This is a genomic window from Actinokineospora xionganensis, assembly GCF_014323725.1.
Taxonomy (GTDB): Bacteria; Actinomycetota; Actinomycetes; order Mycobacteriales; family Pseudonocardiaceae; genus Actinokineospora; species Actinokineospora xionganensis.
This window is the reverse complement of sequence record NZ_JABVED010000006.1, coordinates 228,084-339,412: the sequence shown is the minus strand read 5'-3', so window position 1 is coordinate 339,412 and position 111,329 is coordinate 228,084. Positions and strand designations below refer to the sequence as shown.

The 111,329-nt window shown below is 70.0% G+C and carries 105 protein-coding genes, 1 tRNA gene and 2 pseudogenes (1 of these 108 only partly in view); 57 read left to right on the top strand and 51 right to left on the bottom strand.

Annotated elements, in window-relative coordinates:
* Positions 1-1,273, bottom strand: a 1,273-nt coding sequence (locus GPZ80_RS13575) for a S8 family peptidase (protein ID WP_187220677.1), incomplete at its 3' end; no start/stop codon positions are given.
* A gap of 190 nt (positions 1,274-1,463) precedes the next feature.
* Here GPZ80_RS13575 and GPZ80_RS13570 point away from each other — a divergent pair.
* Positions 1,464-2,273: a class I SAM-dependent methyltransferase gene (locus GPZ80_RS13570; protein ID WP_187220676.1), complete on the top strand. Its 810-nt coding sequence runs from the start codon at positions 1,464-1,466 to the stop codon at positions 2,271-2,273.
* On the opposite strand, the gene GPZ80_RS13565 is transcribed toward GPZ80_RS13570, so the two are convergent.
* From GPZ80_RS13565 to idi, 3 genes are all read right to left on the bottom strand, one after another.
* Positions 2,228-3,715 (bottom strand): flavin-containing monooxygenase, encoded by a 1,488-nt coding sequence (locus GPZ80_RS13565; protein ID WP_187220675.1) that lies wholly within the window; start codon positions 3,713-3,715, stop codon positions 2,228-2,230. The two genes, GPZ80_RS13570 and GPZ80_RS13565, sit on opposite strands and share 46 nt — an antisense overlap.
* Positions 3,716-3,988: 273 nt before the next feature.
* A complete protein-coding gene (locus GPZ80_RS13560) occupies positions 3,989-5,128 on the bottom strand; it encodes a glycosyltransferase (RefSeq protein ID WP_187220674.1) in 1,140 nt (379 codons plus the stop codon).
* A 58-nt stretch (positions 5,129-5,186) separates the two neighbouring features.
* Positions 5,187-5,768, bottom strand: a complete 582-nt coding sequence (gene idi / locus GPZ80_RS13555) for an isopentenyl-diphosphate Delta-isomerase (protein WP_187220673.1) — start codon at positions 5,766-5,768, stop codon at positions 5,187-5,189.
* A gap of 45 nt (positions 5,769-5,813) precedes the next feature.
* Here idi and GPZ80_RS13550 point away from each other — a divergent pair, with 45 nt between their 5' ends.
* Positions 5,814-6,743: a phosphotransferase gene (locus tag GPZ80_RS13550; RefSeq protein WP_187220672.1), complete on the top strand. Its 930-nt coding sequence runs from the start codon at positions 5,814-5,816 to the stop codon at positions 6,741-6,743.
* A 57-nt stretch (positions 6,744-6,800) separates the two neighbouring features.
* On the opposite strand, the gene GPZ80_RS13545 is transcribed toward GPZ80_RS13550, so the two are convergent.
* The gene (locus GPZ80_RS13545; protein ID WP_312880311.1) at positions 6,801-8,387 is read right to left on the bottom strand and encodes a S8 family peptidase; all 1,587 of its coding nucleotides are present in this window, start codon (positions 8,385-8,387) and stop codon (positions 6,801-6,803) included.
* 345 nt (positions 8,388-8,732) lie between these two features.
* Between GPZ80_RS13545 and GPZ80_RS13540 the strand changes: the two genes are divergently transcribed.
* From GPZ80_RS13540 to GPZ80_RS13500, 9 genes are all read left to right on the top strand, one after another.
* Positions 8,733-10,097 (top strand): glutamine synthetase family protein, encoded by a 1,365-nt coding sequence (locus tag GPZ80_RS13540; RefSeq protein WP_187220671.1) that lies wholly within the window; start codon positions 8,733-8,735, stop codon positions 10,095-10,097.
* Positions 10,078-10,815, top strand: a complete 738-nt coding sequence (locus tag GPZ80_RS13535) for a gamma-glutamyl-gamma-aminobutyrate hydrolase family protein (protein ID WP_187220670.1) — start codon at positions 10,078-10,080, stop codon at positions 10,813-10,815. The genes GPZ80_RS13540 and GPZ80_RS13535 overlap by 20 nt, the downstream gene beginning before the upstream one ends.
* The gene (locus GPZ80_RS13530) at positions 10,812-12,173 is read left to right on the top strand and encodes an aldehyde dehydrogenase family protein (RefSeq protein ID WP_187220669.1); all 1,362 of its coding nucleotides are present in this window, start codon (positions 10,812-10,814) and stop codon (positions 12,171-12,173) included. The genes GPZ80_RS13535 and GPZ80_RS13530 overlap by 4 nt, the downstream gene beginning before the upstream one ends.
* 11 nt (positions 12,174-12,184) lie before the next feature.
* Positions 12,185-12,952, top strand: a complete 768-nt coding sequence (locus tag GPZ80_RS13525) for a 3-oxoacyl-ACP reductase (protein WP_187220668.1) — start codon at positions 12,185-12,187, stop codon at positions 12,950-12,952.
* On the top strand, positions 12,936-13,658 hold the full coding sequence (locus tag GPZ80_RS13520; protein WP_187220667.1) for a FadR/GntR family transcriptional regulator: 723 nt from the start codon (positions 12,936-12,938) through the stop codon (positions 13,656-13,658). The genes GPZ80_RS13525 and GPZ80_RS13520 overlap by 17 nt, the downstream gene beginning before the upstream one ends.
* Positions 13,659-14,020: 362 nt before the next feature.
* A complete protein-coding gene (locus GPZ80_RS33375; RefSeq protein ID WP_312880309.1) occupies positions 14,021-15,739 on the top strand; it encodes a class E sortase in 1,719 nt (572 codons plus the stop codon).
* Between the two features lie 19 nt (positions 15,740-15,758).
* Positions 15,759-16,451 carry an SDR family NAD(P)-dependent oxidoreductase gene (locus tag GPZ80_RS13510; RefSeq protein WP_187220666.1) on the top strand — a complete coding sequence of 231 codons (693 nt, stop codon included), beginning with the start codon at positions 15,759-15,761 and terminating at the stop codon, positions 16,449-16,451.
* 163 nt (positions 16,452-16,614) lie between these two features.
* Positions 16,615-17,331 (top strand): class I SAM-dependent methyltransferase, encoded by a 717-nt coding sequence (locus GPZ80_RS13505; protein ID WP_187220665.1) that lies wholly within the window; start codon positions 16,615-16,617, stop codon positions 17,329-17,331.
* Between the two features lie 106 nt (positions 17,332-17,437).
* Positions 17,438-18,097 carry a 4'-phosphopantetheinyl transferase family protein gene (locus tag GPZ80_RS13500; RefSeq protein WP_187220664.1) on the top strand — a complete coding sequence of 220 codons (660 nt, stop codon included), beginning with the start codon at positions 17,438-17,440 and terminating at the stop codon, positions 18,095-18,097.
* Here GPZ80_RS13500 and GPZ80_RS13495 read toward each other — a convergent pair.
* A complete protein-coding gene (locus GPZ80_RS13495) occupies positions 18,020-19,288 on the bottom strand; it encodes a YibE/F family protein (RefSeq protein WP_187220663.1) in 1,269 nt (422 codons plus the stop codon). The two genes, GPZ80_RS13500 and GPZ80_RS13495, sit on opposite strands and share 78 nt — an antisense overlap.
* Before the next feature lie 262 nt (positions 19,289-19,550).
* Between GPZ80_RS13495 and GPZ80_RS13490 the strand changes: the two genes are divergently transcribed.
* The 3 genes from GPZ80_RS13490 to GPZ80_RS13480 are packed head-to-tail and all read left to right on the top strand — an operon-like array spanning position 19,551 to position 24,213.
* Positions 19,551-22,064 (top strand): proprotein convertase P-domain-containing protein, encoded by a 2,514-nt coding sequence (locus GPZ80_RS13490; protein ID WP_187220662.1) that lies wholly within the window; start codon positions 19,551-19,553, stop codon positions 22,062-22,064.
* Positions 22,065-22,078: 14 nt separating this feature from the next.
* Positions 22,079-23,281 carry an MFS transporter gene (locus tag GPZ80_RS13485; protein WP_312880308.1) on the top strand — a complete coding sequence of 401 codons (1,203 nt, stop codon included), beginning with the start codon at positions 22,079-22,081 and terminating at the stop codon, positions 23,279-23,281.
* Positions 23,278-24,213 (top strand): TolB family protein, encoded by a 936-nt coding sequence (locus tag GPZ80_RS13480; protein WP_222719237.1) that lies wholly within the window; start codon positions 23,278-23,280, stop codon positions 24,211-24,213. Before GPZ80_RS13485 ends, GPZ80_RS13480 begins: the two co-directional genes overlap by 4 nt.
* 4 nt (positions 24,214-24,217) lie before the next feature.
* On the opposite strand, the gene GPZ80_RS13475 is transcribed toward GPZ80_RS13480, so the two are convergent.
* Positions 24,218-25,153 (bottom strand): hypothetical protein, encoded by a 936-nt coding sequence (locus GPZ80_RS13475; RefSeq protein WP_187220661.1) that lies wholly within the window; start codon positions 25,151-25,153, stop codon positions 24,218-24,220.
* Between the two features lie 108 nt (positions 25,154-25,261).
* Between GPZ80_RS13475 and GPZ80_RS13470 the strand changes: the two genes are divergently transcribed.
* Positions 25,262-26,302: an MBL fold metallo-hydrolase gene (locus GPZ80_RS13470; protein ID WP_187220660.1), complete on the top strand. Its 1,041-nt coding sequence runs from the start codon at positions 25,262-25,264 to the stop codon at positions 26,300-26,302.
* Between the two features lie 206 nt (positions 26,303-26,508).
* Entirely contained in the window at positions 26,509-28,095 is a 1,587-nt protein-coding gene (locus tag GPZ80_RS13465; protein WP_222719236.1) for a M12 family metallo-peptidase, read from the top strand.
* Between the two features lie 38 nt (positions 28,096-28,133).
* On the opposite strand, the gene GPZ80_RS13460 is transcribed toward GPZ80_RS13465, so the two are convergent.
* The 4 genes from GPZ80_RS13460 to GPZ80_RS13445 form a co-directional block, all read right to left on the bottom strand.
* Positions 28,134-28,649 carry a methylated-DNA--[protein]-cysteine S-methyltransferase gene (locus GPZ80_RS13460; RefSeq protein ID WP_187220659.1) on the bottom strand — a complete coding sequence of 172 codons (516 nt, stop codon included), beginning with the start codon at positions 28,647-28,649 and terminating at the stop codon, positions 28,134-28,136.
* A 95-nt stretch (positions 28,650-28,744) separates the two neighbouring features.
* Positions 28,745-29,314 (bottom strand): hypothetical protein, encoded by a 570-nt coding sequence (locus GPZ80_RS13455; protein WP_187220658.1) that lies wholly within the window; start codon positions 29,312-29,314, stop codon positions 28,745-28,747.
* A 299-nt stretch (positions 29,315-29,613) separates the two neighbouring features.
* On the bottom strand, positions 29,614-30,165 hold the full coding sequence (locus GPZ80_RS13450; protein WP_187220657.1) for a hypothetical protein: 552 nt from the start codon (positions 30,163-30,165) through the stop codon (positions 29,614-29,616).
* A gap of 74 nt (positions 30,166-30,239) precedes the next feature.
* Positions 30,240-30,662, bottom strand: coding sequence for a rhodanese-like domain-containing protein (locus GPZ80_RS13445; protein ID WP_187220656.1), 423 nt, complete (start codon positions 30,660-30,662; stop codon positions 30,240-30,242).
* A gap of 71 nt (positions 30,663-30,733) precedes the next feature.
* Between GPZ80_RS13445 and GPZ80_RS13440 the strand changes: the two genes are divergently transcribed.
* On the top strand, positions 30,734-31,675 hold the full coding sequence (locus GPZ80_RS13440; RefSeq protein ID WP_187220655.1) for a helix-turn-helix domain-containing protein: 942 nt from the start codon (positions 30,734-30,736) through the stop codon (positions 31,673-31,675).
* 58 nt (positions 31,676-31,733) lie between these two features.
* On the opposite strand, the gene GPZ80_RS13435 is transcribed toward GPZ80_RS13440, so the two are convergent.
* Positions 31,734-32,198: a winged helix-turn-helix domain-containing protein gene (locus GPZ80_RS13435; protein WP_187220654.1), complete on the bottom strand. Its 465-nt coding sequence runs from the start codon at positions 32,196-32,198 to the stop codon at positions 31,734-31,736.
* 137 nt (positions 32,199-32,335) lie between these two features.
* The gene (locus GPZ80_RS13430) at positions 32,336-33,385 is read right to left on the bottom strand and encodes a hypothetical protein (protein WP_187220653.1); all 1,050 of its coding nucleotides are present in this window, start codon (positions 33,383-33,385) and stop codon (positions 32,336-32,338) included.
* Between the two features lie 145 nt (positions 33,386-33,530).
* Between GPZ80_RS13430 and GPZ80_RS13425 the strand changes: the two genes are divergently transcribed.
* Together GPZ80_RS13425 and GPZ80_RS13420 are read left to right on the top strand one after the other, a co-directional pair.
* Positions 33,531-34,295: a bestrophin-like domain gene (locus GPZ80_RS13425; RefSeq protein ID WP_187220652.1), complete on the top strand. Its 765-nt coding sequence runs from the start codon at positions 33,531-33,533 to the stop codon at positions 34,293-34,295.
* Positions 34,292-35,677: a DUF6923 family protein gene (locus GPZ80_RS13420; RefSeq protein WP_187220651.1), complete on the top strand. Its 1,386-nt coding sequence runs from the start codon at positions 34,292-34,294 to the stop codon at positions 35,675-35,677. Before GPZ80_RS13425 ends, GPZ80_RS13420 begins: the two co-directional genes overlap by 4 nt.
* Positions 35,678-35,816: 139 nt before the next feature.
* Here GPZ80_RS13420 and GPZ80_RS13415 read toward each other — a convergent pair whose 3' ends face one another.
* The gene (locus GPZ80_RS13415; RefSeq protein WP_187220650.1) at positions 35,817-36,908 is read right to left on the bottom strand and encodes a S1 family peptidase; all 1,092 of its coding nucleotides are present in this window, start codon (positions 36,906-36,908) and stop codon (positions 35,817-35,819) included.
* Between the two features lie 558 nt (positions 36,909-37,466).
* On the opposite strand from GPZ80_RS13415, the gene GPZ80_RS13410 reads away from it, so the two are divergent.
* The 3 genes from GPZ80_RS13410 (at position 37,467) to GPZ80_RS13400 (ending at position 39,610) form a co-directional block, all read left to right on the top strand.
* Positions 37,467-37,967 (top strand): helix-turn-helix domain-containing protein, encoded by a 501-nt coding sequence (locus GPZ80_RS13410; RefSeq protein ID WP_246477043.1) that lies wholly within the window; start codon positions 37,467-37,469, stop codon positions 37,965-37,967.
* A gap of 123 nt (positions 37,968-38,090) precedes the next feature.
* Positions 38,091-38,414 (top strand): STAS domain-containing protein, encoded by a 324-nt coding sequence (locus GPZ80_RS13405; RefSeq protein WP_187220649.1) that lies wholly within the window; start codon positions 38,091-38,093, stop codon positions 38,412-38,414.
* Positions 38,414-39,610 (top strand): ankyrin repeat domain-containing protein, encoded by a 1,197-nt coding sequence (locus GPZ80_RS13400; RefSeq protein WP_187220648.1) that lies wholly within the window; start codon positions 38,414-38,416, stop codon positions 39,608-39,610. The genes GPZ80_RS13405 and GPZ80_RS13400 overlap by 1 nt, the downstream gene beginning before the upstream one ends.
* On the opposite strand, the gene GPZ80_RS13395 is transcribed toward GPZ80_RS13400, so the two are convergent.
* The gene (locus GPZ80_RS13395; protein ID WP_312880303.1) at positions 39,601-40,281 is read right to left on the bottom strand and encodes a CAP domain-containing protein; all 681 of its coding nucleotides are present in this window, start codon (positions 40,279-40,281) and stop codon (positions 39,601-39,603) included. The two genes, GPZ80_RS13400 and GPZ80_RS13395, sit on opposite strands and share 10 nt — an antisense overlap.
* 117 nt (positions 40,282-40,398) lie before the next feature.
* Between GPZ80_RS13395 and GPZ80_RS13390 the strand changes: the two genes are divergently transcribed.
* The gene (locus tag GPZ80_RS13390) at positions 40,399-41,763 is read left to right on the top strand and encodes a sigma-70 family RNA polymerase sigma factor (RefSeq protein ID WP_187220646.1); all 1,365 of its coding nucleotides are present in this window, start codon (positions 40,399-40,401) and stop codon (positions 41,761-41,763) included.
* 157 nt (positions 41,764-41,920) lie between these two features.
* On the top strand, positions 41,921-42,379 hold the full coding sequence (locus GPZ80_RS13385) for an anthrone oxygenase family protein (protein ID WP_187220645.1): 459 nt from the start codon (positions 41,921-41,923) through the stop codon (positions 42,377-42,379).
* 475 nt (positions 42,380-42,854) lie between these two features.
* On the opposite strand, the gene GPZ80_RS13380 is transcribed toward GPZ80_RS13385, so the two are convergent.
* The 5 genes from GPZ80_RS13380 to GPZ80_RS13360 form a co-directional block, all read right to left on the bottom strand.
* On the bottom strand, positions 42,855-45,227 hold the full coding sequence (locus GPZ80_RS13380; protein ID WP_187220644.1) for a Tex family protein: 2,373 nt from the start codon (positions 45,225-45,227) through the stop codon (positions 42,855-42,857).
* A gap of 216 nt (positions 45,228-45,443) precedes the next feature.
* A complete protein-coding gene (locus tag GPZ80_RS13375) occupies positions 45,444-45,647 on the bottom strand; it encodes a cold-shock protein (RefSeq protein ID WP_187220643.1) in 204 nt (67 codons plus the stop codon).
* A 165-nt stretch (positions 45,648-45,812) separates the two neighbouring features.
* Positions 45,813-46,256 (bottom strand): nuclear transport factor 2 family protein, encoded by a 444-nt coding sequence (locus GPZ80_RS13370; protein ID WP_312880301.1) that lies wholly within the window; start codon positions 46,254-46,256, stop codon positions 45,813-45,815.
* The gene (locus GPZ80_RS13365) at positions 46,253-47,134 is read right to left on the bottom strand and encodes a TIGR03619 family F420-dependent LLM class oxidoreductase (protein WP_187220642.1); all 882 of its coding nucleotides are present in this window, start codon (positions 47,132-47,134) and stop codon (positions 46,253-46,255) included. The genes GPZ80_RS13370 and GPZ80_RS13365 overlap by 4 nt, the downstream gene beginning before the upstream one ends.
* A gap of 39 nt (positions 47,135-47,173) precedes the next feature.
* Positions 47,174-47,752 carry a TetR/AcrR family transcriptional regulator gene (locus GPZ80_RS13360; protein ID WP_187220641.1) on the bottom strand — a complete coding sequence of 193 codons (579 nt, stop codon included), beginning with the start codon at positions 47,750-47,752 and terminating at the stop codon, positions 47,174-47,176.
* Between the two features lie 60 nt (positions 47,753-47,812).
* Here GPZ80_RS13360 and GPZ80_RS13355 point away from each other — a divergent pair, with 60 nt between their 5' ends.
* Positions 47,813-48,934, top strand: coding sequence for an FAD-dependent monooxygenase (locus GPZ80_RS13355; RefSeq protein WP_187220640.1), 1,122 nt, complete (start codon positions 47,813-47,815; stop codon positions 48,932-48,934).
* A 91-nt stretch (positions 48,935-49,025) separates the two neighbouring features.
* Positions 49,026-49,670 (top strand): M50 family metallopeptidase, encoded by a 645-nt coding sequence (locus tag GPZ80_RS13350; protein ID WP_187220702.1) that lies wholly within the window; start codon positions 49,026-49,028, stop codon positions 49,668-49,670.
* Here GPZ80_RS13350 and GPZ80_RS13345 read toward each other — a convergent pair whose 3' ends face one another.
* Positions 49,671-50,426, bottom strand: coding sequence for a class I SAM-dependent methyltransferase (locus tag GPZ80_RS13345; protein WP_312880299.1), 756 nt, complete (start codon positions 50,424-50,426; stop codon positions 49,671-49,673).
* 65 nt (positions 50,427-50,491) lie between these two features.
* On the opposite strand from GPZ80_RS13345, the gene GPZ80_RS13340 reads away from it, so the two are divergent.
* The 6 genes and pseudogenes from GPZ80_RS13340 to GPZ80_RS13320 all read left to right on the top strand — a co-directional run bounded on the left by GPZ80_RS13340 (position 50,492) and on the right by GPZ80_RS13320 (position 57,163).
* Entirely contained in the window at positions 50,492-51,739 is a 1,248-nt protein-coding gene (locus GPZ80_RS13340; RefSeq protein ID WP_312880298.1) for an aldehyde dehydrogenase family protein, read from the top strand.
* Between the two features lie 105 nt (positions 51,740-51,844).
* Positions 51,845-52,558 (top strand): annotated as a pseudogene (locus GPZ80_RS13335) (RNA-guided endonuclease InsQ/TnpB family protein); the annotation flags it as partial.
* Positions 52,464-53,153 (top strand): RNA-guided endonuclease InsQ/TnpB family protein, encoded by a 690-nt coding sequence (locus tag GPZ80_RS34020; RefSeq protein ID WP_376771674.1) that lies wholly within the window; start codon positions 52,464-52,466, stop codon positions 53,151-53,153. The pseudogene GPZ80_RS13335 and the gene GPZ80_RS34020, both read left to right, overlap by 95 nt.
* 72 nt (positions 53,154-53,225) lie before the next feature.
* The gene (gene ctaD / locus GPZ80_RS13330; RefSeq protein WP_187220639.1) at positions 53,226-55,001 is read left to right on the top strand and encodes an aa3-type cytochrome oxidase subunit I; all 1,776 of its coding nucleotides are present in this window, start codon (positions 53,226-53,228) and stop codon (positions 54,999-55,001) included.
* Positions 55,002-55,181: 180 nt separating this feature from the next.
* Positions 55,182-56,405, top strand: coding sequence for a phosphoserine phosphatase SerB (gene serB, locus GPZ80_RS13325; RefSeq protein ID WP_187220638.1), 1,224 nt, complete (start codon positions 55,182-55,184; stop codon positions 56,403-56,405).
* Positions 56,402-57,163: a peptidyl-tRNA hydrolase gene (locus tag GPZ80_RS13320; RefSeq protein ID WP_187220637.1), complete on the top strand. Its 762-nt coding sequence runs from the start codon at positions 56,402-56,404 to the stop codon at positions 57,161-57,163. Before serB ends, GPZ80_RS13320 begins: the two co-directional genes overlap by 4 nt.
* Here GPZ80_RS13320 and GPZ80_RS13315 read toward each other — a convergent pair.
* On the bottom strand, positions 57,160-57,606 hold the full coding sequence (locus GPZ80_RS13315) for a hypothetical protein (protein ID WP_187220636.1): 447 nt from the start codon (positions 57,604-57,606) through the stop codon (positions 57,160-57,162). The two genes, GPZ80_RS13320 and GPZ80_RS13315, sit on opposite strands and share 4 nt — an antisense overlap.
* Before the next feature lie 106 nt (positions 57,607-57,712).
* Between GPZ80_RS13315 and GPZ80_RS13310 the strand changes: the two genes are divergently transcribed.
* Positions 57,713-58,651: a hypothetical protein gene (locus GPZ80_RS13310; protein ID WP_187220635.1), complete on the top strand. Its 939-nt coding sequence runs from the start codon at positions 57,713-57,715 to the stop codon at positions 58,649-58,651.
* A 3-nt stretch (positions 58,652-58,654) separates the two neighbouring features.
* On the opposite strand, the gene GPZ80_RS13305 is transcribed toward GPZ80_RS13310, so the two are convergent.
* The 4 genes from GPZ80_RS13305 to xrtP all read right to left on the bottom strand — a co-directional run bounded on the left by GPZ80_RS13305 (position 58,655) and on the right by xrtP (position 63,218).
* On the bottom strand, positions 58,655-58,978 hold the full coding sequence (locus GPZ80_RS13305) for a hypothetical protein (RefSeq protein ID WP_187220634.1): 324 nt from the start codon (positions 58,976-58,978) through the stop codon (positions 58,655-58,657).
* 28 nt (positions 58,979-59,006) lie between these two features.
* Entirely contained in the window at positions 59,007-61,037 is a 2,031-nt protein-coding gene (locus GPZ80_RS13300) for an ATP-dependent DNA helicase (protein ID WP_187220633.1), read from the bottom strand.
* 253 nt (positions 61,038-61,290) lie between these two features.
* A complete protein-coding gene (locus GPZ80_RS13295) occupies positions 61,291-62,667 on the bottom strand; it encodes an XrtP-associated glycosyltransferase (protein WP_512699350.1) in 1,377 nt (458 codons plus the stop codon).
* Positions 62,664-63,218: an exosortase P gene (xrtP, locus tag GPZ80_RS13290; RefSeq protein WP_312880297.1), complete on the bottom strand. Its 555-nt coding sequence runs from the start codon at positions 63,216-63,218 to the stop codon at positions 62,664-62,666. Before xrtP ends, GPZ80_RS13295 begins: the two co-directional genes overlap by 4 nt.
* Positions 63,219-63,520: 302 nt before the next feature.
* Here xrtP and GPZ80_RS13285 point away from each other — a divergent pair, with 302 nt between their 5' ends.
* The 3 genes and pseudogenes from GPZ80_RS13285 to wecB form a co-directional block, all read left to right on the top strand.
* On the top strand, positions 63,521-64,276 hold the full coding sequence (locus tag GPZ80_RS13285; RefSeq protein ID WP_187220632.1) for a choice-of-anchor protein CoaP: 756 nt from the start codon (positions 63,521-63,523) through the stop codon (positions 64,274-64,276).
* Between the two features lie 17 nt (positions 64,277-64,293).
* Complete coding sequence (locus tag GPZ80_RS13280; RefSeq protein WP_187220631.1) at positions 64,294-64,461, top strand: LAXTG motif-containing small protein; 168 nt, start codon at positions 64,294-64,296, stop codon at positions 64,459-64,461.
* Between the two features lie 73 nt (positions 64,462-64,534).
* Positions 64,535-65,641, top strand: a pseudogene (gene wecB, locus GPZ80_RS13275) (non-hydrolyzing UDP-N-acetylglucosamine 2-epimerase); the annotation flags it as partial.
* 9 nt (positions 65,642-65,650) lie between these two features.
* Here wecB and GPZ80_RS32690 read toward each other — a convergent pair.
* Positions 65,651-66,220, bottom strand: a complete 570-nt coding sequence (locus GPZ80_RS32690) for an isochorismatase family protein (RefSeq protein ID WP_246477042.1) — start codon at positions 66,218-66,220, stop codon at positions 65,651-65,653.
* Between the two features lie 34 nt (positions 66,221-66,254).
* Entirely contained in the window at positions 66,255-67,550 is a 1,296-nt protein-coding gene (locus GPZ80_RS13270) for a nicotinate phosphoribosyltransferase (protein ID WP_187220629.1), read from the bottom strand.
* A gap of 118 nt (positions 67,551-67,668) precedes the next feature.
* Here GPZ80_RS13270 and clpS point away from each other — a divergent pair, with 118 nt between their 5' ends.
* The 8 genes from clpS (at position 67,669) to GPZ80_RS13235 (ending at position 72,686) form a co-directional block, all read left to right on the top strand.
* Positions 67,669-67,968, top strand: a complete 300-nt coding sequence (clpS, locus tag GPZ80_RS13265; protein WP_091383160.1) for an ATP-dependent Clp protease adapter ClpS — start codon at positions 67,669-67,671, stop codon at positions 67,966-67,968.
* On the top strand, positions 67,965-68,525 hold the full coding sequence (locus GPZ80_RS13260) for a DUF2017 domain-containing protein (RefSeq protein ID WP_187220628.1): 561 nt from the start codon (positions 67,965-67,967) through the stop codon (positions 68,523-68,525). The genes clpS and GPZ80_RS13260 overlap by 4 nt, the downstream gene beginning before the upstream one ends.
* On the top strand, positions 68,522-69,472 hold the full coding sequence (locus GPZ80_RS13255; protein WP_187220627.1) for a P1 family peptidase: 951 nt from the start codon (positions 68,522-68,524) through the stop codon (positions 69,470-69,472). Before GPZ80_RS13260 ends, GPZ80_RS13255 begins: the two co-directional genes overlap by 4 nt.
* A gap of 146 nt (positions 69,473-69,618) precedes the next feature.
* Positions 69,619-69,960, top strand: coding sequence for a helix-turn-helix domain-containing protein (locus tag GPZ80_RS32105; RefSeq protein WP_222719231.1), 342 nt, complete (start codon positions 69,619-69,621; stop codon positions 69,958-69,960).
* 46 nt (positions 69,961-70,006) lie between these two features.
* Positions 70,007-70,813: an RNA-guided endonuclease InsQ/TnpB family protein gene (locus tag GPZ80_RS13250; protein WP_222719230.1), complete on the top strand. Its 807-nt coding sequence runs from the start codon at positions 70,007-70,009 to the stop codon at positions 70,811-70,813.
* Between the two features lie 83 nt (positions 70,814-70,896).
* Entirely contained in the window at positions 70,897-71,367 is a 471-nt protein-coding gene (locus GPZ80_RS13245; RefSeq protein ID WP_187220626.1) for a M67 family metallopeptidase, read from the top strand.
* Between the two features lie 77 nt (positions 71,368-71,444).
* A complete protein-coding gene (locus tag GPZ80_RS13240) occupies positions 71,445-71,723 on the top strand; it encodes a MoaD/ThiS family protein (RefSeq protein ID WP_187220625.1) in 279 nt (92 codons plus the stop codon).
* Positions 71,724-71,735: 12 nt separating this feature from the next.
* A complete protein-coding gene (locus tag GPZ80_RS13235; protein WP_091383148.1) occupies positions 71,736-72,686 on the top strand; it encodes a PLP-dependent cysteine synthase family protein in 951 nt (316 codons plus the stop codon).
* Between the two features lie 138 nt (positions 72,687-72,824).
* Here the strand turns inward: GPZ80_RS13235 and GPZ80_RS13230 are convergent, their stop codons facing one another.
* Together GPZ80_RS13230 and GPZ80_RS13225 are read right to left on the bottom strand one after the other, a co-directional pair.
* Positions 72,825-73,133 carry a type II toxin-antitoxin system PemK/MazF family toxin gene (locus tag GPZ80_RS13230; RefSeq protein ID WP_312880312.1) on the bottom strand — a complete coding sequence of 103 codons (309 nt, stop codon included), beginning with the start codon at positions 73,131-73,133 and terminating at the stop codon, positions 72,825-72,827.
* A gap of 26 nt (positions 73,134-73,159) precedes the next feature.
* Positions 73,160-73,384: a hypothetical protein gene (locus GPZ80_RS13225; protein ID WP_187220623.1), complete on the bottom strand. Its 225-nt coding sequence runs from the start codon at positions 73,382-73,384 to the stop codon at positions 73,160-73,162.
* A gap of 63 nt (positions 73,385-73,447) precedes the next feature.
* Between GPZ80_RS13225 and GPZ80_RS13220 the strand changes: the two genes are divergently transcribed.
* Genes GPZ80_RS13220 through rdgB form a run of 7 tightly spaced genes read left to right on the top strand, consistent with a single transcriptional unit; the run spans position 73,448 to position 78,224 of the window.
* Entirely contained in the window at positions 73,448-73,909 is a 462-nt protein-coding gene (locus GPZ80_RS13220; RefSeq protein ID WP_187220622.1) for an SRPBCC family protein, read from the top strand.
* Positions 73,906-74,628, top strand: coding sequence for an aspartate/glutamate racemase family protein (locus tag GPZ80_RS13215; RefSeq protein ID WP_187220621.1), 723 nt, complete (start codon positions 73,906-73,908; stop codon positions 74,626-74,628). Before GPZ80_RS13220 ends, GPZ80_RS13215 begins: the two co-directional genes overlap by 4 nt.
* A 10-nt stretch (positions 74,629-74,638) precedes the next feature.
* Positions 74,639-75,259, top strand: a complete 621-nt coding sequence (locus GPZ80_RS13210; protein WP_187220620.1) for a rhomboid family intramembrane serine protease — start codon at positions 74,639-74,641, stop codon at positions 75,257-75,259.
* Positions 75,256-76,059, top strand: a complete 804-nt coding sequence (gene murI / locus GPZ80_RS13205; protein WP_187220619.1) for a glutamate racemase — start codon at positions 75,256-75,258, stop codon at positions 76,057-76,059. Before GPZ80_RS13210 ends, murI begins: the two co-directional genes overlap by 4 nt.
* A 35-nt stretch (positions 76,060-76,094) precedes the next feature.
* The gene (locus GPZ80_RS13200) at positions 76,095-76,865 is read left to right on the top strand and encodes an MBL fold metallo-hydrolase (RefSeq protein ID WP_187220618.1); all 771 of its coding nucleotides are present in this window, start codon (positions 76,095-76,097) and stop codon (positions 76,863-76,865) included.
* Between the two features lie 10 nt (positions 76,866-76,875).
* Positions 76,876-77,622, top strand: coding sequence for a ribonuclease PH (rph, locus tag GPZ80_RS13195; RefSeq protein ID WP_187220617.1), 747 nt, complete (start codon positions 76,876-76,878; stop codon positions 77,620-77,622).
* Positions 77,619-78,224: an RdgB/HAM1 family non-canonical purine NTP pyrophosphatase gene (gene rdgB, locus GPZ80_RS13190; RefSeq protein ID WP_187220616.1), complete on the top strand. Its 606-nt coding sequence runs from the start codon at positions 77,619-77,621 to the stop codon at positions 78,222-78,224. The genes rph and rdgB overlap by 4 nt, the downstream gene beginning before the upstream one ends.
* Positions 78,225-78,382: 158 nt before the next feature.
* On the opposite strand, the gene GPZ80_RS13185 is transcribed toward rdgB, so the two are convergent.
* The 7 genes from GPZ80_RS13185 to smpB form a co-directional block, all read right to left on the bottom strand.
* Positions 78,383-79,018 carry a DJ-1/PfpI family protein gene (locus GPZ80_RS13185; RefSeq protein ID WP_187220615.1) on the bottom strand — a complete coding sequence of 212 codons (636 nt, stop codon included), beginning with the start codon at positions 79,016-79,018 and terminating at the stop codon, positions 78,383-78,385.
* A gap of 1 nt (position 79,019) precedes the next feature.
* Positions 79,020-79,979 carry a GlxA family transcriptional regulator gene (locus GPZ80_RS13180; protein ID WP_187220614.1) on the bottom strand — a complete coding sequence of 320 codons (960 nt, stop codon included), beginning with the start codon at positions 79,977-79,979 and terminating at the stop codon, positions 79,020-79,022.
* Positions 79,980-80,021: 42 nt separating this feature from the next.
* Positions 80,022-80,927: a serine hydrolase gene (locus GPZ80_RS13175; protein ID WP_187220613.1), complete on the bottom strand. Its 906-nt coding sequence runs from the start codon at positions 80,925-80,927 to the stop codon at positions 80,022-80,024.
* A gap of 115 nt (positions 80,928-81,042) precedes the next feature.
* Positions 81,043-81,507, bottom strand: a complete 465-nt coding sequence (bcp, locus tag GPZ80_RS13170; RefSeq protein ID WP_187220612.1) for a thioredoxin-dependent thiol peroxidase — start codon at positions 81,505-81,507, stop codon at positions 81,043-81,045.
* Between the two features lie 177 nt (positions 81,508-81,684).
* Positions 81,685-82,197: a hypothetical protein gene (locus GPZ80_RS13165; protein ID WP_187220611.1), complete on the bottom strand. Its 513-nt coding sequence runs from the start codon at positions 82,195-82,197 to the stop codon at positions 81,685-81,687.
* Between the two features lie 172 nt (positions 82,198-82,369).
* On the bottom strand, positions 82,370-82,552 hold the full coding sequence (locus tag GPZ80_RS13160) for a hypothetical protein (RefSeq protein ID WP_187220610.1): 183 nt from the start codon (positions 82,550-82,552) through the stop codon (positions 82,370-82,372).
* Positions 82,553-82,596: 44 nt separating this feature from the next.
* Positions 82,597-83,067: an SsrA-binding protein SmpB gene (gene smpB / locus GPZ80_RS13155; RefSeq protein WP_091383120.1), complete on the bottom strand. Its 471-nt coding sequence runs from the start codon at positions 83,065-83,067 to the stop codon at positions 82,597-82,599.
* Positions 83,068-83,233: 166 nt separating this feature from the next.
* On the opposite strand from smpB, the gene GPZ80_RS13150 reads away from it, so the two are divergent.
* Positions 83,234-84,646, top strand: a complete 1,413-nt coding sequence (locus tag GPZ80_RS13150) for a hypothetical protein (RefSeq protein WP_187220609.1) — start codon at positions 83,234-83,236, stop codon at positions 84,644-84,646.
* A gap of 45 nt (positions 84,647-84,691) precedes the next feature.
* On the opposite strand, the gene GPZ80_RS13145 is transcribed toward GPZ80_RS13150, so the two are convergent.
* Positions 84,692-84,768 (bottom strand) — tRNA-Leu (locus GPZ80_RS13145).
* Between the two features lie 105 nt (positions 84,769-84,873).
* On the opposite strand from GPZ80_RS13145, the gene GPZ80_RS13140 reads away from it, so the two are divergent.
* Positions 84,874-85,095 (top strand): DUF3618 domain-containing protein, encoded by a 222-nt coding sequence (locus GPZ80_RS13140; RefSeq protein ID WP_187220608.1) that lies wholly within the window; start codon positions 84,874-84,876, stop codon positions 85,093-85,095.
* A 3-nt stretch (positions 85,096-85,098) separates the two neighbouring features.
* Here the strand turns inward: GPZ80_RS13140 and GPZ80_RS13135 are convergent, their stop codons facing one another.
* The gene (locus tag GPZ80_RS13135) at positions 85,099-85,392 is read right to left on the bottom strand and encodes a hypothetical protein (RefSeq protein ID WP_187220607.1); all 294 of its coding nucleotides are present in this window, start codon (positions 85,390-85,392) and stop codon (positions 85,099-85,101) included.
* A 107-nt stretch (positions 85,393-85,499) separates the two neighbouring features.
* Entirely contained in the window at positions 85,500-86,111 is a 612-nt protein-coding gene (locus GPZ80_RS13130) for a TetR/AcrR family transcriptional regulator (RefSeq protein WP_312880295.1), read from the bottom strand.
* Between the two features lie 81 nt (positions 86,112-86,192).
* On the opposite strand from GPZ80_RS13130, the gene GPZ80_RS13125 reads away from it, so the two are divergent.
* Positions 86,193-87,701 carry a flavin-containing monooxygenase gene (locus GPZ80_RS13125; protein ID WP_187220606.1) on the top strand — a complete coding sequence of 503 codons (1,509 nt, stop codon included), beginning with the start codon at positions 86,193-86,195 and terminating at the stop codon, positions 87,699-87,701.
* Between the two features lie 241 nt (positions 87,702-87,942).
* Here GPZ80_RS13125 and GPZ80_RS13120 read toward each other — a convergent pair whose 3' ends face one another.
* The 3 genes from GPZ80_RS13120 to GPZ80_RS13110 form a co-directional block, all read right to left on the bottom strand.
* Positions 87,943-88,434, bottom strand: a complete 492-nt coding sequence (locus GPZ80_RS13120; protein WP_187220605.1) for a helix-turn-helix domain-containing protein — start codon at positions 88,432-88,434, stop codon at positions 87,943-87,945.
* A 120-nt stretch (positions 88,435-88,554) separates the two neighbouring features.
* Complete coding sequence (locus GPZ80_RS13115) at positions 88,555-90,213, bottom strand: LCP family protein (protein WP_312880294.1); 1,659 nt, start codon at positions 90,211-90,213, stop codon at positions 88,555-88,557.
* 128 nt (positions 90,214-90,341) lie between these two features.
* Positions 90,342-92,543: a phospholipase A2 gene (locus tag GPZ80_RS13110; RefSeq protein WP_187220604.1), complete on the bottom strand. Its 2,202-nt coding sequence runs from the start codon at positions 92,541-92,543 to the stop codon at positions 90,342-90,344.
* Positions 92,544-93,035: 492 nt separating this feature from the next.
* Between GPZ80_RS13110 and GPZ80_RS13105 the strand changes: the two genes are divergently transcribed.
* Positions 93,036-96,491, top strand: a complete 3,456-nt coding sequence (locus GPZ80_RS13105; protein WP_187220603.1) for a tetratricopeptide repeat protein — start codon at positions 93,036-93,038, stop codon at positions 96,489-96,491.
* A gap of 179 nt (positions 96,492-96,670) precedes the next feature.
* Here the strand turns inward: GPZ80_RS13105 and GPZ80_RS13100 are convergent, their stop codons facing one another.
* A complete protein-coding gene (locus GPZ80_RS13100) occupies positions 96,671-97,942 on the bottom strand; it encodes an MFS transporter (protein ID WP_376771673.1) in 1,272 nt (423 codons plus the stop codon).
* Positions 97,943-99,279: 1,337 nt separating this feature from the next.
* On the opposite strand from GPZ80_RS13100, the gene GPZ80_RS13095 reads away from it, so the two are divergent.
* The gene (locus GPZ80_RS13095) at positions 99,280-100,539 is read left to right on the top strand and encodes a GGDEF domain-containing protein (RefSeq protein WP_187220602.1); all 1,260 of its coding nucleotides are present in this window, start codon (positions 99,280-99,282) and stop codon (positions 100,537-100,539) included.
* Positions 100,540-100,570: 31 nt separating this feature from the next.
* Here the strand turns inward: GPZ80_RS13095 and GPZ80_RS13090 are convergent, their stop codons facing one another.
* From GPZ80_RS13090 to GPZ80_RS13080, 3 genes are all read right to left on the bottom strand, one after another.
* Positions 100,571-101,542, bottom strand: coding sequence for a LysR family transcriptional regulator (locus GPZ80_RS13090; protein WP_187220601.1), 972 nt, complete (start codon positions 101,540-101,542; stop codon positions 100,571-100,573).
* Positions 101,543-101,551: 9 nt separating this feature from the next.
* Positions 101,552-102,259 carry a DUF4184 family protein gene (locus GPZ80_RS13085; protein ID WP_187220600.1) on the bottom strand — a complete coding sequence of 236 codons (708 nt, stop codon included), beginning with the start codon at positions 102,257-102,259 and terminating at the stop codon, positions 101,552-101,554.
* Between the two features lie 273 nt (positions 102,260-102,532).
* A complete protein-coding gene (locus tag GPZ80_RS13080) occupies positions 102,533-102,733 on the bottom strand; it encodes a hypothetical protein (protein ID WP_091383092.1) in 201 nt (66 codons plus the stop codon).
* 96 nt (positions 102,734-102,829) lie between these two features.
* Between GPZ80_RS13080 and GPZ80_RS13075 the strand changes: the two genes are divergently transcribed.
* Positions 102,830-103,981: a glycoside hydrolase family 3 N-terminal domain-containing protein gene (locus GPZ80_RS13075; RefSeq protein ID WP_312880291.1), complete on the top strand. Its 1,152-nt coding sequence runs from the start codon at positions 102,830-102,832 to the stop codon at positions 103,979-103,981.
* A 1-nt stretch (position 103,982) separates the two neighbouring features.
* Here GPZ80_RS13075 and GPZ80_RS13070 read toward each other — a convergent pair whose 3' ends face one another.
* The 4 genes in view from GPZ80_RS13070 to GPZ80_RS13055 are tightly spaced (at most 10 nt apart) and all read right to left on the bottom strand, a layout consistent with a single transcriptional unit that may run on beyond the window.
* Positions 103,983-104,171: an MbtH family protein gene (locus GPZ80_RS13070; protein ID WP_187220599.1), complete on the bottom strand. Its 189-nt coding sequence runs from the start codon at positions 104,169-104,171 to the stop codon at positions 103,983-103,985.
* Between the two features lie 10 nt (positions 104,172-104,181).
* A complete protein-coding gene (locus GPZ80_RS13065) occupies positions 104,182-108,255 on the bottom strand; it encodes a non-ribosomal peptide synthetase (RefSeq protein WP_187220598.1) in 4,074 nt (1,357 codons plus the stop codon).
* Positions 108,233-109,570, bottom strand: a complete 1,338-nt coding sequence (locus tag GPZ80_RS13060; RefSeq protein ID WP_187220597.1) for an MFS transporter — start codon at positions 109,568-109,570, stop codon at positions 108,233-108,235. The genes GPZ80_RS13065 and GPZ80_RS13060 overlap by 23 nt, the downstream gene beginning before the upstream one ends.
* Positions 109,567-111,329: the 3' end of a non-ribosomal peptide synthetase gene (locus GPZ80_RS13055; protein ID WP_187220596.1), read on the bottom strand. 2,578 nt of this gene lie beyond the right edge of the window; only the last 1,763 of its 4,341 coding nucleotides appear in the window; the start codon falls outside the window, past its right edge; it ends in the stop codon at positions 109,567-109,569. Before GPZ80_RS13055 ends, GPZ80_RS13060 begins: the two co-directional genes overlap by 4 nt.

Below are 111,329 nucleotides of genomic sequence, written 5' to 3'. Positions count from 1 at the left end.
GGTTACCCGGGTTGGTGACCGTCACGCCGGTGGTGCCGCCGCCGTTCATGAACGCGGTGTAGAGCAGGACGTTCGGCGAACCGGCGTTGATGCCGGTCAGCTTGCCCGTCGAGCCGTTGTTGACCAGCGCGTCGCGAATCTGCTGCGGGGTCGACGAGGTGTTGAGGCCCAGGTACATCGCCGCCGCGCCCGCCACGGTCGGCGAGGCCATCGACGTGCCGGTCATGGTCGCGCTGCCGGTGTTGCTGGAGTGCGAGGCCGAGACGATGCTCGTGCCCGGCGCCCAGATGTCGAGGCAGGAGCCGTAGCTGCTCGGACCGGTGCCGTTGTAGCGCTGGTCCTGCTGGTTGCTGTTGCCGACCGTGATGGCCTCGGGGACCAGCTGCGGGCTGTAGTAGCAGGCGTCGTCGTTGGAGTTGCCCGCCGCCTGGATGAACTGCACGCCGCTGGCGATCAGCGACTTCACCGCGTTGTCCAAAGTGGCGTTGGAGCAGCGTGAGCGGCAGCCGATGCTGTAGTTGACGACCGCGGGCTTGACCGCGTTGTTCTTGACCCAGTTGATGCCGGCCAGGATGCCGTCGTTGCTGCCGGAGCCGTCGCAGCCGAGCACGCGGACCGCGGAGATTGTCGCCTTCTTGGCGACGCCGTAGACCGTGCCCGCCGCGGTGCCCGCGACGTGCGTGCCGTGGCCCTGGCAGTCCTGCGGGGTCGAGTCGTTGTCGACGAAGTCGTAGCCCGCGGCGACGCGGCCGGTGAAGTCGGTGTGGCTCGCGTTGATGCCGGTGTCCAGCACGTAGACGCGGACGCCCTGACCAGGGTTGGTCGGGTAGTTGAAGGTCTGGTTCAGCGGAAGGTCACGCTGGTCGATGCGGTCGTCGCCCCAGTTGGGCGGGTTGGTCTGGGTGTCGAGGGCGACCATGTACTGGGCCTGCTCGACGGACTCGACGTCGGCGTCGCGGGCGACGTCCTTGGCCTGCTCCGCGGTCATCGTGGCCGAGTAGCCGTTGATGATCTCGAGGTTGTGCCGGACGGTGCCGCCGTGCTTGCGGGCCTTGTCGGCCGACATCGAGCTGACGGCGGCGGCGCTGCGCGCGCCGTTCTTGAACTTGACGATGTAGCGGTCGGGCACGGCGCCGGGGGCGTCGGCGTTCTGGATCGTGACTTCAGCTTCGCTGGAGTAGGCAGGGATCGAGACCGCGGCGATGCCCGCGGTCGCGACTACGGCGAGCAAAGCTGCTCTGGACGCCTTGCTTCGCAATTGGATGCGCGTCATTGATGCCGATTCCTTACTGTGCAGGGGGTACGAGCAAGAAAGGCGCGGTCGGCTATCCCCGCGTCCACAATGGAGCTGCTCGCCCGTGCATAATGCCACTCGGGCCGCTTGTTGGAAAGACCTCAAAATTGGCGAGAAACATAACTGTTAACCCTTAAATGGGAAGATTCCCTTATGGCAACATGGAGTCATGACTGATGACGCTCCGGTGCTCAGGTCCCGGATGTACGGCGAGGACGACCTGAGTTCCCTGCCGGTCTTCGCCGGGGGATTCATCAACTTCGGATTCTGGCCAGGCCTGGCGGCGGACCAGCCGATATCCGTCGAACAGCGAGTCGAAAGCCAGTTCGCCCTCTATCGTCTGGTATTCGAGCAGCTGGGCGTCAACGCCGGGGACGCCGTGCTCGAAATCGGTTCAGGCACCGGCGTCGGCGCGGCCTGGGCATTCGCCGAATTCGGCCCGCGCGAACTGCACGGCGTCGACCTGAGCCCGGACCAGGTCGCCCGCGCGAGCGTCCACGCCCAGGGGGAGCGGCTGACCTACCGCCAGGGCGCCGCCGAGGATCTCCCGTTCCCCGACGAGACCTTCGACGTCGCGGTGTCCATCGAGGCCGCGCAGCACATGGACGACCTTGGCCCGTTCGCCGCGCAGGCGTTCCGCGTGCTGCGGCCGGGTGGCCGGTTCGCCGTCAGCACGTTCTTCGCCCCGACCGCGGACCGTCCCGGCGAACTCGCGGCCAGGCTGGACACCTTCGCCTCCGGCGTCGACCGCGATCACGCGGTCCCCGACGTGGTCGGCGCACTGAGCACGGCGGGCTTCGGCGATGTCCGGGTCACCTCGATCGGCGAGCACGTCTGGCCGGGGCTGGACCGCTGGATCGCCCAACTCGGCGTGCCCGAGGGCGAGTGGCCCCGGCGTTGGCTGACTTCCTACCGCGACGGCCTGATCGACTACTACGTCATCTCGGCGGGCCGGTCCGCGGGCGAGCGGACGATGTAGTCCGACGGGTCGAACACCGCGAGCCGCGCGCGCATCCGGCCGGTCGACCACGGCCAGCTGAAACTGTTGCGGCCGTTGGAGTCCAGGTAGTAGCTGGAGCAGCCGCCGGTGTTGTAGACGGTGCCCGTCAGCGCGCCCTGCACCTCGTTGTTGTAGCGGCGCTGCACGTCCGGCCGGACCGTGATGCTCGACCACCCGAGCTCGCGGATCCGGCGGACCGCGGTGCTCACGTAGCCCAGCTGGGCTTGCAGGATCGTGAACGCCGACGAGTGCCCGGTGCCCAGACTCGGTCCGAGCAGCAGGAAGGCGTTCGGGAACCCGGCGACCGTGGTGCCGAGATAGCTGACCGGGCTGCCTTGCCAGTGCTCGGCGAGACTGCGTCCCTCGGCGTCGAACACCAGGTTCGCCAGTGGCATGTCGAGGATGCGGAATCCGGTGCCGAGGATGATGGCGTCCACTTCGGACTCCGCGCCGTCCGCGCCGACGACGTGGCTGCCCCGGATCTCCCGAACCGCGTGCGGGTGGACCGTCACGTTCGGCCGGGTCAGCGCCGGGTAGTAGGTGTTGGAGAGCAGCAGACGCTTGCAGCCCAGCGTGTAGTCCGGAGTCAGCGCCCGGCGCAGGTCGGGATCGCGGACCGTGAGCAGCAGGTGCGCCAGGCCGACCCGCTGGATCAGCCGCAGGATCCACGGGTTGCGGAAGCCGACGCCGAGCGCCTCTATCGCCGCGTACTCGATGCCGCGCAGCGCGCGCTGGGCGAACGGGACGGCGCGCAGGAGCCGCTTCTCGATCTCGGGCACGGCGTGGTCGGGCTTGGGCAGCACCCACTGCGCGGTCCGCTGGAACAGATGTAGGGCCGTGACCTCAGGCTGCAGGTGCGGCACGAACTGCACTGCCGACGCACCGCTCCCCACGACCGCGACCCGCTTGCCCCTCAGGTCGATGGTGTGGTCCCACCAGGCGGAGTGGAAGACCTCGCCGGGGAAGTCGACCAGGCCGGGCAGGTCCGGGATGAGCGGCTCGTTCCACGGGCCCGCCCCGGCGATCAGGATGCGGGCGGAGAACCGGCCGCGGGTCGTGTCGAGGTGCCAGCGCTGGTCGCCGTCGGACCACTGGGCGCGGGTCAACTCGACGCCGAGGCGCAGATGTGGGTCGACACCGTGGTCGGCCGACACCCGGCGCAGGTAGTCCAGGATCTCCGGCTGCTCGGCGAACGCCCGGCTCCACTGCGGGTTGGGCGCGAACGAGAACGAGTACAGCGCCGAGGGGACGTCGCACGCGCAGCCCGGGTAGGTGTTGGCCCGCCAGGTGCCGCCGACGCCCGAGGCCTTCTCCAGCACGGCGAAGTCGGTCACGCCCTGGGCGCGCAGCTTGATGGCCGCGCCGATGCCGGATGCTCCCGCGCCGATGACGACGACCTCGAAGTCGCGCTGATCATCCACGCCAGGCCTCCCGAGAGTCCGCAAGACTCCAGAGACTACCAGTATCCGAAACTCCACCCAACCCCGAAACNCGCCAGGCCTCCCGAGAGTCCGCAAGACTCCAGAGACTACCAGTATCCGAAACTCCACCCAACCCCGAAACCGCGAGTCCAACGTTCAGAACAACGAGTCCGACGTTCAAAACATTCGAATTTCGATCTCACGGTGCCGTGAGACGAAAGTGGATGTTCTGAACGTCGGACTCGTTGTTCTGAACGTTGGACTCGCGAGGGGTTAGGACGTGAGGTGTTCCAGGGTGGCGGCGGTTTCGGCGGGGGTGGGCATGGTGGCGATCTCCGCGGCCAGCTCCCGGGACCGTGCGGCGACCGCGCTGTCGGCCAGGAGTTCGGCCGCCTTCGTGGCCACCGCCTCGACGGTGATCGCGTCGCCGACGAGTTGCAGGCCCGCGCCGCTCTCGGTCACCGCGTCGGCGTTGACGAACTGGTCGGCGCCCTGCGGGATGAACAGATGCGGCACACCGGCGGCCAAGGCCCCGAGCGTGGTGCCGCTGCCGCCGTGGTGCACGACGAGATCGGTGTGCGGCAACAGGTCCGCCTGCGGAACCCAGGGCAGCGCGGTCACGTTGTCCGGCACCGCGCCGAGGTCGGCGATCTCCACGGTCGGCCCCGCCGCGACGATCACCCGGGCGGGCAGCGTCGCGAGACCGTCGATCGCGGTCCGCAGCACCGCCGCCTGGCCGAATGCCGTGCCCAGGGTCAGGTAGACCAAGGGCCGTTCGTGCTCGGCCACCCACGCGGGCAACTCGCCCGGCTCGGCGAAGGCCACCGGACGCAGCGGGATCCGCTTGGGGAAGGTGAGGAACTCCTTGTCCTGCAGGGACGCCGGGTAGATGTCCAGATACGGGTCGGGAAACGGCCCGGCCGGGTCGTAGTCGACCCCGAGTTCGGCGGCCACCTCGGCTTGCTTGGTGAGGAAGTCGGGGAAGACGATCCCGAGGCCTCCCCGGCCGAAGGCGTGGCACAGCACGGGGATTCCCGCGGCTTTGGCGGCGAGCCCGGCGCCCGTGCAGCCCGCCTCGTAGATCACCAGGTCGGGCTTCTCGCGGTCGAGGACAGGGCGCAGGTCGGCGGCGAAGCGGCGGGCCAGCACCGACATGAAGACACTGCTCACCACCTCGGCCATCGCCTCGGGGTCGCGGAAGTCGGGCGGGGCGCCCTGGGTGACCTGGCTGAAGGCATCGCCGATGGTGGTTCCGACATCGACGACGTCGAACCCGAGGGGGCTCAGGACGGGGTGGAACGAGACATCGGTCGCGTAGGTGACGCGGTGCCCCTGTTCCTTGGCCGCGATCGCCAAGGGGAGCAGGGGGTAGGTGTGGCCATGGCTGGGCAGGCTGGAGAACAAGACATGCACTGCACCGACAGTACGTGCGCCGAAGCGGTCGTCGCCTGCTTTTTTCCAACCGTCCCGATTACCGGACAGCGATCGGCAGCTCGTCGGTGTCGCCCACCGGCCACGCCAGCGGGTCGGGTCCGAGCCGGGTCAGCTCGCTGACCTGCAGCACGCTCCACGGCGAGACCGTGCGCGTCCCGGCGAGCACCGACTCGCTGAACTCGGCCCACGACACCCACTCCGCGGCGTCGACCTCCTCCGGGTTGGGCACCGGGTCGGTGGTCACGACGACCCGGAACACCGGGCACATCTCGTTCTCCACCATGCCGTTGCCCATCACCGCGCGGTAGCGGAACCGGGGCAGGATCAGGTCGGGGTGGTGCGGCCCGACGAGGCCGAGTTCGTCTTCCAGCCTGCGCGCCACACTCCGCGCGATGGGCTCGTCGGGTCCGGGGTGGCCACAGCAGGAATTCGTCCAGACGCCAGGCCAGGTCTTCTTGTGCGAGGCCCGCTGGGTGATCAGGAACCGCCCGTCGGGATCGAAGACATAGCTGGAGAACGCCAGGTGCAGCGGCGTGTTCGCGTTGTGCACCTCGGCTTTGGCGGCGGTGCCGATCCCATGGCCGGTCTCGTCCAACAGCAGTACCTGCTCTGTGATCACCGTATTACCTTGCCTGCCTGGGTAGAACGAGGCAACCTGAGCCGCGTGCTTGGCCTCGGAATCCCACGCCGTGTCGACCCGTTGTCGAGCAGTCCCGGCTCGCAGGTGTGGGTCATCGACCTTGCCGACCGGCGTGTTGTGGTCAAACAACTGTTGGGGCACAAGGCGGACACGCGATTCCAGCGCGAACTCGTCGCACTGCGGGCCGCCGCGGTGGTGGGCCTGGCGCCCGAGGTCCTCGACGCCGACCCTTCGGCGAACGTCACCGTGTTGGAGTACGTCGAGAGCGCGAGTGTGTTCCCCGACCCGCTCACCTACGCAAGCAGTCTCGCCCGCCTCCACGCCGTCACCCCGCCCCCGTCCCTGCCCGCCGCCGACGCCCCACGGGAGGCGGACCTGACCGCGTTCCTCCGCCTGTGCGCCGCCGTCGGCGTCCACCCGTCGCCCACCGCGGAACACGCGCTGCGCTCACTGCCGGCCCGCGTCGCCACCGACGGATCCGCCCTCCTGCACGGCGATCCCTGCCCGGGGAACCTGCTGGTCGGTCCCGCGGGCGTGCACTTCATCGACTTCGAACAAGCAGGCAGCGGCCCGGGCCTGGCCGAACTGGCCTACCTCCGCATGGCCTTCCCAACCTGCGGATACAGCACGGTCCTGGCGCCGGAGGTGATCGCCTCGGCGGAGTCGGCGTACGTCGAGACTTGGCGGGAGACCACCGGCACGGACGTCCCTGGTTCCCTGGCCGACCACTGCGTCGCCTGGCTTCTGCGCGGCGACGCCCTGGTCCAACGCATCCAGCGCGGCGAGCGCGACCAGTTCGAGCGGGTGCTGGCGCAGGACTGGGAATGGGGTCCGATGACCGCCCGCGAGCGGCTTCGCCACCGGCTGCGGATGGTGGTCGAACTGGATGTCCCCCAGGCGGGTCCGCTCTTCGGGGCGCTGGCGAACCGCCTCGAAAGCCGCTGGTCCGCCTGAACGGGGAATGCCCACCGAGCACTGGGGCTCGGCGGGCATTCCCGGTATTCGCGGTGCTTACAGCGTCAGGCTCCAGGTGTCGATGGTGCCCGTGTCATACCGGGCGACGTCCTGGACCCTCAGCTTCCAAGTGCCGTTGCGCGCCTCGGAGGACAGGTTCACCGTGTAGCTCGCGATGACGTTGTCGGCCGAGTCGTTCGACGAAGAGCTCTTCAGGCGGTAGGCCGAGCCGTCCGGTGCCACCAGGTCGATGACCAGGTCGCCGCGCCAGGTGTGCTTGATGTTGACGTCGACCTTCGCCGTCGCCGAGGCGTTGCCCTCGCAGCCGGAGATGGTGATGTCACTGGTGACCGCGGCGCCCGCGTCCGGGATGGCGACGTCGGTGCCGTTGGTCTTGGTGGCGCAGCCGGTGGGCGGAGGAACGTCGCCGCCGCCGCCGACGAACAGCAGCTTGTTCGGCGACCCGGTTCCGGCGTTGGTCACCTTGCCGCTGGTGGCGTTGGCGATCAGCGCGTCGTGGACCTGCTTCGGGGTGGCGGTCGGGTTGGCCGCCAGGTACAGCGCCGCCGCGCCCGCGACGTGCGGGGCGGCCATGGACGTGCCGCTCTTGGTGGAGCTGCCCGTGGTGCTCGAGTGCGACGCCGACACGATGCTGTCACCGGGGGCGAAGAGATCCGAGCAGGTGCCGTAGCTCGACGACCAGAGGCTGTTGCTGACCCGGCCGTCGGTCTTGTTCGACGCCATCACGTTGATCGTCTCGGACACCCGCTGCGGGCTGTACTGGCAGCTGTCGTCGCCGAAGTTTCCGGCGGCGACGGCGTAGGTGACGCCCTTGGCGATCGAGTTCTTCACCGCGGTGTCGAGCACGGTGCTCGGCTCGTTCTTCGTGCCCGTGTAGAGGCTCATGTTGGCCACGGCGGGCAGCACCGCGTTCGCGGTCACCCAGTCCACGCCCTTGGCCATGCCCGACACCGAGCCGCCGCCCTGGCAGTTCAGCACCCGGACGGCCTTGAGCTTGACCTCCTTGGCCACACCGAACGTCTTGCCGCCGACGGTGCCCGCGACGTGCGTGCCGTGGCCCTGGCAGTCCTTGCCCGCCTGGCCGTCGGTGAACACGTCGGTGCCCAGGCTGGCCCGGCCGCCGAAGTCGGCGTGGTTGTAGTTGATGCCGGTGTCGATCACGTACGCGGTGACGTTGGACGCGCCGGTCGCGTACGAGTAGTTGCTGTTCAGCGGCAGGTCGCGCTGGTCGACCCGGTCCAGACCCCACGACGGCGGGTTGGGCTGGTCGGTCAGCAGCTTGATGGTGCGGTCCTGCTCGATCGACGCCACGGCCGGGTCTGCGGCGAGCTTGCGAGCCTGCGCCGCGGACATGGTCACCGAGAACCCGCGAAGCGCGGACTCGTAGGTGAAGCCGACCTTGCCGCCGTACTTGCGGCCGAGGCTGTCGGCGGAGGTGGCGACGGCCCGCGACTGGCCGTCTTTCAGCATGACGATGTAGCTGTCCTTGATGGCGTTCGCGGAGTTCTCGTTCAGGATCTGGGCTTCCGCCGCCGTGGCCGGGACAGCCAGGGCGAAGGTGGCTCCGACAGTGGCCGCGGCCGCCGTGACGGCGACCGCCACCCTGGTTCGGGACATGCGCATACGACTGACTCCTCTGCAGGGTCGCCTGAGGCTCCAGCCCTCGATGGAGAACCCTCAGGCAAGGGTTAAGGAGAACCCGGTCAGTCTTGTTCGCGATCACCTTTGTTCACAACCGTTAACCATGCGGGTGTTTTGAACAGTTTCATTCACAGTTCACGCAGTCGCGGTTCCTGCCGCAAAGGATCGAAGTCGGTCCTTTGATGGATAACCCGGCATCGGCCTGGGGTCGAGCCCGTTTGGTTGATGTTCCCCGGTCGGTGGTTGCGGGCCGGAGTGCGCGCTGCGAGCATGCGTGGGTCGGAGTTTCAAAGGGGCGCCAGTCAGACCTTTGCGGAGGGTTCGGCCATGGGTGACGTCAACGGTCCGCTCTCCGTGGCCCGCCTGCGCGAACTCGTCGAGTCCCGCGAGGTGGACACCGTCCTGGTGGCCATGACCGACATGCAGGGCAGGTTGCAGGGCAAGCGGTGCTCCGCGCGGTACTTCCTCGAAGAGGTCCTCAAGCACGGTGCCGAGGCGTGCGACTACCTGCTCGCGGTGGACGTCGAGATGAACACCGTCGACGGATATGTGATGTCCTCCTGGGAGACCGGCTACGGCGACTTCGTGCTCCGGCCCGACCTGGCCACGCTGCGGATGACGCCCTGGTATCCGCACACCGCGACGGTGCTGACCGACGTCGAGCGCGTCGAGGGCGGCCCGGTCACGGTGTCGCCCAGGCAGATCCTGCGCCATCAACTGGAGCGGCTCGCCGAGCGCGGGCTGGGCGCGTTCGTGGGCACCGAGTTGGAGTTCCTCGTGTTCGACGAGACCTACGAGCAGGCCGCGAACCAGGGATACCGCGCACTGAAACCCGTCAACCAGTACAACGTGGACTATTCGGTGCTGGGCACCGGCCGCATCGAGGGACTGCTGCGCGCCATCCGCAACGACATGGCCGACGCGGGAATGTACGTCGAGTCCGCGAAAGGCGAGTGCAACCCCGGCCAGCACGAGATCACCTTCCGTTACGCCGACGCGCTGACCACTTGCGACAACCACACGATCTACAAGCTGGGCGCCAAGGAGAACGCGGCGCGACTGGGCAAGAGCCTGACGTTCATGGCCAAGTGCAACGAGCGTGAGGGCAACTCGTGCCACATCCACATGAGTCTGCGCTCCACCGACGGTGAGGCGGTCCTCGCCGGGGACGGCCCGCACGGGTTCTCGCCGCTGATGGAGCGATTCGTGGCGGGCCAGCTCGCCTGTCTGCGTGAGCTGACGTACTTCCTCGCCCCGAATATCAACTCCTACAAGCGGTTCGCGCCCGGCTCGTTCGCGCCGACCGCCATCGCGTGGGGCAGCGACAACCGCACCTGCGCCCTGCGCGTGGTCGGACACGGCGATTCGCTGCGGGTGGAGAACCGGGTGCCGGGCGGCGACGTCAACCCGTACCTCGCGGTGTCCGCGCTGATCGCGGCCGGCCTGCACGGCATCGACAACGACCTTCCGTTGGAGCCCCAGTTCACCGGAAACGCTTACGCCTCAGCGAAACCCCGCGTCCCGAGCACGCTGCGCGAGGCGGCGGACCTGTTCGACGACAGTGCCGTGGCGCGGCAGGCGTTCGGCCACGAGGTCGTCGAGCACTACCTCAACGCCGCCCATGTGGAGCAGGCCGCCTTCGACGCGGCGGTCACCGACTGGGAGCGGGTCCGTGGCTTCGAACGGCTCTAGGCCTCCGGTCATCGGCATCACCACCTACCTTGAGCACTCAGCGTTCGGCATCTGGGAGGCCGAGGCCGTCGTCCTGCACCGCGCCTACGTCGAGTCGGTGCGCGCGGCCGGCGGCAACGCGGTACTGCTTCCGCCGCTGGGCGACTGGCGCGCGGAAACGGTGGACTGGCTCGACGGGCTCGTGCTCTCCGGCGGCGCCGACATCGAATCCGCCCGCTACGGCCAGGATCCGCACCCGACCACCGGCACCCCGCAGCCCACCCGCGACGACGCCGAACTCGCCCTGCTCGCCGCCGCGCGCGAACTCGACCTGCCGGTGCTGGCGGTGTGCCGGGGGATGCAGCTGCTCAACGTCGCCCTCGGCGGCACCCTGCACCAGCACACGCCCGAGCAGGTCTCGAACACCGACCACCAGCCCGCCATCGCCCGGTTCGGCAAGAACGACGTGACCATCCGCCGCGGCAGCAGGCTCGCGGGCATCCTGGGCCGGTCGGTCACCGTGCAGTGCCATCACCACCAGTCCCTCGACCGGATCGGCGACGGCCTCGCCGTGGTCGCGACCGCGGCCGACGGCACGGTCGAGGCCGTGGAACTGGCGGGCGCGCGGTTCACCATCGGCGTGCAGTCCCATCCCGAACAGGACGCCGAGGACAGCCGCCTGTTCGCAGCGCTCGTGGCCGCCGCCCTGCGGCGCAGACAGGACCTGGAGCGAATTTGACCTCGTACGACGTGATCAACCCGGCCACGGCCGAACGTGTGGAGACCGTCCACCTGGTCGGGATCGACGAGACCGACGCCGCCATCGGCCGCGCCCACGCGGCGTTCGCGGGGTGGCGGGCGGTCGCCCCGGGGGACCGCGCGCGGCTGCTGCGCCGATTCGCCGACGCCGTCGACGCCGACCTGGAGAACTTGGCCCGGCTCGAGGTCGCCAACGCGGGCCACACGATCGGCAACGCCCGCTGGGAGGCGGGCAATGTCCGCGACGTGCTCACTTACTACTCGGCCGCGCCGGAACGGCTGTTCGGCAGGCAGATCCCGGTGCCAGACGGAGTCAACCTCACCTTCGCCGAGCCGCTGGGCGTGGTGGGCGTGATCGTGCCGTGGAACTTCCCGATGCCGATCGCGTCGTGGGGCTTCGCGCCCGCCCTCGCGGCGGGAAACACCGTCGTGCTCAAGCCCGCCGAGCTGACCCCGCTGACCGCGCTGCGGCTCGCCGAGCTGGCTCGGGAATCGGGCATCCCGGCGGAGGTGTTCCAGGTGCTGCCGGGCAAGGGGTCGGTCGTGGGGCAGCGGTTCGTCACGCATCCGTTGGTGCGCAAGGTGGTCTTCACCGGGTCCACAGAGGTCGGCAAGCAGATCATGGCGGGTTGCGCCGACCAGGTGAAGCGACTGACGCTGGAACTGGGCGGCAACAACGCGAACATCATCTTCGCCGACGCCGACCTGGAGAAGGCCGCCGCGACGGCGCCCTACGCGGTGTTCGACAACGCCGGCCAGGACTGCTGCGCGCGCTCGCGGATCCTGGTGCAGCGCAAGGTGTACGACAAATTCCTCGGCCTGTTCGAGAAGGCTGTCCAAGGCGTCGTCGTCGGCGACCCGGGCTCCGAGTCGACGGAGATGGGCCCGCTCATCTCGGCGGCGCACCGCGACCACGTGGTGTCCTATGTGGACGATGCCGACGTCGCCTTCCGCGGCGGCGCGCCTGAGGGTCCGGGGTTCTGGTACCCGCCAACGGTTCTCGCGCCGATCGACCCGGACCATCGGGCGGTCACCGACGAGGTGTTCGGGCCGGTCGTCGCGGTGCTGCCGTTCGACGACGAAGCCGACGCGGTGCGGCTGGCCAACGACACCGAATACGGCCTGTCCGGGTCGATCTGGACCCGGGACGTCGGCCGCGCGCTGCGCGTGTCCCGGGCGGTCGACGCGGGCAACCTGTCGGTCAACTCGCACTCGTCGGTGCGCTACTGGACCCCGTTCGGCGGCTTCAAGCAGTCCGGCTTCGGGCGCGAACTCGGACCCGACGCCTTGGCGTCCTTCACTGAGACCAAGAACGTTTTTCTGAGCACCGATGAGTGAAAGGGACTCCATTGAGCAAGCGTCTTGAGGGCCGGGTCGCGGTCGTCACCGGTGGGGCCGGCGGGATCGGCCTGGCGTCAGTGCGCAGGCTGGCCGCCGAGGGGGCCCACGTGGTGGTGGCCGACATCGACCCGGACACCGGCAAGGCCGCCGCCGAGGAGGTCGACGGGCTGTTCGTGCGCGCCGACGTCACCAGCGAGCCTGACGTCGAGGCGCTGTTCCAGGCCGCCGTGACCACCTACGGATCGCTCGACATCGCGTTCAACAACGCGGGCATCTCCCCGCCCGACGACGACTCGATCCTCACCACCGGCCTCGACGCGTGGCAGCGGGTGCAGGACGTCAACCTGAAGTCGGTGTACCTGTGCTGCAAGTACGCGATCCCGCACATGCGGCGGCAGGGAAAGGGGTCGATCATCAACACCGCGTCGTTCGTGGCGGTGATGGGCGCGGCCACCTCGCAGATCTCCTACACCGCGTCCAAGGGTGGGGTGCTGGCGATGAGCCGCGAGTTGGGCGTGCAGTTCGCCCGGGAAGGGATCCGGGTCAACGCGCTGTGCCCGGGGCCGGTGAACACCCCGCTGCTCCAAGAGCTGTTCGCGAAGGACCCGGAGCGCGCGGCCCGGCGACTCGTGCACATCCCGATGGGCCGGTTCGCCGAGCCAGAGGAGATCGCCGCCGCCGTGGCGTTCCTGGCCTGCGACGACTCGTCGTTCATGACCGCGTCGTCGTTCCTGGTCGACGGCGGGATCTCCGGCGCCTATGTCACCCCCCTCTGACGACCGGCTTTCCGACGCGCTGCTACGGCCGGTCCGCACGGGCAGCGCGTTCGAGGAGACGACGCAGCGGATGCTGCAGGCCATCCGCCTGGGCGTGATCGGCCCGGGCGGTCGGCTGCCGCCCGAACGCGAGCTGTCCACCCGGCTGCGCGTGAGCCGCGTGACCCTGCGCGAGGCGCTTCGGGTGCTGCAGGAATCGGGTTACGTCGAGAGCAGGCGCGGCCGGTACGGCGGCACCTTCGTCAGCGCGGTGCTGCCCGTGCGGGTTCCCGTCGATCCGCCCACCGGGCTCGCCGCCGAACTGCAGGACGCGCTCACCCTGCGCTGGGCCCTGGAGACCGGGGCAGCCGAAACGGCCGCGAGCCGGGCGCTCAGCGGTGAGGACCGCAGGCAGCTGTGCGCCCGCCTCGACGACTGCGTGGCGGCCGGGCCGGGGGAGTACCGGCGCAAGGACTCCCGGCTGCACCTTGCCGTCGCCGAGGCCACCGCGTCGCCGTCGCTGACCTCGGCCGTCGCCGACGCGCGCACCCGACTCAACGCCCTGCTCGACACGATCCCGCTGATCACCCCCAACATCGAGCACTCCGAACACCAGCACCGCGCCATCGTCGACGCCATCCTGCGCGGCGATCCCGTCGGCGCCCGGGCCGCGATGGCCGAGCACCTGGAGGGCACCGCGTCGCTGCTGCGCGGGTTCCTGTCCTGATACCCGCCACCCTCCGGCCGGCGGTGTCCTAACCTCGTGGGGGACAGCGGCGTCGGATGCGAGGTGAACAGGTGCACGGAGACCGAGGGCGGCAGCCTCGGCCGCGACCGGCGGACGACCACACGGTGGTCATCCAGCCGGTACGCCGGCCCGCCCGCACCCGCGCGTCCGCGCCCGACACGCCGGTCCCGCCGCCGGCCGACACCCCGTCCCGACCACCCGTGCCGCCGCCTCCTGGTGGGGACGCCGCGCGTGATCGGGAGGTGTGGACACCGACCGACGCGCCCGCCGGGCCCGCGACCGCAATGGTTGGTCGACCTGGGTCGGATGAGTGGCCGCCGGTGGATCCGCCTGCTCGTTCAGTGGCTGGTCGCCGGGCGCTTGAGGGTGACGAGCGGCAGCAGTTCGATGCCGCCGCGGGCACTCCGGCCTGGCCCGCGGCCGATCCCACCGACCGCCCGGCCGCGAGCGTCGCGCCATGGCAGGAGCCCGAAGCCCAGGTCACGCCCCAATTCAACGGCTCGGCGGGCCCGCACGGGGATTCCGCCGCCTGGCACCCGCCCGCCGATGACCACTCGCCCGCCGACCCATCGCCTTGGCCGCCCGGCGAAACCCCACGCCGCGCCCTGAACGGACCCACCCCACCTGCGGCGCGTGATTCCTGGGTGCCGTCGCCGCACGAGGGGGAGCCGGTCTACCCGGCCGCGCAGCCGCCCACGGCCTATGTCCGCTCCGCGGGCGCGGGTGCGTTCGGCCGACCTGACCCGATTGTCGGGGAGCCCGGCCCGCCCGCGCCGATCCCGGATGAGTACGGCCGACCGCCCGCATCGCTCCCAAAGGACCACGGCCGCCCGCCGAATTTCATCCAAGGTGACCCTGGCCATCGCCCGGCGGACCCGCCCGCGGGTGGACATGGTCGCCTCGCCGATCGGCTCATGGGTGAGCCCAGTGGGCCAACCCCGAACGCTCTCCCCGCCGAGCCATTCCGCGGTGAGCGCGGGCGCCCCGCGGGCGAGCGTGGTCGCCCCTTGTTCCCAGGTGAGCAAGCCCGTCCCATCGACCCACTCCCAGGTGAGCACGGCCAGCCCCCGCTTGTCGGTGAGCCTGCTCACGGTGCCCAGTTCCGACACCCCGCCCGTCCCCCGGGACCGCCGCCCCCACGGGTCAACCCGGACGCGCCCACGGAGTACATCCCCTCCCTGGACGACGACTACTACGACGACGAGTACGACGACTACGACGACGACTACTACGACGACGAGCCCGTGCGCCGCCCCAAGATCAGCCCCGGCCTGCTGGCCGTGCGCTCCATCGGCGAGTTGCTCATCACCGCCGGGATGGTCGTGCTGCTCTTCGTCGTCTACGAGGTGTGGATCACCGACCTGATCTCCGCGGGCAAGCAGAACGACGTCACCAGCGCCCTCGAAGAGGACTGGCAGCAGCCCGCCGAACCCGAGCGCACCGAGCACTTCACGTTCGCCGACGGCGAGGGCATCGCGAAGCTCTACATCCCGGCCCTCGGTTCCGACTACAAGTTCACCATCGTCGAGGGCACCTCCGAAGCCAACCTCGAGGTCGGCCCCGGTCACTACAAGCAGTCGGCGGCCCCAGGCGCGCCCGGCAACTTCGGCGTGGCGGGGCATCGGGTCGGCAAGGGTGCCCCCTTCAACGACCTCGACCTGCTCCAGTCCTGCGACGCGATGATCGTCGAGACCCGCGGCAACTGGTACATCTACCGGATGCTGCCCACGGTCGACGACGCCAAGAACTGGGCTCAGGTCGGCGCCGACCCGTTGTGCGCGGGCGCCCCCGGCTCGGCCAAGGTCGAGCCGCTGACCGGCGAGTACGCGGCCACCATCGGCCGCCGCATCGTCACCCCGCGCGACTCCGCGGTGGTCGCCCCCGTGCCCGGCAACCTCGCGTCCAAGACGCCCGCGGAGCAGCGGCAGAAGCTGATCACCCTGACCACCTGCCACCCCAAGTTCTCCAACCGGCAGCGGATGATCCTGCACGGCGTCCTGGTCCGCGTGCACCCGAAGTCCGACCCGGCGCTGCCCCCGGAACTCCGCGAAACCCGCTGACACCGGGGAGACTGGGTCCATGACTTCGACGGCGTTGATCACCGGGGGCACCGGTGGGCTCGGCTCGGCAGTGACGAACGCGTTCCTCGGCGCGGGGTGGCGGGTCGTGGTTCCGTGGCTGGTGGAGGCCGAACTGGGCAGGCTCGGCGCCCATGACCGGCTCGAACTCGTCCGCGCCGACCTCGTCGACCAGGCCGACGTCGCCGCGTGCGCCGAACGCGCGGCGGCCGACGTGCAGGCGCCGCTCGCCGCGGTGGTGAACCTCGTCGGCGGTTTCGCGATGGGCGGGCGGGTGCACGAGACTCCGGTCGACGACTTCGACCGGATGCTGCGGATCAACCTGCGGCCCACGTACCTGGTCACCCAGGCCGCGCTGCCGCACCTGATCGCGGCGGGCGGCGGCTCCGTCGTGTGCGTCTCGGCGCGCGCCGCGCGGAACCCGTTTCCCGGTGCGGCCGGCTACATCACGGCGAAGGCGGCGGTGTCCGGGCTGGTCGGAGCGCTGGCCGCGGAGTACGGCCGCGACGGTGTGCGGGTCAACGCGATCATGCCCGGCGTGATCGACACTCCGGCGAACCGCGCGGAGCAGCCCGAGGCCGACCGATCCGGCTGGGTCCGTCCGGAGAAGATCGCCGAGACGATCCTGTTCCTGTGTGGACACAACGGATCCGCGATCTCGGGTGGTGTCATCCCGGTCGCGGGCACGGGCTGATCGGCTGACACATCGTGTGCCCGCACGCGATCTTGATCGCAAGATCGGGTGGTCGCGTTACCGAAGTTCACCTGAAAAGCCCAAATGTGGATCTACCCCTTGTCACCGCCACCAGTTGAGCCGTAAACCAAACACCTCTACTGGGTTAGTGGGCGGAGGACACATGGAACAGTCGGTCCGGACCAACTGGGAAAGTTTCTGGCACGATCTTCCGCGGGAGAAGGGTCTGCCGGTCTGGGACAGCGACGGCGCCATCACCGCGACGGCCCAGCTGTCGCTCTTCCAACACCATTTCGCCGAAGGACTCCCCGTCCTCGACATCGGGTGTGGCAACGGGACGCAGACGGCCGCGCTGGCGGCCACGTTTCCCCGGGTGCTCGGCATGGACTTCGCACCCGCGGCGATCGAGCACGCGCGGTCGCTGCAGGCCGACAGCCCAGCCGAGTTCCGGGAGTTCGACCTCGGTGACACCGCCCGCGCGGCGCAACTGCACGAGGAACTCGGCGATGTGAACGTCTACATGCGAGGCGTGCTGCACCAGATGCCCGACGAGATCCGCGCCGACGCGGTCGCCTCACTCTCGACCCTGTTGGGCGGCTCCGGCCACCTGTTCGCCGCCGAACTCGCACCGTCGGCCGCGCAAACCATCCAATCGGCGCTCGGCCAGGCAGCCGACGCCGTCCCGAAGCTGCAGCGGGTCTTCCGCTACGGCCTGACCCCCGCGTCCTGGCAGGACGGCAAGTTCGAGGCCCTCCTCGACGACGCGGGCATCGACATCGTCGACTCCGGCTCGATCACCCTGCACGGAACCGACACGCTGCCCGACGGCGGCAGGCTGGACCTGCCGATGAACTACGTGGTCGCCCGCAACCAGCGCTGACGGCACGGAACAAAGCGGAGTCAGGGAGCCGCCCGTGCCGTCCCACTCGGAGCGGTTCCCCTGATTCCGTGCCACCGCGCGCCCGGGCCGGATAGGGTCGAGCGTGATGATCGAGCGCATCCTGCCCGCCGCCGTGATCGCGGTCGAGGCCTACGACGACCCTGCGGACGCGGTCCTGTTCCCGGAGGAGGAACAGGTGATCGCCAAGTCCGTGGAAAAGCGGCGGCGCGAGTTCACCACCGCTCGGCACTGCGCCCGGCAAGCGCTTGCGAAACTGGGTCTGCCGCCCGCGCCGATTCTTCCCGGGGAGCGCGGCGCGCCGGGCTGGCCGGACGGCGTCGTCGGCAGCATGACCCACTGCGCAGGATACCGGGCCGCAGTCCTCGCCCGCACCACCGACATCGTGACGGTCGGCATCGACGCCGAACCCCATCAGCCGTTGCCCGACGGCGTCGAGAACGCGGTGACCAGGCCCGAGGAACGCGTCCACCTGGCCGAGCTGGCCGCCGCCGACCCGACGGTGCACTGGGACAAACTGCTGTTCGCGGCGAAGGAAAGCGTCTACAAGGCCTGGTTCCCGCTGACCCACAAGTGGCTCGGCTTCGAGGACGCACGGGTCACCTTCGACCCGGGGGGCACCTTCGAGGCCGAGCTAATGGTTCCCGGCCCGGTGATCGAGAGCGGCACGCTAGCCTGCTTCTCGGGCCGCTGGCTCGTCGACCGGGGTCTCGCCGTCACCGCCATCAGCCTGCCGATCGGGAGCTGAGTACCCGCCGGCGGGTGCCGGGACCTCGTGCGCCGGGCGGGAGCCGACGGCGAGGGCGGCGAGCGCGGTGGTGAGCGGCACGGCGGCGACTATGCCCAGACTGCCCGCCAGTGCCCGGATGACCTCCTCGGCGACCGGGGCGGTCGAGAGCACGTGGTCGCCGGGAAGTCCCTTGGCTGCGAACAGCATCAGCAGCGGCAGCGCCGCGCCCGCGTAGGCCAGGACCAGCGTGTTCACCGTGGACGCGACATGCGCCCGGCCGACGCGCAGCCCGGCCGCGAACAGCTTGGCCCGCGAGGCCGTCGGGTCCGCGGCCGACAGCTCCCACACGACCGCCGCCTGGGTGACCGTGACGTCGTCGAGGACGCCGAGCGCGCCGATCACCAGCCCGGCCAGCAGCAGCCCCTGCAGGTCAACGTCGGCCAGGTACCCGCTGAGGAACCCCACGTTGTCACTGCCCAGCCCGGTGATCCCGGCCAGGTCCAGTGACCAGAACCCGATGAGTCCGGTCAGCCCGAGGCTGGCGACCGTCCCGACGGCGGAGACCGCGGTCCGCGCGTTGATCCCATGGGTCATGAACAACGCGATCACCATGATCACCGTGCCGCCGCACACGGCGACGACCAATGGGTTCGCGCCTTGCATGATCGCGGGGAGGACGAACTCGGTCAGCCCCAGCAGGCACACGGCGAGTGCGCCCAGCGCGGCGAACCCCCGCCACCGCGACAGCGCCATGACCGCCAGCGCGAACACGCTCCCAAGAAGCAGCAAGGGGATCGTGCGGTTCCGGTCGACCACCTCGTAACGCTCGAACACCGTGGGCCGCTCCGGCCGGTGCACCATCATCACCGGGTCGCCGACCGACACCTTGACGCCACTCGCCGTCGACACCAGCGCCTCGACGGTGGTCCCGGCGCCTGGGCCATCGTCGACCGCGACGGCCGCGATGTCGCAGTCGGTAGGAGCCATCGGGCAGGGCGCCTGGGCGGTGATCGTGCCCGACGCGCGCGCCTGCCGGATCGACTGCTGGACCACGCCGCCGCCATCGGGCCACAGCGAGATCACCACCGCGCTCGCGATCGTGAGCAGCGGCAGCAGGATCCCCGCGACGACCAGCCGCACGCGGCGGGCGACGCGATCATCGGAATCGACCGCGGACGTGTCGCCGTGGCCATGGCCGTGCTGGGTCATGGGCGCATCAGAACACAGCCCGCGCGCCCCCCGAAACGGCTCGTTCGGCATGGCCAGCGGGAACGTTTCCAACCAATACTCGGAACAGTCCGTCGAATCGGCCGCCGATCTCCCGGATCAAGGCCCCCACCTGCGGTGCCACGGCCGGTTCATTCACGGAACACGGCGTCGCGCCGGTGGACCCATTGCTCGTGCTGAATACCCGAATACGTTCCTGACCGGAAGACCCCTGCATTCCACCACGCGAGGAAGGCCGGAAACGGTGAACGATAAACGAAAGCACTGGCGCAGAGCCGGTGTGGCGATCGGCGGCGCGGCCCTGTTGGGCCTGTCCGCGGTCGCGGCGGTAGCCGCCCAACCAGTGGCCAAATCTGCGGAAACCCCTGTCGCGGCAGCCAACGCCGTTCCGCAGGTCGCCCAGGCGGGCGCCACCGAGCGCGCCGAACGACATGTTGTCGATGGGCCGAGCACATCCTCCCGGCAGTTCTGCCAGGACGGCGCCGCGTGGGTTCGCCCGCACTTCGCCGGGCTCACTCTCAAGGGCGCCGACACGGTGACCGTCCGCGGGTCGGGCGGCGAGAGCTACACGCTCACCGCCACCCATGGCACCGGCCGGTCGATGTCCACGAAGTCCTTCAGCGGCAACTGTGTCACCATCGACGCGGCCCTGTCGTCGGCGGAGAGCCGGTTCACGGTCGACTCGCTGCAGACCGGCACCGCGTCGGCCGATGTCGTCGTCGCGGGCGCCGGTGACATCTGCGGCTCCAATTGCACACAGACCGCGGACGTGGTCAAGGCGATCAACCCGGCGGCGGTCTTCACCGCGGGTGACAACGCCTATGACAACGGCTCCCTGAACGACTACGACACCAAGTACGATCCGGCGTGGGGCCAGTTCAACAACATCATCCACCCGACACCGGGCAACCACGAGTACCAGACCAGCAACGCCGCCGGGTACTTCGACTACTTCAACGGCTCCGGCAACTCCACTGGGAAGGCCGGCCCGCGCGGAAAGGGTTACTACAGCTGGGATGTCGGCGACTGGCACTTCGTCGCCCTGAACACCGGCAAAGTCAGCGAGGTGCCCGTCTCCGCAGGCTCGGCGCAGGAGCAGTGGCTCCGCAATGATCTCGCGGCGAGCACCAAGCCGTGCACGGCCGCCTACTGGCACCACCCGCTGTTCACCCGGGGCTCGCACAGCAACAGTACGTTCGTGAAGCCGCTGTGGGACGCCCTCTACGAACACAAGGCCGACCTGATCCTGGTCGGCCACGACCACAACTACCAGCGGTACGCCCCGCAGCGTCCCGATGGCACCGCCGACGCGACCAACGGCATCCGCCAGGTCCTGGTCGGCACCGGTGGGCGCGCGTTCTACTCGTTCAGCCGGACCATGCCGAACGTGGAGTCCAGCAACGACACCACGTACGGCGTGCTCAAGCTGGGCCTGTCGGCGACCGGCTACCGCGGCGACTTCGTCCCGATCTCGGGCCGGACCTACACCGACAACTTCTCGGGTTCCTGCAAGCCGAAGGGCAGCACCACCACCCCGAGCTACGCGCTCTCGGCCACCCCGAGCGCGGTCAGCGTCGTTCAGGGCGCCTCGGCGAGCACCAAGGTCACGGTCACCAGCTCCGGCGGGTTCAACGCCGCGACCAACCTGACCGTCTCGGGCCTGCCCAGCGGCGTTACGGCGAACGTGTCGCCGACGTCGGTCACCCCGCCCGCCAACGGCGCCGCGGAAGCGACGGTGACGCTCAACGCGAGCAGCACCGCCGCGACCGGGACCGCCAACATCACGGTCACCGGCACGTCGGGAACTTTGACGAAGAGCACCACAGTGGCGCTCACGGTGAACCCGGCCGGTGGCGGTGGGACCTGCTCCGGCACCAACGGCACCGACGTCGCTATCCCGGACAACGCCACGGTCGAGTCCTCGATCACGATCTCGGGCTGCGCGGGCAACGCCTCGGCGACGTCCAAGGCCGAGGTGCACATCAAACACACCTACATCGGCGACCTGGTCGTGAGCCTGGTCGCGCCGGACGGCACCGCTTCGGTGCTGCACAACAAGACCGGCTCGGGCACCGACAACATCGACCAGATCTACACGGTGAACCTCTCCGGCGAGGTCGCGAACGGCACGTGGAAGCTGCGCGTGCAGGACACGGCATCCCAGGACGTCGGCACCATCGACACCTGGTCGCTGAACCTCGGTGGCGGCACCTCTGACCCCGTCGACGTCTTCTTCGACGACTTCGAGTCGGACAAGGGCTGGCAGACCAACGCTTCGGCCACGGACAACGCCACGACCGGCCAGTGGGAGCGCGGTGACCCGGAGGCGACCGCCAACAACGGCGACAAGCAACTGGGCACCACAACCAGCGGGGTCAACAACCTCGTGACCGGCAGGCTCGCCGGGTCGGGCGCCGGATCGCACGACGTCGACGCCGGACGCACGTCGGTGAGGTCGCCTACGATCACGCTGCCCAGCGGCACCCTCGGCCTGACCCTGCGCTGGAGCGTCGGATTCGCGGACAACGCGGTCGCCGCCGACTACTTCAAGATCACGGTGGTCGGGTCGACGAGCAAGGTCGTGCTCGACCAGCGCGGGAACGGCACGCAGATCAACGGCTCATGGCGGACGCTCACCGCTGACCTGTCGGAGTTCGCGGGTCAGAGCGTGCGCATCCTCATCGAAGCCGAGGACGACTCGGCCACCCCGAGTCTCGTGGAGGCTCAGGTGGACGACGTCAAGATCACCCGGGCGTAGGGCGGGCAGCAGCGGTGTATGTCACCACTGAGCCGCTGCGCGGTGCGGCACGGTCGACGGCGAAGGTACCGTCGACCGTGCTCGCGCTGGGCATGGTCAGCCTGTTCACCGACATCTCCGCGGAGATGGTCACGGCGTTCCTGCCGATGTACCTGGTCTACGGACTGGGTGTCGGCTACCTGCAGTTGGGCTTGATCGACGGGCTCTACACCGGTGCGACCGCGCTGTTGCGACTCCTCGGCGGTCATGCGGCGGACCGCACCGGCAGGCCGAAAACGGTGGCGGCGTTTGGTTACGGGCTCTCGGCGGCGACCAAACTCGGGTTCCCGGCCGCGGGCGGCTCGCTGGGCGCCATCGGCGGTCTGCTCGCGCTTGACCGTGCAGGCAAAGGGATTCGCACCGGACCGCGGGACGCGATCATCGCCATGAGCGCGCCGCCGGACACGCTCGGCCGCGCGTTCGGCGTGCACCGGATGCTCGACACCATCGGCGCGTTGCTCGGCCCGGTGGTGGCGTTCACGCTGATCGCGATCACCGCCCAGGCCTACGACGCGGTGTTCGTGGTCAGCTTCTGCTTCGCCATGGTGGGCCTGGTCATCCTGCTGGTCTGGGTCCAGCAGCCGGTGGGAACGCGGGCGAAGAAGAAGATCAGCGTGCGCGAGGGCCTTCGCCTGCTGGTGCGCCCGGAGTATCGCAGGCTGTGTCTGTGCGCGATGTTCCTCGGGCTGGCGACGGTCAGCGACGCGTTCATCCTGATCGCGGCCCAGCAGCGCACCGGCGTGTCCCAGAACCTGTTGCCACTGCTTCCATTGGGAATCGCCGTCACCTTCCTGTGCGCGGCCATCCCCGTGGGCAGGCTGGCCGACCGGATCGGCCGCTGGCGGGTTTTCCTGGTGGGGCACGGGTTGCTGCTCGCGGTCTACGGGCTGCTGATGTCGGGTCTGGGCGGCTGGCCGGTGCTCGTGCTGGCCCTGGGGCTGCACGGGCTGTTCTACGCGGCCACCGACGGCGTGTTGATGGCGTGTGCGGGCCCGCTGCTTCCCGACGAGGTCAAGGCTTCTGGGCTGGCGGTGCTGCAGACCGGGCAGGCGCTGGCCCGCACGGTGGCCGCGGTGCTGTTCGGCGTCGGCGCCTCGCTGGTCGGGCTCGGCCCCGCGTTCGCCGGTTATGCGGTAGTGCTTGTGATCGCGGTCGTGGCGAGCTGGAGGTTGCGGTGAAGAAGATCATCGGTATCGGTGCGATCGTCGCGTTGAGCGTGGTGGCGGTGGTCTACGTCGCGTCGGCGTCGCGGAGTTCGGCGACCGGGTCGCTGGACCTGAACGCGCGGGAGTCGGTGCTGTTCATCGACGGCAGCGGCAAAGTCGGGCAGTTCTCGCGGACGGACCCGGCTTCGGGGGTGGTCACGGACCGGTCCTGCCTGCGGGCCTACACCTCGGCCGGGACGACGGTGTGCATGCGGTCGGTGGCGGTGCCGCCCAGCTTCGAGGCGGACGTTCTCGGCCCGGACCTGGCCGTGCGGCGGGTGATCAAGCTGGACGGGACGCCCAGCCGGGCGCGGGTGTCGGATTCGGGGAACCTGGTCGGTTGGACGGTCTTCCGGGAAGGCGACTCTTACATGGCGCCTGGGTATTTCTCGACGACATCGGGGATCTTCGACCGGCGATCGGGGACGCTGTACGGGTCGATGGAAGATTTCACGTCCTTTGTGGATGGTGTCGAGCATCATGCGGTGGACCGGAACTTCTGGGGTGTGACTTTCGCTGATGATGACCGCACGTTCTACGTGACGCTCGGGTCTGGCGCTAAGACCTACTTGATGAGGGGTGACTTGGCTGATCGGACACTGCGGTCGGTGATCGAGAACGCTGAGTGCCCGTCGTTGTCGCCGGACGGGACTCGGGTCGCGTATAAGAAGCGGTTCGGAGATCGGTGGCGGTTGCATGTGATGGATCTGGCTTCGTCTCGGGAGACGGCGTTGGCCGAGGAGGCGCATATGGATGATCAGGCTGCTTGGCTTGATGGGTCCACTATCGCTTACTCGCGGCCGGTGGACGGGATTCCGGGGATCTTCACGGTGCCTGCTGATGGTAGTGGCGAGCCTAAGCTGTTGCGGGGCAATGCTTCTTCGCCCGCTGTGATCGGCGGCTAGGCGGCTACTCCCAATCCCAGCCCAGGCGGTAGATGCCGGGCACCGGGTCCACGACGGTGTGTTGTGCGGTGCAGCTTGCGCCCAAGGGGACTTCCACGTCCTCGTGGGAGGTGTCGCCGATGGACGGTAGGTACGTTCGGTACACGCGCACCGGCAGTGTTCCGGTTTCGAACTGGATTTGGACGGTGTAGATCTGGCTGGCCCGGCCGAGGCGCTGGGAGTGGTAGCGCTCCTCGCCGTTCGTGTAGATCGTGTAGCCGACGGAGACCAGTTCGCCCGCGCGTGCGGGTTGGTCGAGGAGTAGTTCGTAGGTGGTGAAACCGGTTTCGGCGTCCTGGCGTCTGCGGCCTGGTCTGCAGCCGATGGTGTCGGTGATGTCGAGGCAGTCGCCGACGTCGCTGCGGTACGCGCCCGTGTAGCGGTCTATCCCGTCGCGTTCGGCCCTCACGACCATCTGGTGGCGCATCGTGCGCATCCGGCGTTCGGCATCGACTGTGCCGGTCAGGTGGGTGGCGATCTTGGCGACCCGGTTGATCGCGTCGATGCTCGTTCCCATCCGTTCCAGGGCTCGGGCCAGGCCATCCGGGCGGGCCCACGCCTGGTCCGCGCGCATTTCGCCTGGGTTCTGCGCCAGCCAGCGGCCGCGGGGGCGCGGTGGGCCCAGCAGGCTCGACAATGACCCGGCCGGGACCCCCACGATGTCCTCCAGCACGGCCAGTGCCCGCAGCGAGTCGGGGCGTTCGGGCTGGGTGCGGCCGCTCTGCCAGTTGCTCAGCGCCGTCTTGCTCACCGCCGCGTCGCGTTCGCGGAGGCGGAACTGGACGCGGTCGAGGCTCAAGCCGCTCGACTTGAGCGCCAGCCGGAGCGCCAGGCTGAAGGGGCCCGTCGACAGGGCCTGGGACAGGCGCCTGTTCTCGGTGGTCTCACGGTCGACCGGCATCGCGCTCCCTCCTGGGCTCCCCGCGGGGAACGATAGGGACTCGGGGCGTGGCTTGCTACTGTTCGGTGGACTAACCGTTGCGGGTGGCAACTACTTCGGGAGGCGACGATGGGTGCCGGATCAGGTCCATGGACTGAGCCAGGCGCGTTCCCGGTCGCGCCCGGGGTCTACCGGATCCCGCTCCCGCTGCCGAACGACGGCCTGCACGCGGTGAACGTCTACGCCGTCGAAAGCGCCGACGGCCTGGTCCTCATCGACTCCGGCTGGGCCCTGCAAGAGGCCCGTGACCTGCTGGAATCGGCACTCGGTTCGATCGGGCACGGGTTCGAGGACATCACCCGGTTCCTGATCACCCACATGCACCGCGACCACTACACGCTGGCCGTCGAGCTGCGGCGCATGTTCGGGGCACGCATCGCCCTCGGGGTCGGGGAGCAGCCGAACTTCGACGCCGTGCACGGCGGTTCCGGTGAGGCGCAGCTGGCCGAGATCGCCCGGTGGGGCGCGACCGACCTGGTGGAGAAGCTGCGGGAGCTCTACACCAAGGACAACTCCGCGCAGGCCAAGTCGGTCTACGAGCTGCCCGACGACTGGATCCCCGGCGCCCAGGACATCCGGCTCGGCGACCGCACCCTGCGGGCCGTGCCCACTCCGGGTCACACGCGCGGCCACGTCGTGTTCGCCGACCCGGCCGCGTCGCTGATGTTCTCCGGTGACCACGTGCTGCCGCACATCACGCCGTCGATCGGCTTCGAGCCCGCCCGGGCGGAACTGCCGCTGGGCGCCTACCTGGACTCGCTGCGGCTCACGCGCACCCTGCCGGACATGCGCCTGCTGCCCGCGCACGGCCCGGTGACCGACAGCGTGCACACCCGCGTCGACGAACTGCTGCTGCACCACGAGGAACGACTCGCCGCGACCGAAGTCGTCGTCCGCGACGGCGCGGCGACGGCGTTCGAGGCGGCCAGCCGGCTCGCATGGACCCGGCGTGGCCGCGCATTCGATGAATTGGACACCTTCAATCGCACGCTCGCGGTGGGGGAGACGGCGGCGCACCTGGACGTGCTGGTGGTCCGCGGTGCGCTCAAATCGTCCATTGTGGACGGCGTGGTCGAGTACGTTCCGCTGCCCGGTGACCCGAAGCGCTGACCGACTCCGCCGACAAAGTCGCTAAACCGCTGGTTCCCTTAACTGGTAAGAGGTAACCCTCCCGCGCGTCTGTGCACGGCGCGATCACGTGGATACCGTCCGAACTTCATTACCAACCACGGCGCCTGCCTCGCCGTGCGCGACCGCTTGCGCACCGACCCCTGCTCGCGTGGGGCACGCGTCGGGTTGTCGCGCGAGGGAGAGTAATGAATCGACGACGGAAAACCCTGTCCACACTCGCGGTTCTCGGGCTGGGTGTGAGTTTCCTGGCGGTGCTGCCCACCGCCTCCGCCGAGCCGCGTCCGGTGGCCGTCCCGCTTTTCGCCGAGGACACGACCGCCCGAGAAGCCGCTCAGGCCGACAAGGTGCGCAACGAACGGCCCGCCAACGCGGCGGTCCGGATCAAGCGCGCCAATCCCGCGGCGGTGGGTGCGGGCACCGAGCTGATCTCGCTGGACCTGGGCGACCGCACGGTCACCGCGGTGCGCGGCAACGCGAGCACCACGGGAAGCGGAAACACGCTGTGGAACGGGCAGGTCCGGGAGACCGCGATCGCCCGCTCCACCGGTCCGGCCGAGGTCGGCACCGACGAGTACAACTCCGTGACACTGGTGCGATCCGGCGACGGCGTCACCGGATCGGTCCGCGTTTCCGGTGTGCTGTACCAAATCCACCCCGTGGCGGGCGGGCAGCACGCGGTGACGAAGGTCGACGAGTCCAAGATGCCGCCGAACCACCCGCCGGTGCCCGGTGGCCTGCCGACGATCGCCATGCCCGCGACGCGGACTGACGGCGCCGCGGCAGCGGCGAACACGGTGATCCGGGTGCAGGTCGTCGCGACCCAGCAGGCCGTGAACGGCTACAGCGGGGACATGCGGGCGCTGGTCGACCTGGCGGTCTCGGAGACCAACAAGGGCTACCTCAACTCCGGTGTCGGGATCACCCTGGAGCTCGCGCACTACTCCACGGTGAACTACACCGAGGCGGGCATGTCGACCGACCTGAGCCGCTTCCGCGGCACCAGCGACGGCTACATGGACGGCGTGCACGCCCTGCGTGACCAGTACGCCGCCGACGTGAACGTGCTGGTCCTCAACGCCAGTTCGTCCTGCGGCATCGCCTCGGGCATCGGCTCCTCGGCGGCGACCGCGTTCGCCGTGGTGGCCCGCACCTGCGCGACCGGCTACTACAGCTTCGGCCACGAGATCGGCCACCTGCAGTCCGCCCGGCACGACCCGGCGACCGACTCGAAGACCACGCCGTACGCCTACGGCCACGGCTACCGGTACGGCAACTCGTGGCGCACGATCATGGCCTACAACTGCACGTCGAGCTGCCCGCGCCTCAACTACTGGTCGAACCCGCGCAAGACCTACAACGGCGTCGCGATGGGCACCACCGACCGCAGTGACAACGCGCGGGTCCTCGAGCAGACGAAGGCCACCATCGCCGCCTTCCGCGGCGGCACCGCCACCCCGGCCAACCAGCTGTCCAGGGGCACCACGCTCACCGGGCTGTCCGGCGCCTCCGGTTCGTCGACCGCGTACACCCTGTCCGTTCCCGCGGGGGCGACGAACCTGTCGTTCTCGACCTCTGGCGGCACCGGCGACATGGACCTGTACGTCAAGTTCGGCAGCGCCGCGTCGACCAGTTCCTACGACTGCCGCTCGACTACGAGCTCGTCGACCGAGCGCTGCGCGTTCACCACGGCGCAGGCGGGCACGTACCACGTCACCATGTACGGATACTCCGCTTACTCGGGCGTGAGTCTGGTGGCGGACTACACGAGCTGACCCACGTTGCCGAGGGGGCTGAGGCCCCCTCGGCTGCGTCAGAACAGAGACGGCTGACCGTTGGGGGCCGCGCCCTCGATGGTGAGCATGCGGAGCTTGGTGGCGGAGCCGCCGCCCGCGGAGAACCCGCCGATCTTGCCGCCCGCGCCGAGCACCCGGTGGCACGGAACGATGATCGGGTACGGGTTGCGGCCCAGCGCCTGTCCGACAGCCTGGGCGGAACCGGGCATGCCCAGCTCGCGCGCGACCTCGCCGTAGGTGAGCGTCTGTCCCGGCGGGATGGCCCGGGCGATGCGGTAGACCTGTTGGTGGAACTCGGGAATCCCGGCCGGATCGAGCTCGATGTCGGCCAGATCGTCGGCCGCACCTGCCAGCAGCGCGGTCATCCGCTCGATCGCCGCACGCACGTGCGCGGGCGGAGGGGATTGCTCGCCACCGCCGAGGCGACGAACCGTTGCGGCGTCGTCCTTCTCGGGAAGCTGGACAGCGGTAATCCCGTTCGGCCCCCAGGCGACACCACAGCGACCAATGGCCGTGTCGAACAGTGCATACATGAGGTCTCCTTCGGGCACTGTCAGTCTGCCCCACGCGCCTGACAAAACGGTGAGTCGCCCTTCCGCCGGGGGCTGGAAGGGCGACCGCAGAGGTGTCATGCGTTGAGGAGCTGATCGAGCAGGGCTCGGTATTGGTGGAGGCTCTGGCGCAGTTCCTCGGTGTCCTGGGTGGAACGCCGGAGAGACTTGTGGCGGTCGGCCATCGAGTTCTGCAGCGTCCGGATCACATCGGTGACCAGCGCGTCCGCGCCCCGCACCGCCTCCTGGGGATTGTCGACGAAGGTCGCCTGCACCCGCTGCCACTCACCCCGCAGCCGCGAGGCCTCGTCCGGCCGGAACAGCTTGCCGGGTCCGGTTTGACCTGCGTCGCGGTCGATCTCGGGGGCTATCCGGTCCGTCGAGCGCGGACCGAACTCCGCCGCCCGGTCGCCCGCGTCGGCGCGGGGCGCCTCCTGCGCGACGGCCGCCTCGCCTGGCGGGACCGTCATGGCGGCCTCAGCGGGCGGGACGAGGCCCGCGTGCGGCTGCGTCATGCCCACACCGCCGGGCTGCCCGGGTGCAATCGGCCTGCCTGGCTGTCCCGCGGCGGTGCCGTGTTCGCCGCGCCGGTCCATCGGCCCGCCAGGCCGGTCGGGGCCGATCGGCCGCTCAGGTTGTCCCGACATGGGCCCGGCTTCCGTTGGCCTGCTTGCTTGCGGCTGCCGCGACGCTTCGTCCGCGCCGTGGGTCGGCGGCATCAGCGCCTGCGTGCCGCGGGGGCCGGGCTGCGGCCTGCCTTCGCGCCGGACGTCCGCAGACTCGTCGTGCGTGGGCGCCCGTCTCGTGGGGACTTCGGTGGAGTGGCTTTCATCCCCGGGCCGCCGGTCCTCATCCGATGCGGATAAGCCGACGTTCCGCGGGGGCTGGCTCGGTTGTTGTCGAGGATCTTGGTGTTCGGTCTCGTGTGGCACGGGTACCTCCACGGTTATCGCTGGTCAGCGCGGTGTTCGGCCTTCCCGAGCAGGTCGTCGAACAGCGCCCGGTAATGCACCATCGCGGCGCGCAGTTCCTCGGTGGAGACCTGGGTGCGGGCGTTGCGCTCCTTGATCTCGTGCGCCTCGCGGTAGTGCTCCAAGGTCCGGGCGTGTCCGACCGACAGGTCGGCGACCTGCTGGTCGTAGTCCTCCGTGGGGTAGCCGCGCTCGGCCATCAGCGCGGTCACGAGCCGGTCAGCCTCCTCGACCGACGGGCTCGGCTGGTCCACGAACTGCTCCTGCACGAGCGCCCAGTGCTGTGAGTAGCGGTCCCGCAGCGTCGGCGAGAGCTCCTTGATGTCGAGCTTGGAGTGCCGCTTCTCCCGCTGGGCCAACTCGCGCTCGGCCTCGCGGCGCGGGTGTTCGCGCACGGTGCGGTCATATTCCGGGCCGAACTGCTCGCGCAGGTGCGTGCGGCGCCCGCGCATCATGGCCAGGACCGCGATCACCACGAGGATCACGACGACGGCGATGACGATGCCGATGATCGTGCCGGTTGACATGTCGTCTCCTTCCGGAGCGAAAGGAACAAAAGGGATCTCTTCTGGCTACCCCGCTCCGGCCTGCCGAAACGCTGTCAGCACCCGCAGGTGATCGCGTGCGCCGGGGCGGTCAGCGGGTCGACCACGCCGCGTGTGCGGCCGGTCGCGCTTTCGACCTCGAACCCTTCGCGCGCCCAGTATTCGAACCCGCCGAGCATCTCCTTGACCTGGTAGCCGAGCTTCGCGAACTCCAGCGCCGCCCGCGTCGCGCCATTGCAGCCCGGCCCCCAGCAGTAGGTGACGACGGCCGCCGTCAGCGGCACGAGTCCCGCCGCCTCGGCGGCGACACGGGCGGTCGGCAGGTGCAGCGCGCCGGGCACGTGCCCCTGGTCCCACGACTCGGCGGACCGCGAGTCGACCAGGACGATCTCCCCGGTCGGCAGGGCGGCGTGCACGTCGCTGGCGTCGGTCTCGAAGGCGAGGCGAATGCTGAAGTGGGCGATGGCGGCGTGGTTCATGGGGCAATCCTCGGGCCGCGAGCCCCGGCGGCGGGAGTGGCGCGAATGCCGTTGTTCGCTAACATCTCGCCATGCGCACTGTGAGCGTGCTGGCCTATCCAGGCATGTCGATGTTCGAACTCGGCATCGTCACCGAGGTCTTCGGGCTGCCACGGCCGGAACTCGACGTGGACTGGTACCGCCTCACCGTCTGCGCGGAAGCCCACGAGGTCACCGTGATCGGCGGCGCGCGCCTGCACACCGACGGCGGGCTCGACGACCTCGCGGCGGCGGACACAGTGATCATCCCCGGCGTGCCCGACGTGCGCGGATCTTGCTCGCGCGCGCTGTTGGAAGCTCTGCGGTCAGCCCACGGGCGCGGCGCTCGGCTGGTGTCCATCTGCTCGGGCGCGTTCGCCCTCGCCGAGGCCGGTTTGCTCGACGGCCGCCGTGCGACCACGCACTGGCGCTACGCGGATCGGCTGGCTGCGCGCTTTCCATCGGTCTCGGTCGACCCGGATGTCCTCTACGTCGACGAGGGCGACGTCCTGACCAGCGCGGGCAGCGCCGCGGGCCTGGACCTCTGCGTGCACCTGATCCGCACCGATCATGGAGCCGCGGTGGCGAACGCGGTCGCCCGGAGGCTTGTCGTGCCACCACATCGCGAGGGTGGGCAGGCACAGTTCATCGAGTCCCCGGTCCCAGCGCCGGAGGACGACGCGGTGACGGCGACGATGGCTTGGGCAATGGCCAATCTGACCTCACCGATCACCGTCGGCTCGCTTGCCCAGCGGGCGCACATGTCGACACGGTCGTATTTGCGGCGGTTCAAGGACAGCAGCGGGACCAGTCCGATCCGGTGGCTGATCGCCCAGCGGGTGCAGGCGAGCCTGCCGTTGCTGGAGGCTTCGGACCAGTCGGTCGCGGAGATCGCCGCAGCCGTGGGATTCGATAGCCCGGTGACCTTCCGCCACCACTTCTCCCGCGCCCTGCACACCTCACCATCAGGCTATCGACGGGCATTCCGCGGCTGACATCGCACACCCCAAAATCTCTCGATCCAAACAGGCGCCACCGGCCAATGTCAGCGCCTCAGATCTCGACGAACGCAAGCGTCGGATCCGAGAACTGATAACCAACCCCTCGAACCGTCCGAATCAGCTCCCGATCCGCGTTGATCTTGCCGCGAAGCCTGCGCACATGGACATCCACCGTCCGCTCGCTGACATACGTCGTGTGCCACACCTCCGCCATCAGCGCCCGCCGCCGGTGCACCCGCGCCTGCCGAGCCACGAGGTGATGCAGCAGGTCGAACTCCAGCCTGGTCAGCGCCACCTCACGGCCGCGCCAGAACACCTTGCGGGAGCCCACCGCCAACCGCAGCGGCGCTGAACGCGGCAGGGGGACGACCACGCCGGGCAGCGGGTCGATCGACTCGACCGTGCCAAGGGCGCTCAGTGCGCCGAACAGGTCGGGGAGCCGGTCCGCGTCGGCGGTCAGGTGGACTGTCAGGGCGAGTCGGGTGGTTTCGGGCGCGCTGAACAGAGGCGTTGCCATGTGGGATCCAAAGGGTGCGAGGTGACTGGGTCGGCGGCGGTCAAGGCCGACATCGCGGCAGCACGGTCACGATTCGCACACTGCGAGTTGACCAGGGCCGGGACGCGCGGTCAACGGCGTCCCGGACTCTGGGACCGCTACTCCGGGAAGTGCTCGATCGCCAGGTACGGGTGCAGCGGTCCCGCGTTGCGCGGCAGGAACCACTCGTCGAAGTCGAGGCCGGGGGTGCCGAGCAGGTCGATGTCGTCCTCGCCCTCGGTCGCGAGGTCGAAGAGCCGCTCGTGGTCGAGGTCGGCGAAGGCGTGCTCGTCGAACGCGGTGAGGATCTCCTTGATCGGCAGCTCGTCGAGCAGGCCCGCCAGGTCGAGCTGGACCGCGGCCTCGCCCTTGAGCACGTGCAGCGCCAGCGCCTCGGCCGTGCACAGCGGCGCGACCCAGTCGGGCTGGGAGAGGCGATAGCCCAGGATCGACGTCGTCACCAGGAACTGCTTGGCGAACAGCGCGCCGTAGTGGTCGGCGTAGCGCAGCGGGAGCTGGTTGATCACGCTGAGCGCCTCGACCTCGCCCGCGGCGCCCTCGGCGTCCTCGAGCTCCTGGATGTCGGCGAACAGCTCGTCGGTGAGGATCTCCATGCCCTGCACCAGCGCGCCCGCCACCAGCCGGGCCGCCTCCTCGGAGATCACGCACTCCGGGTCGTCCGGGTTGTGGCCGAACGCCTCCGGGCCGAACGCGCGCAGCGTCGCCGCCGAGACGAGCAGCTCATCGCGCAGGGCGGTGATCTCCTCCTCGGTCAGCTCGGCCTCGTCGTCCTCCAGTTCCTCCGGCTCGGTGATCTTCGCGCCGAGCGCGGCCTCGAGGTCGTCGTCGGAGGCGATGACCTCGCAGCGGCCGACCGTCCACCCTTCGAGCAGCTCGGTCTGCGCGATCATCTCGGTGAGCACGTGCCGGGCCGCTTCCTCGGCGAAGGCCAGGGCGGGCGAGTCGACCAGCCACGTGATCACCGCGCCGGTCGGGTGAACCGCGATCCGGTGGTCGAGCGGCTCGACCTCGATGCCGTCGGGACCCTCGATCCCGGCCAGCAGGTCGAGCTGCTCGTCGAGCAGGGCGGCGACGCCGTGGCGCTGCAGCGGGTCGAGGTCGGCGGTCCCGGGCGCGGGGGACAGGCTGGCGGTGAGCTGGTATTCCACGGGTGGAGTGTAGGAGCGCGGAGTGCACAGCCGGCGTAGCGGGCGTCATCCGATCGAGTACAAAGATCATCCAGACATCCCATGCGCTTCCCGGCCGGACACGATTTCCTTGGTGTTTAAGCATTTTTCTCTGGGAAGGATGGGCATGCACATCTACGTCGCCGGCCTCTTCTGGGTGTTGGGCGCGGCGGTCGTCGCCGGTCTGGTTGCCTATGTGGTCCGCCGCGTCGGCGAGACGCACGGCGTGGTCGAGAACAACGAGGCGGCGGGCCAGGTGTTCACCATCGTCGGCGGGCTGCACGCGGTGCTTCTCGCGTTCGTCCTGATCTCCCTGTTCGACGCGGTCAGCCACGCCGAGGAAGGCGCGTACCGCGAGGCCGACAGCCTGGTCGCGGCCAGTTGGGCGGCCGAGGCGCTGCCGGAGCCCACCCGGTCGGAGGTGCGCGACCTGTCGGTGTCCTACGCGAGCACGGTCCTCGACAAGGAGTGGCCGCTGATGCGCGAGGGCAACGGCGACACGGGTGATCAGGGCTGGCGCGACCTCGAGCGGATGCGCTCCGCGATCAGCCAGGCCACCGCCGCCGACGAGTGGCAGAACGACCAGAAGACCGAGGCGGCGGACAAGCTGTGGACGGTCTACGAGGCCAGGCAGGAGCGCCTCAACGCCGCGGGCAGTGAAGGCGTCAGCGACGTGGTGTGGTTCGCGCTGCTCGCGGGCAGCGTCATGTCGGTCGCCCTGCCGCTGCTGTTCGGCGGGCCGCGCCCGAAGACGCACATCCTGATCGTGGCGGTCCTCGCGGGCACGCTGTCGCTGCTGCTGTTCGCGACCCACCAACTGCAGAACCCGTACGCGGGCGGCGCACAGGTCGGACCGGACGCGTTCGAGTCGGTTCTGGCGCGCTTGCAATGAGCAGACGCCTGCTCGCCGGCATCGTCGCGGCCTGCACGGTCGGTGCGGCCGGTGTCATGGCCGTCACCGGACCGGGCACCGCGGCGCCCGCCCCGGCGGGTTGCGTCTTCCTGCGCGTGCACAGCATCGGTGATCTCGGCCTGTCCGTGCTGACCAGGGTCCGCCTCGCCGACGGCGCCCTCGACCGCGTCGGCGTCCTCGGCTACCGCGTCGACGCGCTGGGCCACGCCCCCGGCAGCCCGCTGTCCTACGGCCTGGCGAGTCGGAACCTGACCGGGCCGTTCCCCGACGGCGCCCACGTGGTCACGATCGACGCGAAGGGAACGGTGCGCGACCTGGGCGCGGTGCGCGGCCCGGGCCTGCCCAAGGACCGGCTCACCGGCGCCACGGCGGGCACCATCCACGAGGGCGATCTGCTCGTCCGCGACGGCCACTACCTGTTCGCTATCGAGCTCGATCCGAACAGCCCCCGCTACCTCGGCATCGCGCGGACCACGGAACTGCGCCCGTACGAACTGGCCCGCACGGTCGACGACTTCGACACGCGCGGCGGAATGCTCTACGGCGTCTCGGCCCACGTCGCGTACTACGGCAAAGCGGTCAAGATCGACCCCGTGACCGGCAAAGTCACCTACGCGATCGACCCGAAGCTCCCCCCGGGTCGCCCCTACGGCGCGGCCCTCATCGGCCCGGACGGCGCCCTCTACGCCGCGGCCAACCGCATCGCGGGCCGCAGCCACTTCTACCGCGTCGACCTGCACGACCCACACGCGGCGGTGCGACCGATCGCCATCTGGCCCGCGGTCGACGCCGCCGACGCGACCGGCTGCGTGGCGAGCGCGCCCACCCCACCAGTCGGCGGCCCGACGGCGACCAACACCCGCCCGCCGGCCCCCGGCGTGGGGCTCACCCAGACCAACACCCGGCCACCCGCCCCCGGAGCCGCACCCCCGCAGAGCAACACCCGCCCACACGAACCTGGGGTCGCGGTGCCGGAGAGCAACTCGCTACCGCCGATGCCGGAGATCTCCGGGTCGGTGGAGATCACCCTGTTCCCACCCGCCCCGGGCGCGGCCGGGCCGACGGCGACCAACACCGGTCCCCCCGTTCCCCCTGTGGCACCGCCACCGATCCCGCCCGCCCCGTCGCCCACGGCCCCGCCTGCCACCCCGATCCCGCCACCGCCGCCACAGGTGGCGGTCCAACCACCACCGGCACCACCGGCGACGAAACGACCGAGATTGCGGGCAAGTGAGGAGCCACCCCCGGTTGCGATGGACATCCGAGGCGCCGAGACCGAGAAGAAGCGCCGCTGGGGAGTGGCTGTGTTGGTGTTGGTTCTGGGAGCGGGAGCCGCGGCAAGCAGAGTCCGTCACCGCTGACTGGGTGTTTCGGTGGCGGGTGCCTGTCGGGTGGTTCGGCCCGTTTGTAGGGCCCGGGCATTCCAAACGAATCGTTCGGCGTCATCAATTGATGGCCCCAGCCGCGTCCGGTCAAGACCGGACGCGGCTGGGAGAATCATCAGCCCGTGTAAAGCGTGAGCCCGTAAGCCGACAACGCCTCCCGGACCGGCTGGAAGAACGTCGTCCCACCGCTGCTGCAGTTACCAGACCCACCAGAAGTCATGCCCTGAGCCTGAACCCGCCCGGACGACGGGGCGCTCACGAACGAGCCGCCGGAGTCGCCGGGTTCGGCGCACGCGCTGGTGCGGGTCAGCCCGTAGACGACGTTGCCGCCGCCGTAGTTGACCGTCTGGTTGTAGGCCTGCACGCTTCCGCAGCGCCAGCCCGTCGTGGAGCCGGAGCGGCACACCGTGCCGCCGATGGTGGTCACCGTGGAGCCCGCCACGGTCACGTCACTTCCGCTGGAGTAGCGGTCGACCAGTGCGGTGGACAGCGCCGTGCCGCTGGTGACCCGGATGAGCCCGTAGTCGTTGGTGGGGAACGACGAAGCGGCGACTGAGCCGATCGAGCCGCCGGTGCCGGACACCGAGCTGGCGCCCTTCGTGCAGTGCCCCGCCGTGATCACGTAGCGGGCGCCGGAGGAACTGCGGGCGTTGAATCCGACCGAACAGCGGCCGCCGCCGAGGTAGATCGCCTGGCCGCCGATGATGCTCCACAGTGGACGCGGGGCTTCGGTGGCGTGGTCGATCCGGACGGCGCCGTGGTTGGCCGAGCGGGCCCAGGCCAGGCCCGCGGCGTCGTTGCCCAGCACGGACACGACGACCTGGTTGGCTGGCGCGTCGACGTACCAGCCGGTGACCGAATCGGGCGCGGACCGGGCCCGCTGGTCCAGTGTGGACTGCACGGCGTCGAGCGCGGCCGCGCTGTGGGCGACCACCTTGGCTTGGGCGCCGGACGCGCGGACCTCGCTGGCGCGGGCGGCGTCGGTGACGCCGACGACGAACTTGCCCGTCGCGGTGTCCAGCCAGGAGTGGGCGTAGGCGCCGCCCAACCGGTCGCGCAGCGACTGCTCGGTCGCGGCCAGTGTGGACGGACTCGCCGAAGCGTCCAGAGCGGACGCGGGGGCGGCTGAGGCGGGGGTGGCGAGCGCCGCCGCGGTCACGGCGGCGCAGATCAAGGGCAGGGCGGAACTCAAGGTACGTCGACTCACGAACGGCCTCCATAGGCAGGGGGGTCGGGCCGGAACTGCGACGGTGTACACCTGACGAGCGACGCTACGCCCGCCCATCGGTGACCGGTATCGACTATCCGTGCGCTCTGCGTGACGCGGGTCATCGGTGATTTGGTAACAAGAAGTGGCGATATCGCGCAGCTGGGTGACCCCTTAAGGGGTGACAAACCTCGTCTGGCTCAGTGTCCACATCGCACTGGTAGTCCCTGGACGTCGAAGCGCCCCGGAGGCGTCCGGCACGACGGCCTCCGGGGCGCGCACTCTCGACGTGTCCGCCCCGCCTTGCGTCAAGCGGGTCCTCGATGCGGACCACGAGTTCCCGTGCCCCGCGAGTATGTGCCCGCGAAACGCGGCGGTCCAGGGCTACCGGCCGGTAATCGGACGGGTTTTCAAGATCTACTGTCGGTGGCTCGAAGTGAGCCCCTCTCACTCGATCGGATAGCAGTACGCGCGGTACGGGTACCGCGCGCGCAAAAGTGCGTAGCGTTGCACCACAACGGCGTAAGTACTGGTCAATGATGGTGTCGGGGACGCCGGATGGGGCGTGTGATGGACGGGGCCGCATACCAACGCGCCCTCGGGCGTGAGCTGCAGCGACTACGGCTGCGGCGCAAATGGACGCGCGCGCAGTTGGTCAAGCAACTGCCGAGCGAGCTTTCCGCCCAGGCGCTCGCCTCCTATGAGACCGGCACGCGCTCGTGCACGGTCGTCCGGTTCATCGAACTCTGCGGCGCGCTCGACGCGTCACCGCACGACCTGCTCGAACGCGTCCACGACCAAGTGGTGCACTCGGAGTTCCCGGCCACCCTCCGCATCGATCTCGAACGGCTCGCGGCGGACCACCGCCCCGAACTCGGGCCCGCCCGCGGCTGGGCCCACGCCGAGGTGGCCCGGCATGCCGCGCAGGCCCGCGAACTGGACCTGGCCGCGTTGGAGTCGCTGGCCGCGTTGTGCGGGCTGCCGACAGTGGAGCTGATCAGGATGCTCCGCCAGGACGCCGAACAGGTCGAGCCCTCACGGGTGGGGTCGAACAGCTAGGACACTGCCTAAGCCAGGCGCGGTTTTCGTGCCCGATCGGCCGAGTGTTTCGGCGCGGCGGGGCACCGTTCCACCCGGTAGCCTGCCCATTCGGGAAATGCCTGGCGACGGTGGGAGAAACGCGTGGACCTTCGGTTGGAGGCGCCGCCCGCGGCCGGGGTCATGATGGTCGCCATCGGCGGCGAGGTCGACCTGGTCGCCGCGGGTGTGCTGGAGCGTTTCCTGCTCGGCGCGGTCGCCGAGCAGCGCAGCGCCGCTCCCGGGCTGATCGTCGACCTGTCCGACGCCGAGTTCTTCGGCTGCGCGGGCCTCAACGCACTGCTCACCGCCCAGTGCAGGCTTGAGGCGGGCGGCGGCTGGCTGCGCCTGGTCGACCCCTCGCCCGCGGTGGCGCGGGTGCTCGACGTCGAGGGGATGAACACCAGGCTGCGCGTGACGGAGTCCTGATGTACGAGCGTTCTCCGCACAAGCTCACCGATTTCGCCGGGCCGGTCGACGAGTTCCTGGCCCATGCCTGCCTGGTCTACGGCGGTGGCACGCCAGATCGGCTCGCTCACGCCCAGGCCCTGCTGTCTGCGGATCCGGGTATCGCCAAGGCGAACATCTTCACCATGGCCGTCCTCGGGGACGCCGAGGGCGCGGCCGCCGCACTTGCCACCGACCCCGGTCTCGCAAGCCGCCACGGTGGGCCGTTCGACTGGGAACCCCTGCTGTACCTGGCGTACGCGCGGCTGCCCGGCGGCGACCCGGTGGCGGTGGCGCGGCTCCTGCTCGACGCGGGTGCCGACCCGAACGCGGGCTACCTCTGGGAGGGCAACAGCCCGCCGTTCACCGCGCTGACCGGCGCCTTCGGTGAAGGCGAGGACGCGAGCAACCAACCCCGCCACCGCGCCGAACTCTCGCTGGCTCGGTTGCTGCTCGAACGGGGAGCCGACCCCGACGACGGCCAGACGCTCTACAACCGCATGTTCGGTGCGGACGACGGACACCTGCGGCTGCTCTTCGAGTTCGGGCTGGGCACCGGCGACGGCGGCCCATGGCGGACCCGCGCGCCCAGGCAGGCGAGTCCGGCCGAGATGCTGCACGACGTGCTGCTCTGGGCCGCCGCGCAGGACCAGCGCGCCCGGGTCGAGTTGCTGCTCGCGCACGGCGTGCCGCCGGAGTCGCCATGGCGCGGCCACCCGCTGCACCAGGGGCGAAGCGCGCACGAACTCGCGGTCCGGTCGGGCAACCGTGAGATCGCCGCGCTGCTGGAGGCCGCCGGGGCGGTGCCCACCCCGCTTGACCCGGTCGACCAGGTCGTCGCCGACGCGATGGCAGGCATTCCCATCGCCGCGCCGCCTTCGCTTGTCGCCCAAGCCATCGCGCGCGACCCGTACGCCGTCGTGCGGGCCGCTGCGCTCGGAAAGCGCGACGCGGTACGGATTCTGGTCGGCGCCGGGTTCGACGTCAACGCCGCTGAGTGCGAGACCGCGCTGCACCAAGCCGCGTTCGCCGGAAACCTGGACTTGGTCCGGCTGCTGCTCCACCTGGGCGCCGATCGGTCCATAAGGGACACTTCGCACGGCTCAACCCCGTTGGGCTGGGCGGAGCACAACCGGCACGACCGGGTGGTCGAGTACCTGCGGTCCGATCAGCCGTAGCCGAAGTTCTGCGTCCAGTAGATGCGGTAGCTGCCGCCCTTGGCCATGCCGATGCCGAGGTCCTTGAACTCGCAGTTGAGGATGTTCGCCTTGTGTCCGGGGCTGTTCATCCACGACTTCATCACGGCCTCCGCGGTCGCCTGGCCCGCCGCGATGTTCTCGCCGCCCGCTCGGGCGTAGCCCTCGGCCTTCATCCGGTCGAACGGTGAGCGGCCGTCGAGCGAGGTGTGGTCGAAGTAGTTGCGCGCGGCCATGTCGGCGCTGTGCTTGCGCGCCGAGACGCCGAGCTTGTCGTTCCACCGCACCGGCGAGCAGCCCGCGGCCGACCGCTGGCGGTTGACCAGCGCCAACACGTCGGTCTCCGCCTTGGGGATCTGCGAGGTGGTGGTCGTGGGAGCGGCGGTGGTCGTCGGTGCGACCGTGGTTGTCGTCGTGGTGGTCGGTTCGACAGTGGTGGTGACCACAGTGGTCGGGGTGGTCGGCGTCGCGGTCGTGGTGGTGGTCGCCGACGTCGGATAGGACTCCAGCGTCTCCGCTGGGTCGGGCACGTTGGTGGCTGTGCCCGCGACCTGCGTCAGGTCTTGCATTGCGGGCAGGGCGAAGGTCAAGGCGGCGGACGCGAGGACGGCGCCCAACGCGATAAGGACGAGCCTGCTCTTGCGGTGGGACACGGGTGGGGATCCTTCATGAAAACTCGGCGGATGGCTATGCCCATTGGACGGTGGGTTTGCCTGAGGCATTACGGTCTGAGGCCGAAGAGTTCAAAGATCTTCCGCGAAGGCGGCGATATGCAGTCCGGTGAACCCTCGGACGCGACCCTGGTCCTCGACGCCCGCGCGGGCGACGACGATGCCTTCACCCAGCTCCACGACCGGTACCGCGCGCCGGTGACGAGATTCGTCACCCGCACCGTGGGCGACCCGCATCTGGCCGAGGACTTGGTGCAGGACGCGTTCGTCAGCGCGCTGCGCAACCTCGACGGGCTGCGTGAGCCCGCGCGGTTCCGGCCGTGGCTGTTCAGCATCGCCCACCGCGCCGCGCTCGACCATGTCCGCAAGGGCGGGCCGCTGCTGCTCGCCGAACTGCCCGAACTCGCCGACGGCGGTGAGACGCCGCACGAGGCGGCGGCCGCGCGGGAGGCCGCGGGACTGGTGTGGGACGCGGCGGCGAGCCTGGAGCCGCGGCAGCTGGCGATCCTCGAACTGACCGTGCGCGACGAGGTGTCGAACACCGAACTCGCCCAAGCCCTCGACGTCCGGCCCGCGCACGCCGCCGTGCTCGCGCACCGCGCGCGGACGGCACTCGGCCACGCGGTGCGGCTGCTGCTGTTGGTCCGCAACCCTCGCCGCTGCGAGCGGCTGGCCGGGTTGGTGCCGGAACATCCGCGCACCCTCTCGGCCGCCCAGCGGGTGCGTGTCGACCGGCATATCCGCAGGTGCGGGGAATGTCGTGACCTCGCGGGCCGGGTCACCGCGCCGGTCGCGATCATCGCGGTCCTGCTCGCCGCCGCGGAGCGCGAACCGGTCGCGGTGGACAACGCCGCGTGGTCGCTGGTCGACCCGTCGCCGCACCTGCTCCGCAAGAGCGCGGTGACGCTGGTGCTGACCTTCGCGCTGACGGTCGGCTGGTGGTGCATCCCCGGTGTCGAGGACGACCCGGTCGTCTCGCTGCCCACGGTCACGTCGTCGACGCCGATCAGCTTCGCGCCCGTGGCCGCGGTTCCCACCACGACCGCACCCGCGCCGCCGCCGCCAGCGGCGTCGGCCGCGCCGCCGCAGTCGGAGGCCGACCGGCTGATCGTGGCGCTCAACAACCGGCGGATAGCGGAGGGTTGCGGCCCGCTGCGCGCGGTTCCGCGGCTGATGACGGCCGCCCGTGCGCACAGCGACGACATGATGCGCGGCGAGTACATCGGGATGACCGGGCCGGACGGCACCACGTTGCAGGACCGGGTCGCCGCCACGGGATACCGCGGGATGCGCGGCGGATTCGTCGCGGCCTACAGCGAGAGGGCCTCGGAGGTCGTGAAGTCCCTGGCCGCGGGCGACGCGGTCGGGCTGTCCTGTGAGGTGGACGCCATCGGCGTCGGCCGAGCCGAGGGCGGGCCGTGCGGCTACTACTGGGCGGTGATCTTCGGTCGCGACGCGAGGTGAGGCGACCGCGTACGCGGTTGAGCTTCTCGGCTGTGGCTCATATGAATCGCTTGGTGTGCTCGCATCGCCCACCCGCGGGGCCTCGATCTTGACGGCTTCGCCCAGTACGTTTCATCCGCGGTGTCCGATCGGATGTCCCGGTCCAGAAAGGTTGCCGATGTCCCAGGTGGTGCTTGTGCTCGCGACGGTCACGTCCGGGTTGATCGCGGGTCTGTTCTTCGCTTTCGCCTGCTCGGTGATGCTCGGCCTCGGCGGTGTCGAGGACCGGGTGTTCGTGGACGTGATGCGGCGGATCAACCGGTCCATCCAGAATGGACTGTTCGGCCTGGTGTTCATGGGGTCGCTGCTCAGCTCCGGCGCCGTCATCGTGATCGACCTGGTCGACGGTGGCGGGCTGGACGCACGCGCCGTGGCGGGCGCGGCGTTGTTCCTGCTGTCACTGCTGATCACCTTCGCCGTCAACATCCCACTCAACAACCGGCTCGACGCAGCCGACCCGGCCGACATCGGGCAGGCGCGCAAGGCGTTCGAGGCCCCGTGGGTGCGGTGGAACCAGGTCCGCATGGTCGCCGCGACCGCGGGCTTCGTATTGCTCTGTCTGGCCGTGCAGAACTAGGCCGAGCCGGGGCGACGCGACGATCCCCTCCGCACCATCATCACGGAGCGACGAGTGGGCGCGCGCATGGCAGTGGGACGGGTAGATCCCGTGTTGCTGTCGCAGGTCACCAGGCTCCACCCGCACGCACTGCGCTGTGTGCAGCCAGTGCGGCACCCGCGGCGGCGCGTCGAGGCCGCATCCGCTGGCACGTGCGAGTTCCAGGGCGACCCATGCCCGTTCCCAGTGCGGCGGTCGGCGCCCGCGCCGACCAGTGAGGGCGTGAGCGCCACCCTCGGCCCGCGCGGGGCACCGCCACAACGCCCCAATGCGCGGCTCGGCCACGCCCCGCGACACCGACCCGGCGGCGGGAGACAAGCCGCGTCGGATCCGGGCCAGGACACCGGTCGCCGCATGCGCTGAGCGTGGGTCCGGGGTCGGACCGCATCCGCCCACGACAGTCGCCGCGCGGTGTCGCGTTGTTGCTGTTGGGGTGTCAGCTCTTGAAGCCTGCCCGGCGCAGGGCGTCGGCCATGGTGCCCGCGGCGGCGTTGTCGGTGCGGGCGGTGTCGCGGCGGGAGTTGTTGTTGGCGCGGGGTTGCTGCTGTTGGCGGTTGCCGCCTCGGTTGTTGTCTCGGCGGTTGCCCTGTTGGGTCGGCTGGCCGGGGGTGGGGAGTTCGTCGTCGAGGCGGAGGGTCAGGGAGATTCGCTTGCGCGGAATGTCGACCTCTAGGACCTTCACCTTCACCACGTCACCCGACTTCACGACGTCGCGGGGATCCTTGACGAAGGTCTTCGACAGGGCCGACACGTGGACCAAACCGTCCTGGTGGACACCGATGTCGACGAAAGCGCCGAAGGCGGCGACGTTCGTGACCACACCTTCGAGGGTCATGCCGGGCTTGAGGTCGCTCAGCTTCTCGACTCCGTCGGCGAAGGTGGCGGTCTTGAAGGCGGGACGTGGGTCGCGGCCGGGCTTTTCCAGTTCCGCCAGGATGTCGGTCACCGTGGGGAGGCCGAACGTCTCCGTGACGAACTGCTCCGGTCGCAGCGAACGCAGGGTGCTGGTGTTTCCGATCAGCGACGACAGGTCGCCCCCGGTGGCGGCGAGGATCTTGCGGACCACCGGGTAGGACTCCGGGTGGACGCTGGAGGCGTCGAGCGGGTCGTCGCCCGCGGGGATGCGCAGGAAGCCCGCGCACTGCTCGAACGCCTTGGCGCCGAGGCGCGGAACCTCCTTGAGTCCCTTGCGGGAGCGGAACGGGCCGTGGAGGTCGCGGTGGGCGACGATGTTCTCCGCCAGCCCGGCGCCGATGCCGGAAACCCTGGTGAGCAGCGGGGCGGACGCGGTGTTGACGTCGACGCCGACGCCGTTCACGCAGTCCTCGACGACCGCGTCGAGGGACCGGGACAGCTTCACCTCGGACAGGTCGTGCTGGTACTGGCCGACGCCGATGGACTTGGGGTCGATCTTCACCAACTCGGCGAGCGGGTCCTGCAGGCGCCGGGCGATGGACACCGCGCCGCGGATGGACACGTCGAGGTCGGGGAGTTCGGAGGAGGCGTATGCCGACGCGGAGTACACCGACGCGCCGGCTTCGGAGACCATGACCTTGGTCAGCTTGAGGTCCGGGAACTTGGCGATCAGCTCGGCGGCGAGCTTGTCGGTCTCCCGCGAGGCGGTGCCGTTGCCGATCGCGACCAGTTCCACCTTGTGTCGCGCGGCAAGCTTGCCGAGCACGGCGAGCGCCTCGTCCCAGCGCTGCTGGGGAACGTGCGGGTAGATCGTCTCGGTGGCCACGACCTTGCCTGTCGCGTCGACCACGGCGACCTTGACGCCGGTGCGGAAGCCCGGGTCGAGACCCATGGTGGCCCGGGTGCCCGCGGGGGCGGCCAGCAGCAGGTCGCGCAGGTTGGTGGCGAACACTCGCACGGCCTCGTCCTCGGCGGCCTGCCGGAGCCTGCCGCGCAGGTCGATGCCGAGGTGGACCAGGATCCGGGTGCGCCAGGCCCAGCGGACGGTGTCCGACAGCCATTTGTCGCCCGGTCGGCCCTGGTCGGAGATGCCGAACCGCTGCGCGATGCGGACCTCGTATTCGGTGCGCGGCACCGGGAGCACGGTCGGGTCGACCTCGGGGGAGGCCTCCATGACCAGTTCGAGGACTTCCTCTTTCTCGCCGCGGAACATCGCCAGGATGCGGTGCGACGGCAGCTTGCCGAACGGCTCGGAGAAGTCGAAGTAGTCGGCGAACTTCGCGCCGTCGGTCTCCTTGCCTTCGCGGACCTTCGACACCAGCGCGCCGCGGGTCCACATGCGCTCGCGGAGCTCGCCGATCAGGTCCGGGTCCTCGGCGAAGCGCTCGACCAGGATCGACCGCGCGCCGTCGAGCGCGGCCTTGACGTCGGCCACGCCCTTGTCGGCGTCGACATAGCCGGCCGCGACGGTCTCCGGGACCTGCGTCGGGTCGTTGATCAGGGTGTCGGCCAGCGGTTCGAGCCCCGCCTCGCGGGCGATGGCGGCCTTGGTGCGCCGCTTCGGCTTGAACGGCAGGTAGATGTCCTCGAGGCGGGCCTTGGAGTCGGCGCCCATGATCCGCGCGGTGAGCGCGTCGTCGAGCTTGCCCTGCTCGCGGATCGAGTCGAGCACGGCGGCGCGGCGTTCTTCCAGCTCACGCAGGTAGCGCAGGCGCTCGTCAAGGGTGCGCAGTTGCGCGTCGTCGAGCGTGCCGGTGACCTCTTTGCGGTACCGCGCGATGAACGGCACCGTGGCGCCGCCGTCGAGCAACTCGACAGCCGCGGCGACCTGTCGCTCACGTACACCGAGTTCCTCGGCGATGCGCTGATGGATCCCCAGAGCCTGCTCGCTCATGCACTCCTGCTTCCTGGTCTCGGTTCCGACGGCCATTCTGTCGGAAACCCGGGCACCGTGGGGTGCAGGGGCACGCGCCTGTGGACAACTTCGCCGAAAAGTCCTCTGTGGACGGGAAAGTGGACCCGTGAATAGGAAGAGCCCCGCTCCGGCACGAGCGGGGCCCAACCGTTCCAGGTCTCAAGACGCGGCGTGAACCGCGGGAGGAGACGTGTGTCAGAGGATGGTCACACCGGTGGCCTGGGGGCCCTTGGCGCCCTGCCCGACGTCGTACTGCACCTTCTGGTTCTCTTCCAGGCTGCGGAATCCGTTGGACTGGATCTCCGAGTAGTGCACGAACACGTCGGAGGTTCCGTCGTCAGGGGCGATGAAGCCAAAGCCCTTTTCGGCGTTGAACCACTTGACGGTGCCCTGGGCCATGCGTTTCTCCTAGCGTTTCTTCACTGTGACCGCTATTGCGGACACCTGTCATTCCTGTGGCCGAGGCGGTCACCGCCGCTGAACACGGCGGCGATCCGATCAGCCACGGTCAGTCAACCACAAGCGAAGCGGCCCGGCGAGCATGTTCACCTTCCGGTGAAAGCCTCAAGGCCCGTCTTGTCGAATCGTCGCCATCGCGCGTTGCAGCTCCCAGAACGCGCGCATCGACCGGATCAACCCGTCCTCGGCGACGCGGTACACGAACACGCCGTCGGTATCGATCCGCATGCCACCGGCCAGAAACGCCGTGATGGTGCCGACGTTGGCCACCTCGTCGCCCGCGGCGAACGAGTCGGCGATCCGGAACTCGAAACGCTCCACCGCCGCGATTGCCTTGTCCCAGAAAGCGGAGATGCCGCCATGACCGTGGTGACCAAGCCCATCGGGGTCGAACGGCGACTTTCCGACAGGATCCTCGACGACACCGTCCGCGGCGAACAGTTCGAGCCACCCCGCCTTGTCCTTGCGGCTGACAGCGGTCATCGATGCGAGCGCGGCGGTCCGCGCGGGATGCTCGACGGTTGTCGCCTCCCAGATAACAGCGGTCACTTGTCCTCCTGGAAGCGGTCGATGATGTCTTCGGCGAAGCGCCGGATGCCGTCCTGTTTGGCTCGCAGCGGCGCGTCGAACCCCGCGCCGTAGAACATCCACGGCACCGTCACGGCGTCGGTCACCCCGATCTCGGCCTGCGCGCGGTACCCGTCGAGGCCGAACCGGTCGACGCAGACCGCCTGGACCTCGAACGGCTCTTCGGCGCGCCCATACTCTTCGCGCAGCCGACGCAGGGTCTGGACCGTCTCGCGCAGTTCCTCGAACCGCATCATCGCGGAGGTCCAGCCGTCGCCGAGGCGGGCGGCGCGCCGCAGCCCCGCGGGGGAGTGTCCGCCCACGTAGATGGGCACGGGGACGGCGGGCGCGGGGCTCATCCGAAGCTTGCCGAACTGGTAGAACCGGCCCGGGTACTCGACCATCCCGCCGCCCAAGACCAGTCGCAGGATCTCTATCGCCTCGTCGGCACGCGCGCCGCGGTCGGAGAACGGTGCCCCGCACCATTCGGACTCCTCCGGCGACCAGCCCAGCCCCACGCCGAGGCCGAAGCGGTCACCGGTCAGCACCGCGACACTGCCGACCTGCCTGGCGAGCAGCAGCGGGTTGCGCGGTCCCAGTTTCAGCACCTGCGGATAGAACCTGATCCTGTTCGTCACCGCGCCCATCGCGGCGGCCGCGACGAACGGGTCGGGCCAGGGTGTGGCGGCGTCCCAGAACCGGCTTCCGTCGTCGGTGTAGGGGTACTTCGCGGCCACCGACTCGGCGTAGAAAAGTGAGTCCGGCAGGGCGATCGAATTGAACCCGCACTCCTCGGCCGTGCGCGCGAGCTCGGTGAGCTGCTCCAGCGGGCTCATCGCCACGCTCATCGTGAACTTCATTCCCGCACCCTTCGTCCGGTGCGAAAAATGTAACGTGTTCTAGCTTTGGAATCCAGGGATCGTCTGAGTCAGGAGTTCGACAATCGACTTGCGTACCTCGGCCCGGTCGAACTCCCGCCCGCCCGCGCCCGCCACCGTGTCGAAGATCAGCCCGTCGGCGTACGCGACCAGGTCCCGCCCCTGGCGCTGCGGATCGGAGGCGCCCGCCTCGGTCAGTACCGCGATCGCGAGATCGCGGTACCTCTTGCCCACGGCGACCAGCACCGCCCGCAGTTCGGGGCGTCGGGTGGCCTCCAGGGACAGTTCGTAGCGGGCGATCGCCCAGTCGCGCCCCGTGGTGACGGCGAACTCGACCATGCCGGTCAGCAGTTCCGGCAGGTCCGCCATCAGCGGCTTCGTCGAGATCGGCGCGACCATCTCGTCATCGAGGGTCGAAAGGCGCTGCACCGTCGCTTCCAGCAGCGCCTGGCGGGTGCGGAAGTAGTACGAGCACGAGCCCTCCGGCAGCCCTGCCCGTCGATCCACCGCCCGATGGGTGAGGCCCCGCATTCCCTCGGCGGCGAGCGTGGCGATGGCGGCGTCGGCGATGGCGGCGCGGCGCTGTGGCGCAGTCGTCATGATTCCTCCACTCTACAAGTGTAGAGTGGCTCTACGGATGTAGAGGAGAAGGGTTTCGGCATGCGGACAGCGGCGATCATCGGCGGCGGCATCGCGGGCCTGGCCACGGCGGCCGGGCTCACCCAGCGCGGCTGGCAGGTGCGGGTGTACGAGCAGGCGGAGGCCTTCAGCGCGGTCGGCGCGGGGATTTCGCTGTGGAGCAACGCGTTGCGCGCCCTGGACGTCCTCGGTCTCGGCGCGGCCGTTCGCGGCGCGGGCGCCCAGGCGGGCATCGGCGGGTTCCGTGACGGGCGCGGAAACTGGATCGTGCGCGGATCCGGCGACCCGGATGACGTGCTGGTGATCCACCGCGCCGACCTGCTCAAGATCCTGCTCGACGCCGTCCCGGCGGACTGCCTGCACGTCGGAGCCCGGATCGACCCGACGACCTTCGACCAGTCCGAACGCGATCTCCTGCTGTCCGACGTCGACCTCCTGATCGGCGCGGACGGCGCCCGCAGCGGCGTCCGCCAGGCGTTCTGGCCGGATGCCAGGCCCTTGCGTCACATCGGCGCCACGGCGTGGCGGCTGGCCGTGTCCGCCGAGGGCATCGAGCCGTTCGTCGGCAGCGAGACCTGGCGCGACGGCCGCGTCTTCGGCGCCTTCCCGATGGGCGAGGATCAGATCTACTGCTACGCGGGAGCAAAGGCGGCCGAAGGCGTGCGGACCGACGAGTTGACCGAACTCCGGTGGCTCTTCGGCGCCTGGCCCGACCCGATCCCGCGGATCCTCGCCGCCGCCGAGCCCACCGCGGTCCTGCGCCACGACATCTACACCCTGCCGCCCCTGCGCACCTTCGTCCGCGGCAAGGTCGCCCTCGTCGGCGACGCCGCGCACGCGATGGCCCCCTACCTGGGCCAGGGCGGCTGCCAGGCGCTGGAGGACGCCGTGAGCCTGGCCATCCTCGCCGCGGGCCCCGACGTCCCGGCGGCGCTGCGCGAGTACGACGCGGTGCGCAGGCCCCGGGCGCAGCGAATCGCCGCCCGCTCCCTGGGCGCGGTCAGGATGGCGCATATCTCACCGCCGCCGCTGGCCGCCTTGCGCAACACCGCACTTCGGCTGATGCCCGCCTCCGTGATGCGCCGCTCTCTGACCCGGATGCTTGATTCACCGCTGCCCGCGGAACCGGCCACTGCGAGCTGAGTCCCGCGCTTGCGGGAAGATCGGAGGTGTGCAGTCCACTCCTGATCTCTGGCAGCAGATCTTCGGCGACCAGTGGCGCCCGCCCGCCACGATGATCCTCGTGACCGCGGGTGTCGCCATCGCCGTCGTGCTGACCAACGTGCTCTGGCGCCCCGCGCGCAACGTGATCACCATCGTCCACGAGGCCGGACACGCCCTGGTGGCCGTGCTCGCGGGCAGGCGGCTCGCCGGTATCCGCCTGCACTCCGACACCTCGGGCGTGACCGTGTCCCGCGGACGGCCACACGGACCCGGAATGGTGTGCACCGCGCTCGCGGGCTACGTCGCGCCGTCGCTGCTCGGACTCGGCTTCGCCGCCCTCCTGGGCGCGGATCGCGTGTCCGCGCTGCTGGTCACGTGCGCGGTGCTGCTGTTCGCGGTGCTGGTCATGATCCGCAACGTCTACGGCGTGCTTTCCGTGGTGACCACGGGCGCGATCCTGTTCGGTGTCTCCTGGTTCGCCACCGAGGAGATCCAGGCCGCCTTCGCCTACCTCATCACCTGGTTCCTGCTGCTCGGCGGCGTCCGCCCGATCATGGAACTGCAGAGCAAGCGCAGGCGCGGGCAGGCCAGGGACTCCGACGCCGACCAGTTGGCCCGGCTCACCGGCGCCCCCGGGTTCTTCTGGGTCAGCTCCTTCGCCCTGATCAACCTCGGCGCGCTGTTTGTCGCCGCGGGCTGGCTGCTGATCCCGTGATCAGGTCGCGGTCGCCCCGACGAACTGGGTGGCGCCCGCGAAGCGGACCTCGATGTCGGTGAACCCGCGCTCGGTCAGCAGGTCGCGCACCTCGTCGCGGGCGAACATCCGCTGCCCGGAGGCCCAGCCCATCGCCGTCTGCACGGTGCGCGCGGGCTCCCACGACTCGCGTGCCGAGGTCAGCAGCGCGACCCGCCCACCCGGCCTGAGCACCCGCGCGAACGACGTCAGGGCCACCGTCGGCTCGGCGAACATGTGCAGGGCCGCGAAGCAGCACACCGCGTCGACCACGCTCTCGCGCAATGGCGGACGGACCGCGCCGGCCCGCAGGTACTCGACCGGGCTGCCCGCCGGGGTCGCGGCGACCGCCCGCTCCAGCATCGGCGCGGACGCGTCCAGGCCCACGGCCAGCCCGGTCGGACCGACCTCGGCCCCGAAGCGTCGGGTGAATCCGCCGGTCCCGCAGGCCACGTCCAGCGCCACCCCACCGGGCTTGAGGCGCAGGAGCCGGACGGCGATGTCGTGCTCCTCGGCCATGCTCGGGCCGCTCGGCCCCTTGATCACCCGACCGAGCGCGGGCCGCCACCAGCGCTCGTAGATCATCGGCACCAGGTTGGTGCGCATCAGCCGCTGCACGAGCCCGGTCGGCGGACCGGCCTGCACCTCGGCGCCGAGCAGGTTCAGGTAACCGGCGCGGAAGTCGGGCTCGGCGGGCGGCTCGGCCAGTAGGTCGAGCAGCTTGGCGTGCGTGGTCACCGCCCCATCCGAGCAGATCAGCCCATGAGGCACACTTTGAATTCAGCCAATCGAAGGGAATCACCGTGAGCGAGCAGACCCCCGAAGCCATCGGCGAGATCGTGGCCAGGTGCGCGTCGAAGGCGAAGCTCGCCGCGCCGGACCTGGCGGGGGCCTCCGACGAAGCGGTCGACGCGGCGATCGGTGAGATGGCCGCCCGGCTGTCCTCTGCCCGCGCGAAGATCCTCGCCGCCAACGCCGAGGACGTCGCCTCCGCCGAGGCCGCCGGGATGAGCGGTGGTCTCCTCGACCGGCTGCGCATCACCGAGGAGCGCCTGGAGGACATGGCCGAGCAGCTGCGACTGCTCGCCTCGGTGCCGCATCCCGCGCGCGAGACCCCCGTGCGTGACCTCGACGGCGGTCTGCGGCTGATCGAGCTGCGCAGGCCGGTCGGCGTCATCGGCGCCAACTACGAGGCCCGCCCGAACGTCACCGTCGACGTCGCGTCCCAGCTGGTGAAGTCCCGCAACGCGGGCGTCCTGCGCACCGGCTCCGCCGCTCTGCGCTCGGCCATGGCCCTGCTCAACGAGGTCATCGCGCCCGGGCTGTCCGACGCGAACATCGACCCCGACGTCATCCAGCTGGTGCCCACCCCCGACCGCGCCGCCGCGGGCGCGCTGGTCGAGCTGCCGCACCTGATCCCGCTGGTCATCGTGCGCGGCAGCGGCGAGACAACCCGCGAACTCGACCGCCGGGCGGCGGCCCACGGGGTGCGGACCCTGGCCCACGCCGACGGCGGCGGTGTCCTCTACTACGACGTCAAAGCCGACCACTCGTTCGCCGAGGACCTCATCACCCGCAGCCTCGACCGGTTGGGCGTCTGCAACCGTCTCAACCTGCTCCTGGTCCACCGCGACGTCTACGACGCGGCGCTGCCCGGCATCCAGGCCGCGCTCGACAAGGCGGGCGTGGAGCCGTCGCTGCCCCCGCACGACCACGCCATCGGCTACGAGTGGGCGCTGGACTCCGACCGCGAGGCCACCGTCACCATCGCCCCGGTCGACAGCCTCGCCGACGCGCTCCGGGTCGCGAACGAGGAGACCTCAGGTCTGGCCGCGGGCATCGTCACCACGGACAAGAAGGCCGCCGACGCGTTCATCTCCGGCTACACCGGCACCGGCGTGTTCTGGAACGCGCCGACCCGGCTGCTCGACGGCTTCAAGCTGCGCGGGGTGCCCGAGACCGGCATCAACCTCGACCGGGTCCCCGGTCCGCGCGGCCCGGTCACCTTCACCGACCTCGTGCTGCGCCAGTTCGCCGTCGTCCCGGCCTGAGTCACCGCCTGTGACGCGTTCGCCGCGGCTGGCGGAATTTCGTTTCCCCCGGCCGTTCGCACGCGACCTGCGAGATTGTCGTAGCCACATGCTCTACTGATCACTGTGCTGGTCCGATACAGATACCGCATCGAACCCTCCGCGGTTCAGCGGTCGATGATGGCCAGGACGTTCGGATGCTGCCGAGTGGTGTTCAACGATGTCCTGCGGACCCGAGAGCATGCGTATTCGGTCGGGGAGAAGGTCACGCCGGCCGAGGTGCAGCGTCGGGTCATCACTCAAGCCAGGACCACGGAAGCACGGGCCTGGTTGGCCGAAGTTGTTTCGGTGGCGTTGGTGCAGTCAGTGCAGGACGCACATCGTGCCTACTCGAACTTCTTCGCCTCGGCCGCGGGGTCACACAAGGGGCGGGTCGGCAAGCCGCGGTTCAAGTCCCGCAAGGACAATCGGCAGTCGTTCCGGCTGACCCGAAACGGATTCCACATCCGGTCGGACGGCAGGCTGTATTTGGCGAAGGTCGGGGACATTCGTGTGCGCTGGTCGCGTGGGCTGCCCTCGCAACCGTCCTCGGTAACGATCATCCGGGAGCCGGATGGGCACTACTACGCTTCGTTCGTCGTGGATGTCGCACCCATCCCGCTGCCGGAGATTGCGCGAGAAGCCGGTGTTGACCTGGGCATTACTCGATTGGCGACGGTCGCCGACACCGAGGGCCAGAGGGTAGATGTCGCGAACCCGAAGCATCTTGCTCGCAAGCAGCGGAAACTCGCCCGCCTGGAACGTGAGAAAGCGCGCCGCGCCAAATACCGGTGCGAATCGGTCGAAGTCGCGGCGGAAGGTAGCCGTGCAACATGGCAAGGTCTCTCGAGCCCGACGCGACTATCAGCACAAACAAGCTCTTCAACTGGTCCGCGACAACCAAGCGGTCTACGTGGAGGACTTGAACATCGCCGGACTCGTTCGCAACCGCAAGTTGGCCCAGGCTATCCACGACGCTGGATGGGCTCAGTTCGTCGGGCTGATCGAGGAGAAGGCCAAGCGCTACGGCCGGACTGTCGCGAAGGTATCCCGATGGCTGCCCAGCTCGAAAACGTGTGCCGATTGCGGCCATGTCATTAGCGCGATGCCGCTGCGCATTCGCGAATGGGCCTGCCCCGAATGCATGGTCACGCACGATCGCGACTACAACGCAGCGCGTAACATTCTCGCCGCAGGGCGTGCGGAGAGGCTAAACGCCAGTGGAGCCCGTGTCAGTCCTCCCTCCCAGGAGGCGTTGGGTGTAGAAGCAGGAGGCCCCATACGCGGCACCGCCGCGTTGGAATCCCCGGCATGCGAATCGGGGAGCACGTCAAGTGGCGAGTACCACGTCACAGGGGCCCAACCCAGGCGCGCCACGCCTCGTGGAGCGGGCTAGGATTCCTCCCGAGTAACCGCCGCCAAGGCGAACTCACCCATGTTCACACCTCGAGGCACGCAGGAGGCAGGAGTGACTGCAGTAGCCCCGCAGCCGATCGCGACGCGGCCGTATCCGGCCCGCGAGACGCTCAAGGGTTCGTACCTGCTGCGGTTGTTCCGCACGACGGACCACAAGCAAATCGGCATCATGTACCTAGTCACGTCGTTCGCCTTCTTCATGGTGGGCGGGGCGATGGCGATGCTGATTCGCAGTGAGCTCGCCGTTCCGGGACAGCAGTTCCTGTCGCAGGAGCAGTACAACCAGCTCTTCACCATGCACGGCACGATCATGCTGCTGCTGTACGCGACGCCGATTCTCTTCGGCTTCGCGAACTTCGTGCTGCCGCTGCAGATCGGCTCGCCGGACGTGGCGTTCCCGAGGCTCAACGCCTTCTCGTACTGGCTGTACCTCTTCGGCGGCCTGATCGTGATGGCGGGCTTCCTGACCCCGGGTGGCGCGGCCGACTTCGGCTGGTTCGCCTACACCCCGCTGTCGGACAAGATCCACTCACCCGGCGTCGGCGCCGACCTGTGGATCGTCGGACTCGCGGTCGGTGGTCTCGGCACCATCCTCGGCGCGGTCAACATGATCACCACGATCGTCTGCCTGCGCGCGCCCGGTATGACCATGTTCCGGATGCCCATCTTCGTGTGGAACATCCTGATCACCAGCATCCTGGTGCTGCTCGCGTTCCCGATCCTCACCGCCGCGCTGTTCGGCCTGCTCGCCGACCGCCAGCTCGGGGCCCACGTGTTCGACCCGGCCAACGGTGGCGTGATCCTCTGGCAGCACCTGTTCTGGTTCTTCGGACACCCAGAGGTCTACATCGTCGCCTTGCCGTTCTTCGGTATCGTGTCCGAGATCTTCCCGGTCTTCAGCCGCAAGCCGCTATTCGGCTACCGCACCCTCATCTACGCGACGCTGGGTATCGCGGCGCTGTCGATGACGGTGTGGGCGCACCACATGTACGCGACCGGCGCGGTCCTGCTGCCGTTCTTCTCGTTCATGACGTTCCTCATCGCGGTCCCGACCGGTGTGAAGTTCTTCAACTGGATCGGCACGATGTGGAAGGGGCAGCTCACCTTCGAGACGCCGATGCTGTTCAGCGTCGGCTTCCTGGTGACGTTCCTCTTCGGTGGTCTCACCGGCGTGCTTCTCGCGGCCCCGGCGATCGACTTCCACGTGTCCGACACGTACTTCGTCGTCGCCCACTTCCACTACGTGCTCTACGGCACGATCGTGTTCGCGACCTTCGCCGGAATCTACTTCTGGTTCCCGAAGATCACGGGCCGGTTCCTGGACGAGCCGCTGGGCAAGCTGCACTTCTGGACCACGTTCCTCGGCTTCCACGGCACGTTCCTCGTCCAGCACTGGCTGGGCAACGAGGGCATGCCGCGTCGGTACGCCGACTACCTGGCCAGCGACGGCTTCACCACGCTGAACACGATCTCCACGATCGGCGCCTACATCCTGGGCGCGTCGACGCTCCCGTTCATCTGGAACGTCTTCAAGTCCTACCGCTTCGGTGAGATCACCACCGCGGACGACCCGTGGGGCTACGGCAACTCCCTGGAGTGGGCCACCAGCTCCCCGCCGCCGCGGCACAACTTCACCGAGCTACCCAGGATCCGCTCCGAGCGGCCCGCCTTCGACCTGCACTACCCGCACATGCTGGAGCGCATCGAAGCCGAGCGGAACATCGGCCACGACAAGAACGGGCACGCCATCCCGGCGCCGTCCCAGGAGCTTGCCGCGGCGATGAACCCGCCGGAGATCGACAAGGAAGACCCGCTGAAGCCCAACTGATTTCGGCATCGCGAACGGCCCGGTTCCCACTCAGGGAGCCGGGCCGTTCGCGTTGTGTGAGGTTCGCCCCGGTGAGCCGATCGCGGACGTGACGCCCCGGTAACATGGGGTCTCCGCCGCGGCAACGGCGCCGCCCAAACGTCTCACCGTCCGCGTCCGCGCGGAGTTACGAGGATCGTGGTGGCTAGCCCCAATACCCCCGTTCTGATCACAGTGACCGGTCCGGACAAGCCAGGTGTGTCCTCGGTCCTGTTCGCCGTCCTGACCAGGCACGGTGTGGAGATCATCGACGTCGAGCAGGTGGTCATCCGCGGCCAGTTGGTGCTCGGCGTGCTGGTCGACACCACGCACGACCCCGAGGGGCTCCAGGAGTCCGTCGAGCAGGCCATGGCGACGGTGTCGATGCGGGTCGAGGTCGAGGTCGGCGCCGACCCGAGCTCCGGTGCGCGGCAGGGTTCGTCGCACGTGCTGGTGGTCCTGGGCAGGCCGGTGACCGCGCGCGCGTTCACCGAGGTCGCCCGCAGGCTGGCCGCCCTCGGCGTGAACATCGACGCCATCCGCCGCGTGGCCGACTACCCCGTCACCGGCCTTGAACTGCATGTCTCGGTCGCGCAGGACACCCCGGAGGCCGACGCGCGGCTGCGTGAGGCGCTCGCGGACGTCTCGGTCCGGGTGGGCCTCGACGTCGCCGTCGAGCGCGACCAGCTTTCCCGGCGGGCGAAGCGGCTCATCGTGTTCGACGTCGACTCGACGCTGATCCAGGGCGAGGTCATCGAGATGCTCGCCGCCAAGGCGGGCGCCGAGGAGCAGGTCCGGGCGGTTACCGAGGCGGCCATGCGCGGCGAGATCGACTTCACGGAGTCGCTGCACCACCGGGTCAGCCACCTCAAGGGCCTGCCCGCGTCGGTCCTCGACGAGGTCGCCAAGGACCTGGAGCTGACGCCGGGCGCGCGCACGACCGTCCGCACCCTCAAGCGCCTCGGCTTCCGTTGCGGTGTGGTTTCGGGCGGCTTCAGCGCGGTCATCGACCGGCTGGTGGACGACCTGGACCTCGACTTCGCCGCCGCCAACGAACTTGAGATCGTCGACGGCCTGCTCACCGGCCGGGTGATCGGCGAGGTCGTCGACCGCCAAGGCAAGGCCGTGGCCTTGCGCAGGTTCTCGGAGTCCTTCGGGGTTCCGCTGGCCCAGTGCGTGGCGGTCGGCGACGGCGCCAACGACATCGACATGCTCGCCACGGCGGGACTGGGCATCGCCTTCAACGCCAAACCGGCGCTGCGCGAGATCGCCGACACCGCCCTGTCGCACCCCTACCTCGACGTCGTGCTCTTCGTCCTCGGTGTCACCCGCGCAGAGGTCGAGGCCGCAGACCTCGCCGACGGTTTGGACCTAGAACGCCAGTGACCATCCTCGACCCGCTCGCCGCCCGATATGCCTCGTGGCTGGGGCTGCCCGCCTCGGCCACCCGCGACACCGCCGACGAAGACCCGGAGCACGTGCGGGCGATGCCGGTGATCCTGCGGATCGAACGGGACGCCCCGGCCCGCACCCCGCTGCTGGAGGCGGCAGCCGCGGCGGCGGTGGCGGTCTGCCTGGACCCGCGGGCCGCGCAGGACGGACCGTGGCACGACGACGTCGACGCCTGGGTCCGCGGCCGAATCCGCAAGGTGTCCCGGCGGGCCAGGGGAGTGCAGTGGACGGCGGTGCAGGCGCTTCCCGGGGTGACTGTGGATGTCGATGGCGCGCAGGCTCGGGCCCTGGTGCCCGGCCTGGTCGCTGAGGTGCCTCGGGAAGTCTCGAAGCTGCAGATATCCGGCAGCGATCTGCCGCTGGATGAGCCAGGTCCGGTCGAGGCGGGGGTGCCGGTGTTGTGGTGCAACCCATCGGTGCCGATGACGGCGGGGAAGGCAGCGGCCCAGGTTGGGCACGCGACCATGCTGCTGGCGGCGCTGCTGGAGCCTTCGGCTTTGGACGGCTGGCGGGCCAACGGGTTTCGGTGTGCGGTGCGGACACCGACGAAAGCGGCGTGGGAGGCGTTGCATCCGGGGGATTCGCCGGATCACGCTTGGAAAGACCGGGGCGTATTGGCTGTTCGGGATGCCGGGTTCACTGAGGTGGCACCGGGGACGGTGACGATCCTGGCTCAGTGCGCGGGTGGCTAGCCGGCTGTGAGGATGGTGCATGAGGCGATCCACGCGGTGAGCAGGAGTAGCCAGGCCACGATTTGCCAGTGGACTGTCTTTCGGCCGTGTCGGACGGCGATGCCGCCGGCTATGGCGATCAGCAGCACTCCCGCCACCATGGCTGCCGTCGGCAAGACGAGCACCAGGGTTTGGTTCCTCGGGTCGCAGATGGGTTTGTCGTTTCGGGAGCGGCAGCTGTCGGAGGCCATGAGCATCATGCCGAGGATCGGCACCGTGAGCACCCACGCGCCCGCCAGTGCTGCTGAACCGAGGATCACCGCAGTCCACGAGACGTGATGCTGCGCGATTGGCGGGTTCTGTCCCACTCCGCCCTTTCCGTTGTGTTTTCCCCCGTTGGGGTTGATCGGGCGCACCTCATCCTCGATATCCACGATGGTCTTGTTCTGGTCGGGCGGTGTCAAGGACGGCCGTCGTTGCGCGATCGGTTGCTTGCTTGCTGTGCTAATCAGGCGACTCGTGATCTCGCCCCCGGAGGTGATCGGTGCTCGCGTACGCTCCCGGGCCGTGATGGTGAAGACGTCTGGGACCGTGCGGCGGATCGATATCGTGCCGGTGGTGAAGCTGGTCCCGTCCTTGTTCGGCGAGTGGGCGCGGCTTGAGTTCGACGGGTCGGGGGCGGTGCTCAACCCGCTCACCGGGGCCGCTGTTCCCGCGTTCGCGCTCGTCGAGGGTCGTCATCGGGCGGCAGGCGCGCGGTACTCCGTGACCATCGAGACACCGAAGCTTGAGTTGCCCGAGGCTCGCCGGGCCGAGTTCGACCGGGAGATGGCGGCGCTCGGCGGCGGCAGGCACACCGAGGAAGAGTGGGCGGCGCACTACCAGCGGCGGAACGACGCGATGGTGCGGGTGGGGGTCGAGCAGTCCACCTGTTTCGTGACTCTCAAAGAGGACGACGCGCGCGGTATGGCGGCGACGGTGAGCGAGGACAGGGGGCGGTGGGCCGTCACCGTCGACCTCCGCCGTGGGGTGTTGCCGCGGATCGAGGTCGCCGGATGGGTGGACCTGACCGCGATGATCAAGGACGAGGTGGGCTCGGGCTGCCTTGCCCAGCTGCTCGGCGGGTCGGGGGAGGGGTCGGCCACGCTGGATCTTGGCACCTTGGCAGGCAACGGGGGCGGACTGCTCGAAGCCAAGGGGCAGGCGAACCGGTTCCGCGGCGCCACCCAAGCCGAGGTCGCCGGGTCGGCCAGGGAGTGGAAACTCGATGGCGCTTTGTCGCTGCGTGCCCGTGGGCTGGGTCGGGTGGTGCTGCTCGTCGCGCGCAGGCGGATCCGCAGGCACCTCGAAGGCGAGATCAAGCGGTTCTGGGCGTCCTCCGCGGACTGGGTCACCACCGCGGAAGCCGACCTGCGCGCGCTCGCGGCGGCGGCGGAGCGGGAGGGCGGCGAGGAGGTGCTCGTCCGCCGGATGCTGTGGGACGCGGAGTTCGACCTGCCGCGCCCCTGAACCTCAGCGCTGCCAGACGACGAACAGACCGTCCTCAGTGGTCGTCATGGCCTCGATGAAGGCGTCGTTGTCGAAGCCCGGCATGGACTGCAGCCTGCTCATCAGGTCGTCGGCGGCCGGGTCGCCCGCGGGCACGGCGCAGCCGCCGCCGCCCGCGCGCATCAGCAGGAAGAAGACGTCCTCTTTCCACGGTCCCTCGGGCGTGGTCCGGATCGCGACCTCCGCCAGCTCGGACCAGGACACGGCCTCTTCGGTGCCGTCGGCGAGGTGCCTGCGCACGCCGTCGTCGTCGACGGTGATTCCTGCATCGCCGGGATTGCCTGACACGCGACCTCCGAAGGTGGAAATGGAAATTCTAGTTCGCCGCGTCGTCGAGTCTGCGCAGCGCGGCCCGGACGACCTCGGCATCGGTCGTGGGCCAGAACGGGGGGAGGGACGCCCGCAGGAAGCCGCCGTAGCGCGCGGTGGCGAGGCGTGGGTCGAGGATCGCGACGACGCCGCGGTCGTCCATGGAGCGCAACAGCCTGCCCGCGCCCTGCGCGAGGAGCAGCGCCGCGTGGGTGGCGGCGACGGAGAGGAAACCGTTGCCGCCGCGGGCCTCCACGGCACGCTGGCGGGCGGAGGCGAGCGGGTCGTCCGGTCGTGGGAACGGGATGCGGTCCATGACCACAAGCGACAGTGACGGCCCGGGGACGTCGACGCCCTGCCACAGCGACAGTGTCCCGAACAGACACGTCTGCGGGTTCTCCGCGAACTTCTTGACCAGCAGCGACGTCGAGTCGTCGCCCTGGCACAGGATTTCGACGTCGGTCCGCTCTCGCAGTTCGGCGGCGGCGTTCTTGGCCGCGCGCATCGACGAGAACAACCCCAGGGTGCGCCCGCCCGCAGCCTCCACCAGAGACTTCAGTTCCTCGAGGTAGGCCTCGGGCAGGCCGTCGCGGCCGGGAGGGGGCAGGTGGCGGGCGGTGTAGAGGATGCCGCTGCGCGCGTGGTCGAAGGGGGAACCGACGTCGATGCCGGTCCAGCGGATCGAGTCCGGCGCGACCTCCTTCTCGGAGGCCATGCCGTCGACCTTCTCGCCCGCGCTCTGCCCGGGCAGCCCCCACTGCCGGGCGAGCGCGTCGAAGCTGCCGCCCAACGTGAGCGTCGCGGAGGTGAGGATGGTGGTGTTCTCGCCGAACAGCTTCTCCCGCAACAACCCGGCCACGCCCAGGGGCGCAACCTTCAGGGTCGGCGGGCGCGGGGTGTTCGAGCCGTAGTCGCCGGTGATCCAGACGACGTCGCGGCGGTGGGCGTCGTCGGTGTCGAACGCCTCCAGGACGCGGACCGCGTTGTCGTGGACCTCTTCGAGGACGGACATCGCCAGCTTGCGGGCGGCGACCACGTCCGCGTCGGCCCCGCGCTCGGGGCCCAGCGAGGAGATGCAGTGGTGGGCGGCGTCGCGGATCGCGGTGATGGTGACCCGCAGCGGCTCGGGGATCTTGTCGAGACGGCCGGTGGGGACGTCTTCGAGCAGCATTGCCAGGCCGTCGCCGCACTCGTTGAGCCGGTCGGCCGTGTCCTCCTCGACCAGCCTGCCGACCCTGCGTGAGGCGATGGAGACCATGGCGGCGGACAGCTCGCCCGTGGCCACTGAGGTGACCCGGTCGACCAGGTCATGGGCCTCGTCGACGATCACCACGTCGTGCTCGGGCAGCACCTGGTAGCCCTGCAGCGCGTCGATGGCGAGCAGCGCGTGGTTGGTGACCACGACGTCGGCTCGACCGGCCTCCGCGCGCGCCTTCTCGGCGAAGCAGTCGGTGCCCATCGGACACTTCGAGGCCCCGAGACACTCCCGCGCCGACACCGACACCTGCCGCCAGGCCTGCTCGGACACGCCCGGGACCAACTCGTCGCGGTCGCCGGTCTCGGTGTCGCTGACCCACTCCCGCAGGCGGGTGACCTCACGCCCGAGCCGGGAGATGGCGAACGGATCGAAGAGCGCCTGGTCCTCGGGCTCGTCCTGCGGCCCACCGTCGAGGCGGTGCAGGCACAGGTAGTTGCGCCTGCCCTTGAGGATGGCGAACGTCGGCGTGCGCTTGAGGGGCTTGGCCAGCGCCTTCGTCAGTCGAGGAAGGTCACGGTCGACCAGCTGGCGCTGCAGGGCGATGGTGGCCGTGGAGATGACCACCGTGCTGCCGTTTGCCACCGCGTGCCGCACTGCGGGGACGAGGTAGGCCAGGGACTTGCCGGTGCCCGTGCCCGCCTGGACGGCCAGGTGGTCGCCGGTCCGAATGGACGCGTCGACGGCCTCGGCCATCTCCACCTGCCCCGGTCGCTCGGCGCCGCCGACCGCGGTGACCGCGGCGGCGAGCAGCTCACGCAACGAGGGGAGGTTGTCCGGCACAGCACAAGACGGTACCGGGGTGTACTGACAAGCCGAGGCCACCCCCAAGCGCCACGCCGCGGCCCGGTCTGTCCGGAACCGGACGCCCGCCCACCAGCGTCACGCCGCGGCCCGGTCTGTCCGGAACCGGACGCCCGCCCACCAGCGTCACGCCGCGGCCCGGTCCCCGACAGTCTGCTGAGCGACGTCGCCCACCGTCCCGATACGCAAGGGGTCGATCCCAACAGGCACCCAGCCACAAGAACCGCGGCTCCTAGTGGTCCAGCGCCACCACAGACGTGTGCGTCTCAGTGTTGCGCCGGGTCTTGGTCCACCCGTTGTTCCCCCGGATCATCCGGATCAGCGCACGCCAAGACGTGATGTAGAACGTGTAGATGTACAGCGCGTAGCCGAACCCATAGGCCACGCCGCGCAGGAAACTCTTGTCCGGTTCGCATTTCTTGCGGTAGATCGGTCCCCAGATCAAGAAGGGCATCAGCCCGAACGACCCGTACGTGGCGAACAGCAGCCAGGCGCCGCCGGAGAACCACTCCCACACCGCCACCGGGTCTTCGGCCGCCCGGAAGCCCAACAGAACGAACGGGATCGGGTAGATGAGGGTGCCCAGCAGCTGCATCCACGGCTGCGCCAGGTAATAGAGCATCTCGGCGGCGCCCAGGGTGGACAGGTGCCGCGAGTCCCAGATGCGCCGGACGTATCGGGAGCACTGCATGGTGCCCTGGCCCCAGCGGGTCCGCTGGGTGAGGAACCGGCGCATGCTGTAGAGCGCCTCCTGGTCGACGTGGGTGTCCACGGTGAACCCGGTGTGCCAGCCCACGGTGAGCAGATGCACGCCGAGCTCGAAGTCCTCCAGCAGCGCGCCGCGCCACGGGCCGGCGCCCTCGACGATGCTGTCCAACGCGGACAGTCGGGTGAACTGGCCGTTGCCGCCCATGGAGATCGTGCCGGTGTGGCCGCGGGAGAGCTGGATCGCGGCGATCGCGCTGCGGAACTCCAGGTCCTGCATGCGGACCAGCGCCGAGCCGAAGCGCTTGGCGAAGAACCCGCCCTCGGCGGGTGGCATCCCCCGGTTGCTCATCCGGACGTCGACCTGCACGGCGCCGACCCGGCCGTCGCCGAAGAGGTGGCCCGCAGAGCAGACCTCGAGGCAGTTCGCCGCGGGCCTGCCGTCGGCGTCGACCACGACGATGATCGCCCGGTCGGTGTCGGCGTGCTTGCCCATCCAGTGCTTGAGCGCCCGGTAGGCGGCGTTGAGCGCGTCGCCCTTGCCGGTCCTGGCCAGCGGCCGCCTGCGCTGCACGAGGTGCAGGTGTTTGTCGCCGCTGCCGCCGTGCCTGGGGCCGCGCAGGGAGGTGACCACCGCCGCCGTGCCGTCCTCGGAGTCGTCGTCGATGACCCAGACGTGCGCGTGCGGGAACGTGGTGCGCAGGTAGACAATCGTGTCGGCGATGACCGGCTCCTCGTCGCGGCAGGGCACGAAGAAGTGCCATTCCAGCCGCGCGGGATCGCCCGTGGGAAGCGGTTTGTGCCGCATGTACGGCACCACGATGAGGCACACGTAGGTCACGAACGCGACGCTCATCGTCAGCGCGAGCGCCTGGGTGAGGCCCAGCAGCAGCGAGAGGTTCAACGTTCCGCCTTGGGTTTGCGGGTGGCGAGCCAGACGAACATCACCAGGGCCGCCGCGCCGCCGATGATGCTCACCATCGATCCGAGCAGGGTGTGGCCCCAGTAGTAACCACGGTCGGTGCCCAGCCAGTCGATCAGGCCGACCAGGGTCAGGATCCGGAGTTGGTTCACCAGGATCACCGCGAGCGTCGCGATCGCGAGCGCGCCGAGAACGCGACCGGCGATTCTCGGCCGGAGCGCGATCATTACCGCGCCGACGACGAGCAACGGCAGCACGAGGAATGCCGACGTGCATTCCGGGCTCATTTGCAGGCCGAAAGCATGATCGGTTCCGAGGCCGAAATAGAGCGACTGCCGCTGCGGCGCGAGATAGACGCCCGAGGACGTGATCAGGCTCAGAATGCCACTGGCCAACGCCATTTCGCCGGTCCGGTAGGCGCGGTTCATCACGATCAGCGCCACGACGACAGCCCCGAGCGCACCGATCAGGATTCGGGATCCGACAGTGGTTCTTGGCGTGTTCGTAACCGGTAGAGACCCTGCGAACGCCACCCGGCACTCCTCCGTCTCGTGCGTCGAGTCCCCGACCCGTCATGTGACTATCGGGGCTTTCGTGAACAAACTTCATCGCCGAATCGGGTGATAACCCGGTCCAGGTGCACACTGCCGCAACGACTGACCCCACCTAGGGGTACGAAATTCGTTGAAATATCACTCGATCGGGTAGCGATCCGTTTCGATGGTCGCAATTTGGCCGTTATCACCGATACGAAGGCGCAGGCTCGGTCGCTGCCCCGAGTTCGGCTATTAGCCCCGGGCGACGAGCTTGAGTCCCAAACGAATCGGAGGATTTGATGCACAAGCACATGGTGCGTCGCGGTGGTGTGGTGGGCCTTCTGGCCGCGGCCGCGCTGCTCGTAGGCGCACTGCCCGCATCGGCCGCTCCTGGTGACGGATCAGCTTTCGTCGTCTCGGCGAATCTCACCTTGGTAGGCGGTCCGGCGATCAACGTGGGCCCCTTGGCCCCCTCCCACACTGACGGACCGACCACGGCGGAAGTGGCGAGCGTCAGCATCCCGAACGTGCTCACCGCGGGTGTGGCGACGAGCGAGGCCATCCGTGACGACGCCACCGGCGGCGTGCACAGCGAGGCCTCGGTCGCGAACGTCGCCCTCAGTCTGGGCGGCTTCTCAGGCTCGATCGGCCTCGTCGAAGCTGCCTGTGACGCCACCCAGGGCGGCAACACCGGATCCACCTCGATTGTCAACGGCACCTTCAACGGGCAGTCCCTGCCCGCCAACCCACCACCGAACACCGTGATCGCCGTCCCGCCGGGCCCGGTGCCCCCGCCGGTGCTGTCGATCACCCTCAACGAGCAGATCGTGAACGGCGACGGCAGCCTGACCGTCAACGCGATCCACATCAGGGCCAACACGCCGATCATCTCCGGTGATGTGATCATCAGCAGCGCCACCTGTGGACCGGCGGCCCCGCCGATCCCGATGGCGTCCGGCGCGGGTCTGTGGATCGGCCTGGGCCTGCTGGGCGCGGTCGCGATCCCGGTCGGCTTCAGCGTGATCCGCAAGCGGCGCACACTGGTCACCGGATAACGGCGGGAGGTCCGAGCGTGTACCGAGCTCCAGGCGGAGGTGCCGTCATCGGTGGTGGCACCGGACTCGCGGTGACCGGCGCCGACATCGGCTGGTGGCTGGCGCTGGGCATCGCACTGCTCATCACCGGCGCGTTGCTGCTGCACTCGCACCGACGCCGAACCGTCGCGGCGAAGAAAGACTGATCCACGAGGACCCCGGGCGAGACGGATTCCCGCCCGGGGCCCTCTTTTCCTTGTCTGGCAAGCTGGAGGCACCGTGGAAGTCCTGCTCCTCGTCGGCACCCGACCCGAGGCGGTGAAAGCCGCCCCGGTCGCGCTCGCCCTGGACGGCCACCCCGTGCTGCGGTCGGTCATCGTCCACAGTGGACAACATGCCGGGATGGTCGAGCAGGCGCTGGAACCCTTCGGCCTCAGCCACACCGAAGTTCTCGAAGTGAACCGGGGAACGGGCACCCAGGCCGAACTCGTGGCCGAACTGCTGCCCGCTCTCGACGAACTGCTCACCCGCCGCCGCCCGGCGGCCGTCATCGTCCAAGGCGACACGACGACGACCCTCGCGGGAGCGCTTTGCGCGTTCTGGCGCGGAATCCCGGTCGTGCACCTCGAAGCGGGCCTGCGCACCGGCGACCTCGCCGCGCCCTTTCCGGAGGAGGGCAACCGGCAGATGGTGGCGCGGATCGCCGCGCTGCACCTGGCCCCGACCGACGACGCCGCCGCGGCCCTGCGTGCCGAGGCGGTGGCCGGGCGCGACATCGTGGTCACCGGCAACACCGTCGTCGACGCCGTGCTGCACATCGCCGCGACGGACCGTCCGGCAGGCGACCCGAGCCTGGCCGCCGTCGAGCGTGACCTCGCCGACTCCGGTGGCAGGCTGGTGCTGGTCACCGTGCACCGCCGCGAGTCATGGGGCGCCCCGCTCGACGAGGTCCTCGGCGCCGTCCGCACGATGGTCGAGCGCCACCCCGACATCCGCGTCCTGCTGCCCACGCACCCGAATCCGGCCGTGGGCGCCCAGGTTCGGGCCGCGCTCGACGGCGTCGAGCGGGTGTCGGTCACGGGTCCACTCGACTACCCCGACCTGGTCCGGGCCCTGCGCCTGGCCGCCCTGGTCGTCACCGATTCCGGCGGCATCCAGGAGGAGGCGCCGAGCTTCGGCGTCCCCGTCCTGGTCGCCCGCGAGGTGACCGAGCGGCGCGAGGCCGTCCGCGCGGGCTGCGCGTGGCTCGTCGGCACCGACCGCGAGATGCTGCTCTCGGGCGCGGACCGGATCCTCGGCACGAATCTGCGTGTCCCGGCCGACCGCAACCCCTTCGGTGACGGCAAGGCCGCTGGCCGGGTCCTCGAAGCGCTGGAGCGGCTGCTGCTGCCCGGCTCAGCGCAGGGTGCCGACCAGTTGGACGTCCGCGGCGCGCAGGGTCGCGAGCGCGGTCTCGGCGGTGTCGGGGGAGACGGCGGCGGTGAGGTCGAGCAGGACGGTGGTGTCGAAGCCGTCGCGCGCCGCGTCGACCGCGGTGGCCCGCACGCAGTGGTCGGTCGCGATGCCGACGACGTCGACCTTCGAGACGCCCTTGTCCCGCAGCCACTGCGTCAGTGAGCGGCCCTCGGGCCCGACACCTTCGAACCCGGAGTACGCCGCGGCGTGGGCGCCCTTGGAGAACACCGCCTCGACCGCGGTGACGTCGAGTTCCGGGTGGAACGACGCGCCCGCCGTGCCCGCCACGCAGTGCGCGGGCCAGGTGTCGACGAAGTCCGGGTTCTCGCTGAAGTGCGCGCCCGGGTCGATGTGGTAGTCCCGGGTGGCGACGATGTGGTCGTATCCCGCCGACGCCATGTGGGCGCTGATCGCCGCCGCCACCGCCGCGCCACCCGCGACCGGCAGCGACCCGCCCTCACAGAAGTCGTTCTGCACGTCCACCACGATCAACGCGGTCCGCTCGGTCATCGCTGACTCGCTCCCTCGTGTCCTGCGCAGGACACTAGTTCATGTAGACGGTCGGGATCGCGGGCTCGCCCGCCGACAGCTTCAAGCCCTCCCACGGCAGGCTCACCAGGCCCTGGCGGACCCGCTGCCTGCTGTCCTCCAGCGTGGGCAGTCCGGCCACCGGCTGTCCAGCCCGCATCAGGGGAATCTGCAGCGGCCGATCGTGCTCGCCGACCTCCGGCTGCTCACCTTCGGCGAGGTAGACGACCTCTTCGAGCGCCGTGCCCGTCGGCTTGTGCCTGCGCAGGGCCAGCTTCCGGCCGCCGCGCGACTCCTTGTGCGAGCTGCGCTTCGCGACCGGGCGACCGGCCACCTCCACCAGCTTGTAGACCATCCCCGCGGTCGGCGCGCCCGAGCCGGTGACCAGGGACGTGCCCACGCCGTAGGCGTCGACCGGCTCGGCCCGCAGCGCGGCGATGGCGTACTCGTCGAGGTCGCCGGAGACCACGATCCGCGTCTGCGTCGCCCCAAGCTCGTCGAGCTGCTCGCGGGCCTGCCGGGCCAGCACGCCGACGTCGCCGGAGTCGATGCGGATCGCGCCGAGGTCCGTGCCCGCGACCTCGATCGCGGTGGCGATGCCCTGGGTGATGTCGTAGGTGTCGACCAACAGCGTCGTGGCCGTGCCGAGCGCGGCGATCTGCGCCTCGAACGCGGCCTTCTCCGAGTCGTGCAGCAGGGTGAACGCGTGCGCGCAGGTCCCCGTCGTGGGGATCGCGAACGTCCGCCCGGCCTCCAGGTTGGACGTGGTGGAGAACCCGGCGAGGAACGCGGCACGGGCCGAGGACACCGCCGCGTGCTCATGCGTGCGCCGCGAGCCCATCTCGATGATCGGCCTGCCGTTGGCGGCGCTCGCCATCCGCGCGCCCGCCGAGACGATGGCGCTGTCGTGGTTGAGGATCGACAGGGCCAGCGTCTCCAGCACCACGGCGTCGGCGAAGGTGCCGGTCACGGTGAGGATCGGCGAGCCCGGGAAGTACAGCTCGCCCTCGGGGTAGCCGTCGACGTCACCGGCGAAGCGGTAGTCGGCCAGCAGGCCCAGGGTGGCCTCGTCGACGACCTTCGTCGCCCGTAGGTGGCGCAGCTCGTCGTCGCCGAAGCGGAAATCGGCCAGGGCGTCGATGAACCGCTGGGTGCCGCCGACGACGCCGTAGCGCCTGCCGTCGGGCAGCCGCCGGGCGAAGGTCTCGAACACGCAGGTGCGGTCGCCAGTGCCGTCCGCGAGCGCGGCCGCCAGCATGGTCAACTCGTAGTGGTCGGTCAGCAGGGCCGTGCTCGGTGAGGTCGCAACCATGGTCGGGAAGCCTATTGCCCGGCACGTTCCCGCGGGTGGATGCGATCTGTGATGTCGTACTCCGAATGAATGAAGATCCGCCGCACCCGCGCGAAGCGGACATGCCACCATTGACACCATGACCGCCCCCGTCGACATGGAACAGACGCAGTCCGACCCGACAGGCGCCGCAGTCGTCTCCGAGGACGTGCCGTGGCAGACGGTCGTCTGGAACGATCCGGTGAACCTGATGTCGTACGTGACCTACGTCTTCCAGAAGCTGTTCGGCTACAGCCGCGACAAGGCGACGAAGCTGATGCTCGACGTCCACCACGAAGGCAAAGCCATCGTCTCCCATGGCTCCAAGGAGAAGGTCGAGGGCGACGTGGCGAAACTGCACGCCGCCGGCCTGTGGGCGACGATGGAGCATCAGTCATGAAGCCGTGGAAGCGCAAGGGTGACAAGGTCTTCGGGGAGCTCGACAAGCAGGAGGCCGCTGTCCTGCGCGGCCTGGTGTCGCAGATCGACGACATGCTCAAGGCACGCATCGAGGAGACGCCCCAGGACGAGCTGGCCGAGCTGACCGGCATCCGCACCGGCCCGACCACCTCCCCGGACGACCCGGTGCTCTCGCGGCTGCTGCCCGACTTCCACCGGCTCGACGACGACAACCCGGGCAAGGCCGAGCTGGACTCCGCCGCGGCGCTGCGCTCGATCCACGAGCCCACACTGCTCGACCTCAAGACCGGCGTCGCGGGCGTCGTGCTCGACACCTGCCCCATGTTCGGTGGTGGGGTCCGGCTCTCGCTGGAGCAGGCCGACGCGTGGCTGTCGGCGCTCAACGACGTGCGGCTCGCGCTGGGCACGGCCATCGACGTCAGCGACGACATGCCCGACGAACTGCCCGACGACGACCCCCGCAGTCCGCACCTGGCGGTGTACCACTGGCTGACCTGGGTGCAGGAGTCGCTGGTCCAGGCCCTGTCGGCGGAATGAACGCGATCACCGACGTGCCCGGCGTCCTCGTCGGCCACCACCACCGCGTCGGCGAGGGCTGGGCCACGGGCACCACGGTCGTGCTGCTGCCCGAGGGCACGGTCGGCGGCGTCGACGGGCGCGGGGGCGCGCCCGGCACCCGCGAGACCGACCTGCTGGCCCCGGAGAACCTGGTCGACCGGATCGACGCGGTCTGCCTGTCCGGCGGCAGCGCGTACGGCCTGGTCGCGGCCGACGGCGTGATGCGCTGGCTGGCCGAGCGCAACCGCGGCTTCCCGGTGGGCGCGGCGCCGCACGAGGTGGTTCCGATCGTGCCCGCCGCCGTGCTGTTCGACCTCCCGCGCGGGGCCTGGGGCAACCGGCCGACCTCGGACTTCGGGTATGAGGCCTGCGCGGCGGCGTCGACGTCGGTCGAGCAGGGCTGCGTCGGCGCGGGAGCCGGCGCCCGGGCGGGGTCGCTCAAGGGCGGTATCGGGACGGCGAGCGTGCGGGTGGGCGAGTTCACCGTGGGGGCTATCGCGGCGGTGAACGCGCGCGGGGAGGTCGTCGACCTGAAGACCGGCACCCCGTGGGCGGCCGACCTGGGCCTGCCCGGCGAGTTCCCGGCGTCGCCGGGCCGGGCGGCGGAGCTGCCGACGGTCGCGTCGGACCTGAACACCACGATCGGGGTCGTCGCCACCGACGCCAAGCTCGACAAGGCGGCCTGCCGCAGGCTCGCGATGGCTGCCCAGGACGGCCTGGCGCGCGCGGTCCGACCAGCGCATTCCCTGTTCGACGGCGACACCGTCTTCGCCGCGGCCACCGGCGCGCGCCCGGTCTCCGGCCCGTTCGAACTCGACGCCCTCTACGCGGCGGCCGCCGACGTGTTCGCCAGGGCGATGGTCCACGGCGTTCTGGCGGCGAGGACGGTCGGGGAATTGCGCTCCTACCAGGACGTCTGGTTCTAGCCGTGCGGTTATGAGTACGGTCCCCGGGTGCTCCGGGGTTCGCGTCTCCGGTGGCCGCCGGTGCGGAGATGAGGACCTCTGGCGTGCTCGGATTACCTGTTCAACGGCGTCCGTAATTGTCGGTGCCCGTGTCTATGTTGATCGGCGTGACCCGTTTCCGACTTCGCCCGACGCTCGCTCAGGAGCGATTGCTGTCGCTGCACTGTGGACATGCCCGGTTTGTGTGGAATCTGGCGGTCGAGCAGCATAGTCACTGGCGGCAGGGGAAGAAGTCGGCTCCAGGCTTCGCTGATCAGTGTCGACAGTCGACCCAGGCGCGGGCGGAAAATCTGTGGTTGGCGGCTGGGTCCGTGGTCGTGCAGCAGCAGGCGCTGAAGGACTTCGACCAGGCAATGGCGAACTTCTTCGGAGGGACTCATCGGCGCCCCGACCTGGCGCAGACGCGGCCAAGGGGAGGGCTTTCGGATCGTGGCGGTCAACCCTGCTGATGTGCGGCGAGTGTCGCGCAATGTGGGTGAAGTCTGGGTGCCAAAGGTGGGCTGGCTGCGTTTCCGGTGGTCGCGCGCGGTCGCCGACGGTGCGAAGTCCTACCGCATCACCCGTGATAGGGCGGGCCGATGGCACGTTGCCTTCGCCGTGGCGCCCGAACCCATCGCCGCACCGGGCACGGGTGCGGCGGTGGGTGTCGATCGAGGCGTGGTGGTATCGGCGGCCCTGTCGACCGGGGAATTGCTGAATGTGCCCGCTCTGCGCGACGGCGAGAAGGCGCGGTTGTTGCGGTTGCAGCGAAAGCTCGCCCGGGCACAACGCGGCTCCAACCGGCGACGCAAGGTCAAGACTGCGATCGCGCGACTCAAGGCCCGCGAGACCGATCGGCGCAAGGACTGGGTGGAGAAGACCAGTACCCGCCTGGCCCGGGAGTTCGATGTGATCGCGGTCGAGGACCTCAAGATCAGCAATATGACCCGGTCGGCGAAGGGCACGCTCGAAGCCCCGGGTCGGGGCGTGCGGCAGAAGGCGGGCCTGAACAGGGGAATCCTCGCCAACGGGTGGGGGCAGTTGGTGACTCGGCTGGAGCAGAAGGCTCCGGGCCGGGTGGTGAAGGTCGACCCGCGGTTCACCAGTCAGCGTTGCTCGGCGTGTGGGATCGTGGATCGGGAGGCGCGCGAGAGCCAAGCCGTCTTCCGCTGCCGGTCCTGCGGTTTCGCCTGCAATGCCGATGTGAACGCGGCGCTGAATATTCGATTCGCGGCAGGGCATGCCGTGACCGCACGGGGAGGCCCGCCGTTGGGCGGGCCCGAGAACCGTGAACCTCAACATGAGTACCTCCTCGTGCGGTAGTGCTGTTGGAATCCCTTTATCGGCTGGGGAGGATGCCAAGTGCCGACTCTCACACAGTGGGAGGTGCCCATCCACCACGTAGGATGGGCGGTGTGTTGCAGATACGCCGAGACCTAGTGGACGCGATGGTGGCGCATGCCCGTCGCGACCACCCGGACGAGGCATGCGGCGTCATCGCGGGTCCCGAGGGCAGTGACCGCCCCGAGCGATTCATCCCGATGCTCAACGCCGCGCGGTCGCCGACGTTCTACGAGTTCGACTCGGCCGACCTGCTGAAGCTCTACCGCGACATGGACGCCAACGACGAGGTGCCGGTGGTCATCTACCACTCGCACACCGCCACCGAGGCCTACCCGTCGCGCACCGACGTGTCCTACGCCTCCGAGCCGGACGCGCACTACGTGCTGGTCTCCACCCGCGACGCGAACGAGCACGAGCTGCGTTCGTACCGGATCGTCGACGGCGTCATCACCGAAGAGCCCGTCGAGGTCGTGGAGTCCTACCGGTTCGCCCACACGGGCCCCGACGACATTCCCGAGCCAAGCGCTCTGTGACTTTGCGCGGCATCCGGAATACCGGCCGCGTCTCTGCACGTCATATCTGATCGAACAGGCAAACCCGGAGGTTTCACGTGGCCGTCACCGTTTCCATCCCCACCATCCTGCGCACCCACACCGGCGGCGAGAAGTCCGTCCCCGCCGCGGGCACGACCGTCGCCGAGGTCATCGACCACCTCGAGGACAAGCACGGCGGTCTTAAGGCGCGCCTGGTCAAGGACGGCACGCTGCACCGCTTCGTCAACATCTACGTCAACGATGAGGACGTGCGCTTCGCGGGCGGCCTTGAGGCCAAGGTCGCCGACGGCGACTCCGTGACCATCCTGCCCGCGGTCGCGGGCGGCTCCCGCTAAGGAGCGCCAGCCATGGCCCGGTACGACTCGCTTATCGCCTCCCTCGGCGACACGCCGCTGGTCGGGCTGCCGAATCTGGCGCCCGCACCCAACGTCCGACTCTGGGCCAAGCTGGAAGACCGCAACCCGACGGGTTCGATCAAGGACCGCCCCGCGCTGGCCATGATCGAGTCCGCCGAGCGCGACGGCAGGCTGGTCCCGGGCAGCACGATCCTGGAGCCCACCTCGGGCAACACCGGGATCGCGCTGGCCATGGCCGCCAAGATCAAGGGCTACGGCCTGGTCTGCGTCATGCCGGAGAACACCTCCGAGGAGCGCAAGCAGCTCCTGCAGGCCTACGGCGCCCGGATCGTCTACTCCCCGGCGGCGGGCGGCTCGAACGAGGCGGTCCGGCGGGCGCGGGAGATCGCGGAGCAGAACCCGGACTGGGTGATGCTCTACCAGTACGGCAACCCGGACAACGCCCGCGCGCACTACGAGGGCACCGGGCCGGAGATCCTGCGGGACCTGCCGACTATCACGCACTTCGTCGCGGGCCTGGGCACCACCGGAACGCTGGTGGGCGTGGGCCGCTACCTGCGTGAGCAGAAACCGGACATCCAGGTCATCGCCGCCGAGCCGCGCTACGGGGAACTGGTCTACGGCCTGCGCAACCTCGACGAGGGCTTCGTCCCGGAGCTCTACGACCCGGACGTGCTCACCGGCCGCTACTCGGTCGGCTCGTACGACGCGCTGCGGCGGACCAGGCAGCTGCTGGAGGTCGAAGGCATCTTCGCCGGCATCTCCACGGGCGCGATCCTGCACGCGGCGCTGGCCGTGGCGGAGAAGGCGGCCGGGACGGGTGAACCGGCCGACGTCGCCTTCATCGTCGCCGACGCGGGCTGGAAGTACCTGTCCACCGGCGCCTACGCAGGCACCCTCGACGAGGCCGCCGACCGCCTCGACGGCCACCTCTGGGCCTGACCCCCCTCGCGAGTCGCCCCCTCCAGCAACCGAGTCGCCCCCTCCAGCGACTGAGTTCGACTTTCGCGATCACGAATGTTGAATTCACTCGTCGGAGGGGGCGACTCGGTTGCCGGGCGGGGCGACTCGGGGGTGCGGTCAAGCCAAGTCGATCATCTGGCGGAGGGCGAACCGGACCGTTTCGATCTCGTCGTCGCGCAGGCGTGCGGGGTGGCGCCTGACCAGCCGTTCCACGCTCACGGATTTGATCTGGTCGCACATCGCGAACGACGGCCGCCCCAGGTCGACAGCCGGGTGGAACGGCAGCCCGCGGTCGGTGGTCGTGCACGGCAAGACGATTGCCAATCGGTTGGGCAATTCACACGCCAGCGACGTGCCCACGACTATGGAGGGGCGCTGCCCTGCCTGCTCTCGGCCGATCTGTGGGTTGAAGTCGGTCCACCACACCTGCCACGGTGCGAGCGTTCGAATCGTCACTCCTTGGCCGCCGCGTCTATTTCCGCAAGGCTCGCGGCCTCGTCGGCGTAGCCGCCCGCGGCCTCCGGATCCGCCGCCAAGCGCGCCAAAGCTGCGCGCGTCGCGTGCTCGAACAGCACGATCCGCAGCGCTTCGTCCAGGCTGACCCCGCCCAGTTCGGTCTCCGCGATCCGCGCTAACGCGTCGCGGTTGCGCACCGACACCCGCATGCTGGTCTGCATACAGCAAGTATGCGTCGACGTGCGCGTGCTGTCCACCTCGCTTGATGGCGTAATTTGACCGCCGTGATTGAGATCGAGCGCTCCGGCCATGTCCCGGCATCCCCAGCCGACGTCTGGACCGTGGTCTCCGATGCCCGCCGTGCCCCCGACTGGTTCAGCTTCGCCGTGCGCACCGAGATCCTCTCCGGCAGCGGCCGCGGCGAGAAGCGGCTGCAGCACGGCCGTTGGCGCACGAAGACCTCCGAGATCGAGCAGGAGGTCATCGAGTTCGTCCCCGACAAGCTGATCGCCTGGAAGCACACCGCCGAGCGGGTCGACGGCAAACCGGCGACCGTGTACGCCTCCTCCGTCGTCTTCCGCATCGAACTTGAAGCCGACGGCGACGGCACGACCGTCCGGCTCCGCCTGCTGCAGGAGCCTGCCGACGGCTTCAAGAAGCTCGCGCTGAAGCTGTTCGGCTCGCGGGACATCACCGGCCGGATGGAGGAGTCGCTGCACCGGCTCCCGGGCGCCGTCGCGTCGTGAAGGTCATCGGACTCCTCGGCGGGATGAGCTGGGAGTCGTCGGCGGAGTACTACCGTGTGGTCAACGAGCGCGTCCGTGAACGCCTCGGCGGCCTGCACTCGGCGCGCTGCGTGCTGTATTCCGTGGACTTCGCCGACATCGAGCGCATGCAGGTCGAAGGCCGCTGGGACGACGCCGCCGCCGTCCTGGACGACGCCGCGCAGGCGCTGGTGCGAGCCGGGGCGGAACTTGTCGTGCTGTGCACCAACACCATGCACAAGGTCGCCGACCGGATCGACGCGCCGCTGCTGCACCTCGCCGACACCACGGCCGCCGCGGTGCGCCGGGCGGGGCTGCGGCGGGTCGGGCTGCTCGGGACCGCGTTCACCATGGAGCAGGACTTCTACACTGGCAGGCTCGCCGAACTCGGCCTCGACGTCGTCGTCCCCGACGCCGCCGACCGCGCGACCGTGCACCGGGTGATCTACGACGAACTCGTCCTCGGCGTCGTGCGCGACGAGTCCCGCCAGGCGTATCGCGAGGTCATCGGCAGGCTTGTCGATCGCGGTGCCGAAGGGGTCATCCTCGGCTGCACCGAGATCGAACTCCTCCTCACCCAGGCCGACAGCCCGGTGCCGGTGTTCCCGACCGCCCGCCTTCACGCGGAACTGGCCGTCGACGTGGCGCTCGGGGACGACCTCAGGGTTCTTCCGGATCCGCGGCGGCCCGCGAGCACGTAACCTCGGTTTCGTGAGCACCGTCCCCGCCAAGCGACCCGCGAACCGTGTCCTTCCGCCGAACCTGGCCCAGGCAGGCATCGTCGTGGGCGGCTTCGCCGTCCTGCTCTACCTGATCGAGTTCGCCGACCGGCTGCTGCCCGCGGACCTGGAGATGAACGGGATCATCCCGCGCAGCGTCGAGGGGCTCGACGGCATCATCTGGTCCCCGCTGCTGCACGGGGAATGGGCGCACCTGATCGGCAACAGCGTGCCGCTGCTGGTCTTCGCCTTCCTCGCGATGGCCAACGGGCTGGGCCAGTGGGTCGCGGTAACCGCGACGATCTGGCTGGTCAGCGGCATCGGCGTATGGCTCACCAGTCCCGACGGCACGGTCACCATCGGCGCGTCCGGGCTGTGCTTCGGCTGGCTGCTGTTCCTGCTGGTGCGCGGCCTGTTCAACCGGAGCATCCTGCAACTGGGCGTGGCCGCCGTCCTGCTCGCGTACTGGGGCACGACGCTGCTCGGCGTGCTGCCTGGCGACACCGGGATCTCCTGGCAGGGCCACCTGTTCGGCGCGGTCGGCGGCGTCCTGGCCGCCTGGTTCGCCGCCGTGGCGGACAAGCCCGCGGTTCCCGGTACGTTCAAGGCGTGACGCGACCTCAGGCTCCGATCGGGATCTTCGACTCCGGCGTCGGGGGACTCACCGTCGCGCGCGCCATCCTCGACCAACTCCCGCACGAGCGGCTGCGCTACGTCGGCGACACCGCCAACAGCCCGTACGGCCCGCGGCCCATCGCCGACGTCCGGGCGCACTCGCTGGCGATCGCCGACCGGCTGGTCGACGACGGGGTGAAGATGCTGGTCATCGCCTGCAACACGGCCTCATCGGCGTGCCTGCGCGACGCGCGCGAGCGCTATGACATCCCCGTGGTCGAGGTCATCGTGCCCGCCGTGCGCCGCGCCGTGGCGGCGACCCGGTCGGGTCGCGTCGGGGTGATCGGCACCGCGGGGACGGTCCGCTCTCGCGCGTACGACGACGCTTTCGCCGCCGCGCCCGGCGTCACCGTGACCAGCTCGGCCTGCCCGCGCTTCGTCGACTTCGTCGAGAAGGGCGTCACCTCGGGCAGGCAGATCCTCGGCCTCGCCCAGTCCTACCTCGAGCCGCTGCAGGAGGCGGAGGTGGACACTGTCGTGCTCGGCTGCACGCACTACCCGCTGCTGACCGGCGTCGTGCAGATCGTCATGGGCCAGGACGTGACCCTCGTGTCGAGCGCGGAGGAGTGCGCGAAAGACGTGTTCCGGGTCCTCGCCGAGCACGACCTGTTCGCCGAGGACGCGGGCGAGCCCGCGCACGAGTTCGTCGCCACCGGGCCCGCGGAGCCGTTTCATCGCCTGGCACGCAGATTCCTCGGGCCGGAGTTGGCAAGTGTTGCTCCATTGGCTCGACGGTGATCGTGTCCGGGCGCTCGCTGTGACAGTCTGTCGAGGTGCTACTGACAGTCCTCGGCTGTTCGGGGAGCTTCCCCGGCCCGAACGCGCCCGCCTCCGGCTACCTGCTGGCCGCTGACGATTTCCTGCTGGGAATCGAACTCGGCAACGGCGCCTTCGCCGCGATGCAGGCGGTGGTCGACCCGTTCGACCTCGACGCGCTGATGTTCTCCCACCTGCACGCCGACCACTGCGCCGACTTCTCCGGCCTGTCGGTGCTGCGCCGCTACCACCCGGCGCCGCCGTACGACCCGCGGGTGAACAAGCTGGACGTCTACGCGCCGAGTGAGGCGCCGACCCGGTTCATCGCGGCCTACGCCACCGACGAGGCCGACCGGGCGGTCACCGATCTGTCCGATGTGTACGAATTCCACGCGCTGCGGCCCGGGAAAGTCCACATCGGACCCTTCGAGGTGGTCGTCGCCCCGGCGGCGCACCCGTGCGAGTCGTTCAGCTTCCGGATCAGCCACGGCGGCCGGTCCCTGGCCTACACCGGCGACACGGCGATGTGCGACGCGCTCATCGAGGTCGTCCACGGCGCGGACGTGCTGCTGTCCGAGGCTTCGTGGACGCACTCGCCGAACAACCCGCCGAACCTGCACCTGTCCGGACACGAGGCGGGCGTCCTCGCCACGGGCGCGGGCGTCGAGCGGGTGCTGGTCACCCACATCCCGCCGTGGACCGACGCCGACGCGGTGATGGCCGAGGTCCGGGCGGCGTACGACGGTGAAATGGTCCTCGTCGAACAGGGCGCCAAGTACGACATCTAGGGTGTTGCACGTGGCGCGAAGCGATGGCAGGAACGACGACCAGCTCAGGGACATCAAGCTCACCCGGGGCTACCAGGACTGGCCCGCGGGCTCGGTGCTCGTGGAGTTCGGGAAGACCAGGGTGCTGTGCGCGGCCAGCGTGACCGAGGGCGTGCCCCGGTGGCGCAAGGGCTCCGGGCTCGGCTGGGTCACCGCCGAGTACGCGATGCTGCCCTCGGCGACCAACACCCGCGGCGACCGCGAGTCGGTTAAGGGCCGCATCGGCGGGCGCACGCACGAGATCAGCAGGCTCATCGGCCGCTCGCTGCGCGCCTGCATCGACCTGGCGGCGCTCGGTGAGAACACCATCCACCTCGACTGCGACGTCATCCAAGCCGACGGCGGCACCCGAACGGCCGCGATCACCGGCGCGTATGTCGCGCTGCACGACGCCGTGACGTACCTGGGCGCGAAGGGCAAGCTCGCGGACCCGCAGCCGTTCTCCTGCGCGGTGTCCGCGGTGAGCGTGGGTGTGGTCGGCGGCCGGGTGCGGCTCGACCTGCCCTACGAGGAGGACGTGCGCGCCGAGGTCGACATGAACGTCGTCGCGACCGACGCGGGCACGCTCATCGAGGTCCAGGGCACGGGCGAGGGCGCGACGTTCGCCCGCTCCACCCTCGACCAGATGCTCGACTACGCCCTCGCCGGGTGCGCGGAGCTCAACCGCATCCAGGCGGAGGCCCTGGCGCTGCCGTACCCGGGCGAGCTGACCGGATGACCCGCGTGCTGGTGGCGTCCCGCAACGCCAAGAAGCTGGGCGAACTCCGCCGAATCCTGGCCGACGCCGAGGTGTCGGGCATCGAGATCATCGGCCTCGCCGACGTCCCCGAATTCCCGGACGCCCCGGAGACCGGCGCCACATTCGAGGAAAACGCCCTGGCCAAGGCCCGCGACGCGGTGGCCGCCACCGGCCTCCCGTCGATAGCCGACGACTCGGGCCTCGCGGTCGACGCGCTCAACGGGATGCCGGGGGTGTTGTCGGCGCGGTGGTCGGGCAAACACGGTGACGACCAGGCCAACCTGGACCTTGTGCTGGGGCAACTGACGGATGTTCCGGATGAGCGCCGGGGCGCGGCCTTCGTGTGCACGGCGGCACTGGTGGTTCCTGGCGGTCCCGAGGTGGTGGTCCGCGGCGAATGGCGCGGGACGCTGATCAGGGCCGGACGCGGGGAGAACGGGTTCGGCTACGACCCGATCTTCGTGCCCGAGGGGGAGACGAGGACGTCGGCTGAGTTGGCGCCCGCGGAGAAGGACGCCCAGTCCCACCGCGGCCGAGCCCTCCGCCTACTCCTCGACCACCTGCGGTCATTGGCTGACTGAGCCGGACTTCCAGCCGCACGACCCGGTCTCACACCAGAGCGGCGCTCTCTCTTGTTAGCACTGCTTTGGTGCGGGAATTGGAGCGGTGCTCTGGTGCGGGCGAGAGCGGTGCTCTCGAGTTGGAGCGGTGCTCTCGGCCCGGCCTCTGTGCGGTGTGATCACCGCTCGGTGAATGCTGCCCTTGCCAACGCGACAACCGGCTCGCTTGCCTTGGACAGGTGTCCTGAGTCGAACGGTGGTCGCGGGTCGTACTCGATCATCAGTTGGATGGCCTCCGCCACCTCCCGCCCATGGATCTCCCCGGCCAGCCACAGCGCCAGATCGATCCCCGCCGACACCCCCGCCGCCGTCGCGATCCGCCCCTGGTGCACCACCCGCTCCGCCGGGCACGACCGCGCCCCGAAGTGCGGTAGGGCGTCCTGGACCAGCCAGTGGGTGGTCGCGTCCACACCCTTCAGCAGCCCCGCCGCGCCCAGGATCAGGGCTCCGCTGCATACCGACGTCGTCCAGCGGGTCGTCTGGTGCGCTTCGATCAGCCATTGCCGCAGCACCGGGTCGGCCATCGCCGCCTGTGTGCCGCGTTCCGAGCCGGGGACGAGGAGCAGGTCCGGGGCCGGGGTCGAGGCGAAGGTGTGGGTCACGCCGAGGGTCAGGATGCCCGCGTCGGTCATCAGCGGACCCGGTGAGTGGCCGACGAACCGAAGCTCCGTGTCCGGCATCAGCCGCAGCACCTCGTACGGTCCCACCGCGTCCAGGGCGGTGACCCCGGGGTAGAGCACGATCGCGACCTGCATGTCAGATCCTCTCCGCGGTACGGAACCGCGCTCGGTAGTCGTCCGGGCCCACGCCCAGGACGCGCACGAAAGCCCGCCGCAATGTCTCCGGGCTGCCGAAGCCGGTGCGCGCCGACACGGCCGCCACGGTGGTCGACTCGGCTTCCAGCAGCCCCCGCGCCGCCTCCACGCGAACCCGTTCGACGAACCGGGCCGGTGTCGTGCCCAGCTGCTCCGCGAACAACCTGCCGAGGTGCCGTTCGGACATCCCCGCCCGCCGCGCGAGCCGGGGCACCCGGTGGTCGGCGGCCGGGTCGGCGGTGATCTCGTCACACAACGGGCGCAGCGGTGACGCGGACGCCACCGCGTAGTCCAGACGGGTGGAGAACTGGGACTGCCCGCCCGGCCGCTGCAGGAACAGCACCAGCCACCGCGCCACCGTGCGGGCGGTCTCCGCGCCGTGGTCGGACTCCACCAGGGCGAGCGCCAAGTCCATCCCCGCCGTCACCCCCGCCGACGTGTACACCGACCCGTCGCGCACGAAGATGCGGTCGGGCTCCACGACCACCCCGGGGAAGGCCGACCGCAGCCGCCCGGCCATCGCCCAGTGCGTCGTCGCCCGACGCCCGTCCAGCAGCCCGGCAGTGCCGAGCACGAACGCGCCCGTGCACACCGAGCAGACCCGGGACGCGGTCGCCGCGAGCCGACGCACCTGCTCGACCACCGAAGGAGCGCACGCCTCCTGGTATCCCCATCCGCCCGCGATCAGCAGGGTGTCGGCGTGGTCGACCTCGGCCAGCCCGGCGTCGGCGTCGAGCCGCAGGCCCGAAGCGCCGCGCACGGCCGAGCCGTCCGGGGAGGCGACGACAAGGTCGTAGGCGTCCGGTTCGAACTGCGCCGCGCCCGCGAAGACCTCGGCGGGGCCGACGACGTCGAGCAGCTGAACACCGGGGAAGACGACGAGAACGACCCTGTGTGCCATGTGGTCCAGCCTCTGGCAGCGGGGTCATGTCCGCAAGGACGCCTACCCCTCGCTTTCGGACACCAACCGGCCGATCGCCTCGGCGCCCGCGGTGACCGACGAGGCCGCTGTCGAGAGCCGAGTCGTGGGCGGGTGCTCGGTCAGCAGCACAACGACGTAACGCCACTTCGCCCCGACCAGCCCGGTGCTGTGCACGAAGTCCACCTTCGCGTTGTCGCCCCAGCCCTGTTTGACCGCCCAGTCCGCGTCCACCCCGGCGGGAATCCCGAAGTGCTGGTCGAACCCGTCCGCCGCCACCCGCGGCGCCGTGGCCAGCGCGTCGACGACGAGGGCCTTGTCCGCGGCGGGCAGGTCGTTCATCACGTGCGTGTAGATCCGGGCGACATCACGCGCGCTGAGCCGTGTGTCGCCCCATCGGCCAGGGTCGGCGGGCGGTCGGGTGTCGGTGAGACCCAGCCGCTTCGCCGTGCGGGTCACCATGGCGACCCCGCCCGACCGTGTCCACAGCTCGCTGGCGATCGGGTCGTCCGACAGCTGCAGCATCCGCCGGACCCGGCCACGGTCGCCGTCGCCGTCGCCGGAGCGCAGCACGTCGAGGGCGATGAGGAGCTTGACCAGCGACGCCGAGTGGAACCCGCGGTCGGGGTTGACCGACACCAGTTCCGCGCCCGTGTGCCGGTCGATCACCAGCGCGCCCACGGTGGCCGATTTCTGGATCCCGCGCACCGCGCCTGCCACGTCCACCGGTCTTTTGGGCGGCGCCGGGGTCGACGGCTGGGGCGGGGGCGACGGCTGGGTCGGGGTGGCCGACGCGGCGGCGGAGGGCTGAACCGGCGCCACGGTCGGCGTGGCGACCTCGACCGGCACGATCCTGGCCGAGACCACGCCGATCGGTGCCGAGGAGCACCCGGCGAGCAGGATGAGCACGAGGAACGACAGCAGGCGCATGCCGTGAATACGCCGTCACCCGATGGTGAAGTTGACGTCCTCGGCAGGCAACTGTTCCGCTGGGCCCGCGGTACGCGACAACCGTCGATTTGGTTGTCGCGCACCGCGAATTCGATCAGAGCTTGAGGTCTTTGCGCAGCTTGGCGACGTGTCCGGTGGCCCGCACGTTGTAGAAGGCGTGCGCGATGCGGCCCTCGGGGTCGACGATGAAAGTGGACCGGATCACACCGGTCACCGTCTTGCCGTAGAGCTGCTTCTCGCCGTACGCGCCCCACGCGGTGAGCACCGCGCGGTCCGGGTCGGACAGCAGCGGGAAGGTGAGGCCCTCGTCGGCGACGAACTTGGCCAGCTTCGCGGGCTTGTCCGGGGAGATGCCGAGAACGGCGAAGCCCGCGTCGTTGAGTTCCGCGAGGTTGTCCCGGAAGTCGCAGGCCTGCTTGGTGCAGCCGGGGGTGGCCGCCGCCGGGTAGAAGTAGACGACCACGGACTTGCCGCGGAAGTCGGACAGCGAGACCTCGTTGCCCTCGCTGTCGAGGAGCGTGAAATCAGGAGCCTGGTCGCCCTCGGAAAGTCGCGTCATGCCGTTGAAACTAGCGCGCGGCTGCCAGGATGCGGGGGCCAGTGTCCTAGACCGAGCGGTTTGCCGCTCGACCAGCAGCGATGCCGGCGCCGCGCGGCGAAGCGGTAATCCACCCAACGCCGCGCGTTCCACACGCGGCGTGGAAGGAATCTCCGTCCCATACGGGCAGAGAGAACGTCAAGCGAGCCCCTCGAACACCATCACCATCGACCGCGACGCCGGGTCCGGCTGGGCGCTCAGCCGCACCGTCACGCGTTCCTCGGGCACGGCGAACGCCACGGAGAACCGGGCCTTCGCGCCGGGGGCGATCTCGATGTCGCCGACCATCCCGGCGTAGCCCTGGGTCGAGTCGATCACCTGTCGGGCGCCTGCGCCGTCGGCGGTCGCGGTGAGCACGAGCACGGTCGGCCGGTACGCCGTCGTGCCGTGGTTCTCCACGGTCACGTCGAAGCCCAGCGCGCGCGGGCTCTTCGGGTACGCCGAGTCGGTCGGCACGAACGAGGTGGGTCCCGAAACCGTGATCGAGAGGTCGTCGCCCAGCGGCCTGCGCTCGCCGCTGCGCGACGGGTTCGAGGCGGCGGACGCGGCGATGGACCGCTCAGCCGGTTCGGAGTACGCGGGACCGCTGCCGCAGCCGGTGACCAACACCAGCAGCGCGCAGAGGGCAGCCGCCCATCCGACGGTTTTCACGGTCAGTGCCACTTCCTTGCCTGGGGACGCTCGGGGATGCCTGTCCACTTTTACTGCCCGACCAGCCGAATGCGGCCTCCGTTAGGCCGTTGAGTCGTACCTGGTGTCGTGCTGTGGCCGAGCCGTGATCAGGAGAGCACCACGAGTGATCAGCGCCACTGTCGAGGGCGGGTCAGCCCGCGAGCGCGAAGAAGAGCACGAAGACGCCGATGAACACGAGCCAGGCGGCGATCAGCCAGCCGAAGTCACGCCACGGCGAGATCGCGTGGTTGTCCTCGCCGGGCACGTAGACGCCGCGCTCCTCGAACCGGTCGACCAGTCGCAGGAGCGCCGCGAAGGGCCGCGGGGCGCGCATGCGCTGATCGTGTCACGAGCGGCGGGGATCCGCCGCAACGCGGTTCAGCGGCGCTGCCCTTTGACGTGCCGGGCGAATTCGCGCTCGATCTCCCGGTTGGCGTCGCGGGTGGCCAGGTCCTGGCGCTTGTCCCAGGTCTTCTTGCCCTTCACCAGGGCCAGTTCGACCTTGGCCCGGCCGTCGCTGAAGTACATCGACATCGGGATCAGCGACAGCCCGCTCTCCCGGACCCGGATGTCCCAGCGGTCGATCTCGCGGCGGTTGAGCAGCAGTTTGCGCACGCGGCGCGGGGTGTGGTTGGTCCACGTGCCCATGGCGTACTCGTTGATGTGCAGGCCGCGCAGCCATACCTCGCCGTCGTCGATCGTGGCGAAGGCGTCGACCAGCGACACCCGCCCCAGCCGCAGGCTCTTGACCTCGGTGCCGACGAGCATCACGCCCGCCTCCAGCGTGTCGAGGACGGCGTAGAGGTGGCGCGCTCGCCGGTTCGTGGCGATCACCGTGGTCGTGGCCATGACGTCACCTTAATTCACAGATGGTTCACACCGTTTTCTTAAATCATTGGGCTGGTTGGCGGATATATAGCCGCTCCCGACGCTGCGATTGTCACCTCGACCTGTGCCTGCACCCCTGCAACGGCAGGCACGTCCAGGTCCTTCCCTGCATGAAGGGCAATTCGCCATGCGTTCACCACGCTCCACAGGCAGGCGGTTACGTGCCGCCTGCGTGCTTGTCGCCGCCGTCGGTCTGACCGTCGTCGGTGTGCAGACCATCTCCGCCAACGCCTCGCCCACCCCGGCGGCGAGCGCCAAGGCGGGGCCGCTTCCCGTGGCCCCGGATGGACATTCCCACCCCGTCATCGAATCGGTCCCGGAGGACCAGCCCGCGCGCGGACTGGTCTACAAAGGACTGAACATCGCCCAGGCCGGTCCCTGCAAGGGCACCTACCTGGTGCGCGGGCACGATGTGTGCTCGCATGGGCCGGATCAGCCGCCGCCCGGCTACCGCATGGGCACCGAGGTCCAGCCGCTGTCCGCGCAGCAGGCCACGGCCGCCGGAGTCTGCGTCGGTGACGGCTCCAGCGGCAACCGGGCCCAGGTGCTCTACGTCTACGCCACCACGGACCGGTTCTCGCAGTACAAGGCGTCGATCGAGCAATGGGCGATCGGCATGAGCGACATCTACAACGAGAGCGCCAAGGAGACCGGTGGCACCCGGCACGTCCGGCTCCTGCACGACGCGAACTGCACGCCGATCGTGAGCAAGGTGCAGGTCACCTCGAGCCAGCTGGCGGACTTCACCAGCATGAGCAACGCGTTGTCGCAGAAGGGCTACAACCGTCAGGATCGCAAGTACGTGATCTTCGCCGACTCATCGGTGTACTGCGGCATCGGCGACTTCGCCGGTGACACCCGCAAGGGCGCCACGAACCGCAGCAACTACGGGCCGTCCTACGGCCGCACCGACACCAGCTGCTGGGGGCCGGACACGCCCGCGCACGAACTGGGCCACAACCTGGGCGCGGTCAACAACAACGCCCCCAACGCCAGCGGCGGCGCGCACTGCACCGACGAGTGGGACCTGATGTGTTACAGCGACCATCCCAACTACCCGCAGATGCGCTACATCTGCACCGACCGGGCCAAGGACGCGCGCTTCGACTGCGGCCACAACGACTACTACCACACGAATCCGCCCGCGGGCAGCTACCTGGCGACCTACTGGAACATGGCCGACAGCCTCTGGCTGGTCGGCGGCGGCTCGACCGACCCGACACCCGGGTTCTGCTCGGCCTACGCCACCAAGCACACCGGCTCGCTGAACCAGGGCGCCTCGGCGATCCAGCCCAACGGCACCTGGTACCAGTCCACGACCAGCGGCACCCACGCCGGCTGCGTGGACGGGCCTGAGGGCACGGACTTCGATCTCTACCTGCAGAAGTGGAACGGCAGCGGCTGGGTGAACGTGGCCAAGGCCGAGACCGAGAAGGCCGACGAGACGCTGTCCTACAGCGGAACCGCCGGTTACTACCAGTACAAGGTCGTGGCCTACGCGGGCTCCGGCGCTTACACCTTCGGGATGACCAAGCCCTGATCACCGGGGAGGGCCCCGGCGCCTACCCGGCGTCGGGGCCCTCGCTGGTGGGACCGGAGAGACTCGAACTCTCACTGGCACGGACCTAAACCGTGTGCCTCTGCCAATTGGGCTACGGTCCCCCGCCCGGCACATAGCGCGGGCGGGAACAGCCTAACGGCGTGGCCCCTGCGCGGTGCGGCCGGCCGGTGATCTAACGTGGTGTCGCCGGACTTCTAGGAGGACACGTGGCCCGCGACCCCGACACCATCCAGCGCGAGATCGAGCAGGCGCGCGACGCACTGGCATCGACGTTGGACCAGCTGGGCACCAAGGCGAGCCCGAAGCGGCTGGTGGACAACGCGAAGACGTCCGCCCGTGCGAAGGCCGACGAGCCGAAGGTCAAGTTCGCACTCATCGGCATCGGCGTCGTAGTCGGCTTCCTGCTGGTGCGCAAGCTCTTCAGGTAGAAGTCAAGAGCCAGTGGCGGCGGGCGGGGTTGTCGTGACCTCGTCCGCCTTCTTGGGCTCGGTGCCCAGGCGCGCGGTCAGGTAGGCCGCGGTGAACTTCACCGCGTCGCCTTCGAGGGTGTGGACCACGGTCCTGATCTCCTCGTTCGGCGCCAGCTTCTCCACCAGTTGGTCGGCCCGGTCGCGGGCGGCGATGAGACCCGGCGCGGTCGCCTTGAGCGTCTTCCCGCGGCAGGTCACCTCGACTTTCCAGTCGTCGCCGTCCGGTGTGTAGTTGGCCTCGATCGGCTCGAACATGTGCATCGCCCCTCAGACGTCCGTGGTTGATACTTAACACAACGCAGGCCGATTCCGCCGGACGGCTAGCACCGGGAAATTCATTCGGGTAGCCCCGCGCGGGCGATTTATCCGGGCGGGATGTCGCCCGCGACACCGCTCCACAGCACCGACATCAGCATGTCCGCGGCTTGCGCGGCGGTCACCTCGGACTGGTTGACGTACCAGAGCGACAGCCGCTCACAGGCGCCGACGAGGATCTGCGCGAGCATCTCCAATTCGGTCCTCGGCTTGTCCGGCACGAACGCGGCGAACAGTGTGATGTCGAGTTCCACCTGCTCGCGGCGGGCCTCCTCGACCTCGGCGATCGCCACCGGCCCCGCCAGCGCGGCCTCGTTGCGCAGCATCAGCGACCACGAGCGGCGGTGCGTGTCGGTGAAGTCGAAGAAGGCGACCAGGCCCCGGCGCAGGGCTTCCTCGACGCTGCCCGCGCCCGCGACGGCCTCCAACGTGCACTTCGACAGGTCGGCCCGCGCCGCGCGGATGCAGGCCACGAGCAGGCCCTCCTTGGAGCCGAAGTACTCGTAGATCATCGGCTTGGACACGCCGCAGCGCTCGGCGATCTCGTCCATGGAGACCGCCGCGTAGCCGCGTTCGGCGAAGATCTCTTCGGCGACGCCCATCATCTGCCGTTCGCGCTCTGCGCGCGGCATCCGACGCTTGCGCTCGCTGGTGGTCACGGAATTGACTCTACCGCAAGTAACCTACTCCGGGTAAGCTGGACTCCGGGTAACACACACAGACGCATGGAGGATCGGGAGATGGGCGAGCTCATCCACACCGGTGTGGTGGTGGTCGGGACCGGTTTCTCCGGCATGGGGATGGCTATCCAGCTCCGCCGGGAAGGCCGCGACGACTTCGTCATCCTGGAGAAGGCGGCCGATTTCGGCGGCACCTGGCGCGACAACAGCTATCCGGGCTGCGCCTGCGACATCCAGTCCCACATGTACTCGTTCTCCTTCGAGCAGAAGTCCGACTGGACCCGCTCGTACGCCCCGCAGGCCGAGATCTGGGACTACATGCGCGGCGTCGCGGCCAAGTGGGGCCTGCGCCGCTACACCCGCTTCGGCGTGGAGGTCACCAGCGCGCGCTGGGACGAGGAGGAGAGCCGCTGGTACGTCGGCACCGCCTCCGGCGACACCTACGTCGGCAAATACCTGGTCGCGGGCATCGGCGCGCTGCACATCCCGTCGGTCCCGGCGCTGCCCGGCATCGAGAAGTTCCAGGGCGCGACGTTCCACTCCGCACAGTGGGACCACGACTACGACCTCAAGGGCAAGCGGGTCGCGGTGATCGGGACCGGCGCCAGCGCCATCCAGTTCGTCCCGAAGATCGCCCCCGACGTCGCCGAGCTGACCCTGTTCCAGCGAACGGCGCCGTGGGTCATGCCCAAGCCCGACCACGCGATGCCGACCTGGTCGCAGACCCTATTCGCCAAGGCGCCCGGCGTCCAGCGCGGCTACCGGCACCTGCTGTACTGGATCAACGAGGTGCGCGCGGTCGGCTTCAACGGCCACCAGAACATCCTCAAGTTCGCCTCCAAGCTGGCCGCCTGGAACATCAAGCGCTCGGTCAAGGACCCGGAGCTGGCCCGCAAGCTCACGCCCGACTACGTCATGGGCTGCAAGCGGGTGCTGGTCTCGAACGATTACTACCCGACGTTCAACCGGCCCAACGTGCACCTCGACACCGACGGCGTCGCCGAGGTCCGGGAGAACAGCATCGTCGGCCGCGACGGCCGCGAGCACCAGGTCGACGCGATCATCTACGGCACCGGCTTCCACGTGACCGACGCCTACGACTACCTCACGGTCACGGGCCGCGACGGCCGCGACCTGGCCAAGGAGTGGCGCGAGAACGGGATCAACACCCACCTCGGCATCACCGTCTCCGGCTACCCGAACCTGTTCTACCTGCTCGGCCCGAACACCGGCCTGGGCCACAACTCGGTCGTGTTCATGATCGAGTCGCAGATCCGCTACATCGCCGACGCCCTTCGCCTGGTCGAGAAGCACGGCGCCGACGCCATCGACGTGCGCGCCTCGGCCCAGGAGCGGTTCAACCAGGAGGTGCAGCGCAAGCTCGCCGACGGCGTGTGGACCCAGGGTGGCTGCCAGAGCTGGTACCTCGACGCCAAGGGCGTCAACCGCACCATCTGGCCTGGCTTCACCTGGCGATACTGGATGCGCACCCGCAAGGTCGACCCGGCCGACTTCGAGCTGATCACCCGCGGCAAGGTCAAGCAGTCCAGCGCCGTAGCCACGGGCTGACCCCGACGACCAAGACCGGCCCGCCACATGCCCCGTGGCGGGCCGGTTTGTCGTCACCGGTGATGTTTGGGCCGGCCCGCCGCGTGGGCGCGACGGGCCGGCTCTCCTGGTCGGACGCGTCCTGCCACATGCCCCGTAGCGGCGCTGTCCGGTCCAGGAGGTTCGTGCGGTGCGGGACATCCGCGAATGGCCCGCGACCCTGGACGGTCGCGAGCGAAGGACGAGTCGAGCTGTCCGAAGGTCAGGTGGCGGGCGCGGGAGGGGCGGGGCGTAAGGCCCTCAGGCGGGCGACGAGGTCACGGACCTCCACCCCGCACAGCTCGGCCATCCGCTCGATCGCGGAGATGTCGAGATGGACCTCGGCGGGTGCTGGTCCGGTGTGCTCGGTGAGGCGTTCGGCGGCCCAGCGGCGCAGGGGGAGCAGGTCGGAGCCCCGCTCGTGCACGACCGAACGCAGGTCGACGCGGATTCGGCCGACCGTGGTGCCCGAGAAGACGCGGTCGTGCACGCGGGCCATCAGCTCATGGGGGTGTTCGTCGAGGGCGAAGCAGATCTCCACCAGTCGCACGACCGAGCACTGCCGCGTGCCCAACTCGTAGGTCGCGAGTGTCTGCAGCGAGATCTCGGTCTGCAGCCTCCGGTTGAGTTCCTTGCGGGTCCAGCCGCGCTGCTTGCGCAGGCGGCGGATCTCGTCTCCGAGTACGCGCTGGTAGACCGCCGCATCGATCCGCACGTTCAGCCCTTCGTCAGGTCCGGGTGTTACTCCCGGTCTCACTTGAGGAAGCGATGAACCACGCGACTCTGACGCGGATCGGCCGGACCTCGTCCGAAATTAGGCCGAACGGGTGAACGTTTAGTTGATGCAGGCGGGCTGTGGCTCCTGTGCCAGGCCGTTGAAGGTCAGCAGGCGGTCGCCCGCGAGCCGCTGGCCCGCCTGCCCGTAGTCCTTGCCGAGGATCACGGTGACCTTGCCCTTGCCCAGGTTGGCGTCCTCCTCGACGGGGAACTCGCCTTCCAGCGCCTGCGCCACGGCCTCGCCGGCGGCCTTGTCGCCCTTGGCGTGGCGGACCACGGTCTTCTGCCTGGCCGCCGCGTTGCCCGTGGTGCCCGGCTTGAACCCCTGCCCTGCCAGCGTGTCCGACACGTCGCCCGCCAGCCCGTCGCGGCCGGAGCCGTTGAGGACGTTCACCGTCGGCTTCACGGCCGATGTTCCGTCCGAGGTGGACGTTCCGGGCGAGGTGGCGTCCGTGGACGGAGGACCGCCGGGGGTGATGAGCGCCTGGACGAACTTGCGCACCGCCACCGGGTCGACGCCGACCGCACTGCCGTCGTTGGGCGTGGACAAGTCGATCGTGACGATCGGGATGGTCTGGAAGGACACGTTGCCGCCGGTGAAGCCCATCATCTGCTGGGCGAACTTCATGATGTCCCAGCCCGGGTCCAGCACGACCGACTTCTTGATCGCCTCCTGCAGCTTTCCCAGCGTCGCCGAGCCGGGGACCAGCAGGTCCTTCGACAGGATCTTCTTCGCCATGCCGCTCATGAACACCTGCTGGCGGGCGATCCGGTCGATGTCGCCGTTGGGCAGCCCGTGCCGTTGTCGGACGAACGCGAGCGCCGAGGTGCCCTGAAGGTTCTGCCTACCCGCCGGGAAGTTCGCGCCGGAGTAGTTGTCCTTGACCGCCTTGTTCAGGCAGACGTCGATGCCGCCGATGGCGTTGGTGATGTCGTAGAAGCCGAGCAGGTTGACCTCGGCGTAGTGGTCGATCTTGGCGCCGGTCAGCTTCTCCACCGTGGCGATGAGGCTCTTCGCGCCGTCGAGGTTCGACTTGACCTCGAGGTCGCGGCCCTGCACGCCCTGCTTCTGCAGCCTGGCGCGCGCTTCGAGCTTGGCCCGGCCGTACGCGGAGTTGATTTTGTGCTTGCCGTAGTTCGGGATGTCGACGTAGGAGTCGCGGGGCAGCGAGATACCGACCGCCTTCCCGCCGTCGTTCGGGATCCTGATCATGATCAGCGTGTCGGTGTTGATCTCGCCGTCGAACTTGCCCGCGTTGAGCATCGCGAGCTGCTCCTTCGACAGCGGGTTGCCCTGCGCGTCGGTGCGGCTGTCCATGCCGACCATGAGGATGTCGACCGCGCCGTCCGCGGGCTTCTCACCGGAGCCGGAGATGACGTCGGCCGTCGACAGCCCGTCGGTGAAGCTGTCCGCGAGCTGCGAGTAGTAGCCCGTGGCGACCAGCACCAGCGCGGACAGCATGGTCACGAACACCTTGCCGCCGGTCATATTCCGCTTCGGCGGGGGCGGCGGGCGGCGCGCCGAGGGCCGCGGCGGGCGCGACCGGGGCGGCGGGGTGGCCCGCTCGGCCATCCGCTCGGTCGGCGCCGAGTGGTGCGGTCTGCCGGTGATGCGGGGAGTGGCGGTGGGTCGCCCGGTGCCGGTCGACGAGCGCCGCGCGGCGGGCCTGCCTTGGCCCGCTCGGCTCGCTGACTCAGGCGGCGGCCGGTACTCCACGCCTACTCCCTTCCGTCTCTTCAGGCATGGGGCCGCTCATGACGACCCGGAACCGCGGACACCTGGTAAGACGCCGAAGGAGCTCCCCAGGTTGGGCCGTAGCGTGTCACACGGATGTGAGTCACTGGTCACGGCACACTCTCCGCCGTGGCGAGCGCCTCATGCCGCGCCCGCGCCGAAGGCTCTGACCTGCGACGATCGGTCAGGAATCGGCTGGTCGCGAGGCCGAGCGCCAAGACCAGCGTGACCCAGTGGACGGTGATCCCGGTCGATCCGGCGATCGGCGGGACACAGGCGACGGCGGTCAGCAGCCATGGCCAGGGCGTCGCCGTGGCGCCGGTGCGGACCGAGTGCAGCAGATACCAGCCCAGCAGCAGATGGATGATGCTCGACATCGGGTCCAGGGGGACGCCGAGCAGCACCGGGGTCGCGTGCGTGCCGGTCAGCCCGGTCACCGCGAAGCCGAGGGTGCCGATCGCGCCGTATCCGGTGCCCAGCGTCGCGGCCACCGAGTCCCAGCGGGAACCCGCCCGGTGCGGCGCCGCGCCCGTGTCCGGGTCCATGGTGGAACGCCATTCGAACAGCAGGAACGCCAGCGCCGTCGGCACCCCGAGCAGCGCGAGGGCGAGCAGCGGGCGCGGCTGGACCAGCCAGTCGACCGCGGTCGTGGGCAGCCCGGCGGTGCGGGCGGCGCTGATGACCCCGGCGATGACCAGCATCCCGCACAGGTAGGCCAGATACACGGTCATCGGCGCGGAGTGGACGAACCGCGCCGCCTGGGCCAGGGCGCTGCGCGCGACGGCCCGCGCGCCCGCGCGCCGGGGCAGCGCGACCAGGCAGACCTGGGCAAGGCCGATGAGCAGAACGGCGGGCGCCGACGGCACGAAGCTCGCCGACCCGGTCGGCTCGGCCATCACCAGCGGCGACAGCGGGCCGACGGTCGTCAGCACGGCCAGGGCGGCGACCGCGGCCAGCCCGACCCCCGCGAGCACCGCTCGGGGCAGCCGCCACAGCGTGCCGTCGGCGTAGTGGAACGCGAGCTGGCCGAACAGGGCCGCGAGGACCACGCCACCGAGGTGCGCGGCGAACACCCCGGACCCGAACGCCCCGATCCCGACCACGACCGCCGCCTGCGCCAGCGGCGTGAGCACCGGGGCGCGGCGGTGCAGCCACAGCATCGCCGGGGTCATCGCGACGACGAGCAGGTACAGGCCGAGCAGCCAGAGGGGCTGCACCACGAGCCTGCCGACGGTGCGGACGGCCTCGGGTGGCGCGTTCACCAGGTCGAGCGAGAGCGGCAGCACCAGCCAGGCCGTGACGAAGGCGAGCACCGGCCGGATCAGCCAGCACACCCGCCGGGCCAGGTAGCCGCCGTAGCCGGTGGTCGTGGCCTGCCAGGCCAGCAGGTTCGAGTTCCCGCCCGCGAAGAAGAACAGCGGCACCAGCTGCAGCAGCCAGGTCATCGGCCACAGGGCCGCGCCGGACAGGTCGAGCAGCGGCGCCAGCGCGAGCACCGACTCGGCGAGGATGAACCCGCCCAGGCTCACCATCCGCAGGAACCCGAGATAGGACGCGCGGTCGCCCTCCTCCGGCGACAGCGCAGGCTGGGGCTGGCGCGGCCGGGCCCGCCGGGTCCGGCGCAGCACCGGGACCCGGACCACGAGCAGTGCGATGACGACGAGCAGCCCGGCGGTCCACAGCCCGATCGGCTCGGCCCGGGGCGGCCCCCACCGCTGGTGCCACGAGTTCGCCACAAGGCCCGCCGAGTACAGCGTCGCCACGATCCGGCAGGTGCCCGGCGAGCCCTGCGGATCGCGCGCGCACTGCCCGTGCATGTCCTCGGCGAGTTGCCGGTCGAGCCGCCTGCGGGCGTCCGGCCCCAGCGGTTCGCCCTTCTCCTCGGCGTAGCGCAGCAGGTCGTAGCCGAGGTCGTGGGCCTTGCAGCCGACCGAATAGTCCCAGCGGGTGTCGTCGTCACCCCACGGCGTCGAGCAGCCCCCGCCGACGTGCACGGCCCGGGCGCGTCCTGCGGGGTCGGTGGCCCGGCCCGGGACGACGTCGGTGACCTTGGTGAAGTCCCTGGGCAGCACGGCAAGAGGATCCCCGGCGAACCTGGGGTCCAGCAGGGTGTCGATGGCGGCGGCGGCCACCGCGGCGTCGCCGGTCGGCGGGCCGGTGGCGGGATCGGGTGAGCGCGAGGCCACCACACCGAAACCGGCGGTGACGACCACGACGAGGAGGAACCAGCCGAGCCGCCCACCCAGTGCCGGTCCGACCCGCGGGGGCGGCTTCGGATCGCCTGGCGAGTGCCGGACGGCTGGCGTTGTCACGTCGTCCGCGGTTGTGACGTTCACGAAACGGGAAGCCACGTCGGGTGAGTTGTCGCCTTGCCGACGAGTGCGGCGAGCTCGCGATCCAGGCTGATTCCGCTGATTCCGCTGATTCCGCTGATTCCGCAGTGGTCGGAGTGAGATGTCCGCTCGGCCGGGCGCGGTTTGGTCTTCACCGCGCCACACGCCCGGACACAGAACCTCGAACGGCTGGCAACCCCCACCCGGGCAGGTTACCGGGCTGTGATGTCGGCGCCGTCGGCGCGGGAGGTGTGGTGGGGTGGGTGGCACGGCGCACCCCCAGGGCGCCATGCCACTTCCCCCCTTCCCCCGGATGACACGGTACGGACCTGTCCTGGCAGCCGGTCTGTACTGCCTGGACAGCGGGCCGGGCTGCCTGATGAAGCCCGCTACCTGCGTGAATCGCTCACCCGGTTGGACTACGATGAGCTGACCGGCAAATTGAACGCGGCAAGAGAGGGCACCGTCGAAATGACCGAGGAGTCGCCGATCCCGTTCGGCGAAGTCCTCCGGTCGCATCGGCTGCGGGCCCGGCTCACCCAGCAGGAGCTCGCGGAGCGCTCCGGCCTGAGCGTTCGCGCGCTGCGCTACATCGAGCGTGGCGGCGTCGATCGGCCCCGGCTCGACACGGTGCGTAGGCTCGCCGCCGCGGTCGGGGTGCCCGCCGACGACGCCACCTTCCTCGCCGCTGCCGCCGCCGTGCAGCAGACCCCCGCCCCGCGCGTGCGCGTCGGCATCCTCGGGCCGCTGTCGGTCGACCACGGCGACCGGGCGATCGGGGTCGGCGCGCTCAAGCAGCGGACCCTGCTGGCCCTGCTCGCGCTGCGGGTCGGCACCACGGTCCGACACGACGAGATCGTGGACGTGCTCTGGGGCGAGGACCCGCCGGAGAGCTGCCTCGGGCTGGTGCACACCTACATATCCCGGCTGCGGCGCGCGCTGACCGCCGCGAGCAGGCGCAACGCCGACGTGATCGCGTCCACCCCCGGCGGCTACCGGCTCGACCTGCGGACCGACCAGCTCGACATGGCCCGGTTCGACGACCTCGTCGCCAAGGCGCAGTCGGCCCGGCTCAGCGAACCGGACCGGGCAGCCGACCTCTACGACCGCGCCCTCGCCTCCTGGCGCGGGCCCGCGCTCTCGGACCTCCCCGCGTTGCGCGAGCACCCGGCGGTGATCGCGCTGAACGTGCGCAGGCGCGACGCCGTCCTCGCCCACGCCGACCTCGCGATCGAGCTCGGCCGCTTCGACGAGGTCGTGCTCAACACCCGCGGCCTGGTCCACGACGAACCGCTGCACGAAGGCCTGCACGCCCGGCTGATCCTCGGCCTCGCGGGCACCGGCGAACAGGCGGCCGCGCTGGGTGTGTTCGCCGACATCCGGGCCCGGCTCGACGAGGAACTCGGCATCGAGCCCGGCGCCGAGATCCGTCAGGCGCACCTGCGGGTGTTGCGCGGCAAGCCGGAACCAGCGCCGCAGCGCGCGCCCGCGCAACTCCCCGCCGAGACCCCCGGCTTCGTGGGCCGCGCCGACGCCATGGCCCGCCTCGACTCGCACCTCGCCGACCTCGACGGCCACTCGGTGGTCATCGCGGTCTCGGGCAGCGCGGGGGTCGGCAAGACCGCGCTCGCCGTGCGGTGGGCGCACCGGGTCCGGCCCCGGTTCCCGGACGGTCAACTCAGCGTCAACCTGCAGGGCTACGCCGCCGGCCACCCGCCGACCGTGTACGAGGTGCTGGTGCGCTTCGTGCGCGCGCTCGGCGTCGCGCCCGAACGGGTGCCCGCCGACATCGAGGAAGCGGCGGGCCTCTACCGCACGATGCTGACCGGCAAGAAGGTGCTGATCCTGCTGGACAACGCGGCCACCGCCGAGCAGGTGCGCCCGCTGCTGCCGGGATCGCCGGGGTGTCTGGTGCTGGTGACCAGCCGCGACCGGCTCACCGGCCTGACCGCCCGCGACGGCGCGCACCAGCTCCCACTGGACGTGTTGGCGCCGGAGGAGTCGGTCGACCTGCTCGGCAGGCTGGTCGGTGTCGCCCGCACCCGCCGTGAGGCCACCGCCGCCGCCGAGATGGCCGACACCTGCGCGCACCTGCCGCTGGCGCTGCGGATCGCGGGCGCGAACCTCGCCATCCGGCCGCTGACCACGGTCGCGGACTACACCCGGGAACTGCGTGACCGGGGCCGGATGGCAGGCCTGGCCGTCGCGGGGGACGAGTCCGCCGCGGTCCGCGTCGCGTTCGACCTCTCCTACACCAAGCTCACCCCCGCGGCCCGGCGCCTGTTCCGGCTGCTCGGCCTGGTGCCCGGCACCGACATCGACGCGCCTGGCGCGGCGGCCCTGGTGAGCGCCACGACCGAGGAGGCCGCGCGGCTGCTGCGCGTGCTCGACCACGGCAATCTCATCCGCGAGCACACACCCGGCCGCTACACCTTCCACGACCTGCTGCGCGAGTACGCGGCCGACCGCGCGGGCTTCGACGACGAAGACGACGACCGTCACGACGCCGTAGTCCGGCTCTTTGATCACTACCTCAAAGCTGTGCGCGCGCACAGCGCCGTGCTCTGGCAGGTCGAGCCCGCGGAGTCCGGCGGCGGTGAGCAGGCGGCGATCAGCTGGCTCGACGCCGAACGCGCGAACCTGGTGGACGCCACCCTCGCAGCGGGCGGCCTCGGGCTGCACAGCTACGCGTGGCGCTTCGCCGAAGCGCTGCGCAGCTACTTCTCCAACCGCGGCCACGGCGACGACGGCATCGCGGTGTGCACGGCGGCGCTGACCGCCGCCCGCAACGCCGGTGATGTCGACGCCGAGGCGTCCGTGCACGAGTTGCTCGGGCAGATCTACGGCAACCTCAGCGACTACGACAACGCCATCGAGCACCTGCGCTGGGCGCAGGAACTCAGCCGCGGCACCGGGAACCGCGTCGTGGAGGCCGCCGCCCTGCACAACCTCGGGCGCGCGTACTCGCAGATCGGACAGCCCGCCCAGGCGTCGGCGTTCTGCGAGGAGTCGCTGCACATCTACCGGGCCATCGGGAACCGGCGTGGGGAAGCGGCGGCGCTGAACTACCTGGGCATCGCCGCGCTGCTGCTGGGCAGGCCGCGCACCGCGCTCGACCGGCACGCCGAGGCGCTGGAGCTGAGCACCCGCATCGGCCACCGACAGGTCCAGGCCGCGGCGGCGCAGGGACTGGGACTCACCCACTGGGCGGTGGGCGATCTGGGCAAGGCCGAGCAGTGCTATCAGGACGCGCTGGCGGTGTGCAGGCGCTACGGCTACCGGCATGGCGAGGTCGCGATGCTGGTGTGCCTGGCCGAGACCGGCTGCGACCGCGGCACCCTGACCGAGGCGGCCGTCCTCGTCCGCCAGGCCATCGACCAGGCGCGGCAACTCGGGGTGCGCAGGCACGAGGTCAGCGGGCTCGACATCCTCGCGACCATCCAACTCCGCACCGGCGAATGGTCCGCCGCCGCCGACAACTACGCCGAAGCCCGCGGACTCGCCGAGGAGATCCGCTACAGCTACGGCGAGGCGTCGGTGCTCACCGGCATGGGCGCCCTGTGCAGGCGCACGGGCGACCGGGCGGGCGCGATCGATCACGGCCTGCGGGCGCTGGCCATGATCGACGAGACCGGCATGCGCCTGCTCGAGGCCCGCGCGCTGACCGAGGTCGCGCAGTCCTATCTGGACGCGAGCGACACCGCCGCCGCCCTCGAGTACGCCGACCGCGCGATCACCGTGACTGCCAGGGCGGGCCAGCGGCTGGCGCACGCGCGGGCGCTGCATGTGCGGGCACTGGTGCGGCAGGGTGAGGCCGATATGGACGGTGCGCGATCGGATTGGCAGAAGGCGTTGACTGTGTTCGAGGAGTTGGCGGTGCCGGACGCCGCGCACGTTCGCGCGCTGCTGTCCGCCTGGGCTCGTTAGCTCGCCTGGTTCGATCACAGGCCGTCCTTCCGTCGTTGCCGCCTCGACCACGTTCCCGCGGAAACGGGCGTGGTGGCAGGGGAAGCCGACCGGCTGTGGACGGTGCCTCGCGCGCTGTGGACTGCCGGGCGCCGCGAGCGGAAGGTGTCAGACCTGTGTGCTCAGTGCCGCGGAAAGCTCTAGCTCGCCTGCTTCGCCGCGGACTCACGCTTCGCGGCGGGAGCTTCCTGTGCCGAAGCAGAAGCCGCGGCCGTGTCTTCGCCCTCGCGGCGCGCGTGGGACCAGGCGACCGTCGCGGGGACCGCGATCAGCACGCCCAAGGCTCCGCCGATCGCGATCGTCGTGGCGGACGAGCCGATTCCCTGCGCCAGGGCGCCGCCCGCGGCGATGCCCAGAGCCTGCGCGACCCGCAGCCCGGTGCGCGCCGCGCCGAACGCGCCGCCGCGGATCTCGTTGGGCACGAGCGTGTTGAAGATGCCCATGACCGTCACCTGGTACGCGCCGACGAAACCGGCGACGAACAGCAGCACCAGCGCGAGCACCAGGGTCGGCTTCAGGATGAACAGGGTCAGCACACCCAGCGCCGAGGTCGCGAGCACACCGATGAGGCGGGCGCGGAGCGCGGCCGGAACGAAGTGGGAGATCGCGAAGGTGCCGACGATGAACCCGAGCGGGTCGGCCGCCAGCAGCAGGCCCACCGCCCCCGACGGCGCACCGATCTCCTTGGCCAGCGGAGCCGCGAGTCCCTCCGGGATCACGGCCAGCCCGACCAGCCAGGACAGTGTCACCAGGATGCGCACCTTGCGGTCGCCGAAGACCCAACGCGCGCCGTCGAGCCAACTGGTCTTCTCGGTGCTGGCGGGCGGACGGTCCTCGACGTAGCGGTGGACGAGCAGCGTCGCGACGACGAAGGTGGCGGCGTCGATGGCCAGTGCCGTGGACGTGCCGAGCCACCCGACCAGCAGACCGCCGCCGCCGAGACCGACCAGCATCGTGGTGTTCGTGGTGATGCCGCGCAGGTCCTGGCTGCGGAGGTAGAGGTCGTCGTCGGGCAGGATCTCCCGCGTAGTGGCGTTCTGCGCCGCCACCGCGGGGGACTGTAAGAGCGGGACCCCGATGACCAGCACGAACAGTGCGATCAACGGCATGTTCGGGATCGCCATCAGACCGACCAGCAGCGCCTGGCCCGCCGAGCACCACACCATGAGGGTGCGCCTGCGGTAGCGGTCGGCGAGGTGGGAGAGACCGAGGCCGCCCGCGAGCGCGGGAAGAAACGTCAGGGCGTAGATGCCCGCCGCGTACATCGCGTTGCCGGTGCGGTCGTAGACGAGGATCGCGAGCGCCACGCGGGTGAGCTGGTCCCCGGCGACGGAGAGGGCTTCGGTCAGCCAGAGCGCGCGGAACTCCAGGTTCGCGAGGGGCGCGAACATACTCGGTCCCTGTCGGCTCATGTTTTCTCCCTGTCCGCCCGGGGTTTACCCAGACGGGCCGATGGCACTCCTCCAGCACCAGGTGTGTGGCGCGGGCGGGTATGGCGTGATCTTGTCATTCGGTCACCGCTGCGTCGCTCAGAGTACCGGCACCGACGGGTCGTCCCGGGCGTCATTGGTAGAGTCCAAGGCCCGGAATCGGAGGATGCGTCCGTCCGGCGCAGCGTTGTCCGTCAGTTTCCAACCGTGCCCCCGCTGAATGGCCCACGCACTGGATAGCCGGGCCGAAAGCTGGGTGAACTGCGTCACAGCGGGCAAGTGGGGCGCGATAGTACGAAAGAGTGATCAACAACGTTGCGCGGCGTCACGTACGAGGCGAAACAGCGTCTTATGTGGTGAGAGGTCGTCCACGCTCGGCTTGCGCGTTTGCTCCATTCGGGCGCTGCTTGCTGTAGCGGACTCACTACTGTCGGCGTTAGCCGTACCGTGGAGTCCGCGAGTGGCGTCCCGCGATCGGGGACGGGTGATACGCCGAACCGCAGGTAGACGATGTTATGGGCGATGGGTCGGCCGAACAGAACACTGTGTCGGTCGGAAGGCATACGCTTCTCGGTAAGGCCGAAGTCCTGCGGAAACCGGAGGATGAACAGCGAGCAGAAGGGGAGGTCGCACCGTTGGAATCCACTGAACACGGGAACAGGCGGAAGACGCCTCCCGCTGCCGTGGAGGTGCGGGTCTCGTCGGCGAACACTGACGCGGCACGGTCACGGGTCACCAGTCGCGGATCATCTGGGGCTCCTGTGGTTGCTGGGGCGGGGACGGTTTCCGGGGTTACCAGTCGCGGATCATCTGGGGCTCCTGTGGTTGGCGGGGCGGGGACGGTTTCCGGGGTTACCAGTCGCGGATCAAGTGGGGCTCCTGTAGTTGCTGGGGTGGGGTCGGATTCGGAGATCACCAGTCGCGGATCATTCGAGACTCCTGTTGTCGCTGAGGTGGGGATGGATTCCGGGTTCACCAGTCGCGGATCATTCGAGGCTCCTGTCGTCGCTGAGGCCGGGACGCATTCGGGGATTACCAGTCGCGGATGCACATCGGAAGCTCCTGTTCTCGAAGAGGCGGGGGACTCGAAGATCACCAATCGCGGATCATCGGGGACTCCTTCCGAGGATTCGCCCGGTCTAACGAGCCTGAACGGCAACGATCACGCACCGACTCCACCTCCTCGCGACGGCGATCACCCACAAGGCGGGCAGGCCGGGCCGAACGGTACGGTTCATCGCGGCCGGATCCTGGGATTGCTCCGTCCACGGCTAAGTGTGACTGAATCGCTGCGCAGTGAACACCCTTCGCTCCGCTCGTTGCTTTCACCGCGACGCTGGGGCCTTTGGACGCTTCCGCGACCCGTTCTGCGGTACATCCTCGCCATCGAAGCGCTGACCGTTCTCGCCGCCGTCGCCCTGATCCTCACCGACGCGCCCGCGACCTCGATGGACTGGCGGGTGCTCGGGGCACTGGTCGGAGCGACCTCGCTGCACCTGTGGATCTCCCGCCGAACCGAGGAGACGCGCCGCGACAGCGGCACCGGTCCCCACATGGACACCACCACTGTCTGGGTCCTGCCCGCGATGGTGCTGCTGCCCGCGTGGATGGCGATCATCTCCTTGGTGTTGCTCCGGGCGCAGCTCTATCCGGTCGCGCGTCGACCGCTATACCGATACACCTTCGGCACCATGGCCGCCATGTTCGCCGCACTTATCGAGCTGGCCATCGTCCGCTATTCGGGCATCGACGTGGCCAGCGCGTTCGGCGCTCGCGAGGTTTTGGTGCTGGCGGGTGCGGGCCTTGTCTTCTTCGTCGTGAACGCTATCGCTATCGGCGGGGTCATCGCCCTGTCGACCCCGCAGCCGACCTGGCTGACGGTCATCGGCTCCGGCCGGGACAACGCGATGGCCGCGATGACGGTGTGCCTGGGCTCGATGGCGGCGCTCGCGGTCGCCCACGCCTGGCTGGCGCCGCTGTTCGTGGTGCCGCTGCTGGCCGTCCTCGACTGGGGCGCGCTGCAGATCGAGAACCTCAAGGGCGACGCCCGCACCGACCACAAGACCCAGCTGCTCAACAGCCGCGGCTGGCACGAGCAGACCGGCCGCGAGTTCGCCCGCGCCCGCCGTCAGCACTCGACGCTGTCCGTCGCGGTGATCGACCTGGACCATTTCAAGCAGGTCAACGACACGTGGGGACACCCGGCGGGCGACGCCGTGCTCCGCGCGGTCGGCGCGGTCCTGCGGGAGACGACCCGCCAAGGCGACGTCGTGGGTCGCTTCGGCGGCGAGGAATTCGTCCTGATGCTGCCCGACACCGACGCCGAACAGGCCGTGCGGGTGGCCGAGCGCGTGCGCCAGGGGGTGGCCGAGATGCACGTCGCGGCCACCGACAAGCGCGGCCAGCCGGTGCTCATCTCGAACCGCACGGCGTCGATCGGCATCGCGTCGGGCCCCGGCGCGACCGCCGATCTCGACGAGCTCCTGCGCTCCGCGGACGCGGCGGTCTACGAGGCCAAGCACGGCGGCCGCAACCAGGTCCGCTCAGCCGAATCGTCAATCCCGCACCACGCCGAATAGACCGCGCGCCTATACCCGGAATTCGGCTGGATTAAACCCGTTCGACACCGAAAGTCGGATGGGATCGAAGGAATTCGCTGTACCGGGGACTTCGCGCGACCACATCCAGATAAGCGGCGCCCGCGAGTTTCACCACCTGATCGGCGAACGCGGCCGCGGTGCCTGCCGGATGCCAGCCGATGAGGCTGCGCCACCGCAGCGGGTTGCCCGCGATGGGCCGCGTGACGATGCCGGGTGTCTGCCGGAACGTCGGCTGGCACAGCACGACCGCGTCACCGGCCTCGACCAGGTCGACGCAGCTGGCGCTGTCGGTCTCGTAAAGGGTCTTGGGTGTGAAACCGGCGCGGGCACACGCGGCGGCGAAGCAGTCGGCGAAGCAGCCGTCGCCGGGGGTGGCGCCCCAGTGGGTGCCCGCGAGGTCGGCCAGGTCCACGATGGGCCGGTCGGCGAGCGGGTGGTCCTCGGCCAGCATCACGAACACCGGGTCGGTCGCCAGGGTCCGCCACAGCAGGCCGGGCCGCGACGGCGGCGGCGCGTCACCGCACACCCCGACCAGGGTGTAGTCGATGCGGCCGTCGGCGACCATCCCGGCCAACTCCTCTGATGACCACGACGCGTGCGTGGTGACCAGCAGGTCCGGGTAGGTCGCGCTCACCTGGTGCACGAGGGCGCCGAGCACCGGCCCGTTCGCCGAGGCGAGCCGCAGCCGGGTCGGGGTGTCGCCCATGGTGTCCGCGCTGGCGAAGCGGGCGGCTTCCTCGCGCAGGTCCGACACGGCGGGCAGCAGCAGCCTGGCTCGCGCGAGAACCAGTTCGCCCAACGGTGTGACCCGGGCGCCGCGCCGGTCCCGTTCGAACAGCGCACCACCCAGGGCACGTTCGACACGGTGGAGTTGCGCGGTCAGCGCGGGTTGGGCGAGTCCCAGTGCGGCGGCGGCCTTGGTGATGCTTCCGGCGTCGGCGATCGCACAGATGATCCGGAAATGGCGCAGCTCCAACTCCATGCGCCCACGCTAAGGGGCGGCGTCCGCCCGGCGGAAGGGGTTGCGGCGAGCGAAGCCGTGGACGACCAGGGCGGCGACGAGTCCGCTGGTGGCGCCGACCGCCGCGCGGACGATGCCGACTTCGTTTTTCACCGCCTCTTCGACCTCGGCCATGCCGGTGATCGCGGCGTAGGCGGCGGTGACCGCGGCTGCCGCGAGAACCCAGCCGATCCCTTTCTCCCGCGCCTTTCGCGGAGCCTTTCGGTATTTCCCGGCGAGCGCCGCTGCGATCACCGACAGGCCGACGAAGCTGCACGCCACCTGGAGGAAGAAGAAGATCGGCATCTCCGGCCAGATGTGCAACCGGAGCAACGGGACGCGCTCTACGAAATAGCCGTGGCCGTGGGTGAAATTGTCCCAGATCAGGTGCGTGAGAATGCCGACCACCGCCGACACGACAAGAGAGATGCCCGGTTTGGGCGGGCGCGGGATGAATCTCCGCGGGGACAGCGCCGCCACGGCCGGTTCCATCGCGGCGTGCCACAGAATGAGCAAGGCGATAGCGATGGGCAGGGTCAGGGCGATGCCGGCCAGAGAATGGGTGAAGTCGCCGTTGACCGGTCGCAGCGCGAGGAAATAGGGCAAATCGGGGGCCAGCGCGCCCGCGACCATCGCCGACGGTGTGCCATAGCGAAACAGCGGCAGAACCGCGGCGGGATGGGCGAGTGTGAAAGGCATGGCCCCGATCGTGGCGGGCGGTTGTGGAGACGGAGTGGGGATCCCGTGTGCGTTCACCCGCGTTCTACCGAAGATCCCGCGAGGCTGCCGGAAAGGCAGCTCGGCTTCGGGTGAGCGATTGTCTGCCTGGCGGCCAAGACCACTCCGCGAGAGTGGGCGCGGTCGTGTGTCCGCGGGGCCAGGCCACCGCCTTTCGTTGCGGGCCGCCGAAAAGCCGAGGATTCGGGGGAGCGGCAGCGCTCTTGGGGGACCGTTGCCTGGAGACGGCCGGAGTCAGACCGGCGGGATGATTCCCGGGAAGTGGCCCACGGTTTCGCAGTGCGGGCACGGCCTGCCGTTGTCCACGTTGCGGGGACTGCCGCCGATCATCGCGAGTTTCGGGTCGGCGACCATGCCGCCGCCACCGCAGTACTGGCACACCGTGTGCACCTCGGCGGGGACTTCCAGGTCGTCGTCCTCGTCGTCCTCGTCCAAGGTGGGCTCCTCTGGCGGGTGGTGGCGGCCCCGCGATCCTTTCACCCCTCGGGTGACCGCGCTGGTGTGAGGGGGTGGCGCGGGTGACAATGCCGGGTGGCTTCAAGCGGGCTGGGCAGGCGCGGGCTGCGCCGGATCCTGGTGGCGATCGCCCTCGGCGGGATCGTCGCCACGCTCCTGCCTGGGCCGGACCAGGTGCCGGGCACACCGGTGGCCCAGGTGTCGACCGCCGCCCGGCTCGTTCCGGCCGGGGCGGAGCCAAGGCCGTGTCTGTGGCGGATCGCCGAGATGGCGCCACGGGCGCGGCTCGCGCAGTTGCTGATCATCGGGGTGGACCCGTCCGGGCCGGGTCAGGCGCTCGCCGCGGTGCGCGACGCGCAGGTCGGGGGGATCTTCCTCGGTGGTGAGGCCACCGAGATGCTGGTCGGCGGGCGACTGGCCGAGGTGACTTCGGCGGCCGTGCTGCCGCTGACGGTGGCCGTGGACGACGAGGGCGGTCGGGTGCAGCGCCTCGACCGGCTCGACGGCGACCTGCCCAGCGCCCGGGACATGGCGCGGACGATGACCGAGGGGCAGGTCCGCGTGCTGGCCCGCGACCGGGCGGGCCGGATGCGCGCCAGGGGGATCACCCTCGACTTCGCCCCGGTGGTCGACCTCAGCGCGGCGCCGGGGCCGACGGTGATCGGCGACCGGTCGTTCAGCGACGACCCGGCCACGGCCACCCGCTACGCGGGCGCGTTCGCCGACGGACTGCGCGACGGCGGGCTGCTGCCGGTCCTCAAGCACTTTCCCGGTCATGGCCATGGATCCGGCGACTCCCACAAGGCGGCCGTGCGCACCCCGGCCCTGGCCGACCTGGGCGGCGACCTGCACCCGTACCGCGAGTTGCCCAAGGCCGGGCCGGTGGCGGTCATGTTCGGCCACCTCGACGTCCCCGGGCTCACCGACGGTGTCCCCGCGTCGCTGCACCCGTCCGCCTACCGACTGTTGCGCGACGACCTGCGGTTCGGCGGCCTGACGGTCACCGACGACCTCGGCGGGATGCGCGCCGTCTCGGACCGCTACGACCTGCCGGAAGCCGTGCTGCTCGCGCTCCAGGCGGGCGTGGACATCCCCTTCTGGTCCTCCGGCGTGCGACTGACCGAGGTGCTCGACCGGCTCGAAGCGGCCCTGCGCGACGGCGAACTCGCCGAGAGCCGGGTCACCGAAGCCCTCGAACGGGTGCTGGCCGCCAAGTCCGCGTGCTGACTCACCGCGACATGCGTTCCCGGAGGCTGCGGGGGCGCAGATCGGTCCACACTTCCTGGATGTGGGCCAGGCAGACCTCCTTGCTCCCCTGGGTTCCTTCGTCGCGCCAACCCGCCGCGTTCTCCTTGGCCGCGGGCCAGATCGAGTACTGCTCCTCGTCGTTGACGACGACCTTGTAGTCGGTATCCATTCGCTCTTCCTCAGTGTGAGACGGGGTGCGGAAGGGCGGCGGCCAGAGACGCCACCGTCGGGTTGTCGAACAGCAGCCGAAGGGACACGGGGACCCTGAGTTCGGCGCGGAGGCGGGTCACGACCTGGCCCGCCTTGATGGAGTGGCCGCCGAGGACGAAGAAGTCGTCGTGCACGCCGATGTCCGGGTTGCCCAGCACCTCACGCCAGATGGCGCGCACGACCCGCTCGGTCTCACTGGTCGGTTCCGCGTGTGCCGCGGTCGCCTGGGCCAGTGGGTCAGGCAGAGCGGCGATGTCGAGTTTGCCGTTCGCGTTGACCGGCAGGGCTTCCATCGCGATCAGGGTGGTGGGGACGAGGTACTCGGGCAGCCGCCGCCGCAGTTCCTCGCGCAGGTCGGCCATCGACGCGGCCGGGTCGGCGGGCACGACATAGCCCACCAGCATGGCGTCCCCGTCGTCGGTCTGTCGCACTTGGACGGTGACGTGCTTGGCCCGCCCGGTCTCGCGCACGCAGTCCTCGACCTCGCCCGGCTCGATCCGGAAGCCCCGGATCTTCACCTGCCGGTCGATTCGCCCGAGGCACTCGATCAGGCCGTCTGCCCGGTATCGGCCCAGGTCGCCGGTGCGGTAGAGCCGCGACCCCGCGGCGCCGAACGGGTCGGGCACGAAGCGCTCGGCGGTGAGGTCGGCCCGGCCGACGTAGCCGCGGGCCACGCCGTCGCCGCCGAGGAAGATCTCGCCGACCAGACCGGGCGCGACCGGCCGCAGGTGGTCGTCGAGGACGTAGGCGGTGCTGTTCGCGATCGGCCTGCCGATGGGCACCACGTCGGCGTCCGCGGCGTTCTCGATGAGTGCGGGCCAGGACAGGGCGAACGTGGTCGTCTCCGTCGGCCCGTAGATGTTGCGCACCCGCGGCCCGTCGATCCCGACCAGCCGGTGGATCATGGTGGTGTCGGCCTGCTCGCCGCCGACGAGCAGCAGACGCAGCGACGCGAACGTCTCCGGGGCCTCGGCCGCGAGTTGCCTGGCCAACGTCGTGGTCAGGAACATGATGGTGATCCCGTTGTCCCGCAGCGCCTTGCCCAGCGCCGGGGCCGAGAGCAGGTCGTCCTTCGGCACGCCGACGATTCGCGCGCCCGCGCACAGCGGGCCCCACAGTTCGAAGGTGGCCGCGTCGAACGACAGGTTCGACGCCTGCGCAACGGCGTCATCAGGTCCGAAGTGGACATAGTCGGTGTCACGGACGAGCCGAACGATGTTGCGGTGGGTGACGGCGACACCCTTCGGCCTGCCGGTCGAGCCGGACGTGTACATGACGTACGCCAGGTTGTCGGCGCCCACCGCGATGTCCAGGCGCGTGGTCGGCCCGGTCAGGCCGCCGTCGAGGATGATCACCGGGCCGGTGACCCGGTCGCGCAGACTCTCGTGCGCCAGCACGACCTCGACCCCGCTGTCCGCGCACATGAGGTCCAGCCGCGACGCCGGGTAGGCGGGGTCGAGCGGCACGTAGGCACCACCCGCCTTCAGCACGGCGAGCGCGGCGACCACCCAGTCCGCCCGGAACTCCAGGCAGAGGCCGACCTTGCTCTCCGCACTGATCCCCTTGTCCCGCAGGTGATGTGCCAACCGGTTGGCGCGCTCGTCCAGTTCGCGGTACGTGAGTGTCTCGTCGCCGTAGACCGCGGCGACGGCGTCCGGCGTGGCGTCGACCTGTGCTTCCACCAGCGCGACCAGGCCGGCCTCGCGCGGGTAGTCCGTGTGGGTGTCGTTCCACTCGACGACCGCCCGGCGCCACTGCTCGGGCCGCAGCAGCGACACGTCGGCGAGCGCCGCCTCGGGCGCCTCGGCGAGTTGGCCTGCCAGGTGCAGGAAGTGGTCGACGAGGCCGGTCATGTGCGCACGCGAGAACAGTGCGCCGCGGTACTTGAGGTAGCCGCGCATCGCGTCGCCCTCGTCGATGACCTGGACCTCGATGTCGAAGAGCGACTCGGTGCTTGTTCCGTCGGCGAACGCGAACCGCACACCATCCACTGTGGATGGTGCGGCCAGTGCGGGCGGCGCGGCGAAGGCGACCTGGAAAACCGGGTGGATGTTCGCCGACCGCACGGGGGCGAGTTGGTCGACCACATGGGCGAACGGCACGTCGACATGGTCGAAGGCGTCCAACGCGGCCGACCGGACCACGGTCAGCACGTCCGACCATGTGGCCGCGTCGGCCAGCCGCATCCGTAGCGGAACCATGTTCACCAGGCAGCCGACCAGGTCCTCGGTTCCGGCGTGGTCGCGTCCGGCGACGGGCGTGCCGATCACCAGGTCCGTCGCCCCGCTGTAGCGGCTCAGCAGGACTCCGAAAGCGCTCAGCAGCACCATGAACGGGCTGGACCGCTGCTGCCTGGCCAGCTCCCGGACGGCGGTCGACACCTCGTCTGGCACGGCGAAGGCCACCAGGTCCGCGGCCAGGCCCGGGTCGGCGGTGCTCGCCGCGAACGGCAGCACCATCCGGTCCGGCGGGTTCGCCAGTTCGCTGAGCCAGAAGGAGAGTTGCTCGTCGTCGATCGCGGAGTCGTTGTGCCGCAGGGCGAACTCCGAATACCGCGGTCCATCGGTCTCGCTGCCGGGGTCGCCGTAGCCGGCCAGGAGGTCGCGCTGCAGCAGCGGAAGTGAGTAGCCGTCGATGGCGATGTGGTGGGTGACCAGGATCAGCTCGTGTTCCTCGGCGGAGAGCCGGGCCAGGGTCGCGCGCATCGGCGGGCCCTGGGCGAGGTCGAACGGGGTGCGCAGTTCTCGGTCGCGCAGCGCCGCGACCGCCGCCTCACCCTGCCCGGTGAGGTCCACTTCGGTCAGGACCGGGGCGACCTCGGTGACCTCCGCGGTGCCGTCCGGCGCGTACCTGGTGCGCAGCGAATCGTGGCGGGAGACGCAGCGCCGCAGCGACTCGCGCAGCGCGTGGGTGTCGAGAGGGCCGGTGATCCGCGCGTAGAGCGGGACGTTGTGCCAGGTGGAACTCGGGAAGAGCTCGTGGAACGCGAGCATCTGTCGCTGCGCGGCCGTCGGCTGCCACCGTCGTGCGCCCCTGGTGGCCGAGTACAGCCGGAACGTCGGCGCCGCCGGGACGGGTGCGACCGAGACGTCGCCGAACCCGGCCTCGGTCAGCCACTCGGTGAGCTGGGCTTCGGTGTGGATCTGGCCACCCTGGGTGTGGAACAGGTTGAGGCTGAACATCGGCACCCAGGCCGCCCCGGTGCCGCCCGCCTCCGGGGAGATCTCCGGCGTCTCCTCAAGGATCAGCACGGTCGCACCCGCGGCAGCCGCTTCGCCGACGCGGCGGATCAGGTCGCGGGCGCGGTCGGGGGCCAGGCAGTGCAGGACGTTGAACAGCAGCACGACGTCATGGTCCGCGCCGAGGTCGTCGGTCAGCCAGTCACCCTCGCGGAACTCGACTCGGCCGCCCAGCGCGGCGGCGTGGGCGCGGCCGGCGTCCAGCGTGCCGGGCAGGTCCAGCACGGTCGCCCACAGGTCGGGGTTGGCCTGGCAGAACGCGGTGGCGTAGCGCGCGTGGCCGCCGCCGACGTCGAGCAGGCGACGGGCGGTGGGCAGCGACAGGGGGAGGCCGGGGATGACGGCGTCGGCCAGTTCACCCAGCATCGACTGGAACTCGCCGAGAGCCTCGGGATCGGCGTCGAGCCAGCCGTAGAAGTCGACCGCGGGCTTGCCCTCCACAATGGACCGTTCAAGGTCGCGCCACTGGTCGAACAGGACGCGGTGCCAGAAGGAGAACACAGTGCGGTATCCCGTGCCCAGCCACTTCGCGCCGGGGGCGGCGCGGTAGCCGGAGTCGTCGCGCACCGCGTACTCGAAACCGACCAGCGCGTCGAGCAGCACCCGTGTCCCACGCGGGTCGCCGCCGATCGCCGCCGCCAGATCCTCGGCGGCACGCGGCTCGTCGGTCAGGTGCTCGAAGATCCCGAGACGAAGCGCGGTTCCCGCCACCCGGTAGGACAACGCGTGCAGGACGTCGAGGTGCGGCCCGGGCGCGTCGTTCTCCGCGAAGGCGCGGTGCTCAGCCCGCGGCAAGTTCAACATCGGATTCCCCTTTGGTGTGCAGCAGATCGGGAAGGCCGTCGACGGCGCGCAGCCGCGGCGAGGCCATGGCGGCGGCCAGCACTAGCAGGACCGCGCCGGTGATCACGAAGATGAGCGCGATGCCGCGCCCGGGCCCGGTGCCGATCACCCCGCCGACGCTGTCGGCCAAGGCGCCGCCCGGGGCGAGCATCGGTTCGAAGACCTGGTCAGCCAGGGGACCGGCCACGGCGTAGGCGATCGCGGTCGCGCCCTGCGACACCATCCGCACGCTCGCCATGACCCGGCCCAGCGTGCTCGGGTCCACTTTGGTCTGTAGCAGCGACATCGTGCAGCCGGTGATCACCGGCAGGGTGAACAGGAAGGCGGGCGCCAGAATGCCGATGAGCAGCGCCGAGGGGGCCAGCGAGTGCAGCGCGAGGGCCACGCCGCCGATCGCCAGGAACGCCGAGACACCGGTGATCCGGCGTTTCGGTCCGCCCCACACGCTCATCACCGCGCTGCCGAGCAGCATGCCGCCACCGCCCGCGAACATCAGCACGCCCAGGGTGGACGGTCCGGCGAAGGTCAGGATAAGCGGCTGCACCAGGACCCCCGCCAGCCCGAACGCGAAGTCGAACGCGCCCAGGACAAGGAGCAGCGTGCCCAGACCGGACCGCCTCCGCAGCTCGGTCCAGCCGCCGCGCAACTCGGCCATCGCCCCGTCGCGCTCGGCGTGCTCTCGCGGCTGTGGTCGCACGGCCCGCTCGGGCAGGGCGAGCGAGACGGTGATCGCGAGGGCGACGCCGTAGGTGAACAGGTCGATGAGCACCACGCCGCGGAGGCCGACCGTGGCCAGCAGCACCCCCGCGGCGAGCGGAGCGGAGATCTGCACCGCCATTCCCGCCTGGGCGAGCCCGTTGGCGCGGCTCAGGTGCTGTTCGGGCACCAGCAGCGGCAGCATCGTGGTGAAGGTGACCATGCGGAACGTCGCGCACATCGCCGCGACCGCGGAGATCGGGTAGACCTGCCACACCTGAAGGCCGCCCGCCGTGACGAGCGTGAGCAGCACGGCCGTCACCGCCGCGGCGACCACGTCACTCGCGACCAGTGTCCAGCGCCGGTCGACCCGGTCCGCGACCGCGCCCGCCAGTGGCGCGACGGAGATCGCCGCGATGGCTTCGACCAGCATGATCAGGCTGAACTGGGTGGCTGAGCCGGTGAGCTGGTACACCCACACACCCAGCACGAACCCGGTGACGGCGGTGCCCGCCAGCGACACCAACTGCCCGACCCAGATCGCGACGAAGCGACCTAGCCCCTCGGTGGTGGTGGTCATGCGCGGCCTCCGCCGGGGACGAGGTCCGGCGCGGGCAGGTGGCCCGCCCGGACGTAGTGGTCGAGGTAGCGGCGCAGCAGGTCGGGGTCGGCCGGTGGGCAGCGCAAACCCGCTTCGGCCAGCCTGCGTTCGGTCGCTGTGCAGTCGAAGAGGCGGTTCCGCCGGTCCGGGGTCGGTCCCGCGACCGCCGCGATCGCGACCAGCGACGGATCACCCGAATCCGCCGCCCGGGTCAGCAGTTCGGCGCGCCACTGGTCATAGGGCAGGGCGCGGACCGGGTAGCCGAAGTCCCGCAACGTGTCCGCGACGACCGTCGAGCGGATCGTGCGGCCGTTGTGGAAGTGGAAGTCCGCGCCATAGCTCGACGGCCGCCGCGACAGCCAGCCGATGGCCGCGGCGACGTGGTCGACCGGCGCCATGTCCTCCTCGTCGTCCACATCCGGCAGCACTCCGAGCATGGCGACCGTCCGCAACTCGCGGCCGAACAGGTCCTCGACGGGCCCGATGCCGGTGCGGCTGTCCCCGGTCACCCGCGCCGGACGGTGGACCGACACCGGCAGCCCGGCGGCACGGGCGGCGCGGACCAGGGTGTCGGCCACCCACTTCGTCTGCTCGTAGCCCCGGTCGAGGTGTTCGGGCTGGTCCGGCGCGGTGTCCTCGGTGACGACCCCGGGCAGGTGCAGCGGATAGACGCCCAGGGTCGAGACGAACTGGACCGGGGTCAGCCGGTGCAGGCACGCCAGCCGCAGCACCTCGACGGTGCCGGACACGTTGGCGGCCCTGAGGTCGGCGTAGGGCTGGGCGAAGCTGACCTGCCCGCCGCAGTGGTGGATGAGGTCGATCTCCGCGGCGAGCGCGTCGAACCGCCGCGGTGACAGGCCGAGCCTGGGTGCGGCCAGGTCGCCGGGCACCGCGACGATCCGGTGGGCGAACTCGGGCCGCCACCGCTGGTAGCCGCGCAGGGTCCGCTCGATCCGGGCCATCGCGTCCGCCTCGTCGCGGGCGCGCACCAGGCAGAACAGTTGCGCGTCGGTGTGGCGCAGGGCGTCGGCGAGCAGGTGGCTGCCGAGGAAGCCGGTCGCGCCGGTCAGCAGCACCGCGCGCGGATCGGCCGCGGACTCCACCGCCCGCGCGATCTCCTCGGGCGACGGACCAACCGGGCGGGCATCCTCCGGCAGCGTCGCCTCCGCCCACAGGTCGATCGTGGGCGCGGCCGTGTGCTCGTCGATCGCGGCGGCCAGCGCGCCGAGTGTCGCCGACTCGAACACCGCCCGCAGGGGGAGGTCGACGCCGAGCGCCACCCGGACCCGAGTGATCATCCGGGCCGCGAGCAGCGAGTGCCCGCCCAGCTCGAAGAAGTTGTCGTGCTCACCCACGCGGTCGCGATCGAGCAGCCTGCCCCACTCGGCCGCGAGCGCCTTACCGGTGTCGGTGCTCGGCTCGACGTAGGCCGACGCGGTGCGGGCGGGTGCGGGCAGCGCGGCGTGGTCGAGCTTCCCGTTGCCGGTCAGCGGGAACTCGGGGACGACGACGAACTCCCCGGGCACCAGGTACTCCGGCAGCGCCGCGCGCAGGAACGCCCGCAACTCGCCGGGATCAGGTTCGTCCCCGGCGGGCACCAGGTACCCGACCAGTCGTCTGTCCCCAGTGGACTCATCGGTGCGGGCCACGACCAGCGCGTCGGTGACAGCTGGGTGCCTGCGGCACACGGCCTCGATCTCGGCGGGCTCGATCCGGTGTCCCCGGACCTTGACCTGCC

Coding starts and splice junctions, on each gene's coding strand:
- GPZ80_RS13455 (WP_187220658.1), bottom strand. CDS start 29,314: ATGTCGGGACAACCTGAGCGGCCGATCGGCCCCGACCGGCCTGGCGGG.
- GPZ80_RS13505 (WP_187220665.1), top strand. CDS start 16,615: ATGGAACAGTCGGTCCGGACCAACTGGGAAAGTTTCTGGCACGATCTT.
- GPZ80_RS13500 (WP_187220664.1), top strand. CDS start 17,438: ATGATCGAGCGCATCCTGCCCGCCGCCGTGATCGCGGTCGAGGCCTAC.
- GPZ80_RS13065 (WP_187220598.1), bottom strand. CDS start 108,255: ATGTTGAACTTGCCGCGGGCTGAGCACCGCGCCTTCGCGGAGAACGAC.
- GPZ80_RS13360 (WP_187220641.1), bottom strand. CDS start 47,752: ATGACGACTGCGCCACAGCGCCGCGCCGCCATCGCCGACGCCGCCATC.
- GPZ80_RS13445 (WP_187220656.1), bottom strand. CDS start 30,662: ATGAACCACGCCGCCATCGCCCACTTCAGCATTCGCCTCGCCTTCGAG.
- GPZ80_RS13175 (WP_187220613.1), bottom strand. CDS start 80,927: ATGCGCCTGCTGTCGTTCCTCGTGCTCATCCTGCTCGCCGGGTGCTCC.
- GPZ80_RS13085 (WP_187220600.1), bottom strand. CDS start 102,259: ATGCCTTTCACACTCGCCCATCCCGCCGCGGTTCTGCCGCTGTTTCGC.
- GPZ80_RS13225 (WP_187220623.1), bottom strand. CDS start 73,384: ATGCAGACCAGCATGCGGGTGTCGGTGCGCAACCGCGACGCGTTAGCG.
- GPZ80_RS13060 (WP_187220597.1), bottom strand. CDS start 109,570: ATGACCACCACCACCGAGGGGCTAGGTCGCTTCGTCGCGATCTGGGTC.
- GPZ80_RS13070 (WP_187220599.1), bottom strand. CDS start 104,171: ATGGATACCGACTACAAGGTCGTCGTCAACGACGAGGAGCAGTACTCG.
- GPZ80_RS13375 (WP_187220643.1), bottom strand. CDS start 45,647: ATGGCCCAGGGCACCGTCAAGTGGTTCAACGCCGAAAAGGGCTTTGGC.
- GPZ80_RS13235 (WP_091383148.1), top strand. CDS start 71,736: ATGGCCCGGTACGACTCGCTTATCGCCTCCCTCGGCGACACGCCGCTG.
- GPZ80_RS13380 (WP_187220644.1), bottom strand. CDS start 45,227: ATGAGCGAGCAGGCTCTGGGGATCCATCAGCGCATCGCCGAGGAACTC.
- GPZ80_RS13410 (WP_246477043.1), top strand. CDS start 37,467: ATGGGGCGTGTGATGGACGGGGCCGCATACCAACGCGCCCTCGGGCGT.
- GPZ80_RS13105 (WP_187220603.1), top strand. CDS start 93,036: ATGACCGAGGAGTCGCCGATCCCGTTCGGCGAAGTCCTCCGGTCGCAT.
- GPZ80_RS13310 (WP_187220635.1), top strand. CDS start 57,713: ATGGTGAAGACGTCTGGGACCGTGCGGCGGATCGATATCGTGCCGGTG.
- bcp (WP_187220612.1), bottom strand. CDS start 81,507: ATGACGCGACTTTCCGAGGGCGACCAGGCTCCTGATTTCACGCTCCTC.
- GPZ80_RS13495 (WP_187220663.1), bottom strand. CDS start 19,288: ATGACCCAGCACGGCCATGGCCACGGCGACACGTCCGCGGTCGATTCC.
- smpB (WP_091383120.1), bottom strand. CDS start 83,067: ATGGCCACGACCACGGTGATCGCCACGAACCGGCGAGCGCGCCACCTC.
- GPZ80_RS13285 (WP_187220632.1), top strand. CDS start 63,521: ATGCACAAGCACATGGTGCGTCGCGGTGGTGTGGTGGGCCTTCTGGCC.
- clpS (WP_091383160.1), top strand. CDS start 67,669: ATGACCGCCCCCGTCGACATGGAACAGACGCAGTCCGACCCGACAGGC.
- GPZ80_RS13470 (WP_187220660.1), top strand. CDS start 25,262: ATGGGTGCCGGATCAGGTCCATGGACTGAGCCAGGCGCGTTCCCGGTC.
- GPZ80_RS13270 (WP_187220629.1), bottom strand. CDS start 67,550: ATGGTTGCGACCTCACCGAGCACGGCCCTGCTGACCGACCACTACGAG.
- GPZ80_RS34020 (WP_376771674.1), top strand. CDS start 52,464: ATGTCGCGAACCCGAAGCATCTTGCTCGCAAGCAGCGGAAACTCGCCC.
- GPZ80_RS13185 (WP_187220615.1), bottom strand. CDS start 79,018: ATGCAGGTCGCGATCGTGCTCTACCCCGGGGTCACCGCCCTGGACGCG.
- GPZ80_RS13090 (WP_187220601.1), bottom strand. CDS start 101,542: ATGGAGTTGGAGCTGCGCCATTTCCGGATCATCTGTGCGATCGCCGAC.
- GPZ80_RS13150 (WP_187220609.1), top strand. CDS start 83,234: ATGCGTTCACCACGCTCCACAGGCAGGCGGTTACGTGCCGCCTGCGTG.
- GPZ80_RS13475 (WP_187220661.1), bottom strand. CDS start 25,153: ATGCCGGTCGACCGTGAGACCACCGAGAACAGGCGCCTGTCCCAGGCC.
- rdgB (WP_187220616.1), top strand. CDS start 77,619: ATGACCCGCGTGCTGGTGGCGTCCCGCAACGCCAAGAAGCTGGGCGAA.
- GPZ80_RS13365 (WP_187220642.1), bottom strand. CDS start 47,134: ATGAAGTTCACGATGAGCGTGGCGATGAGCCCGCTGGAGCAGCTCACC.
- GPZ80_RS32690 (WP_246477042.1), bottom strand. CDS start 66,220: ATGACCGAGCGGACCGCGTTGATCGTGGTGGACGTGCAGAACGACTTC.
- GPZ80_RS13540 (WP_187220671.1), top strand. CDS start 8,733: ATGGGTGACGTCAACGGTCCGCTCTCCGTGGCCCGCCTGCGCGAACTC.
- GPZ80_RS13160 (WP_187220610.1), bottom strand. CDS start 82,552: ATGCGCGCCCCGCGGCCCTTCGCGGCGCTCCTGCGACTGGTCGACCGG.
- GPZ80_RS13390 (WP_187220646.1), top strand. CDS start 40,399: ATGCAGTCCGGTGAACCCTCGGACGCGACCCTGGTCCTCGACGCCCGC.
- GPZ80_RS13435 (WP_187220654.1), bottom strand. CDS start 32,198: ATGGCAACGCCTCTGTTCAGCGCGCCCGAAACCACCCGACTCGCCCTG.
- GPZ80_RS13125 (WP_187220606.1), top strand. CDS start 86,193: ATGGGCGAGCTCATCCACACCGGTGTGGTGGTGGTCGGGACCGGTTTC.
- GPZ80_RS13400 (WP_187220648.1), top strand. CDS start 38,414: ATGTACGAGCGTTCTCCGCACAAGCTCACCGATTTCGCCGGGCCGGTC.
- GPZ80_RS13420 (WP_187220651.1), top strand. CDS start 34,292: ATGAGCAGACGCCTGCTCGCCGGCATCGTCGCGGCCTGCACGGTCGGT.
- GPZ80_RS13385 (WP_187220645.1), top strand. CDS start 41,921: ATGTCCCAGGTGGTGCTTGTGCTCGCGACGGTCACGTCCGGGTTGATC.
- GPZ80_RS13520 (WP_187220667.1), top strand. CDS start 12,936: ATGTCACCCCCCTCTGACGACCGGCTTTCCGACGCGCTGCTACGGCCG.
- GPZ80_RS13180 (WP_187220614.1), bottom strand. CDS start 79,979: ATGGCACACAGGGTCGTTCTCGTCGTCTTCCCCGGTGTTCAGCTGCTC.
- GPZ80_RS13460 (WP_187220659.1), bottom strand. CDS start 28,649: ATGTATGCACTGTTCGACACGGCCATTGGTCGCTGTGGTGTCGCCTGG.
- GPZ80_RS13570 (WP_187220676.1), top strand. CDS start 1,464: ATGACTGATGACGCTCCGGTGCTCAGGTCCCGGATGTACGGCGAGGAC.
- GPZ80_RS13350 (WP_187220702.1), top strand. CDS start 49,026: ATGATCCTCGTGACCGCGGGTGTCGCCATCGCCGTCGTGCTGACCAAC.
- GPZ80_RS13425 (WP_187220652.1), top strand. CDS start 33,531: ATGCACATCTACGTCGCCGGCCTCTTCTGGGTGTTGGGCGCGGCGGTC.
- GPZ80_RS13100 (WP_376771673.1), bottom strand. CDS start 97,942: ATGAGCCGACAGGGACCGAGTATGTTCGCGCCCCTCGCGAACCTGGAG.
- GPZ80_RS13465 (WP_222719236.1), top strand. CDS start 26,509: ATGAATCGACGACGGAAAACCCTGTCCACACTCGCGGTTCTCGGGCTG.
- GPZ80_RS13450 (WP_187220657.1), bottom strand. CDS start 30,165: ATGTCAACCGGCACGATCATCGGCATCGTCATCGCCGTCGTCGTGATC.
- GPZ80_RS13255 (WP_187220627.1), top strand. CDS start 68,522: ATGAACGCGATCACCGACGTGCCCGGCGTCCTCGTCGGCCACCACCAC.
- GPZ80_RS13545 (WP_312880311.1), bottom strand. CDS start 8,387: ATGCGCATGTCCCGAACCAGGGTGGCGGTCGCCGTCACGGCGGCCGCG.
- GPZ80_RS13260 (WP_187220628.1), top strand. CDS start 67,965: ATGAAGCCGTGGAAGCGCAAGGGTGACAAGGTCTTCGGGGAGCTCGAC.
- GPZ80_RS13440 (WP_187220655.1), top strand. CDS start 30,734: ATGCGCACTGTGAGCGTGCTGGCCTATCCAGGCATGTCGATGTTCGAA.
- GPZ80_RS13135 (WP_187220607.1), bottom strand. CDS start 85,392: ATGTTCGAGCCGATCGAGGCCAACTACACACCGGACGGCGACGACTGG.
- GPZ80_RS13245 (WP_187220626.1), top strand. CDS start 70,897: ATGGGCGGTGTGTTGCAGATACGCCGAGACCTAGTGGACGCGATGGTG.
- GPZ80_RS13510 (WP_187220666.1), top strand. CDS start 15,759: ATGACTTCGACGGCGTTGATCACCGGGGGCACCGGTGGGCTCGGCTCG.
- GPZ80_RS13355 (WP_187220640.1), top strand. CDS start 47,813: ATGCGGACAGCGGCGATCATCGGCGGCGGCATCGCGGGCCTGGCCACG.